Annotated in this window: 92 protein-coding genes, 1 other RNA gene and 1 pseudogene (2 of these 94 cut by a window edge); 48 read left to right on the forward strand and 46 right to left on the reverse strand. The window is 59.7% G+C overall.

The window, feature by feature from the left end; translation table 11 throughout:
* The 4 genes from prpC to prpD all read left to right on the forward strand — a co-directional run.
* Positions 1-75, forward strand: partial view of a bifunctional 2-methylcitrate synthase/citrate synthase gene (prpC, locus tag AACV02_RS22435; RefSeq protein WP_119742085.1) — the 3' end only. It extends 1053 nt beyond the left edge of the window; the window shows 75 of its 1128 coding nt (coding positions 1054-1128); its start codon lies off the left edge, out of view; it ends in the stop codon at positions 73-75.
* A 199-nt stretch (positions 76-274) separates the two neighbouring features.
* On the forward strand, positions 275-2869 hold the full coding sequence (gene acnD / locus AACV02_RS22440) for a Fe/S-dependent 2-methylisocitrate dehydratase AcnD (protein ID WP_119742087.1): 2595 nt from the start codon (positions 275-277) through the stop codon (positions 2867-2869).
* A gap of 10 nt (positions 2870-2879) precedes the next feature.
* Positions 2880-4070, forward strand: a complete 1191-nt coding sequence (prpF, locus tag AACV02_RS22445; RefSeq protein WP_119742089.1) for a 2-methylaconitate cis-trans isomerase PrpF — start codon at positions 2880-2882, stop codon at positions 4068-4070.
* A 229-nt stretch (positions 4071-4299) separates the two neighbouring features.
* Complete coding sequence (prpD, locus tag AACV02_RS22450; protein WP_119742091.1) at positions 4300-5784, forward strand: 2-methylcitrate dehydratase; 1485 nt, start codon at positions 4300-4302, stop codon at positions 5782-5784.
* 149 nt (positions 5785-5933) lie between these two features.
* Here the strand turns inward: prpD and AACV02_RS22455 are convergent, their stop codons facing one another.
* Complete coding sequence (locus AACV02_RS22455; protein ID WP_106576292.1) at positions 5934-7253, reverse strand: ABC transporter ATP-binding protein; 1320 nt, start codon at positions 7251-7253, stop codon at positions 5934-5936.
* Between the two features lie 14 nt (positions 7254-7267).
* Positions 7268-9013, reverse strand: a complete 1746-nt coding sequence (locus AACV02_RS22460) for an ABC transporter permease (RefSeq protein WP_106576293.1) — start codon at positions 9011-9013, stop codon at positions 7268-7270.
* Between the two features lie 394 nt (positions 9014-9407).
* Between AACV02_RS22460 and AACV02_RS22465 the strand changes: the two genes are divergently transcribed.
* Entirely contained in the window at positions 9408-10298 is an 891-nt protein-coding gene (locus tag AACV02_RS22465) for a hypothetical protein (RefSeq protein ID WP_119742094.1), read from the forward strand.
* A gap of 59 nt (positions 10299-10357) precedes the next feature.
* Here the strand turns inward: AACV02_RS22465 and AACV02_RS22470 are convergent, their stop codons facing one another.
* The 5 genes from AACV02_RS22470 to AACV02_RS22490 are packed head-to-tail and all read right to left on the reverse strand — an operon-like array spanning position 10358 to position 15846.
* Positions 10358-11089, reverse strand: a complete 732-nt coding sequence (locus tag AACV02_RS22470; RefSeq protein WP_106576295.1) for an alanyl-tRNA editing protein — start codon at positions 11087-11089, stop codon at positions 10358-10360.
* 2 nt (positions 11090-11091) lie between these two features.
* Positions 11092-12084 (reverse strand): serine O-acetyltransferase, encoded by a 993-nt coding sequence (locus tag AACV02_RS22475; protein WP_106576296.1) that lies wholly within the window; start codon positions 12082-12084, stop codon positions 11092-11094.
* Positions 12085-12121: 37 nt separating this feature from the next.
* Positions 12122-13036 carry a PLP-dependent cysteine synthase family protein gene (locus AACV02_RS22480; protein ID WP_119742096.1) on the reverse strand — a complete coding sequence of 305 codons (915 nt, stop codon included), beginning with the start codon at positions 13034-13036 and terminating at the stop codon, positions 12122-12124.
* 15 nt (positions 13037-13051) lie between these two features.
* Complete coding sequence (gene moeB / locus AACV02_RS22485) at positions 13052-14914, reverse strand: molybdopterin-synthase adenylyltransferase MoeB (protein WP_106576298.1); 1863 nt, start codon at positions 14912-14914, stop codon at positions 13052-13054.
* Positions 14915-14952: 38 nt separating this feature from the next.
* Positions 14953-15846 carry a DMT family transporter gene (locus tag AACV02_RS22490; protein ID WP_164487959.1) on the reverse strand — a complete coding sequence of 298 codons (894 nt, stop codon included), beginning with the start codon at positions 15844-15846 and terminating at the stop codon, positions 14953-14955.
* Positions 15847-16006: 160 nt separating this feature from the next.
* Here AACV02_RS22490 and AACV02_RS22495 point away from each other — a divergent pair, with 160 nt between their 5' ends.
* A complete protein-coding gene (locus AACV02_RS22495) occupies positions 16007-17431 on the forward strand; it encodes an aminotransferase-like domain-containing protein (RefSeq protein ID WP_106576709.1) in 1425 nt (474 codons plus the stop codon).
* A gap of 109 nt (positions 17432-17540) precedes the next feature.
* Here the strand turns inward: AACV02_RS22495 and ppsR are convergent, their stop codons facing one another.
* Positions 17541-18359, reverse strand: a complete 819-nt coding sequence (ppsR, locus tag AACV02_RS22500; RefSeq protein ID WP_058412273.1) for a posphoenolpyruvate synthetase regulatory kinase/phosphorylase PpsR — start codon at positions 18357-18359, stop codon at positions 17541-17543.
* Positions 18360-18537: 178 nt separating this feature from the next.
* Between ppsR and ppsA the strand changes: the two genes are divergently transcribed.
* From ppsA to AACV02_RS22540, 8 genes are all read left to right on the forward strand, one after another.
* Complete coding sequence (gene ppsA / locus AACV02_RS22505; protein ID WP_106576300.1) at positions 18538-20913, forward strand: phosphoenolpyruvate synthase; 2376 nt, start codon at positions 18538-18540, stop codon at positions 20911-20913.
* 106 nt (positions 20914-21019) lie between these two features.
* Entirely contained in the window at positions 21020-22009 is a 990-nt protein-coding gene (locus tag AACV02_RS22510; RefSeq protein ID WP_119742098.1) for an alpha/beta fold hydrolase, read from the forward strand.
* A 230-nt stretch (positions 22010-22239) separates the two neighbouring features.
* A complete protein-coding gene (gene rraA / locus AACV02_RS22515; protein WP_106576302.1) occupies positions 22240-22731 on the forward strand; it encodes a ribonuclease E activity regulator RraA in 492 nt (163 codons plus the stop codon).
* 25 nt (positions 22732-22756) lie between these two features.
* Entirely contained in the window at positions 22757-23752 is a 996-nt protein-coding gene (locus AACV02_RS22520; RefSeq protein ID WP_106576303.1) for a zinc transporter ZntB, read from the forward strand.
* Between the two features lie 86 nt (positions 23753-23838).
* Positions 23839-24084, forward strand: coding sequence for a hypothetical protein (locus AACV02_RS22525; protein WP_005790375.1), 246 nt, complete (start codon positions 23839-23841; stop codon positions 24082-24084).
* A gap of 2 nt (positions 24085-24086) precedes the next feature.
* On the forward strand, positions 24087-24911 hold the full coding sequence (locus AACV02_RS22530; protein WP_003193288.1) for a mechanosensitive ion channel family protein: 825 nt from the start codon (positions 24087-24089) through the stop codon (positions 24909-24911).
* A gap of 87 nt (positions 24912-24998) precedes the next feature.
* Complete coding sequence (gene sigX / locus AACV02_RS22535) at positions 24999-25589, forward strand: RNA polymerase sigma factor SigX (RefSeq protein WP_034120675.1); 591 nt, start codon at positions 24999-25001, stop codon at positions 25587-25589.
* Positions 25590-25696: 107 nt separating this feature from the next.
* Positions 25697-26680: an OmpA family protein gene (locus AACV02_RS22540; protein ID WP_106576304.1), complete on the forward strand. Its 984-nt coding sequence runs from the start codon at positions 25697-25699 to the stop codon at positions 26678-26680.
* Positions 26681-26740: 60 nt separating this feature from the next.
* On the opposite strand, the gene cobA is transcribed toward AACV02_RS22540, so the two are convergent.
* The 8 genes and pseudogenes from cobA to AACV02_RS22580 form a co-directional block, all read right to left on the reverse strand.
* Positions 26741-27484 carry a uroporphyrinogen-III C-methyltransferase gene (cobA, locus tag AACV02_RS22545; RefSeq protein ID WP_119742100.1) on the reverse strand — a complete coding sequence of 248 codons (744 nt, stop codon included), beginning with the start codon at positions 27482-27484 and terminating at the stop codon, positions 26741-26743.
* 9 nt (positions 27485-27493) lie between these two features.
* On the reverse strand, positions 27494-30202 hold the full coding sequence (locus AACV02_RS22550; protein ID WP_119742102.1) for a nitrate reductase: 2709 nt from the start codon (positions 30200-30202) through the stop codon (positions 27494-27496).
* The gene (gene nirD / locus AACV02_RS22555) at positions 30202-30519 is read right to left on the reverse strand and encodes a nitrite reductase small subunit NirD (protein ID WP_017134764.1); all 318 of its coding nucleotides are present in this window, start codon (positions 30517-30519) and stop codon (positions 30202-30204) included. The genes AACV02_RS22550 and nirD overlap by 1 nt, the downstream gene beginning before the upstream one ends.
* Complete coding sequence (gene nirB / locus AACV02_RS22560) at positions 30516-32969, reverse strand: nitrite reductase large subunit NirB (protein ID WP_119742104.1); 2454 nt, start codon at positions 32967-32969, stop codon at positions 30516-30518. The genes nirD and nirB overlap by 4 nt, the downstream gene beginning before the upstream one ends.
* 234 nt (positions 32970-33203) lie before the next feature.
* A pseudogene (locus AACV02_RS22565) lies at positions 33204-34875 on the reverse strand (protein kinase domain-containing protein).
* On the reverse strand, positions 34875-36086 hold the full coding sequence (locus AACV02_RS22570) for a nitrate/nitrite transporter (RefSeq protein ID WP_119742107.1): 1212 nt from the start codon (positions 36084-36086) through the stop codon (positions 34875-34877). The pseudogene AACV02_RS22565 and the gene AACV02_RS22570 overlap by 1 nt, the downstream one beginning before the upstream one ends.
* Positions 36087-36297: 211 nt before the next feature.
* Complete coding sequence (locus tag AACV02_RS22575; RefSeq protein ID WP_083357333.1) at positions 36298-36873, reverse strand: ANTAR domain-containing response regulator; 576 nt, start codon at positions 36871-36873, stop codon at positions 36298-36300.
* A gap of 13 nt (positions 36874-36886) precedes the next feature.
* The gene (locus AACV02_RS22580) at positions 36887-38113 is read right to left on the reverse strand and encodes a CmpA/NrtA family ABC transporter substrate-binding protein (RefSeq protein WP_119742109.1); all 1227 of its coding nucleotides are present in this window, start codon (positions 38111-38113) and stop codon (positions 36887-36889) included.
* A 259-nt stretch (positions 38114-38372) separates the two neighbouring features.
* On the opposite strand from AACV02_RS22580, the gene sctC reads away from it, so the two are divergent.
* The 4 genes from sctC (at position 38373) to AACV02_RS22600 (ending at position 42013) form a co-directional block, all read left to right on the forward strand.
* Positions 38373-39851, forward strand: a complete 1479-nt coding sequence (gene sctC, locus AACV02_RS22585; RefSeq protein WP_119742111.1) for a type III secretion system outer membrane ring subunit SctC — start codon at positions 38373-38375, stop codon at positions 39849-39851.
* Between the two features lie 200 nt (positions 39852-40051).
* Positions 40052-40453: a winged helix-turn-helix domain-containing protein gene (locus AACV02_RS22590; RefSeq protein WP_106576312.1), complete on the forward strand. Its 402-nt coding sequence runs from the start codon at positions 40052-40054 to the stop codon at positions 40451-40453.
* Positions 40446-40901, forward strand: coding sequence for a transglycosylase SLT domain-containing protein (locus tag AACV02_RS22595; protein WP_106576313.1), 456 nt, complete (start codon positions 40446-40448; stop codon positions 40899-40901). The genes AACV02_RS22590 and AACV02_RS22595 overlap by 8 nt, the downstream gene beginning before the upstream one ends.
* An 86-nt stretch (positions 40902-40987) precedes the next feature.
* Complete coding sequence (locus tag AACV02_RS22600) at positions 40988-42013, forward strand: quinone-dependent dihydroorotate dehydrogenase (protein WP_106576314.1); 1026 nt, start codon at positions 40988-40990, stop codon at positions 42011-42013.
* Positions 42014-42195: 182 nt separating this feature from the next.
* Here the strand turns inward: AACV02_RS22600 and rmf are convergent, their stop codons facing one another.
* Complete coding sequence (gene rmf, locus AACV02_RS22605) at positions 42196-42411, reverse strand: ribosome modulation factor (RefSeq protein WP_002553055.1); 216 nt, start codon at positions 42409-42411, stop codon at positions 42196-42198.
* A 532-nt stretch (positions 42412-42943) separates the two neighbouring features.
* Here rmf and rlmKL point away from each other — a divergent pair.
* Together rlmKL and AACV02_RS22615 are read left to right on the forward strand one after the other, a co-directional pair.
* Positions 42944-45208, forward strand: a complete 2265-nt coding sequence (rlmKL, locus tag AACV02_RS22610; protein WP_056861554.1) for a bifunctional 23S rRNA (guanine(2069)-N(7))-methyltransferase RlmK/23S rRNA (guanine(2445)-N(2))-methyltransferase RlmL — start codon at positions 42944-42946, stop codon at positions 45206-45208.
* Between the two features lie 150 nt (positions 45209-45358).
* The gene (locus AACV02_RS22615; protein WP_119742114.1) at positions 45359-47743 is read left to right on the forward strand and encodes a sensor domain-containing diguanylate cyclase; all 2385 of its coding nucleotides are present in this window, start codon (positions 45359-45361) and stop codon (positions 47741-47743) included.
* Positions 47744-47881: 138 nt separating this feature from the next.
* Here AACV02_RS22615 and dacB read toward each other — a convergent pair whose 3' ends face one another.
* The gene (dacB, locus tag AACV02_RS22620; protein WP_106576317.1) at positions 47882-49342 is read right to left on the reverse strand and encodes a D-alanyl-D-alanine carboxypeptidase/D-alanyl-D-alanine endopeptidase; all 1461 of its coding nucleotides are present in this window, start codon (positions 49340-49342) and stop codon (positions 47882-47884) included.
* A gap of 236 nt (positions 49343-49578) precedes the next feature.
* Here dacB and AACV02_RS22625 point away from each other — a divergent pair, with 236 nt between their 5' ends.
* Entirely contained in the window at positions 49579-49923 is a 345-nt protein-coding gene (locus AACV02_RS22625; RefSeq protein ID WP_003193255.1) for a YggL family protein, read from the forward strand.
* A gap of 36 nt (positions 49924-49959) precedes the next feature.
* On the opposite strand, the gene AACV02_RS22630 is transcribed toward AACV02_RS22625, so the two are convergent.
* Positions 49960-51150, reverse strand: coding sequence for a benzoate/H(+) symporter BenE family transporter (locus AACV02_RS22630; RefSeq protein WP_119742116.1), 1191 nt, complete (start codon positions 51148-51150; stop codon positions 49960-49962).
* 226 nt (positions 51151-51376) lie between these two features.
* Here AACV02_RS22630 and AACV02_RS22635 point away from each other — a divergent pair, with 226 nt between their 5' ends.
* Entirely contained in the window at positions 51377-52141 is a 765-nt protein-coding gene (locus AACV02_RS22635; protein ID WP_017134778.1) for a GntR family transcriptional regulator, read from the forward strand.
* A gap of 126 nt (positions 52142-52267) precedes the next feature.
* Here AACV02_RS22635 and guaD read toward each other — a convergent pair whose 3' ends face one another.
* From guaD to xdhA, 4 genes are all read right to left on the reverse strand, one after another.
* Positions 52268-53572 (reverse strand): guanine deaminase, encoded by a 1305-nt coding sequence (gene guaD / locus AACV02_RS22640; RefSeq protein ID WP_119742819.1) that lies wholly within the window; start codon positions 53570-53572, stop codon positions 52268-52270.
* Between the two features lie 7 nt (positions 53573-53579).
* On the reverse strand, positions 53580-54422 hold the full coding sequence (xdhC, locus tag AACV02_RS22645; protein ID WP_106576319.1) for a xanthine dehydrogenase accessory protein XdhC: 843 nt from the start codon (positions 54420-54422) through the stop codon (positions 53580-53582).
* Positions 54423-54540: 118 nt separating this feature from the next.
* Positions 54541-56940 (reverse strand): xanthine dehydrogenase molybdopterin binding subunit, encoded by a 2400-nt coding sequence (xdhB, locus tag AACV02_RS22650; RefSeq protein WP_106576320.1) that lies wholly within the window; start codon positions 56938-56940, stop codon positions 54541-54543.
* On the reverse strand, positions 56933-58381 hold the full coding sequence (xdhA, locus tag AACV02_RS22655) for a xanthine dehydrogenase small subunit (protein WP_119742118.1): 1449 nt from the start codon (positions 58379-58381) through the stop codon (positions 56933-56935). Before xdhA ends, xdhB begins: the two co-directional genes overlap by 8 nt.
* Before the next feature lie 280 nt (positions 58382-58661).
* On the opposite strand from xdhA, the gene AACV02_RS22660 reads away from it, so the two are divergent.
* From AACV02_RS22660 to AACV02_RS22700, 9 genes are all read left to right on the forward strand, one after another.
* On the forward strand, positions 58662-59321 hold the full coding sequence (locus AACV02_RS22660) for a GntR family transcriptional regulator (protein ID WP_106576322.1): 660 nt from the start codon (positions 58662-58664) through the stop codon (positions 59319-59321).
* Positions 59322-59323: 2 nt separating this feature from the next.
* On the forward strand, positions 59324-62812 hold the full coding sequence (gene smc / locus AACV02_RS22665; RefSeq protein WP_119742120.1) for a chromosome segregation protein SMC: 3489 nt from the start codon (positions 59324-59326) through the stop codon (positions 62810-62812).
* Positions 62813-63097: 285 nt separating this feature from the next.
* Positions 63098-63961 carry a cell division protein ZipA gene (gene zipA / locus AACV02_RS22670; protein ID WP_119742122.1) on the forward strand — a complete coding sequence of 288 codons (864 nt, stop codon included), beginning with the start codon at positions 63098-63100 and terminating at the stop codon, positions 63959-63961.
* Between the two features lie 87 nt (positions 63962-64048).
* Positions 64049-66415 carry an NAD-dependent DNA ligase LigA gene (gene ligA, locus AACV02_RS22675; protein WP_119742124.1) on the forward strand — a complete coding sequence of 789 codons (2367 nt, stop codon included), beginning with the start codon at positions 64049-64051 and terminating at the stop codon, positions 66413-66415.
* A 133-nt stretch (positions 66416-66548) separates the two neighbouring features.
* Positions 66549-67712: a zinc-binding metallopeptidase family protein gene (locus AACV02_RS22680; protein ID WP_119742126.1), complete on the forward strand. Its 1164-nt coding sequence runs from the start codon at positions 66549-66551 to the stop codon at positions 67710-67712.
* A gap of 115 nt (positions 67713-67827) precedes the next feature.
* Positions 67828-67924, forward strand: an RNA gene (ffs, locus tag AACV02_RS22685) — signal recognition particle sRNA small type.
* 217 nt (positions 67925-68141) lie between these two features.
* On the forward strand, positions 68142-69143 hold the full coding sequence (locus AACV02_RS22690; RefSeq protein ID WP_119742128.1) for an N-acetylmuramidase family protein: 1002 nt from the start codon (positions 68142-68144) through the stop codon (positions 69141-69143).
* Between the two features lie 156 nt (positions 69144-69299).
* Positions 69300-70346 carry an N-acetylmuramidase family protein gene (locus tag AACV02_RS22695; protein WP_119742130.1) on the forward strand — a complete coding sequence of 349 codons (1047 nt, stop codon included), beginning with the start codon at positions 69300-69302 and terminating at the stop codon, positions 70344-70346.
* A 1-nt stretch (position 70347) separates the two neighbouring features.
* Entirely contained in the window at positions 70348-70938 is a 591-nt protein-coding gene (locus tag AACV02_RS22700) for a hypothetical protein (protein ID WP_106576328.1), read from the forward strand.
* Between the two features lie 414 nt (positions 70939-71352).
* Here the strand turns inward: AACV02_RS22700 and AACV02_RS22705 are convergent, their stop codons facing one another.
* Complete coding sequence (locus tag AACV02_RS22705; protein ID WP_119742131.1) at positions 71353-72255, reverse strand: DUF2167 domain-containing protein; 903 nt, start codon at positions 72253-72255, stop codon at positions 71353-71355.
* Positions 72256-72314: 59 nt separating this feature from the next.
* Positions 72315-73178, reverse strand: coding sequence for a LysR family transcriptional regulator (locus tag AACV02_RS22710; RefSeq protein ID WP_119742133.1), 864 nt, complete (start codon positions 73176-73178; stop codon positions 72315-72317).
* A gap of 101 nt (positions 73179-73279) precedes the next feature.
* On the opposite strand from AACV02_RS22710, the gene AACV02_RS22715 reads away from it, so the two are divergent.
* Positions 73280-74239, forward strand: coding sequence for a DMT family transporter (locus tag AACV02_RS22715; RefSeq protein WP_119742135.1), 960 nt, complete (start codon positions 73280-73282; stop codon positions 74237-74239).
* On the opposite strand, the gene AACV02_RS22720 is transcribed toward AACV02_RS22715, so the two are convergent.
* Positions 74153-74524, reverse strand: coding sequence for a VOC family protein (locus tag AACV02_RS22720; RefSeq protein WP_119742137.1), 372 nt, complete (start codon positions 74522-74524; stop codon positions 74153-74155). The genes AACV02_RS22715 and AACV02_RS22720 overlap by 87 nt on opposite strands.
* Positions 74525-74578: 54 nt before the next feature.
* Complete coding sequence (locus tag AACV02_RS22725; protein WP_119742139.1) at positions 74579-75346, reverse strand: substrate-binding periplasmic protein; 768 nt, start codon at positions 75344-75346, stop codon at positions 74579-74581.
* A gap of 133 nt (positions 75347-75479) precedes the next feature.
* Here AACV02_RS22725 and dnaX point away from each other — a divergent pair, with 133 nt between their 5' ends.
* The 5 genes from dnaX to AACV02_RS22750 all read left to right on the forward strand — a co-directional run bounded on the left by dnaX (position 75480) and on the right by AACV02_RS22750 (position 81100).
* Complete coding sequence (gene dnaX / locus AACV02_RS22730; RefSeq protein ID WP_119742141.1) at positions 75480-77543, forward strand: DNA polymerase III subunit gamma/tau; 2064 nt, start codon at positions 75480-75482, stop codon at positions 77541-77543.
* Between the two features lie 43 nt (positions 77544-77586).
* Positions 77587-77925, forward strand: a complete 339-nt coding sequence (locus AACV02_RS22735; protein ID WP_083357362.1) for a YbaB/EbfC family nucleoid-associated protein — start codon at positions 77587-77589, stop codon at positions 77923-77925.
* A 133-nt stretch (positions 77926-78058) separates the two neighbouring features.
* Positions 78059-79093 carry an NADP-dependent oxidoreductase gene (locus AACV02_RS22740; protein WP_119742143.1) on the forward strand — a complete coding sequence of 345 codons (1035 nt, stop codon included), beginning with the start codon at positions 78059-78061 and terminating at the stop codon, positions 79091-79093.
* A gap of 66 nt (positions 79094-79159) precedes the next feature.
* Positions 79160-79762: a recombination mediator RecR gene (recR, locus tag AACV02_RS22745; RefSeq protein ID WP_106576337.1), complete on the forward strand. Its 603-nt coding sequence runs from the start codon at positions 79160-79162 to the stop codon at positions 79760-79762.
* A gap of 189 nt (positions 79763-79951) precedes the next feature.
* Positions 79952-81100: an acyl-CoA dehydrogenase family protein gene (locus AACV02_RS22750; RefSeq protein ID WP_119742145.1), complete on the forward strand. Its 1149-nt coding sequence runs from the start codon at positions 79952-79954 to the stop codon at positions 81098-81100.
* Positions 81101-81206: 106 nt separating this feature from the next.
* On the opposite strand, the gene AACV02_RS22755 is transcribed toward AACV02_RS22750, so the two are convergent.
* Complete coding sequence (locus AACV02_RS22755; RefSeq protein WP_106576339.1) at positions 81207-81755, reverse strand: adenine phosphoribosyltransferase; 549 nt, start codon at positions 81753-81755, stop codon at positions 81207-81209.
* 81 nt (positions 81756-81836) lie between these two features.
* Positions 81837-82571, reverse strand: coding sequence for a fumarate/nitrate reduction transcriptional regulator Fnr (fnr, locus tag AACV02_RS22760; protein WP_106576340.1), 735 nt, complete (start codon positions 82569-82571; stop codon positions 81837-81839).
* Between the two features lie 153 nt (positions 82572-82724).
* Here fnr and AACV02_RS22765 point away from each other — a divergent pair, with 153 nt between their 5' ends.
* A complete protein-coding gene (locus AACV02_RS22765; RefSeq protein ID WP_119742147.1) occupies positions 82725-83195 on the forward strand; it encodes a hypothetical protein in 471 nt (156 codons plus the stop codon).
* A 7-nt stretch (positions 83196-83202) separates the two neighbouring features.
* Here AACV02_RS22765 and hemN read toward each other — a convergent pair whose 3' ends face one another.
* The 14 genes from hemN to ccoN (AACV02_RS22835) all read right to left on the reverse strand — a co-directional run bounded on the left by hemN (position 83203) and on the right by ccoN (AACV02_RS22835) (position 97237).
* A complete protein-coding gene (hemN, locus tag AACV02_RS22770) occupies positions 83203-84585 on the reverse strand; it encodes an oxygen-independent coproporphyrinogen III oxidase (RefSeq protein WP_119742149.1) in 1383 nt (460 codons plus the stop codon).
* Positions 84586-84688: 103 nt separating this feature from the next.
* Positions 84689-85372, reverse strand: coding sequence for a sulfite exporter TauE/SafE family protein (locus AACV02_RS22775; protein WP_119742151.1), 684 nt, complete (start codon positions 85370-85372; stop codon positions 84689-84691).
* Positions 85365-85577, reverse strand: coding sequence for a cbb3-type cytochrome oxidase assembly protein CcoS (gene ccoS, locus AACV02_RS22780; RefSeq protein ID WP_017735332.1), 213 nt, complete (start codon positions 85575-85577; stop codon positions 85365-85367). Before ccoS ends, AACV02_RS22775 begins: the two co-directional genes overlap by 8 nt.
* Positions 85578-85599: 22 nt before the next feature.
* Positions 85600-88050, reverse strand: coding sequence for a heavy metal translocating P-type ATPase (locus AACV02_RS22785; protein ID WP_119742154.1), 2451 nt, complete (start codon positions 88048-88050; stop codon positions 85600-85602).
* A 114-nt stretch (positions 88051-88164) separates the two neighbouring features.
* On the reverse strand, positions 88165-88704 hold the full coding sequence (locus AACV02_RS22790) for a FixH family protein (RefSeq protein WP_106576345.1): 540 nt from the start codon (positions 88702-88704) through the stop codon (positions 88165-88167).
* Between the two features lie 15 nt (positions 88705-88719).
* Positions 88720-90135 (reverse strand): cytochrome c oxidase accessory protein CcoG, encoded by a 1416-nt coding sequence (gene ccoG / locus AACV02_RS22795; protein WP_106576346.1) that lies wholly within the window; start codon positions 90133-90135, stop codon positions 88720-88722.
* Positions 90136-90472: 337 nt separating this feature from the next.
* Positions 90473-91450 (reverse strand): cytochrome-c oxidase, cbb3-type subunit III, encoded by a 978-nt coding sequence (gene ccoP / locus AACV02_RS22800; RefSeq protein WP_106576347.1) that lies wholly within the window; start codon positions 91448-91450, stop codon positions 90473-90475.
* Positions 91447-91632 carry a CcoQ/FixQ family Cbb3-type cytochrome c oxidase assembly chaperone gene (locus tag AACV02_RS22805; RefSeq protein WP_003193169.1) on the reverse strand — a complete coding sequence of 62 codons (186 nt, stop codon included), beginning with the start codon at positions 91630-91632 and terminating at the stop codon, positions 91447-91449. Before AACV02_RS22805 ends, ccoP (AACV02_RS22800) begins: the two co-directional genes overlap by 4 nt.
* Before the next feature lie 5 nt (positions 91633-91637).
* Positions 91638-92246 (reverse strand): cytochrome-c oxidase, cbb3-type subunit II, encoded by a 609-nt coding sequence (ccoO, locus tag AACV02_RS22810; RefSeq protein WP_078738505.1) that lies wholly within the window; start codon positions 92244-92246, stop codon positions 91638-91640.
* A complete protein-coding gene (gene ccoN, locus AACV02_RS22815; RefSeq protein ID WP_106576348.1) occupies positions 92246-93688 on the reverse strand; it encodes a cytochrome-c oxidase, cbb3-type subunit I in 1443 nt (480 codons plus the stop codon). The genes ccoO (AACV02_RS22810) and ccoN (AACV02_RS22815) overlap by 1 nt, the downstream gene beginning before the upstream one ends.
* Positions 93689-94036: 348 nt before the next feature.
* Positions 94037-94984: a cytochrome-c oxidase, cbb3-type subunit III gene (ccoP, locus tag AACV02_RS22820; RefSeq protein WP_119742156.1), complete on the reverse strand. Its 948-nt coding sequence runs from the start codon at positions 94982-94984 to the stop codon at positions 94037-94039.
* A complete protein-coding gene (locus tag AACV02_RS22825; RefSeq protein WP_106576350.1) occupies positions 94981-95181 on the reverse strand; it encodes a cbb3-type cytochrome oxidase subunit 3 in 201 nt (66 codons plus the stop codon). The genes ccoP (AACV02_RS22820) and AACV02_RS22825 overlap by 4 nt, the downstream gene beginning before the upstream one ends.
* Before the next feature lie 3 nt (positions 95182-95184).
* Positions 95185-95793 (reverse strand): cytochrome-c oxidase, cbb3-type subunit II, encoded by a 609-nt coding sequence (ccoO, locus tag AACV02_RS22830; protein WP_065909614.1) that lies wholly within the window; start codon positions 95791-95793, stop codon positions 95185-95187.
* Positions 95794-95803: 10 nt separating this feature from the next.
* Positions 95804-97237: a cytochrome-c oxidase, cbb3-type subunit I gene (ccoN, locus tag AACV02_RS22835; protein ID WP_106576352.1), complete on the reverse strand. Its 1434-nt coding sequence runs from the start codon at positions 97235-97237 to the stop codon at positions 95804-95806.
* Between the two features lie 79 nt (positions 97238-97316).
* Here ccoN (AACV02_RS22835) and AACV02_RS22840 point away from each other — a divergent pair, with 79 nt between their 5' ends.
* Positions 97317-98009, forward strand: a complete 693-nt coding sequence (locus AACV02_RS22840; RefSeq protein WP_119742158.1) for an alpha/beta family hydrolase — start codon at positions 97317-97319, stop codon at positions 98007-98009.
* Between the two features lie 102 nt (positions 98010-98111).
* On the opposite strand, the gene AACV02_RS22845 is transcribed toward AACV02_RS22840, so the two are convergent.
* The gene (locus AACV02_RS22845) at positions 98112-99677 is read right to left on the reverse strand and encodes a methyl-accepting chemotaxis protein (protein ID WP_106576354.1); all 1566 of its coding nucleotides are present in this window, start codon (positions 99675-99677) and stop codon (positions 98112-98114) included.
* Between the two features lie 462 nt (positions 99678-100139).
* On the opposite strand from AACV02_RS22845, the gene AACV02_RS22850 reads away from it, so the two are divergent.
* The 9 genes from AACV02_RS22850 to AACV02_RS22890 all read left to right on the forward strand — a co-directional run bounded on the left by AACV02_RS22850 (position 100140) and on the right by AACV02_RS22890 (position 113488).
* Positions 100140-101582: a mannose-1-phosphate guanylyltransferase/mannose-6-phosphate isomerase gene (locus AACV02_RS22850; RefSeq protein WP_119742160.1), complete on the forward strand. Its 1443-nt coding sequence runs from the start codon at positions 100140-100142 to the stop codon at positions 101580-101582.
* A gap of 133 nt (positions 101583-101715) precedes the next feature.
* Complete coding sequence (locus AACV02_RS22855) at positions 101716-102510, forward strand: ABC transporter permease (protein WP_119742162.1); 795 nt, start codon at positions 101716-101718, stop codon at positions 102508-102510.
* On the forward strand, positions 102507-103829 hold the full coding sequence (locus AACV02_RS22860) for an ABC transporter ATP-binding protein (RefSeq protein WP_119742164.1): 1323 nt from the start codon (positions 102507-102509) through the stop codon (positions 103827-103829). Before AACV02_RS22855 ends, AACV02_RS22860 begins: the two co-directional genes overlap by 4 nt.
* Positions 103822-106365: a methyltransferase domain-containing protein gene (locus AACV02_RS22865; RefSeq protein ID WP_119742166.1), complete on the forward strand. Its 2544-nt coding sequence runs from the start codon at positions 103822-103824 to the stop codon at positions 106363-106365. The genes AACV02_RS22860 and AACV02_RS22865 overlap by 8 nt, the downstream gene beginning before the upstream one ends.
* Positions 106365-108857 carry a glycosyltransferase family 4 protein gene (locus AACV02_RS22870; protein WP_119742168.1) on the forward strand — a complete coding sequence of 831 codons (2493 nt, stop codon included), beginning with the start codon at positions 106365-106367 and terminating at the stop codon, positions 108855-108857. The genes AACV02_RS22865 and AACV02_RS22870 overlap by 1 nt, the downstream gene beginning before the upstream one ends.
* A 91-nt stretch (positions 108858-108948) precedes the next feature.
* Positions 108949-109983 (forward strand): GDP-mannose 4,6-dehydratase, encoded by a 1035-nt coding sequence (gene gmd, locus AACV02_RS22875; protein ID WP_119742170.1) that lies wholly within the window; start codon positions 108949-108951, stop codon positions 109981-109983.
* Between the two features lie 95 nt (positions 109984-110078).
* Positions 110079-111032, forward strand: a complete 954-nt coding sequence (locus AACV02_RS22880; protein ID WP_119742172.1) for a GDP-mannose 4,6-dehydratase — start codon at positions 110079-110081, stop codon at positions 111030-111032.
* A gap of 8 nt (positions 111033-111040) precedes the next feature.
* Complete coding sequence (locus AACV02_RS22885; RefSeq protein ID WP_119742174.1) at positions 111041-112234, forward strand: glycosyltransferase family 4 protein; 1194 nt, start codon at positions 111041-111043, stop codon at positions 112232-112234.
* Between the two features lie 144 nt (positions 112235-112378).
* The gene (locus AACV02_RS22890) at positions 112379-113488 is read left to right on the forward strand and encodes a glycosyltransferase (protein ID WP_214247218.1); all 1110 of its coding nucleotides are present in this window, start codon (positions 112379-112381) and stop codon (positions 113486-113488) included.
* Positions 113489-113619: 131 nt separating this feature from the next.
* Here AACV02_RS22890 and AACV02_RS22895 read toward each other — a convergent pair whose 3' ends face one another.
* A complete protein-coding gene (locus tag AACV02_RS22895) occupies positions 113620-115287 on the reverse strand; it encodes a hypothetical protein (protein WP_119742178.1) in 1668 nt (555 codons plus the stop codon).
* A gap of 51 nt (positions 115288-115338) precedes the next feature.
* Positions 115339-115343, reverse strand: the final stretch of a protein-coding gene (locus AACV02_RS22900; protein WP_119742180.1) for an EamA family transporter. 334 nt of this gene lie beyond the right edge of the window; 5 of the gene's 339 nt are visible here — the last part of the coding sequence; the start codon falls outside the window, past its right edge; the stop codon is at positions 115339-115341.

Consider the following 115343-nt stretch of genomic DNA (forward strand, 5'->3'; position numbering starts at 1 on the left):
AACCGCATCATCCGTCCAAGCGCCGAGTACATCGGCGTTGAGCAGCGCAAGTTCGTGCCAATCGAACGTCGCTGAATGAGGAGACCGACGAGCCGGCAATGGGCATGAGGTCAAACGTGGGAGGGGGCTTGCCCCCGATAGCAGTCTGTCAGTTGATACAGCTGGCACTGAACCACCGCCATCGGGGGCAAGCCCCCTCCCACATTTTGATCACGTTCCAATTCTGGATCTGCTTCGGTTCTTCTTTTGTAACTACCGTGACCGAGTCCTGACGATGAACACTGAATTTCGCAAACCGCTCCCTGGCAGCCGCCTGGATTTCTACGACGCCCGTGCGGCAGTCGATGCAATCGCCCCCGGCGCCTACGCCACTTTGCCGTACACCTCTCGCGTGCTCGCGGAGAACCTGGTGCGCCGTTGCGACCCGGCCACGCTCAACGCTTCCTTGAGCCAACTGATCGAACGCAAGCGCGACCTCGACTTCCCCTGGTTCCCGGCGCGTGTGGTGTGCCACGACATCCTCGGCCAGACCGCCCTGGTCGACCTTGCCGGCCTGCGCGACGCCATCGCCCTGCAAGGCGGTGACCCGGCCCAGGTCAACCCGGTGGTGCCCACCCAGCTGATCGTCGACCACTCCCTGGCGGTCGAAGCCGGTGGTTCGGACCCGGACGCGTTCGAGAAAAACCGCGCCATTGAAGACCGCCGCAACGAAGACCGTTTTCACTTTATCGAGTGGACCAAAAAGGCCTTCAAGAACGTCGACGTGATCCCGCCGGGCAACGGCATCATGCACCAGATCAACCTGGAGAAAATGTCTCCGGTGATTCAGGCGCGTGACGGCGTGGCGTTCCCGGACACCTGCGTCGGCACCGACAGCCACACGCCGCATGTGGATGCGCTGGGCGTGATCGCCATCGGCGTTGGTGGCCTGGAGGCCGAGAGCGTGATGCTCGGTCGCGCGTCGTGGATGCGCCTGCCGGAAATCATCGGCGTCGAACTCACCGGCAAGCTGCTGCCTGGCATCACTGCCACCGACATGGTGCTGGCGCTGACCGAATTCCTGCGTAAGCAGAAAGTGGTAGGTGCGTGGCTGGAATTCTTCGGCGAAGGCGCCTCCAGGCTGACCCTGGGCGACCGCGCGACCATCTCCAACATGGCCCCGGAATACGGTGCCACCGCGGCGATGTTCTACATCGACCCGCAGACCATCGCCTACCTGAAACTCACCGGCCGCGAAGACGAACAAGTGACCCTGGTGGAGCAATACGCGCGTCACACCGGCCTGTGGGCGGATGACTTGAAAAGCGCGCAATACGAGCGCGGCCTGACCTTCGACCTGTCCAGCGTGGTGCGCAACATGGCCGGCCCGAGCAACCCGCATGCGCGCGTGGCCACCAGCGATTTGGCGTCCAAGGGCATCTCCGGCCAGTGGGACGAAGTGCCAGGGCAAATGCCCGACGGCGCGGTGATCATTGCTGCTATCACCAGCTGCACCAACACCAGTAACCCGCGCAACGTGATCGCCGCCGGCCTGCTGGCGCGTAACGCCAACAAGCTTGGGCTGACGCGCAAGCCGTGGGTCAAATCCTCGCTGGCGCCCGGCTCGAAAACCGTGGCGATGTACCTCGACGAAGCGGGCTTGACCCACGAATTGGAGCAGCTGGGTTTTGGTGTTGTGGCGTTTGCCTGCACCACCTGCAACGGCATGTCCGGCGCACTCGACCCGGTGATCCAGCAGGAAATCATCGACCGCGACCTGTACGCCACCGCCGTGTTGTCGGGCAACCGCAACTTCGACGGGCGCATTCACCCCTATGCCAAGCAAGCGTTCCTGGCTTCGCCGCCATTGGTCGTGGCTTACGCGATTGCCGGCACCATCCGTTTCGACATTGAGAAGGACGTGCTCGGTCTCGATGCCAACGGCAAGGAAATCCGCCTGCAGGACATCTGGCCGAGCGATGAAGAGATCGACGCGGTGGTCAAGGCCTCGGTCAAGCCGGAGCAGTTCCGCGCGGTTTACATCCCGATGTTTGCGATTCACGAAGACACCGGCCCCAAAGTCGCGCCGCTGTACGACTGGCGCCCGCAAAGCACCTACATCCGCCGCCCGCCGTATTGGGAAGGCGCACTGGCCGGTGCACGGCCGCTTAAAGGTATGCGCCCGTTGGCGGTGCTGCCGGACAACATCACCACCGATCACCTGTCGCCGTCCAACGCGATCATGCTCGACAGCGCCGCCGGTGAATACCTGGCGAAAATGGGCTTGCCGGAAGTCGACTTCAATTCCTATGCGACCCACCGCGGCGACCACTTGACCGCGCAACGCGCGACCTTTGCCAACCCGAAACTGTTCAACGAAATGGTCCAGGAAAACGGCAAGGTCAAGCAGGGTTCCCTCGCGCGTATCGAGCCGGAAGGCCAGGTCACACGGATGTGGGAAGCCATTGAAACCTACATGGAACGCAAGCAGCCGCTGATCATCATTGCCGGCGCCGACTACGGCCAGGGCTCGTCCCGCGACTGGGCGGCCAAAGGAGTGCGCCTGGCGGGTGTGGAAGCGATTGCCGCCGAAGGCTTCGAGCGTATTCACCGCACCAACCTGGTGGGCATGGGCGTGTTGCCGCTGGAGTTCCTGCCGGGCACCGACCGCCACACCCTGAACATCGATGGCAGCGAAACCTATGACGTGGTTGGCCAGCGCACCCCGCGTGCGCAGCTGACCCTGGTGATCAACCGCAAAAATGGTGAGCGTGTCGAAGTGCCGGTGACGTGCCGCCTGGACACCGCCGAAGAAGTATCGATCTACGAGGCGGGCGGCGTGTTGCAACGTTTTGCCCAGGACTTCCTGGAATCGGCGGCGACTGCTTAAGGGGATAAAGATGGCACACGCAGCGCAAATCAAAATTCCCGCCACCTACATGCGTGGCGGCACCAGCAAGGGCGTGTTTTTCAGCCTCAAGGACCTGCCCGAAGCCGCGCAGGTGCCGGGTGCCGCGCGCGACGCCTTGCTGTTGCGGGTGATCGGCAGCCCCGATCCCTACGACAAGCAAATCGACGGCATGGGCGGCGCCACTTCGAGCACCAGCAAAACCGTGATCCTGGCCAAGAGCACCCGCGCCGATCACGACGTGGACTATTTGTTTGGCCAGGTCTCCATCGACAAGCCTTTTGTCGACTGGAGCGGTAACTGCGGCAACCTGTCGGCGGCGGTCGGTTCGTTCGCCATCAGCGCCGGGCTGGTCGACCCCGCCCGCGTGCCCCGCAACGGCGTGGCCGTGGTGCGGGTCTGGCAGGCCAATATCGGCAAGACCATCATCGCCCATGTGCCGATCACCGACGGCGCGGTGCAGGAAACCGGCGACTTCGAACTCGACGGCGTGACCTTCCCGGCCGCCGAAGTGCAGCTGGAGTTCATGGACCCGGCGGCGGAAGAGGAGGGCGGCGGTGGCTCGATGTTCCCCACCGGCAATCTGATCGACGACTTGGAGGTGCCCGGTGTCGGCACTTTCAAGGCGACGCTGATCAACGCGGGCATCCCGACGATTTTCATCAATGCCGAAGACCTCGGTTACACCGGCACCGAGCTGCAAGGCGCGATCAACAGCGATCCCAAAGCCCTGGCGATGTTTGAAACCGTGCGCGCCTATGGCGCAATGCGCATGGGCCTGATCAAGCATCTTGACGAAGCCGCCCAGCGTCAGCACACGCCCAAGGTCGCCTTTGTGGCCAAGCCTTTGGACTACGTGGCGTCCAGCGGCAAGGCAATCAAGGCCGGTGATGTGGATTTGCTGGTGCGCGCCTTGTCGATGGGCAAGTTGCACCACGCGATGATGGGCACGGCGGCGGTGGCGATTGGCACGGCGGCGGCGATTTCCGGCACCTTGGTCAACCTCGCAGCCGGTGGTGTGGAACGTAACGCGGTGCGCTTCGGGCATCCGTCCGGCACCTTGCGTGTGGGCGCGGAGGCGACCCAGGTGAACGGCGAATGGGTGGTTAAGAAAGCCATCATGAGCCGCAGCGCGCGGGTATTGATGGAAGGTTTCGTACGCGTGCCCGGCGACGCCTTTTAATCCCCGGCACCGAACCCCTGTGGGAGCCGGCTTGTGTGGGAGCGGGCTTGCTCGCGAATACGGTGTGTCAGCTACACATAAGTTGACAGGCCCACTGCATTCGCGAGCAAGCCCGCGCCCACTAGGGCAAGCGCTACCCAACACTTATAAGCAGGCAATCAGACCTGCCAACACATGATCAACCCTGACCCTGAGGATGGAACAACCCCTAACTGTTTGGAGAACTGCCATGAGCGCCAACGTCGACCAGAACAACCGCCCCGACTACGACCAGGTCCTGCAGGACATCGCCGATTATGTCCTCGATTACCGCATCGACTCCCAGGCCGCATTGGACACCGCCCGCCACTGCCTGATGGACACCCTCGGCTGTGGCCTGCTGGCCCTGCGTTTTCCCGAGTGCACCAAGCACCTGGGGCCACTCGTGGAGGGCACCGTCGTGCCGTTCGGGGCGCGCGTGCCGGGCACCTCGTTTCGCCTGGACCCGGTCAAAGCCGCCTGGGACATCGGCTGCATCGTGCGTTGGCTCGACTACAACGACACCTGGCTCGCCGCCGAATGGGGCCACCCTTCGGATAACCTCGGCGGCATCCTCGCCGTGGCCGACCACCTTTCGCAAAAGCGCGTGGCCAATGGCGACGCGCCGCTGACCGTGCGCGCGGTGCTGGAAGCGATGATCATGGCCCACGAAATCCAGGGCGTGATCGCCCTGGAAAACTCCTTCAACCGTGTCGGCCTCGACCACGTGTTGCTGGTGAAAGTCGCCTCCACGGCGGTCACCGCCAAGCTGATGGGCGCCAACCGCGAGCAGTTGCTCGCGGCCTTGTCCCATGCATTTGTCGACGGCCAGGCACTGCGCACTTACCGCCACGCGCCAAACGCCGGTTCGCGCAAATCCTGGGCGGCCGGGGATGCGTCGAGCCGTGGCGTGCGCCTGGCCGATATCGCCTTGCGCGGCGAGATGGGCATTCCGGGTGTGTTGAGTGCGCCGCAGTGGGGCTTCTATGACGTGCTGTTCAGTCACACCAACAACGACCTGGCGCTCAAGCCTGAGGACAAACGCGCGTTCCGCCTGTCGCAGCCCTACGGCACTTATGTGATGGAAAACGTACTGTTCAAGATCAGTTTCCCCGCCGAATTCCATGCGCAAACCGCCTGCGAAGCCGCAGTGACATTGCACCCGCAGGTCAAAGCTCGCCTGCATGAAATCGAGCGCATCGTGATCACCACCCACGAGTCGGCGATTCGCATCATCTCCAAAGTCGGCCCGCTGGCCAACGCCGCCGACCGCGACCACAGCCTGCAATACATGACCGCGGTGCCGTTGGCCTTCGGCAATCTGGTGGCCGAGCAGTACGAGGACGCGTTTCACGCGGCCCACCCGATCATTGATGAATTGCGCCAGAAGATGGTGATCGTCGAAGAGCCCCGCTACAGCCGCGAATACCTGGAGGCGGACAAGCGCTCCATCGCCAACGCGGTGCAGGTGTTTTTCAAGGATGGTTCCAGCACCGAGCAGGTGGCGGTGGAGTACCCGATTGGCCATCGTCGGCGTCGGGTGGATGGCATTCCATTGCTGGAAGACAAGTTCAAGGCCAACCTGGCCACACGGTTTACCGCGCAGCGCAGTGACGAGATATTTGCGTTGTGCAAGGATCAAGCGCGGCTTGAGGCTACGCCGGTGAATCGATTTGTGGACCTGTTTGTGGTCTAAACACCACCACAACACTCACTGTGTAAACCCAATCAATGTGGGAGCTGGCTTGCCTGCGATAGCATCACCTCGGTGTATCTGAAAGACCGAATTGCCTGCATCGCAGGCAAGCCAGCTCCCACATTTTGATGGGTGTTCGCTTAAGTGCCCTACATACTGCCTTCCACATCATCCAGGCTGAAGGTCTCGGTATGGTCGTCATAGGAGAAAATCTCCGCATACCGGCCCCACGCCACCACGCTTTCCAGGGTTTTCTGCACAAAGGCTTCGGTCATCGAGTCCTCCAGCTCCTGCTCGAAGCGCACCCGTGGCGCGCGGTGCCCGCTGCGCTCAAGCAACACCTGATGAATGCGCGCGGCCAGTGGCACGTGCCGGATCAAATGCTCGGCGAACAGGGTTTTGCGTTCCTGGGTGCCGTAGTCGGCGAACAGTTTGCCGGCGTCGGTAAGGGTGATGTCGGCGCCCTTGAGTTCGGCGAAACCCAAATGCTCGAGCATCTCGGCCACCGGGAATAAATCGTCCACTTCCAGCAAACGGCGCTCGGCCACCGTGGGCAAACCTGCGTGGCCGTTGTATGGCTCGGCGGCGAGGGTTTCGATCAGGCCGGCCATCAGGTTGGTCGACACTTCCGGCAGCAGGCTGCCCATTTTCAACTCGGGGATGCCTTTGGCGTCGGCGCTGCGCCGGTCGGTCATCAAGGCATAAATGTCGTCGACCATTTGCCGAAAGGTCGGGTCCAGGCGGTTGCGCGGGTGCGCGAATGGCACTTTGATTTCGGCGACCACGCGGCCAGGGTTGGACGACAACACCAGGATGCGGTCGCACATCAGCACCGCTTCTTCGATGTTGTGGGTCACGATCAGGATCGATTTGATCGGCAGTTGCTTGCCGCTCCACAAGTCCAGCAAGTCGGTGCGCAGGGTTTCGGCGGTGAGCACGTCGAGGGCCGAGAACGGTTCGTCCATCAGCAGCAGCGTCGGGTTAACCACCAGGCCACGGGCAAAGCCCACGCGCTGGCGCATGCCGCCGGACAACTCGCGCGGGTAGGCGTTTTCAAACCCGTCCAGGCCGATCAGGTCGATGGCGGCCAGGGCACGGCGGCGGCTTTCCTTGCGCTCGACTTGCAAGGCTTGCAGGCCGGCTTCCACGTTTTCCAGCACGGTCAGCCAGGGGAACAGCGCAAAGGTCTGGAACACCATGGCCACGCCTTCGGCCGGGCCGTTGAGCGGTACGCCGTTGTAGTGAACTTCACCCGACGACGGCTGAATCAGCCCGGCGATGATGCGCAGCAAGGTGGACTTGCCCGAGCCGGAGCGCCCGAGCATGCCGACGATCTCGCCTTCGTGCAGGCTCAAGTCCACGCCGCTGAGCACTTGCAGCTCGTCTTTGCCCTTGCCGAAAACCCGGTTGACGTTTTTCAGCGAGTAGATTTGCGGGGTATCAGCAGCGTGTTCGGTATTGGTATTCATCACAGCGAATCCCGTCAATTCAAGCGAAGTTTGTTTTCAGCCAGGGCGTACATCGGCCGCCAGACTGCGCGGTTGAAGGCCACCACAAAGATCGACATCACCACCACGCCCAGGGCGATTTTCGGGAAGTCGCCGGCGGCAGTGGTCTGTGCAATGTAGGCGCCCAGCCCGTGGGCGACCACGTTGTCCTGGCCCCAGGACACGTACTCGGAAACGATACTGGCGTTCCACGCGCCGCCCGAAGCGGTAATGGCGCCGGTAACGTAATAGGGGAAGATCCCCGGCAGCATCACCTTGCGCCACCACAACCAGCCGCGAATGCGGAAGTTGGCGGCAGCTTCCTTGAAGTCATTGGGAAACGCGCTGGCCCCGGCGATCACGTTGAACAGGATGTACCACTGGGTGCCCAGCACGATCAGCGGGCTCAGCCAGATGTCCGGGTTGAGCTTGTAGTGCAGGATCACGATGACGAATACCGGGAACAGCAGGTTCGCCGGGAAGGCGGCGAGGAACTGCGCCAGGGGCTGGATTTTCTCCGCCAGGCTGGGGCGCAGGCCGATCATCACGCCCAGCGGCACCCAGATGAGTGATGCGATCAGGATCAGCCCGGTTACCCGCAGCAGCGTGATCAGGCCCAATACGAACACATGGCCGACCTCGGCAAAGGTCACTTCGGTGCCGACGTACTGCACGATGTGATACAGCGCATACGCGGCCAGCAGCGCTATGAGTGTGCCCCACACCCAATCGATCACTTTTGACGCCTTCGGTGTTTCTGCCGGCAATGCCTTGAGCGCACCGCCCGCAAGGCTGAAACGCTTGTTACCGATACGGCTGATGGCACGGGTGATCGGGCGCAGGATGCGCTGAACCACGCGCGTACGCTGGATCAGGTTCAACAGCCAGGACTGCGGCGCGGCGCCCTGAGAGGCCGTGGTCTCCATGCGGAACTTGTCGGCCCAGGCCACCAGCGGACGGAACAGGAACTGGTCATACATCAGGATGACCACAATCATCGCCAGGATCACGTAACCCACGGCGTGCAGGTCTTTCTGGGCAATGGCCAGGGCCAGGTAAGAACCCACGCCCGGCAGGGTGATGGTCTTGTCGCCGACGGTAATGGCTTCGGAGGCGACCACAAAAAACCAGCCGCCGGACATGCTCATCATCATGTTCCAGACCAGCCCGGGCATGGCGAAGGGCACGTCGAGCTTCCAGAACTTCTGCCAGCCGGAGAGCCGCAGGTTGGTCGACACTTCAACCAGGTCGTGGGGCAGCATGCGCAGCGACTGGTAGAAACTGAACGTCATGTTCCAGGCCTGGCTGGTGAAAATCGCAAAGATCGCAGCGAACTCGGCGCCCAGTACACGCCCGGGAAACAGCAACAGGAAAAACGTCACGGTAAACGAGATATAGCCGAGCACCGGCACCGATTGCAGGATGTCGAGCACCGGCACCAGCAGTTTCTCGGCACGCCGGCTTTTGGCGGCCAGGGTGCCGTACAGCAGGGTGAAGACCAGCGCGGCGACCATCGCCGCCAGCATGCGCAGGGTGGTGCGCATGGCGTATTCCGGCAGGTTGGCCGGGTCGAGGGAGATGACTTCACTTTGCAACGTGGCGATCGGTGCCCAGGTTTCCCGCGCCGTAATGGAGAAAAACAATAAAAAGCCGATCACCAACGGCAAGGCGACCAAATCCCAGCGATTGGGCAGCAAGCGCAGCGTGGACGCCGGTAAATAGTGACGAAACACTCTGTTCATAGGCAGTCAGTCCTGCAGCGTTCAGGGGCGTGATGGGAGTGAGCTTAGCTGCTGCACGAATGACCCACCGAGAAGGGCGGGCGCTGTTTTCGTGAGTCAGGGGCAACGAGGCGTTGCTGGCGGGATTGTACGTTTCTGAATGTTACAAGCACATAAATTTGCTGTCAGTTTCCTGTACGAACTGCGGCTTATGGGGTGGTGCACCGGGCGTGCGCCCCTGACGCAACCGCAAGACACCGCTGTTTTTTGCCTGAGATACAAATAGCCACTTACCCGCTCTACGGTTCCGGAACCCTCTTTCAGAGAAACGCCAATCAGGTAACCAGACGGCGTGCGAACGCAGGCCTTCGAATCGGCAATCACCCCTCCACTACCTGAATCCGGGAAGGTCCCTATGACTAGCGTAAACACTCGACCAGCACCCTACACGGTTGGCTATGAACAGCCTCAAAAGCCGTCGCCCATCAGCTACCAGGACAGCGCCCACGCATCCGAACGCACCAGTACCCCGCCCGATTCGGCGCCGCTGCGTCCCGCGATGACGCCCGAGCAGCGCGGCCAGTTCTCAAGTCATAGCGCCATCGTGAACCCGCCACCGTCACAGGGCTCGGAGGCAACGGCCTTGCTGGCAGAACTGACGCAAAAAAATATAGCGCTTCGTGCCAAGTTCCAGGGGTTTGCCGCCGAGGTTGGGCCGCAGATCCAGAGCCTCCAACAGCAAGTCGTCGACCTGACTCAGCAACTCAATACCACTCAACCCTCCTCGAATGAGCCTGAGGCTGCCCCGCAGAACCGTTCTGCAGGTGAGCAGCACACTGCGCCGTCGCAGGCTACGCCGGTTACACAGGACCCATCGGGGACTGAGCCGAGCCAGGCTCAAAGCCTTGAAGCGTTGAACCGTGAGAGCAAAGCGTTTCGTCAGGAAGTGTTAGCGTTTTTCGGGGAGCTCAAGACGGTGATTCAGCAACTGCAAGAGCAAATCCAGGGCTTGGCTCAACGCATTGACGCGATTGGCACGCCTCAGAATGCGGTGCCTTCTGAGCCGGACAATTCCGCTGAGCCGGGTCCGTCACCCGACGCAACTGCGCCCGCGAATGACTCAACGCCGGTCCCGAGCGATGAGCCAGACGCGACTTCTGCGCGTGGCGTCGAAGCACTCATGAGCGAAAACGCCCAGCTCCAGGCTGGGCTTGATCAGATGGAAGCGCAGTTCAAGGCCGTGGTTGCGCAGCTTCAGGCGCAGATCGAAGCCTTGAGCAAGAAAATCAGCGAGCAAAAGCAATAAGGGCTGCACCGCGTCGGCCGTGTATGGGGGCACCCCATACGGGCCGCGTCAGGGTTGATCTATCCCTCGAACCGCAGGATCACCCGGCGGTTGTGCTTGCTCTTCTTCTCGATTTTCTCGCAGAACACCCGGCCGATTTCCTCGGTGTTGATCACATGGGTGCCACCGCATGGCTGGATATCGATGCCGGCGATTTCAATTACCCTCACCGAACCCTGGATCACCGGGGGCGCTACCGCCTGGGTACGGGTGATCTGCAGCAGGGTTGAGTACTCCGAGGCGGGCATCGACAGGGTTTTCACCACGTGTGCCTGCTCAATCAGGGCGTTGAGGTCGCGGGTGATGCTGTCTTTATCGAGGGTCATTTCCGGCAAGTCGAAATCCAGCCGGCCTTTGTCTGCGCTGATGCTGCAACCGGTGACGGGGGCATCAATGATCGAGCACAGCAAATGCAGGCAGGTGTGCATCTTCATATGCTGGTAGCGGCGCTCCCAGTTCAGACCCGCGTCCACCTGGACCCCGGCAGTCAACTGCGGCGGACACTCTTCGACTTGATGCCAGATGATCGAACGCAGCACTGGGTCGCGTACGGTGCCGATCACCTCGACGCGCGTGCCATCGGCCAGTGTCAGGTGCCCGGTGTCGCCCGGCTGGCCGCCGCCGGTGGGGTAGAACAGCGTGTGCTCCAGGGCAATGCCGTGTTCGCTGACAGCAATTACCCGCGCGCTGAAGGCATTCTGATAGGGCGCGCTGTCGAACAGCGCCAGGGTTTCCATGGTGTGCACAGACATGTTCAACCTCCGACAATCAGTGGGCTGGCTTGCAACAGGTGGCGCACCATCGCACTCAAGCCAGGGGGGGAGAGCAGGGTGATTTCAAATTCCGGCCCGCAGATTTTCAGGTTCAGCGGCAAGCGTGGCAGCTGCTCGCCGACGTCGAGGCGGCGCAGGCGAAACTGCAGGTGATGCCGCTCTTTCACGGTGGGCTCCAGCATCAGCCCCTGTAACGGGTGAAAGTCGGCGTCGAGCACCGTGACCTTGTGGCTGGCATTCACTTCGCCGACCACGTGCAAACGCTCGTCCAGGGCAAACGCCCCGAGGTAGTTGCTGTGGTCTGACTCATCGTTTTTCTGCAGTTGAACCTGATTGACCACCTTGACCTTGGTCCCTGCAGGCACGTCCTGGGTGATGACGCACGAAGGGCTGATAAACACGTTGTCGCCGATCAGCACATAACCCAACACGCGGGCGCCGGCGCCGACCTCGACGTTGTTGCCCAGGCGCGGGTGGCGTTTGCCATCCGGGTTGTTGGCGATCCCACGGGCGCCCAGTGTCACGCCGCAGAGGATGTAGCAGTCGTTGCCGATCTCGCAGGTTTCGCCGATCACTGTGCCGTAACCGTGGTCCAGCACGAAGCGCCGGCCTATGCGCGCAGCGGGATGGATCTCGGCTCCAGAGAGAATTTTGCCCTGGTTGCTGAGCTTGAGAGCCATGCGCGAAAACTCGCCATTGGTTTGATCGGGGAAATGCCATACCAGGTGCGCAAGGCGGTAAAACAGCACGGCCTTGAACGAGGCATAGGATTCCAGAATCAACTCGCCGCGCCCGCGTGACGCCGGGTCGCGGTAGGCATAGGCGATCAAGTCTTCGGCCACCGCCTGGGCGGCGTTCTGGATCAGCGGCGCCAGGTGCGGTTCCAGCTGCTTGATCTGCGCAGGCGTCAGGGTCTTGATGAGGTGGGTGAGCAACTCATCGTGCAGCTGTTGCATGTCGATAAAGCCCCCCATGGAGGCACCCCCGCGTTCTGGATGGTTGGGAAACCGGTTATTCGAAACTGGGCAGGTAGCTGTCAGCATTGTCGTAGACCATGGTCAACACCACCGTTTCGGGCGGCAGTTCGGGGGCGAGTTGGGCGATGGCGACCATGTTGGCGGCCGAGGACAAGCCCAGGCTGATGGCGTCGGTGCGCATGATGCGTTTGATCATGTCCATGCACGCCTGGTGCGACACCTTGAGCATGCCGTCGATCACGTCCAGGTTGAGAATGCTCGGGATCAAGCCAATCGACAGGCCCTGGATATGGTGCGGCGCGTGCTGGTTTTTCAGCAGGTCGCATTCCTCCGGTTCCACGCCCATGACCCGCAGTGCAGGCCAGGCGGCCTTGAGCGTTTCGCCGATGCCCGTGAGGTGGCCGCCGGTACCGATGCCGCTGACGAAATAATCCACGCGCCGTTCACCGAACGCGCGGAGGATTTCCGGGGCGGTGGTGTCGCGGTGGGTTTGCGGATTGGCGCCGTTACGCTGCTGGTTGAGCATCACGTAGCTGGGGTTTTCCAGCTGCAGCTCCATGCACTTTTCGCCGTGGGAATTGTTCCCCAGGCGGCTGTCCGACAGCACCACCCTGGCACCGTACAGGCGCAGCAGTTTCTGCTTTTCGGGGCTGTAGTTGTCCGGGATCACCAGCACCACTTTGTAACCCAACACGTTGCCGGCCATCACCAGCCCAATGCCGGTGTTGCCGCCGCTGGGCTCGATGATGGTCTGCCCGGAATCGCGCATCAGCACGCCGCGGCGCTCGGCGTCGAGGATCATGCCCAGGGCGATGCGTGCCTTGTGGCTGCCACCTGGGTTGAGGGATTCCAGCTTGGCGTAGACCTCGATGCCAAGGTCTTCGGAAAACTGCGCCAGACGCACGATCGGCGTGTGGCCGATCACGTCAAGAATGGAGTTATGCAACATCGGTCAGCCCCCGGATCAGTACAAAGGCATGTCGGGTTCGACGTCGCGAACCCAGTGTTTCATGCCGCCCTGCAGGACTTTGGTGTTGGCGAAACCGGCGGCCAGCAAAGTGCTGGCGGCTTGCTCGGCGCGGGAGCCGGCGTAGCAGATCAAGTAATGGGTATTGTCGCGGCTGAGGCTGTGCAGTTGCTCATCCAGTTCGGCCAGGGGGATATGCACCACGCCTGGCAGTTTGCACACCTCCAGCTCAGTGGCGTCACGCACGTCCAGCAGCACATCGGCGCTGCGGTGGTGTTCAAGCACTTGCTTGAGTACTCGCGGCTTGATGTAGCGTTCTTCGGCCAGTGACGGTTGGCTGGGCACGGCATCGGCGCACACTGTCGGCGCCACGGGTTCGCTGCGACGCAGCGCCGAGCAGCACGGGCAGTCGGCGCGACGCTTGAAGCGGATTTCGCTGAATTTCATCGCCAGCGCATCGAAGCGCATCAACCGACCGGACAGCGGCTCGCCAATGCCGATCAGCAACTTGATGGCCTCGGTGGCTTGAATCATGCCGACCACCCCCGGCAATACGCCGATTACGCCGCCGGCGCTGCAGTTGGGTGCCAGCTCCGCAGGCGGTGCAGAGGGAAACAGGCAGCGGTAGCACGGCCCACCTTTATAGTTGAGCACGCTGATCTGCCCGTCGAAGCGGTAGATGGCGCCGTAGACCAGCGGTTTACCCAGCTGCACGCAGGCGTCGTTGACCAGGTAACGCGTGTCGAAATTATCGGTGCCATCGATCACCAGGTCGTAGGCGCCTACCAGCTCCAGGGCGTTGTCGGCGTTGAGGGCGGTGTCGTGCGCGTTAATCTGGATGTGCCGGTTCAGATCCTGCAGGCGCTGCTTGGCCGACTCGACCTTGGGCATGCCCAGTGTGCTGTTGCCGTGAACGATCTGGCGTTGCAGGTTGCTGCTTTCCACCACATCGAAGTCCACCAGGCCCAGGGTGCCAATGCCGGCCGCCGCCAGGTACAGGCTGATGGGCGAGCCGAGGCCGCCGGTGCCGATGATCAATACCTTGGCCTTTTTCAGGTTCAACTGACCTTCGCGCCCGACGCCAGGCAGAGTGATATGACGCACGTAGCGCTGCACTTCTTCATTGCTTAAAGCCTCCACGTCCATGCCGCCCGAGGTGGCGAGCAGCACTTCGATTCTGGCTTTTTCCGGCAAGGGTTCGTCGGCGTCGATCAGTTCTTCCTCGGCCGTGAACAGGAAGTGTTCCTTAAGCTGATTGTTCTGCTCGTGAAACAGGTGCGGGCGCAGCTGCGGATGGCTGCTGCAGAGGTTTTCAATGACTTCGCGCAATGTCGATCCGGTGCCCTCGAGGGTCGACTCCGGCAGCTTGGCCACGCGAACCAGAATGTCGGGGAAAGAGACAGCGTTCATGGACAACTCCGTGTGCAGGTCGTTGAAGGGTTGAGGGGCGAAATGCTTGCCGTCCCAGGCAAACAGCTTTGAGCCCAGGGCCTTGCCCTGGCGTACATCCACCACCAGGTAGCTCACGGGGTAGATCGGCTCACCCAGGAACAGCGCCTTGTCCTGGTCTTCGTCACTGAAATAGGCGCCGACATCCGGGTGCGAGTGATAGATCACCACCACCGGGTTATCACTGCGCAACGCCTTGTTCATCAACAGGGTGTCGGCCACCGAGAAGGTGTAGCCGTTGGCCGCGCTGCGCGAGTACATCTGGGGGTTCTTGCGGTGCAATTCGTTCTGGATATTGCTGCCCAGGTACACGCTGCCGTCGGCGAAGACAAAACCACAGCATTCCTCTGGGTAGCTGCGGCTGGCGTGGGCATAGATCTGCTCCAGGGCATTGGGGCGGAGGACGTCCATGTTTCTCTCGCGTTGCTGATAGGGGTGGGTCAGGAGGCTCAATTTTTCTTGGCCAGGAGTTTTTCGACAGGCAGCTTGGTGATCGCAAAACCAGCCAGCAGGATGGCGGAATACAGCATCAGGTCACGGGAAATTTCCACGCCTTCGTACCAGGCGCCGATGATCACCGCGAATACCGGGAAGATGATGAACACGAACGACAGAATGATCGGACTCAAGCGCTTGAGCAGCATGAAATACACGATAAACCCGCCCACCGACGCCACCAGCCCCAGGTAGAACAGCGCGCTCCAGGAACGCAGCGTGATGGTTTCAAAGGTTGGAGTTTCAAACCACAGACCGGCCACAAACAGCATCAACCCGGCAATGCCGATGGGCAGTGTGTTGTAGGTGATCACGCTGATGGCGCTGCCTTTTTGCTTGGTAATGACGTAGCACAAGGCATGCATGATCGCGGCGGTCAGAATCGCCAGCACTCCGAAGAACTCGGCGTGGTCCAGGTGCAGGCCCTGGCTCTTGATGATCATGTAGAGGCTGCCGAAACCGATGCCGATGCCGACCACCTGGGAAAAATAGATGCGCTCGCGCAGAAACAGCGCGGAAAAAATCAGGATAAACACCGGCATGCAGCTGAACAGCAGCGCGGTGAGGCCTGAAGAAACATGCATCTCGCCGTAGTTGAGCAGGTAATAGGGAACGCTGAAGTAGGACAGCGTCACGAATACGAAGAACCAGCGGCTTTCACGCGGGAACAGGATGGGCTCGCGGCGCACCAGGGCGAAACACAGGAACAGCGGGAAGGCGATCAGGAAGCGCAAGCCCGCGGAGGTCAGCGGTGGCACGCTTTCGACGGCGATCTTGATCCCCAGCCATGTAGTGCCCCAACTCAGGCACACGATAAGAAACATCACGCTGGTTACCAGGCCGGCCAACCACTGTTTCTGAGTTTTTGTTTTTGTTGTGTTTTCAAGAACGGCGGACATTGGCATCGTTTATTGCTTCCCTGAGCCGGAATTGAACTCTATATTGACTGTGTATTAAGTTGTTTCATCCGGTGATTGAACCCGTAAAAGCACACTATTAGGGCGAATGATGGCTGTCAAAACAAATATTGACATGGTGTCAATTATGCGTGAGGGGTTGTCCAGTGGTCAGGGCGTGAAGTACAAGCGCCTGTCCGATGTGATGGAACGGGGCATCCTTGAAGGCTTGATTGAACCCGGACGAAAACTGCCGCCCCATCGGGTGCTTTCCGACAATCTGGGTGTGACCATCGGTACTATCAGCCGAGCCTACGGCGAACTGGAACGCCTCGGGTTGGTGGTGGCGCGAGTGGGTGACGGCACTTTCGTGCGCAAGCGTGGGATGGAGCGCCAGCGTGATGAAGGTTTTCGCAACGTCAGCGAGGAGCCGCGCCATTACTTCGACATGAGCCGTAACATGCATATTCCTGGTCAGGAGACGGTGTTTCTGGCCCAGAGCTTCCAAACGTTGTCGACCAACGCCAAGTTTCTCCAGGACATCAGCGCCTACACCCCGGATGCCGGTTTGCCGCGCTACCGTGAGGCCGGGGCGCAGTGGCTGGTGCAGCGTGATTTTCATCCGATTCCCGAACAGGTCATCTGCGTCAACGGCGGTCAGCATGGCCTGCTGTGCGCGATGATGGCATTGCTGCGGGCGGGCGATACGGTGGTTACCGAACAACTGACCTATCCAGGGCTGATCACGGCCGCGCGCATGCTCGGCGTGCGCCTGATCGGCCTGGAGATGGATGAAGAAGGCGTGCTGCCGGGCGCGCTGGATGAAGTCTGTCGTAATCACCGGGTTTCGGCGTTGTATTGCACGCCCACCATCCAGAACCCGACCACGGCGGTATTGTCGGTCGCGCGCCGGGAAGCGTTGGTCAAGGTGTGTCGCGAGCACAATCTGCTGATTCTGGAAGACGAAGCCCACGGCGTATTGGTAGAAGATCGGCCGCCGCCCCTCAGCCATTTCGCGCCTGAGCGTACGATTTTGATCAGTAGCCTGAGCAAGGCGGTGTCCGCAGGTTTGCGGGTGGGCTATGTGCACGCACCACCGGCGCTGGTCAGCCGTATTTCGGCGGCCTTGCGCTCGACGTGCTGGATGGCCACGCCAGTCACCCTGGAGCTGGCGACCCAGTGGATCGAAAACGGCACGGCGGAATACCTGCTACGTCAGCAGATCAACGAGATCAGCCGCCGCAAAGCCCTGGTACGCGACCTGCTGACCGGCCTTGAGTACCGCACCCACCTCAACAGTCCGCATTTTTGGATTGAAGTGCCGGAGCCATGGCGCGCGTCGGAAATCGAAGCGGAACTCAAGCAGAATAATTACCTGATCGCCACGGCCGAGGCCTTTGCCGTAGGGCAAACGGCGGTGCCGCAGTTTATTCGGGCGAGTATCTGCAATACGTCGGGTGACGATCAATTGTTGCGGGCGGGGTTTGATGCGCTGGCCACGGCGTTGGGGCAGGGGGGTGGCCGGTTTCACCTGTAGGCCGGTTTACCGCGTTATCGTTCATCGCAGGCAAGCCAGCCCCTACACGGGAATGCATTCAAATGTGGGAGCTGGCTTGCCTGCGAAGGGGCCGGCCCAGGCACCGCAGTTATTTGAATCGGCGCTCCACGCCTTTTTCCACAAGAATCTTCGCCGAAATTTCTTCCACCGAAAAATGCGTGGAATTGATGTGCGCAATATTCTCGCGGCGGAACAGATTTTCCACCTCGCGTACTTCGAACTCGCACTGTGCGTAGCTGGAATAGCGGCTATTGGGCTTGCGTTCGTTACGAATCGCCGTGAGGCGGTCCGGGTCGATGGTTAGACCGAACAGCTTGTGCTGGTGCGCGCGCAGGGCGGCCGGGAGCGTCAGGTGTTCCATGTCGTCTTCGGTCAGCGGGTAATTGGCCGCGCGGATACCGAACTGCATGGCCATATACAGGCACGTCGGGGTTTTACCGCAGCGGGACACACCCACCAGGATCAAATCGGCCTTGTCATAATAATGAGTGCGGGCGCCGTCATCGTTGTCGAGGGCAAAGTTTACCGCCTCGATACGCTCCATATAGTTGGAGTTGTGGCCAATGGAATGGGACTTTCCTACTGAATAGGAGGAGTGTTCACTCAACTCCTGTTCCAGGGGCGCCAGGAACGTGGAGAAGATGTCGATCATGAAACCATTGGAGGTGGCGAGGATCTCACGGATGTCTTGATTGACGATGGTGTCGAAAATGATCGGGCGAAAACCGTCTTTTTCAGCCGCCAGATTGATTTGTTGTACCATGGCCCGCGCTTTATCCACGCTGTCGATATAGGGCCGCGTGAATTTGGCGAAGGTAATGTTTTCGAACTGCGCGAGCAGGCTCTGACCCAATGTTTCGGCTGTGATGCCGGTGCCGTCGGAGATAAAGAAAGCAGATCGTTTCATTTGAGCCCTGGGCCTTAAGCTGATGGCGAATCTTGGATATGATAGGCGCGATTTTGCCGTCCCGCAGTGGGCCGCATTCTCACTTATTTTCCAGGTCCAGGCCACAAGCGCTGGCGTTTGCTCCTACTGAGCCGCCGGCGTCCTGAGCTTTTCCAACACAGAAAGTGGAGAGATCACCTTGGTAGAGTACGTAGTTTCCCTCGATAAGCTCGGCGTCCATGATGTAGAGCATGTGGGGGGCAAGAACGCATCCCTCGGCGAGATGATCAGTAATCTTGCAGGCGCTGGTGTCTCGGTGCCCGGTGGTTTCGCCACCACGGCTCAGGCTTACCGCGACTTCCTCGAGCTGAGCGGCCTCAACGCCCAGATCCACGCCGCGCTGGACGCCCTGGACGTCGATGACGTCAACGCCCTGGCCAAGACCGGTGCCCAGATCCGTCAATGGATCATGGACGCCGAGTTCCCCGAGAAGCTCAACGAAGAAATCCGTACTGCCTTTGCTACATTGTCGGCCGGCAACCCGGACATGGCCGTCGCCGTGCGCTCTTCGGCCACCGCCGAAGATTTGCCAGACGCCTCCTTTGCCGGTCAGCAGGAAACCTTCCTGAATATCCGCGGCGTCGAAAACGTGATCCGCGCGGCCAAGGAAGTATTTGCCTCCCTCTTTAACGATCGCGCCATTTCCTACCGCGTACACCAGGGTTTCGACCACAAGCTGGTGGCCCTGTCTGCCGGTGTGCAGCGCATGGTGCGTTCGGAAACCGGCACCGCCGGCGTGATGTTCACCCTGGACACTGAATCCGGTTTCCGTGACGTGGTGTTCATCACCGGCGCCTACGGCCTGGGCGAAACCGTCGTTCAAGGCGCGGTGAACCCGGACGAATTTTACGTACACAAACACACGCTTGAGGCCGGTCGCCCGGCGATCCTGCGCCGCAACCTGGGCAGCAAGGCCATCAAGATGATCTACGGCGACGAGGCCAAGGCCGGTCGCTCGGTAAAAACCGTTGAAGTGGACAAGGCCGAGCGCGCGCGTTTCTGCCTGACCGACGCTGAGGTCAGCGAGTTGGCCAAACAAGCGATGATCATCGAAAAGCACTATAAGTGCCCGATGGACATCGAGTGGGCCAAAGACGGTGATGACGGCAAGCTGTACATCGTGCAGGCGCGTCCTGAAACCGTGAAAAGCCGCACCTCCGCCAACGTCATGGAACGCTACCTGCTGAAAGAAACCGGCACTGTGCTGGTGGAAGGTCGTGCCATCGGCCAGCGCATCGGCGCCGGCAAGGTGCGGATCATCAAGGACGTGTCCGAGATGGACAAAGTCCAGCCGGGCGACGTGCTGGTGTCCGACATGACCGACCCGGACTGGGAGCCGGTGATGAAGCGCGCCAGCGCCATCGTCACCAACCGTGGCGGGCGCACCTGCCATGCGGCGATCATCGCCCGCGAGCTGGGTATTCCGGCAGTGGTGGGCTGCGGCAACGCGACCCAACTGTTGAAAGACGGCCAGGGCGTGACCGTATCCTGCGCTGAAGGCGACACTGGTTTCATCTTTGAAGGTGAGCTGGGCTTCGACATCAAGCAAAACTCCATCGATGCCATGCCGGACCTGCCGTTCAAGATCATGATGAACGTCGGCAACCCGGACCGCGCCTTTGATTTCGCGCAGTTGCCGAACGCCGGTGTGGGCCTGGCCCGCCTGGAATTCATCATCAACCGCATGATCGGCGTGCACCCCAAGGCTCTGCTGAACTACGACGGCCTGCCGCTGGACATCAAGGAAAGCGTCGACAAGCGCATCGCCGGCTACAACGATCCGGTGGGCTTCTACGTCGAGAAGCTGGTGGAAGGCATCAGCACCCTGGCGGCGGCGTTCTACCCGAAAAAGGTCATCGTGCGGCTGTCGGACTTCAAGTCCAACGAATACGCCAACCTGATCGGCGGCAAGCTCTACGAGCCGGAAGAAGAAAACCCGATGCTGGGCTTCCGTGGTGCCTCGCGTTACATCAGCGAGGCCTTCCGCGATTGCTTCGAGCTTGAGTGCCGTGCTCTCAAGCGCGTGCGCAATGAGATGGGCCTGACCAACGTCGAGATCATGGTGCCGTTCGTGCGTACCTTGGGCGAAGCGAGCCAAGTGGTCGACCTGCTCGCAGAAAACGGCCTGAGCCGTGGTGAAAACGGCCTGCGCGTCATCATGATGTGCGAGCTGCCGTCCAACGCCATTTTGGCCGAAGAGTTCCTGGAGTTCTTCGACGGTTTCTCCATTGGCTCCAACGACCTGACTCAGCTGACCCTGGGCCTGGACCGTGACTCGGGGATCATCGCCCACCTGTTCGATGAGCGTAACCCTGCGGTCAAGAAGCTGCTGGCCAACGCCATCCAGGCCTGTAACAAGGCCGGCAAGTACATCGGCATCTGCGGCCAGGGCCCTTCCGACCACCCGGACCTGGCCAAATGGCTGATGGAGCAGGGTATCGAGAGCGTCTCGCTGAACCCCGATTCCGTGCTGGAGACCTGGTTCTTCCTGGCGGAAGGGCAAGCGTCCGCCTAAGGTCGTGACTTAAAAAGTGCCGGTCACTCCCAAAGGGTGACCGGCATTCTTATCTGTGCAGGGCGGAACTCCTTCCGGACGCCGCCCTTTTTTGTGCAAGAGCATTATGCAAAGCAGCAGCAACCTGTTTCCCGTCGCCCTGATCAGTGCTGAACGTCGCGGCGACCTGAGTGAAGACGTGTACCGCCTCAAACCCGGCAACAGCCCCGACGGTACCGTCGAGCTGGCCGTAACGCGTTTGGGCCTGGCCGATGTCCCGGAAAACCGGGGCACGCCGGTAATTTTATTGCACGGTAGTTTTTCCAACCGGCGTTTCTGGTACTCGCCCAAAGGCATCGGTTTGGGCGCCTATCTGGCGCGCCAGGGCTTTGATGTGTGGATTGCGGAAATGCGCGGGCATGGCTTGTCCAAGCGCAACCATGACTACGCGAGCAATCGCGTTGCCGACTACGCGCGTTACGATTTGCCGGCCATCGGCGCGTTTGTGCGTGAGCAAAGTGCACAAATCCCGCACTGGATCGGGCATTCCCTGGGCGGCACCGCACTGGCTGCAGCCCTCGGCGGGCAGTACCTGGGGGCGCCAGCGGTGGCCTCGGTGGCGTTGTTTGGTTGCCAGGTCAGCCGTACCCACTGGCCGTTGAAAATTCCCCCGGTGGAGTGGACCGCTCGTTTGCTCCTGAAACGTTTTGGTGAGGTGTCCGGCGCGCGGCTCAAGCGTGGTCCGGAGGATGAGCCTGCGGGCGTGATGATCGAAGCCATGCGTTGGAACGGCCTGTTCGGTCGCTTTGGCGATGGGAAACAGGATTGGTGGAAGGGCCTCGCGGAAGTCGATGTGCCGTTGTTGGCGGTGAGTGCCGCCGGTGACCAGCAGGACCCGGATTGGGCGTGCCGCAAGTTGTTCGAGCAAGTCGGCTCCGAGCACCGCCAATACTTGTGTCTGGGTCGCCAGCAAGGCTTCAGCGGGGATTTCGGGCATGTCGAGATGCTGGTCAGTAAAGCCGCTCAAGCCGAGGTATGGCCAATAGTAGCGCGGTGGTTGAACGATCCACTGACACCCTTGGCCGGGGCGCACCCGCAGGTACTGGCAGCTGTTTGATCAAGCGCTCTGCCAAGGGCGTTTCACTCGTGTGTGGTTGCGGCTAAGATATGACGCGTTAAACGCTTCTGGTCATATTCAGTCGCGCAGTCGCTATTGCGTTGCGACGAAGTGAGTCCGATCATGGCCGCCGCCAACCGGTGAACCGTTAAAGATTGCCTGTTGCGACACGTTTTTCTGATGTACACCGTGGGATGTTCGACCTCTTCTTTGATGACAGGAGTTTCTCGATGAACCATTACGTGACGCCCGATCTGTGCGATGCCTACCCGGAGCTGGTGCAGGTGGTTGAGCCGATGTTCAGTAATTTCGGTGGCCGGGATTCCTTTGGCGGCGAGATCGTCACCATCAAATGCTTCGAGGACAACTCCCTGGTCAAGGAACAGGCCGATCAGCCGGGCGCCGGCAAGGTGCTGGTGGTCGACGGTGGTGGTTCGCTGCGTCGCGCGTTGCTCGGTGACATGATTGCCGAGAAAGCCGCAAAGAACGGGTGGGAAGGGCTGGTGATCTACGGCTGCATCCGGGATGTCGATGTCATTGCCCAAACCGATCTGGGCGTGCAGGCGCTGGCAACTCACCCGATGAAGACCGACAAGCGCGGCATTGGCGACCTGAACGTGGCAGTGACCTTCGCCGGCGTGACGTTCCGCCCCGGTGAGTACATCTATGCGGACAATAATGGCGTGATCGTCTCGCCCAGCCCGCTGACAATGCCTGAATAAACTGCTGTAGCCGATAGGGGTGAGGATGTTCGAGGAAGAAAACGCGCAATGGGGGCTGGTGCATGCCCTGGTGCTGGACGGTAAAGGCGGTGCGCGTTCGATTGCCCGGACTGAGCTCGACGACTTGCAACTGCAGCCTCAGGAAAGCCTGTGGCTGCATTGGGATCGCAGCCATCCGCAGACCCAGACCTGGCTGCGTAAATCCAGCGGCTTGAGCGAGTTTGCCTGCGACTTGCTGCTGGAGGAAAATACCCGTCCGCGCCTGTTGCCGCTGCCCGAAGCCCAATTGCTGCTGTTTCTGCGCGGGGTCAACCTGAACCCGGGCGCCGAACCGGAAGACATGGTGTCGGTGCGTATCTTCGCAGCGGCCGATCGCGTGATTTCCTTGCGCCTGCGTCCGCTGCGCGCCACGGATGAGTTGCTGGTGCAACTGGCGGAGGGGAAAGGACCGAAAACCGCTTCGGAACTCATCCTTTATATGGCGCAGTACCTGACCAACAAAGTGCAGGATCTGGTTACCGACCTGTCTGAAGTTGTCGATATCGAAGAAGAAAAACTGGATGCCGACGAACGGTATACTCCGGAACATGGCAGCGTCCTGCAGATCCGTCGGCGCGCGGCAGGGCTCAAACGTTTTCTCGCCCCTCAGCGAGATATTTTTGCCCAACTGACGCGAACCAAATTGCCGTGGTTTTGTGATGACGATGCTGACTACTGGAACGAATTACACAACAGCCTGACGCGTTACCTGGAAGAACTCGAATTGGCTCGAGAGCGCGTGGGGCTTGTGCTTGAGACCGAAGACCGGCGATTGAGCCTGCGGATGAACCGCACCATGTACCGCTTCGGTATCATCACCGGGATTTTTTTGCCGATGAGTTTTCTCACCGGTTTGCTGGGCATAAATGTGGGCGGTATTCCGTTCTCCGCCAGCCCCTACGGATTCATGATTGCGTGCCTGATGATGGTGGCCGTCGCGTTGGGACAATGGTGGCTGTTTCGACGATTGCGCTGGGTTTGACCTGAATATGACCTGAACGTAGTAGGGGGGACATGTGACCCCGGGAATTTAACCCTCGTCTTTTAAATCACTTGCGAGAGGTCTTTATGCACGATCCGTTCGAACAGTCTTTGCGTGACATGCTTAATGCTTCGCCGTCCAACCGTGACGACGACGCTTGCCTGGGTCGCGTGTTGAAAACCGCCAACCGTCAGGTCGGTGCGGGAGATCTGTTCGGGCTGCTCGGTCGCTGGCTGCCGGCGCTGATGATGGCTTTGAACAATGGTTCGGCCCATGTATCGCCGGTTTCCCGTCGTAAACCTCTTGCTCGCACTGCTGATAAGGCTGATTGAATATGGAACTTGATCTCTGGACCCAGAGCCTGGTCACTGCGATGACTGCATTGTGGACCAAGGTGGCGAATTTCATTCCCAACCTGTTTGGTGCTCTGGTTTTGGTCTTGCTGGGCTTTGTCGTGGCCAAGCTGCTCGACACCCTGCTGTCCAAATTGCTTGCAAAACTGGGCCTGGACCGCTTGATGGCAGGCACGGGCCTGACCAAGCTGTTGGGTCGTGCGGGGCTGCAAGTGCCGATCTCGACCCTCATCGGGAAGATCGTTTACTGGTTCGTTTTACTTATTTTTCTGGTTTCTGCTGCTCAATCCCTTGGACTTGAGCGAGTTTCAGCTACGCTCGACATGCTGGCGCTGTATTTGCCGAAAGTTTTCGGTGGCGCGCTGGTGCTGCTCGTAGGCGTTTTACTGGCACAACTGGCCAATGGGCTGGTGCGCGGAGCCGCTGAAGGCGTGGGGCTGGACTATGCTGCGGGCCTGGGGCGGATCGCTCAGGGGCTGGTGATCATCATCAGTATTTCCGTTGCGATCAGCCAGCTCGAGGTCAAAACTGACCTGCTCAACCATGTGATTGTGATTGTTTTGATTACCGTTGGTCTGGCCGTTGCGCTGGCCATGGGGTTGGGAAGCCGGGAAATTGCCGGTCAGATTCTTGCGGGAATCTATGTGCGTGAGCTGTATCAGGTTGGGCAACAGGTGCGTGTGGGCGAGGTCGAAGGGCAAATCGAGGAGATCGGCACAGTCAAGACGACCGTGCTGACCGATGACGGTGAGCTGGTATCGCTGTCCAATCGGATTCTCCTGGAGCAGCAGGTCAGTAGCCGCTAATCCGGCAAACCCTGCTAATGTACGCCGCCGCAAACCCGGGTAACCGGGCTGCAGCGGACATTGACCTGACTGCCGGCACGACTTGTTTTGAATAAAGCCCAAACGCTGTCCACGCGCTATGACCCCCGTGAGCTCTCTGATGAGGAGTTGGTCGCGCGCGCACACACAGAGCTGTTTCACGTTACACGCGCGTACGAAGAATTGATGCGCAGATATCAACGCACTCTGTTCAACGTTTGTTCAAGGTATTTAGGGAACGATAGAGATGCGGACGATGTCTGTCAGGAAGTGATGCTCAAGGTGCTGTATGGCCTGAAGAACTTCGAGGGCAAATCGAAGTTCAAGACATGGCTCTACAGCATCACGTACAACGAGTGCATCACGCAGTATCGTAAGGAGCGGCGAAAGCGTCGGTTGATGGACGCTTTGAGTCTGGACCCCCTTGAGGAAGCGTCTGAAGAAAAGGCGCCAGCACCCGAGGAAAAGGGCGGACTTGATCGCTGGTTGGTGCATGTGAACCCAATTGACCGCGAAATTTTGGTGCTACGATTTGTCGCAGAGCTGGAGTTTCAGGAAATTGCTGACATCATGCACATGGGTTTGAGTGCTACAAAAATGCGTTACAAGCGTGCTCTTGATAAATTACGTGAGAAATTTGCGGGCGAGACTGAAACTTAGTGCGTGGCAAATATCTCTTACGTGTAGGCAAGTTCTGTTAGACTTGTCGCCGAGTTGTCCCCCGGTTTGTGGGACTGCTTTACAATCACCAGATGGGGATTTAACGGATGAAACTGAAAAACACCTTGGGCTTTGCCATTGGTTCTCTTATTGCTGCCACTTCTTTCGGCGCTCTGGCACAAGGCCAAGGCGCAGTTGAAGGCCAGCTGTTCTACAAGAAGCAGTACAACGATAGCGTTAAGCACATCGAAGACGGCTTCAACCCTGGCGCAAGCATCGGTTACTTCTTGACCGACGACGTGTCGATCAACCTGAACTACGACACCACCAACCACACCCGTTCGAACGACGGTACTGGCAGCCAGAAGATCAAAGGTGACACTGGCAGCGTGACTGCTCAGTACCACTTCGGTCAGGCTGGTGTTGACTCCCTGCGTCCATACGTTGAAGGTGGTTTCGGTCACCAGAGCCGTACCAACGTTGAAGTTGACGGCCACAAAGGTCGCGACCAGTCCACTCTGGCTATCGCTGGCGCTGGTGTGAAGTACTACTTCACCAACAACCTGTTCGCACGTGCCGGTGTTGAGTCCGACTACAACCTGGACAACGGCAAGTGGGATTACTCCGCACTGGTTGGCCTGGGCGTAAACTTCGGCGGTAACGCTGGCGCAGTAGCTCCAGCTCCTACCCCAGCACCAGCTCCAGAGCCAACTCCAGAGCCAGAAGCTCCAGTTGCTCAGGTTGTTCGTGTTGAGCTGGACGTGAAGTTCGACTTCGACAAGTCGGTTGTTAAGCCTAACAGCTACGGCGACGTGAAAAACCTCGCTGACTTCATGAAACAGTACCCACAAACCACCACCGTTGTTGAAGGTCACACTGACTCCGTCGGTCCTGACGCTTACAACCAGAAGCTGTCCCAGCGTCGTGCTGACGCGGTCAAGCAAGTTCTGGTCAAAGACGGTATTGCTCCTAACCGTGTAAGCTCGGTTGGTTATGGCAAATCCCGCCCAGTTGCTGACAACGCAACTGAAGCTGGCCGTGCTATCAACCGTCGCGTAGAAGCCTCGGTAGAAGCTCAAGCTGCTCAGTAATTACTGAGTGGTAAAAAAAAGCCCGGCTTAGGCCGGGCTTTTTTTCGTCTGGCGTTTGCTTCAAGCGCTGGCGGATACGGCCACGCATGCCGCCTGTGCAGCCGCGGCGACACTGCCGATGACCAGGATTGCCGGGCTCTTCAAGGCGAACGTCTGCGCATCCTTGTGCATCTGCCCCAACGTGCTACGGCATTCTCGCTGTTGAGGCAGCGATGCGTTTTCGATCATCGCCACCGGCATATCCTCTGCCATGGCGCCCTCCAGCAGCTGCTGACGGATTTCCTCCAGTTTCGCCACGCCCATGTACACCACCAACGTCGTCCCGCTTTCGGCCAGTGCACGCCAGTTCAGGCTGCTGTTGTCCTGGGTATGCGCCGTAACGAGCGTTACACCGCGACTGACCCCGCGCAACGTCAGCGGGATATCGCAGTTTGTCGCACCGGCCAGGCCCGCCGTGATCCCGTTGACCAACTCCACGGCCACGCCACGTTCGCGCAACCACATCGCTTCTTCGCCGCCACGCCCGAAAATGCACGGGTCACCACCCTTTAATCGCACCACGCATTTGCCTTGGCGGGCATAACGCAGCATCAGGCGATGGATAAAATCCTGTGGCGTCGAACGGCAGCCACCGCGTTTGCCTACGCTGATAATCCGCGCGTCAAGGCAATGTTCCAGCACAGCCGGGTTGACCAGGTCATCAATCAACACCACGTCGGCCTCATGGAGCGCCCGCACCGCCTTCAGGGTCAGCAGTTCAGGATCACCGGGCCCCGCACCCACCAGCCAGACTTTTGCGCTCATGTTTTTTCCTCACACACTGATTGCGATTGGCTGCGGGTTGCTGGCCAAAAGACGTTTGATTTCCGGTACGCACGAGCCGCATTGCGTGCCGCAGCCCAGCGCCTGTTTGAGCCCGTTAAGGTCCAGGCCGCGAGTGATGCCTGCGCACACGGCGTTTTCGCTGACGTTCTTGCAGTTGCACACAATCTTGCCGCTGGCTGCCGCACCGCCCGGTGGCGCGCTGAGCGGTGCCAGCAGCCAGCGTCGCAATTGATCGTCAGTGCGGCCTTCCAGCCAAAGGCTTTGCAGCCAATGCCGAGCCAGGGTTTCGCCGGCCAGGCGCAACGCGGTAATCCGGCCTTGTTCGATTTTTACGCGTTTACCGATCGAGCGGCGCGGGTCGTCATACGCCATCACAGGACCGTCGTTGAGCCCCAGCAAGGCGTCGATACGCGTCAGCAGTTGCAGGTCGGGCGCCTCGGTATGTGCCGCGCGCACCACCAGTGCCGGCCGTTCGCGCCCGGCCAGGCTCAGGCTCACGTAGGCAAAGCCCTCGCACAGTGGGCGCAGTGCCTCGACGTGTTGCTGCACATCGCCTTCGATCAACGCAAACAGCTGCCACGGCAGCTGCACAGCCTCCAGGCGCACACCGCTGTGTTTGAGTTCCGGCTGTTTCGACAAAGGGTCGAAGGCTGGCTGGGTCAACGTATTTACGCCCCCCTTGAGAAAACGGTCACCCCAATGCATTGGCAGGAACGCTTGCCCGGGGCGCACGCTGTCATCACTGTTGATGGCAACAATCACGCTGCCGCGACGGCTCTTGAGGTTGACCAGGTCACCGTCCTTGAAGCGATGGCGGCGCAACTCATCCGGGTGCAGGCTCAGCAGTGCTTCGTTCACATGCCCAAACAACTGGGCTGCAGTACCTGTGCGACTCATGCCGTGCCATTGATCACGCAGGCGGCCGGTGATCAGCGTCAGCGGGAAGCGTGCGTCGCGCTGCTCTTTGGCGGCGCGGTAGGGGTCGGCAACAAAGTGCGCGCGGCCGCTCTCGGTGGGGAACACGCCGTCGGTGTACAGGCGCGCAGTTCCAGATTGCGCGCCTGTGGGAAACGGCCATTGCTGCGGACCTATCTGATCGAGCAGGGCATGGCTGATGCCCGTCAGGTCAAGGTCGCGGTTGCGGGTCAGCAGTTTGTACTCATCAAAGATCTGCGAGGGGTGTTCAAAGGCGAAAAGACCCAGTTTTCCGGGACAAAGACGTCGCTCCAGGCGCTGGGCAAAATCCACAGTGATTGCCCAATCCGGACGCGCCTCCCCAGGTGGGGCGATTGCCCGTCGCACGTGGGAAATGCGCCGTTCAGAGTTGGTCACCGTGCCTTCTTTCTCGCCCCAACTGGCCGCTGGTAACAGCAGGTCAGCGAAACGGGCCGTCTCGGTTGTACGAAAAGCCTCCTGTAGCACCACGAAAGGGCACGTCTCCAAGGCCATGCGCACGGTGTTCTGGTCGGGCAAGGATTGGGCCGGGTTGGTGCAGGCGATCCACAAGGCCTTGATCTTGCCGGCCTGTACCTGTTCAAACAGTTCGATGGCTGTCAGCCCGGTGCTGGCTGGCAGTTGTTCAACACCCCAATACGCGGCCACTTCGGCCCGATGTTCCGGGTTGGCCGCCTCGCGATGGCCGGGCAGCAAATTCGACAAACTGCCGGTCTCGCGCCCACCCATCGCATTCGGCTGACCCGTCAGGGAAAACGGCCCGCAACCCGCTCGGCCAAGCGTGCCGGTGGCCAGGTGCAAATTGATCAGCGCGCTGTTCTTGGCGCTGCCGGCGGTGGATTGGTTGAGCCCCATGCACCACAGCGACAGAAAACTGCTGGAGGTGCCGACCCATTCGGCGCACAGGCGCAGCTGTTCGACGCTGATTCCGCACAGCTGCGTGACCATTTGCGGCGTGTAGTCATGCACCAGCCGTTTCAGCTCGGCCAGCCCATCGGTATGCGCCTGGATGAAGTCTCGGTCGATCCAGTCTTCCCACAACAACAGATGCAAAATCCCGTGGAATAACGCCACATCCGTCCCAGGCAGGATGGCCAGGTGCAGGTCAGCCAAATCGCAGGTGTCCGTGCGGCGTGGGTCGATCACCAGCACTTTCATCTGCGGGCGCCGCGTTTTGGCTTCCTCAAGGCGTCGGAACAATACCGGGTGGGCGTAGGCCATGTTGCTGCCGACGATCATTACGCAGTCGCTGCACTCCAGGTCTTCATAACTGCACGGCGGCGCATCGGCGCCCAGGCTGCGCTTGTAGCCCACCACTGCCGAGGACATGCACAGCCGCGAGTTGCTGTCGATGTTGTTGGTGCCGACCAGCGCGCGCGCGAGCTTGTTGAAGCTGTAGTAGTCCTCGGTCAGCAATTGCCCGGAAATGTAGAACGCCACGCTGTCCGGCCCGTGTTCGCTGATGGTCTCGGCGAACACGTTGGCCGCGTGCTCCAGTGCGGTTTCCCAGTCGGTGCGTGCTCGCGCCAAGCCTTTGCCCAGACGCAGCTCCGGGTACAACGCGCGGGCCGCCAGGTCGCCGGTCAGGTGCAGACTTGAGCCTTTGCTGCACAACTTGCCGAAGTTCGCCGGGTGGTTCGGGTCGCCTTGTACACCGAGGATCTGCGCGCCGTCGTGCTCGATCAGCACGCCGCAACCCACCCCGCAATAACAGCAGGTGGACGCGGTGACCTGGCGGTTCATCAACCCGCGTCCCGCAGGGCCAACATGACCCGGCCGTTTTCCACGCGGGCGGGGTGATGGTGCGCGCAGCCGATGTCCGGTGCCTGGGCTTCGCCGGATGCCAGATCAATCTGCCAGTTGTGCAGCGGGCAGGCCACGCGCTTGCCGTAGATCAGGCCTTGGGATAACGGACCGCCCTTGTGCGGGCAGCGGTCATCGAGGGCGAACACTTCGTCATCACTGGTGCGAAAAATCGCGATATCACCTTTGGGCCCATTGATGATTCGCGAGCCCAGGGCGTTGATTTCATCGAGTGCGCAGATATCCAGCCAGTTCATACCGAGACCTCCAGCTGTTTGACGGGGATGACCTCGAATTCCTTTTTCAGCAGCGGCTGTTCCAGGCGTTCTTTCCAAGGGTCTTGTTCGAACGACAGCGAAAACTGCAGACGCTCGTTGAGGGCTTGGCGGCGAGCCGGGTCTTCCAGTACGGCCTTCTTGATGTGCTCCATGCCCACGCGTTGCAGGTAGTGCACGGTGCGCTCGAGGTAGAAGGCTTCTTCGCGGTAAAGCTGTAGGAAGGCGCCGTTGTATTCACGGACTTCTTCGGCGGTTTTCAGCTTGACAAAGAACTCCGCGACTTCGGTTTTGATCCCGCCGTTGCCGCCGATGTACATCTCCCAGCCGGAGTCCACGCCGATGATGCCCACGTCCTTGATGCCGGCTTCCGAGCAATTGCGTGGGCAACCGGACACCGCCAACTTGACCTTGTGCGGCGACCACATATTGAACAGGTCATGCTCCAGCTCAATGCCCAGCTGCGTCGAATTCTGTGTGCCAAAACGGCAGAACTCACTGCCGACGCAGGTCTTCACGGTGCGGATGGATTTGCCATAGGCGTGACCGGAAGGCATGTCGAGGTCCTTCCAAACCCCTGGCAGGTCCTGTTTCTTGATGCCCAGCAGGTCGATGCGTTGACCGCCGGTGACCTTGACCATCGGCACGTTGTACTTGTCGGCCACGTCGGCAATACGCCGCAGCTCTGACGGATTGGTCACACCGCCCCACATCCTCGGGACTACGGAGTAGGTGCCGTCTTTCTGAATATTGGCGTGGGCACGTTCGTTGATCAGGCGCGATTGCGGATCATCCCTGGCTTCGCCCGGCCAGGTGGAAATCAGGTAGTAGTTGAGGGCCGGGCGGCAGGTGGCGCAGCCGTTGGGCGTGCGCCAGTTCAAGTAGCTCATGGTGCCGGCGATGGTCAGCAAGTGCTGATCGCGGATGGCCTGGCGGATTTGCCCGTGGTTGAGGTCGCTGCAACCGCAGATCGCTTTTTCGCTCTTCGGTTTGACGTCCGCGGCACCGCCAACGGTGTTGATCAGGATCTGTTCCACCAGCCCGGCGCAGGAGCCACAGGAGCTGGCGGCCTTGGTGTGCTTCTTGACCTCGTCAACGCTGAACAGCCCGTGTGCCTGGATGGCCTTGACGATGGTGCCCTTGCATACGCCGTTGCAACCGCAGACTTCGGCGTTGTCGGCCATGCTCATGGCCTTGTCCTGGCCTTGATGGCCGACATCGCCTAATGCGTTTTCGCCGAACATCAGGTGGTCGCGGATCTCGCCTATCGCATGGTTCTCACGGATCTGACGGAAATACCAACCGCCGTCAGCGGTATCGCCGTACAGGCAGGCACCGACCAGGATGTCGTCCTTGATCACCAGTTTTTTGTACACGCCGCCAATTGGGTCGCTGAGGGTGATGGTTTCGGTGCCTTCGCCGCCCATAAAGTCGCCGGCGGAGAACAGGTCGATACCGGTGACCTTCAATTTGGTTGAGGTGACCGAGCCCTTGTAGGTGGCAAATCCCAGCTGCGCCAGGTGATTGGCGCAGACTTTGGCTTGCTCGAACAGTGGCGCAACCAGGCCATAGGCGATGCCACGATGGCTGGCGCATTCGCCGATGGCATAAATGCGTGGGTCGTAGGTCTGCAAGGTGTCGTTGACCAGAATCCCGCGGTTGCAGGGGATGCCGGATTTTTCTGCGAGTTCGGTGTTGGGGCGAATGCCGGCAGCCATCACCACCAGGTCAGCGGGGATGACGTCGCCATTCTTGAATTGCACCGAGCCGACGCGGCCGTTGCCGGCGTCGTGCAGTGCCTGGGTCTGTTCACGCAGACGGAACACCAGGCCACGGCTTTCCAGTTCGGTTTGCAGCAATTGGCCGCTGGTCTTGTCCAGTTGCCGCTCCAACAGCCATTCGCCGATATGCACCACGGTCACGTGCATGCCGCGCAGCATCAGGCCGTTGGCGGCCTCCAGGCCGAGCAGGCCACCGCCGATCACAACAGCATGCGTGTGGGTCTTGGCGGTGTCGATCATGGCCTGAGTGTCGGCGATGTCGCGGTAGCCGATCACGCCCTGCAAGGTGTTACCGGGGATCGGCAGGATAAACGGCGTCGAACCGGTGGCGATCAGCAGGCGATCGTATTCGGCTGTGGTGCCGTCTTCGGCGATGACCAGGCGTTTGACACGGTCGATCTGCACCACTTTGCGGTTGAGCAACAGCTTGATGTGGTTATCCAGGTACCAGTCGAGATCGTTGAGCACGATCTCTTCGAACGTTTGCTCGCCGGCCAGCACCGGCGACAGCAGAATGCGGTTGTAGTTGGTGTGGGGCTCGGCGCCGAACACGGTGATGTCGTACAGGTCGCTGCTCAGTTTGAGTAATTCTTCAAGGGTGCGAACCCCGGCCATGCCGTTGCCGATCATCACCAATTTGAGTTTTTTCATGTCGTTCTCCGCAATGGCTCGACCAATTACGCGCAAACAAAAAAAGGCGTCCCCGCTAGTGATCTAGCGAGGACGCCTTTGTCCTGGTCCCGTTCTCTCGGGAAGCTCGCCCTTCGACGTTGAAGGGGCGGCTGTATGTGTGTTGTTGGGGAAGCTAATGCAGTGGCTGTGCCAAGTTGGCCAGCCTGCGGGTTTATAGGGGCTTTGAGTCAAAGCCGCCTGGGGATTTGCCCTCTAGTGGTGCAACAGCCAGTACAGCAGCACCAGATTGACCAGCAGCGACACGGCGGCCAGGCTTTGCCAGACCTTGAGCGGTTCGCGCTCCAGCAAGGGCCGTGGTCGCACGCTCAATTCACGGCGGTCGGCCTGCTCCAGCACCAGCAGCCATTCTTCGGCGGTTTCATAACGTTGCGCGGGTGAGGCCGCCACGGCGCGTTCCAGACTCAGTGGCAACCCGTCAGGCAGGTCGGGACGGTAGCGGCTGGCGCTCACGGGCTGGGCGAAACGCGGCCGTTGGAAAGCTTCGATTTCGCCGTAGGGATAATGCCCGGTCAGCAGGTAATACAAGGTAACGCCAACACTGTATAAATCCTGCTGCGGCGTAGGCCGCTCGCCGCTGAACGCTTCGGGTGCGATAAAACTTGGCGTGCCGGGCAGCAAATGAGCGCGGTCTTCGGAGAGCCCCGGGCAGTAGGCCAGGCCAAAATCCAGCACGCGCAGTTCGCCATCGTCGCCCAGCAGCAGGTTTTCCGGCTTGATATCGCGGTGCAGGATTTGTCGCCGATGCAGCAGGCCCATCGCCCGCAGCAGCCGCTCGGCGATGAACTGCCACTGCGCCCGGGGGCAATGGGCCCTGTTGCCGGAACAGTTCAGCAAGGGTTTGCCCCGGGTATTCGCGCATCACGTAGTACAGGTGCTGGCGCCCACTGGCCGCGTGAACTTCAGGAAACGCGCGCCCGGCAACCCGCCGCAAAAACCACTCTTCAGATAGCAGCGCTTGGCCGGCATCGCTGTCATCGTCGCGGTTGAGCGGCAAGGTTTTCAGCAGCCAGGGTTGTTGCTGGGCATCACGTACCCGGTACAGCAACGACTGTCGACTCTGCGCCAGCAGGCTTTCAACCTGCCAGCCTTCAAAGCGTTGCCCAGGTTTGAGCGGCGGTGGCAGCGGCCATTGCTGCAACTGCACCAGCGCATCACCAAGGGTGGCGGCGCCGAGCTGGTCGATGCGCACCAGCAGGGCGCTGGCATTGTCCTGGCTGGCGGCCAGGTGCGCGGCGTTGACCAGCGTGTTGACCGCCACATCGAGGTCAGTTTGCTCGCGCAGGATCGCACTGATGCTGTGCTCACCCAAGGCGGCCCACACACCATCGCTGAGCAATAAAAAACATTCGCCTGCGCGCAGTTCACCGTCGAGAAAATCCAGCACCAGGTGCTGGTCCAGACCGAGCGCGCGCTTGAGCACGTGCTGCATGCCCGGCTGTTCCCACACATGGTCTTCGCTGATGCGCTGCAACTCGCCGTCCAGCCAGCGATACACCCGGCAATCGCCGACATGCGCGAGGGTGAAACGTTGGCCGCGAAACACCAGTGCACTCAAGGTGGTCAGCAGCGGCTGGCCGCCGCCGTTGGCCTGCAGCCAGCGATTCTGCGCCAGCAACAGACGCTCGAGCGCCTGGGCCACGCCCCAGGTTTGCGGCGTGGCGTAGTAGTCCAGCGCCAGCGCCTGCAAGGTCGAGCGCGCAGCCAGGCCGCCATCGGCGCATTGGCTGACGCCATCGGCGATGGCGCACAGGTAACCTTTACTCGCCGCCAGCTCTGCCACGGGGGTGACGACGCGCAGGGCGTCCTGGTTTTCGGCCCGAGGGCCAATGGCGCTGGCCTGCGCGACACTCAGTTGCAAGCCCATCAGACGCGTGCGGCGGTTGCGGCAGCCGAACCCCAGGTGGTTCTCCAGCGACGTTTGACCCCGTGCAGGCCGAACCAGGCCAGCACGCCGAGGCTGGCGAACAGCCACAGGGCCATTTGATAACTGCCGGTGCTTTGCTTGATCGCGCCCATGCCTGCCGCGAGGGCGAAGCCGCCGATCCCGCCGGCCATGCCGATCAGGCCGGTCATCACGCCGATCTCGCGGCGAAAACGCTGGGGTACCAATTGAAACACCGCACCATTACCTGCTCCGAGGCCGAGCATGGTGCAGACGAAAAGTGCCAACGCAGCGTAAGAACTTGGCAGGTTGAAACCCACCGCTGCGATGCAGATCGCCGCCACGCTGTACATGCCGAGCAGGGTGCGAATCCCGCCGAAACGGTCCGCCAGGGCGCCACCCAACGGGCGCATCAGGCTGCCGCCAAACACACAGGCCGCGGTGTAGTAGCCAGCAGTCACCGGGCTCAAGCCGTATTGGTCGTTAAAGTAGCCGGGCAGGGCGCTGGCCAGGCCGATAAAGCCGCCGAACGTCACGCTGTAAAAGAACATGAACCACCAGCTGTCGCGGTCGCCCAGGGCTTTAAAGTAGTCGGCCATGGATTTGGCCTTCGGGCGTTCCGGGGCATTGCGCGCAAGCCAGGCGAAGACAACCAACGTGATGACCAATGGAATCAGCGCGAAGCCGAACACATTGCTCCAGCCAAACGCGGCGGCGAGTACCGGTGCCAGCAATGCAGCAAACACGGTGCCGGAGTTGCCGGCACCGGCGATGCCCATGGCCTTGCCCTGGTGTTCAGCGGGATACCACTGAGAGGCCAGCGGCAGGGCGACCGCAAACGAGGCGCCCGCCATGCCCAGGAACATGCCCAGCAGCAGGGCCTGCTCGTAACTGTGAATGCCCAGTTGCCAGGCGCCGAACAGTGCGGCAATCACAATGACCTGGCCGATCAGCCCGGCGGTTTTAGGCGACAGTTTGTCGGCCAGCATGCCCATCAGAAAACGCAGCACCGCGCCGGCCAGGATCGGCGTGGCCACTACCAGTCCGCGCTGTTGAGTGGTCAGGTGCAGGTCGGCGGCGATCTGCACCGCCAGCGGTCCCAACAGGTACCAGACCATGAAGCTCAGGTCGAAATACAGGAACGCGGCAAACAGGGTCGGGGTGTGCCCGGATTTCCAGAAGCTTGATTTCATCACGCACCTCAACGGTTGGGATCTTGTAAGAAGGCCAAGTGATGGGGCCGCCGGCTAAAGGCCACCCCACCGGCCCCAGGCTCTGGGGCCAAAACGAAAAAACGCCGCCACCGGGCTCGCGAGGGCAAACCGGATGTGCGACGTCTTTGTCGTGGAAGGGGCAACCGCCGTTGGTTACCTGTGGTGAATGCTTAGCAAGAGCTGCGCCAGATCAGCCGAGCAACTCGCTCATGGCGATAATCTGCTCCGCCACCTGGATCAGTTTCTGTTGGCGGCTCATGGCTTGGCGGCGCATCAGGGTGTAGGCCTCTTCTTCGTTGCAGTGCTTCATTTTCATCAGCATGCCTTTGGCCAGCTCGATTCGTTTACGCTCGGCCAGTTGCTGGTCGCGCGCCTGGAGCTGGGCGCGCAAGGCCTGATCGCTTTCAAAACGGGCCATGGCCACGTCCAGGATCGGCTGCAGGCGCTGGGCCTGAATGCCTTCGACGATATAAGCGCTGACCCCGGATTTGATGGCCTGGCGCATCACGTTCGGGTCGTGCTCGTCGGTAAACATCACGATCGGCCGGGGCTGATCGCGGCTGACCAGTACCACCTGCTCCATTACATCTCGGCCAGGTGACTCGGTATCGATCAGGATCACGTCCGGGCGCACCGTTTCGACGCGCGCGGGCAGGTCGATGGTCAGGCCGGACTCATCGATCACCTCGAACCCGGCTTCGATCAATGCGGCCTTGAGGCGCCCGACCTTGCGCGGCGTATCGTTGATCAACAGGATGCGTAACATAAAGGTCGTCCTGTCAGCGCTGCGCCTGGTGGCTGGAGTGGTCTGCCATGGCGTGCAGTCGAAAGCTGCGCGCGTAGGTGGCGGGGTCGGAGCCGTCCCAGATTTTGCCGTCGATCAGTTGGCTGCTGCGCATGTCCGCTGCGTTTGCATTGACGCCGACGGCGGCAGCGGCCTGACGGTATAAAGCCAGTTGCTGCACGTGGCGGGCCACGCCCAGGTAGTCCGGATCTTCGCGCAGCAAGCCCCAGCGCCGAAACTGGGTCATGAACCACATGCCGTCGCAAAGGTACGGCAGGTTCACCTCGCCATCGCCGAAAAACCGCAGGGCATGTGGGTCTTGCCACTGGTGGCCGAGGCCGTCGTCATAAGCACCCAGCAGGCGCGGCTCGATGCAGTCGAGCGGCGCATCGAGGTAGTCGCGAGCACTGAGTAATTGTGCGGTGGAGCGGCGGTTTTCATGGCTTTGCTCGATAAAGCGGCTGGCCTCGAGAATCGCCATCACCAGGATGCGCGCAGTGTTCGGATATTGATCGACAAACGCCTGGGTGCAACCTAGAACCTTTTCCGGATGATTCGGCCAGATCGCCTGGGTGGTCGCCAGGGTGAACCCCTGGTTTTGCTTGACCGCGCTGGCACACCAGGGCTCGCCGACACAGAACCCGTCGATGCGCCCGGCTTGCAGGTGCGCGACCATCTGCGGCGGCGGTACCACCACGCTGTCGACGTCGTGCAACGGATGAATGCCTTGGCTCGCCAGCCAGTAATACAGCCACATGGCGTGAGTGCCTGTGGGAAATGTCTGTGCAAAGGTCAGTTTTGTGCGGCTTTGGTGCACGTGGCGGTCCAGTGCCTCAGGAGTGATCACGCCTTGCTGTTGCAGGCCGTGGGACAGGTTGATGCTTTGACCGTTCTGGTTGAGCCCCATCAGAACGGCCATGTCGGTCGGCGCTACGCCACCGATGCCCAGGTGCACGGCATAGATCAGTCCATAGAGGCTATGGGCGGCATCCAGTTCGCCGCTGACCAGTTTGTCGCGCAGGTTGGCCCAGGACGATTGACGCTTGAGGTTCAGCGTCAGGCCGTAGGGTTGCGCGAAACCCTGGGTGGCGGCGACCACCAGCGAGGCGCAATCGGTCAGCGCCATGAAGCCCAGGTCGAGGCTGCTCTTTTCCGGGGCGTCACTGCCGTTTACCCAGGCCAGCGAATGGTTCACCGGGTTGTTGCCGACCGAATCGTTCATCAACACTCACCTTTGCTCAAAAAAAAGCGTCGTAACCCTTGAGGGTTGCGCGGGTGGCAGCGCAAGCCATTGCAGGGAAACGACGCCATTGTCCGTAAGCCTGCTCCGACGTTGGTGCAGGCTTTGATACAGAGCCCGTAGCAAGGCACATGCCACGGAGATCCAGGCGCAGTCCGCCGTCAGCTTTCCATCAAGATTGAAACTCAGCTGCCTTCCAGTATGGCCGCCTCTTTGCGCCAGGCGGCGAGGAACATCCACGGTGTCTATCAATTCCCCAACCATGAGCCGTTACCGCAGGTTATGCCGTTGGCTGGTGTGCGGTGCATTGCTGTTGGCAAACGCGAGCGCCCTGGGGGATAGCTATCAGGCGCGGGATGAAAGCCTGCATACGTTTTTTACCGCGCTGTCGGTGCCCTTGGGCTTGCCTGTCGTTGTCAGCCGCGAGGTGGCGCGTAAAACCATCACCGGCCAATTCGACCTGGGGGCGGCGCAGCACACGCTGGAAACAGTCGCCGAGCAGCAAGGCCTGATCTGGTATAGCGACGGGCAGGTGCTGTACCTGTACGACGCCGGTGAAGCAAAAAGCTCGGCAGTAGCGCTGCGGCATATCTCGGTCGACAGGCTGCGCGGGTTCATGCGCCGTTCCGGGCTCGATGAATCGCGTTTTCCCCTGAGGGAAAGCGGCGGGCGAATGTTCTATGTGTCCGGGCCACCTAACTATGTCGACCAGGTATTGCACCTGACTCAATTGATGGACAAGCAGCGCACTGAGGTACGCGTCGGCACACAAATCTTCGGCGTGGTGCAGGTGTTCAACACCCACGTGGCGGATCGCACGTATTCGATGGGCAACGACCAGGTCAACGTTCCGGGTATGGCCTCGATGATCGAAGCCGTGCTGGCCAGCGAGCAAAAGAACGACACGCAACGTCCCCCGGGTTTACTGGCCGACAAGAGCCTGGTGGTGATGGCCTATCCGGATTCAAACAGCCTGTTGATCAAGGGCAAACCTGCCCAGGTGAAGGTGCTCGAGGAACTGGTGGCGGAGCTCGACAAGCCCAAGCGGCCGATTGAGGTGTCGCTGTGGCAAGTGGATGTGGAGCGCAGTGAATTCGCCAAGATGGGCGCAGCCTGGGCTCAGGAAACCGATACCGGGGCTTTCGTGACGCGCGTACTGGAACCTTTGGAAGACAACCGCTTGATGGCACAGCTCGGTGTGCTGGAGCGCCGACGCAAGGCCAGGGTCGTCGCCTTTCCCGTAATCCTTACCCAGGAAAACGTGCCTGCGGTTTTCCAGGATAACCATACGTTTTACCTGCCACGGCCTGGCGACGATAAGGGTGATTGGCAGCCCGTGCGTTATGGCGTTGAAGCCAGTGTGCTCCCGCGCTTTGCCGGAGCGCATCAGATCGAGATGCTGGTGAACCTCGAGGATGGCCGTCAGATGGACAGCCAATTCAAGCCAGGCTCGGCAGGGGCAGTGGGGCGAATGGCCGTCAGCTCTGTGGTGCGTGTACCTCAAGGCAGACGCTTGTGGCTGGGTGGTTTCCACCGTGAGGGCGAGGCGCCCCGCCATGGTCGACGCGCGCAGGTACGGCTCTTTGTGATCCAGGCGCGGGCGGTCGGCAGTGAGCCGCGGATGTTGGCCGGTGCTGTCGGCCCGCCGCCGCTGACCCCTAGCCAATATGAGCGCGTACAGCGTGCGTTTGTGCGCGAAAGCCGTGAAGTCCTTGAGTGACATAACCGTTGGTCAGAGCCCTGAAACGCTTGTGGGCGGCGACTGCGAAAAGTCCTACGTGCCGCCCGCCGAAAGCCTCGATTACATGGGTTTTTTCCTAACGTTGTTCGCGGCTCAGGTTTTTATAGTCGTGATGTTGGCGTATCGGCCGTTTCTGGAAACAAGGAATTCAATGTCAGTAGTCGGGTGCAGAGGTGTGCATGACCCTCGTGAATGATGGGCTGACGGCTGCCTGGGTGTTTGCCGGGTGGACCTTGCAGGGCGATGGCCGATTGATCGGCGAAGGCGCGGATATTCAGTTGCCGCCCAAGGAGTGGCACGTGCTGCGGCTGCTGTTGGCGTCTGACGGAGCATTGATGACCAAGGATCGTCTGCTTGAGTTGGTCTGGCCCCGAGGGGAGGTGGCAGAGGAATCGCTGACGCGCTGTATCTACGCATTGCGCAAGCAGCTTAAGAAGGACAAGGGCTTTATCAAAACAATTTACGGCAGGGGGTATCGCTTTACCTGTGCCGTGAAAGCCGAGCAGCGCGCAATTCTCCAGACGGGGCCAGGGCGCGTGCAACGCATCTGCTCGGCTTGTGGGCAGGTGACACATGATTAATCGATTGGGCAAAGCGTTGGTGTTGAGCCTGTTGATGGGCAGCCATCAGGCCTGGGCCGATTGCTGGGAAGAGGTGGCTAGCCGCTATGACCTCGAACCTGAGCTTTTGCAGGCCATCGCCGCCGTGGAATCGGGTTACCGTGCGCACGCCGTGAACGCGCTCAACAGCGATGGCTCTCGGGATATTGGCCTGATGCAGATCAACAGCATGCACTTGCCTCGCCTGGCCAAGCAGGGCATTACCGAAGAGAGGTTGTTGAGTGAGCCCTGTTTGTCGGTCGAGGTGGGCGCTTCGATTCTTGCCGGGTTTGTCCAGCGTTTCGGTTACAACTGGACAGCCGTGGGCTCCTACAACGCCGGCGCAGCACCTGAGCGTGAAGCGTTGCGTTTGCGTTACGCAGAAAAAATATGGGCGCGGTATGAGGCGTTGGTGGCACAACGTCATTGACGATTGGACGGCGCACCTCGCACCTGGCGCGCCACCCCGGCTATAATCGGCGCCACCTTTCGCCGCCATCCGAGTCTAGCCCGCCCATGTATACCCTGGCCCGCCAGCTGTTGTTCAAACTCTCTCCGGAAACCTCCCACGATCTGTCCCTGGACCTGATCGGTGCCGGTGGTCGTCTGGGGCTCAATGGCCTGGTATGCAAGGCACCGGCAAAAATGCCGGTATCGGTGATGGGACTCGACTTCCCCAACCCGGTCGGGCTGGCTGCCGGCCTCGACAAGAACGGCGCGGCCATCGACGGGTTTGCGCAACTGGGTTTCGGTTTTGTCGAAATTGGCACCGTGACGCCACGCCCGCAACCGGGCAACCCAAAACCCCGGATCTTCCGCCTGCCGGAAGCCGAGGCGATCATCAATCGCATGGGCTTTAACAACCTGGGCGTCGATCATCTGCTGTCACGGGTTCAAGCCGCGAAATACAAGGGCATCCTCGGCATCAATATCGGCAAGAACTTCGACACGCCCGTAGAGCGCGCCGTCGATGATTACCTGATTTGCCTGGACAAGGTCTACGCCCACGCCAGCTACGTCACCGTCAACGTCAGCTCACCGAATACACCGGGTCTGCGTAGCCTGCAGTTCGGTGATTCGCTCAAGCAACTGCTCGAAGCCTTGCGTCAGCGCCAGGAAGACCTGGCCGTACGTCATGGCAAACGTGTGCCGTTGGCCATCAAGATTGCGCCGGACATGAGCGATGAAGAAACCGTGCTGGTCGCTCAGGCGCTGGTGGATTCGGGCATGGATGCGGTGATCGCCACCAACACCACCCTCAGCCGTGTGGGTGTCGAAGGGCTGGCGCATGGTGATGAAGCGGGTGGGCTGTCGGGCGCACCAGTGCGCGACAAAAGCACTCACATCGTCAAGGTGCTGGCGGCTGAGTTGGCCGGGCGCTTGCCGATCATCGCCGTGGGCGGCATCACCGAAGGCAAGCACGCGGCCGAGAAGATCGCCGCCGGTGCAAGCCTGGTGCAGTTGTATTCCGGTTTTATCTATAAGGGACCGTCGCTGATTCGCGAGTCGGTGGATGCGATAGCGGCTTTGCCAAAAAGGTAGGCCCGGCTTGTTGGCGATGGCAGGCCAAAAGTACACCTGTGAGTGCGTAGGCCATGTCGCCGTCGGAGCAATAAAAAGGGCTCCCTAAAGGAGCCCCTGGGCCGAAGCCCGCCGCCCTGATGGGGCGTGCGTGGTTAAGTCGTTACATATTCAAGGTGGTGTGTCGGATTAAGTGCCCTGTGTTAGCCGACGGCGTGAAGTTCGTTGAGTCTGTGGATTCCCGCAGTGCCAGTCATACCGTCCCAGTTGTCGCCGCGTCCTTCTCGCCAGCCGTTGATCCAGGCTTGGCGTACCGACGGTAGAGTAAATGGGCAAAGCTCACGGGATTTGCCATGAACGCCATATTGATATCCGCGTAAAAATGCTCTTTCCAACGGATCACGCTTAAGTCTTCTCATAGGGTGTTTCCCTCACTTGTTGACTGTCTTGATATCCTTCGGCCTCGTCTGAGGCCGGGCAGAGTTTTTCTGCCGTTGGTGGGCTCGCTGCCGGCGTGGCGAGCCAATGTGTCGGCGTCGTTACGGCGCCAACCTGTGTTGAGTTCTAACCAATAGGTCACATGGATTCAATGATCGTTTTGTCATAAGCACGTAACGATAACGATGCTATAGCCATAAGCTGGGATGGCTTTTCGCCCCTTTTATTGGGCAAAGCCAGCTATGATGTGCCCTGCATAGAGGATGGGTTTAATCCTTTAGTGAGAATGTCCGCCCGTTGCAGTCGGTTATTATTCGACGAAGGGTCGGAATATTTCTTTTTGTTGCAATCAATTATTTCTCTGCCCCGGAAATTCTGGCCCAAAGGCCCGGCAGCCGGGGTGGGACGGCACATTCGTGCCACGCGAGCACTCTTCGAGAAAAGTGCTTGATTAAAAACCGAGCCGGCGATGCGTCGCCTGTTCATTTATTGCTGAAAAGCCTGGAATGCCCCATGTCGGACCGTTTTGAACTCTTCCTCACTTGCCCCAAGGGCCTCGAAGGCCTGCTGATCGAGGAAGCCGTCGGGCTTGGCCTTGAGGACGCACGCGAGCACACCTCGGCCGTGCGCGGCATGGCCGACATGGAAACCGCCTACCGCTTGTGCCTCTGGTCGCGCCTGGCCAACCGCGTGTTGCTGGTGCTCAAGCGCTTCCCGATGAAGGACGCTGAAGACCTTTACCATGGCGTGCTGGACATCGAATGGGCCGACCACATGGTCCCGGATGGCACCCTGGCGGTGGAATTCAGCGGCCATGGTTCGGGCATCGACAACACTCACTTCGGCGCGCTGAAGGTCAAGGATGCGATTGTCGACAAACTGCGCACCCCGACCGGCGAACGCCCCTCCATCGACAAGATCAACCCGGACCTGCGTATTCACCTGCGCCTGGACCGCGGCGAAGCGATTCTTTCGCTCGACCTGTCGGGCCACAGCCTGCACCAGCGCGGTTACCGCCTGCAGCAGGGCGCGGCACCGTTGAAGGAAAACCTGGCGGCGGCGATTTTGATTCGCGCCGGCTGGCCGCGCATTGCGGCCGAAGGCGGCGCGCTGACGGACCCGATGTGTGGCGTGGGTACCTTCCTGGTCGAAGGCGCGATGATCGCCGCCGACATGGCCCCCAACCTCAATCGCGAACTGTGGGGCTTCACCACGTGGCTCGGCCACGTTCCGGCGCTGTGGAAGAAGCTGCACACCGAAGCGACCGAGCGGGCTGCCATCGGCATGAACAAGCCGCCGTTGTGGGTGCGAGGCTATGAAGCCGACCCACGCTTGATTCAACCTGCGCGCAATAACATCGAGCGCGCCGGCTTGAGCCACTGGATCAAGGTGTACCAGGGCGAAGTCGGCACTTTCGAGCCGCGCCCGGACCAGAACCAGAAAGGCCTGGTGATCTGCAACCCGCCGTACGGCGAGCGTTTGGGTGACGAAGCCAGTCTGTTGTATCTCTATCAGAACCTCGGCGAGCGTCTGCGTCAGGCCTGCATGGGTTGGGAAGCGGCGGTGTTCACCGGCGCGCCGGACCTGGGCAAGCGCATGGGCATCCGCAGCCACAAACAGTATTCGTTCTGGAACGGCGCCTTGCCGTGCAAACTGCTGCTGATCAAGGTTAACCCGGACCAGTTCGTCACTGGCGAGCGCCGCACCCCGGAGCAGCGTCAGGCCGAACGTGAGCAAGCCGCTTACGATCAGGCCCCGACCGAGCCGGTAGAACGCCAGTACAACAAGAACGGTAACCCGATCAAGCCAGCCCCGGCACCGGTGGTTGAGCAGGCGCGCCTGAGCGAAGGCGGGCAGATGTTCGCCAACCGCCTGCAGAAAAACCTCAAGCAGTTGGGCAAGTGGGCCAAGCGCGAAGGCGTGGACTGCTACCGTGTGTACGACGCCGATATGCCGGAATACTCCATGGCCATCGACCTCTACCACGACTGGGTGCACGTGCAGGAATACGCCGCGCCGAAATCCATCGACCCGGAAAAAGCTTCCGCACGGATGTTTGACGCCCTGGCCGCGATTCCCCAGGCGCTGAACGTCGACAAGAGCCGCGTGGTGGTCAAGCGCCGCGAGCGTCAAAGCGGCACCAAGCAGTACGAGCGCCAGAGTGCCCAGGGCAAGTTCACCGAGGTCAGCGAAGGCGGTGTGAAGCTGCTGGTCAACCTCACCGATTACCTGGACACGGGCCTGTTCCTCGACCACCGCCCGATGCGCATGCGCATCCAGAAGGAGGCGGCCGGCAAGCGCTTCCTCAACCTGTATTGCTACACCGCTACCGCCAGTGTGCACGCGGCCAAGGGTGGCGCGCGCAGCACCACCAGCGTTGACTTGTCCAAGACCTACCTGGACTGGGCACGTCGCAACTTCTCGCTCAACGGTTTCTCCGACAAGAACCGTCTGGAGCAGGGCGACGTGATGGCGTGGCTGGAAGCCAGCCGCGATGAGTTCGACTTGATCTTCATTGATCCGCCGACCTTCTCCAACTCCAAGCGCATGGAAGGCATCTTCGACGTGCAACGTGACCACGTGCAGTTGCTCGACCTGGCCATGGCGCGTCTGGCACCGGGCGGCGTGTTGTACTTCTCGAACAACTTCCGCAAGTTCGTGCTCGAGGACAACCTCAGCGAACGCTATGCGGTCGAGGAGATCAGCGACAAGACCCTCGACCCGGATTTTGCACGTAACGCGAAGATCCACCGGGCGTGGAAAATCACCGCGCGCTGATTGCTGCACACAGTTGGAACAAAAAAGCCGCAAGCCTGGCGTATTCCGGGCTTGCGGCTTTTTTGCGCTGGTCAAACAGTGGCCTCATGGCTATAACTTAAGCCCTAGCCAAAGTGACAGCCCCGCACGCTGGCGTTGTGAGTGTTGCCTATGCCGATGCATGCCGTACGCCCCAAAATCCTAGGCTTTATCAGTGAGCAGGCGTCGGCTTGGCTGGTGGCATTGGTGGTGTTATTGGCAGGTTGCGCGCTGACGGTGATTGTTGCCTGGGCCGCTGCCGATCTCTATCAGCAACAGGTTCGCCAGCGTTTTCAGCTGCTGGTCAATGAACGCTACAGCCGCCTGCAGGAGCGCTTCGAAGACCAGGAGCAACGCCTGGCCAGCCTGCAGCGCTTCTTCGTCAACTCAAGTGATGTGTCCCGCGCCGAGTTCGATGGGTTTGCTCAACCCTTGCTGTTGCGCGCCCGCGCCTATGCCTGGGCACCGCGGATTTTTCGCGATCAGCGCAAGCCGTTTGAACAGGAGATCTCGCGCCAGCGCGGCACGCCCTTTGCCATCCGTGAACTGAATTCGTCAGGGGAGTTGGCGCCTGCCGCCGAGCGCGATGAATACGTGCCGGTGTTGTATAGCCAAACCCAAAGCCTGCTGGGCTCGCCGCTCGGTTTCGACCTGTTGGCCCAGCCGCTTCGCCGCTCGGTTCTTGAGCGTGCGCAAAAAAGCGGCACGCCCGCGGTATCCCAGCCGATGCAATTGGTGGGTGTGGAGCCGGCCTATGCGGCCGGGGTTTTGCTGGTGGCGCCGGTGAGCAAGCTGGCTGAGGCCGAGCCCAGCGGCTTTGTGATGGCGGTGATCAGCATGCGACAGCTGGTGGCCGACGGTTTGCCCAAGCCGAACCGCGACAACCTGGTGATGCAGATTGTCGATACCTCCGACACCCAGCAGCGCGTGCTGTATGCCTCCAGCAATGCGGTGGGCGCCAGCGACCTCAGCGCCGCGCGCCGTCTGACCCTGGGCGACCATGTGTATGCCCTCACGTTGCGTGCCAGCCAGGTCTTCGATCAGGCCAACCATTCCTCGATGAGCACCATCCTGACCATGGGCGGGTTGCTCAGCCTGCTGCTCAGTGCCTTGTTGTATGTGGTGGTCAGCCAACGCCAGCGCGCGCTGAAACTGGTGGAGCAGCGCACCGTGCAGTTGCGCCTGCGTGAACAGGAATTGCGCGGTGCGCACGGGCAATTGCGCAGCGTGCTGAATGCGGCCACCCAAGTCGCGATCATCGCCACTGACCTGCGCGGGGTGATCAACACGTTCAATGCCGGGGCCGAGCAAATGCTGGGGTACACATCCGACCAGGTGCTGGGGCGCATGACCCTGGAAAGCCTGCACCTGGCCGCTGAACTCGAGGCGCGCGCCACCCGTTTGAGCGCGGCCATGGGCAAGCGTATCCCGCCAAGCCAGGCGATGCTGGTGGAGAGCCCGGACCACCTGCACCAGGCGCGCGAGTGGACCCTGTTACGCGAAAATGGCAGCCCCTTGACGGTGAACATGCTCGGCACCGTATTGCTGGACGACCATGGCCTGTGGATCGGGCATCTGGCGATTTACCTGGATGTCACCGAGCAGAAACGCGCCTACGAGGCGTTGGCGGCGCGCGATCGTTTGCTGAAAAAGCTCAGTGCCCATGTGCCCGGCGGGATCTTCCAGTTCACCCTGGAACCCAAGGGCAACGGGCGTTTCATCTATGCCAGCGATGGCATGCGCGACATTTATGAAATCGAAACCGGCGTGTTGCACCAGGACGCGGGCAAGGTCTTCGAACGCATTCATCCCCAGGACGTCGAGCGGGTCCGCCTGTCGATCCGCTTGTCGGCGTTGCAGTTGAGCCATTGGCGCGAAGAGTACCGCGTGCTGTTGCCACAACGCGGGCTGCGCTGGATTCGCGGCGAAGCCACGCCTGAAGAACTGCCGGGCGGCGGTACGCTGTGGCATGGCTACGTGTCGGATATTTCCGACCTCAAGCGGGTAGAGGAAGAGCTGCGCGCGCTGTCCATCACCGATTCGCTGACGGGCATTCATAACCGGCGTTATTTCCAGGATCGCCTCAAGGCCGAGATGCTCAGGCTCAACCGTAGCTGTGGGGCGCTGTCGTTGATCATGCTGGATATCGACCACTTCAAGCGCATCAACGACCAGTACGGTCACGCGGTAGGCGATGGGGTTTTGCAGGAGGTATGCAAGCGCATCAGTCAGCGCCTGCGGCGCACGGATGTATTTTGCCGACTGGGCGGCGAAGAGTTCGTGGTGCTATGCCCGCACACTGATTGCGAGCAGGCGTACAGCCTGGCGATGGAGTTGTGGCAGTCGTTGCGCAGTGCGCCGATGGACACGGTGGGCATCGTGACTGCCAGCTTCGGTGTGGCCAGCTGGCGGATCGACGAGGGCATTGATGGGCTGCTGCTGCGGGCGGACTCGGCGGTGTATGTGGCCAAGCAGGCGGGCAGGGACCGGGTGGAGGCCGAGCGACTTAAGGCTTGATTGACAGGTTTTTCCAGACGTTGCGCATTCATGTGGGAGCGGGCTTGCCTGCGATAGCGGTGTATCAGTCAGCGAATCGCAGACTGATACACCGCTATCGCAGGCAAGCCCGCTCCCACATTTGATCTGTGTTGCCTTTTAGAGCACCGGCGCAGCCGCCGCCAGCTTCGGCTGGCGATACAGGTCCAGCAGCACCTGGTCCAGCACTGATGAGGCGCCCCACGGTTTCGAATCGTTGAGGATCGCCACCACCACCCAGGTGTTGCCATTGTTGTCACGGCTGAACCCGGCGATGGCACGCACGGTGTTCAGGGTGCCAGTCTTGACGTGGGCTTCGCCGCGCATGGCAGTGGTCTTCAGGCGTTTACGCATGGTGCCGTCGGTGCCGGCAATCGGCAGCGAGCTGATGTATTCCGCCGCGTACGGGCTTTTCCAGGCGGCTTGCAGCATAGCCGCCATCTCGCGGGCGCTGACACGTTCGGCGCGCGACAGGCCGGAGCCGTTCTCCATGACGAGGTGCGGCGCGGTGATGCCCTTCTTCGCCAGCCACTGACGGACCACACGTTGCGCAGCCTTGGCGTCGTCGCCGTCGGCATCGTTGCGAAATTGCGCGCCCAGGCTCAGGAACAGCTGCTGGGCCATGGTGTTGTTACTGTATTTGTTGATGTCGCGGATGATTTCCGCCAGGTCCGGCGAGAAGGCACGGGCGAGTACTTTGGCGTCCTTGGGCACGGGCGCCTGGATATCGCGGCCCTGGATGGTGCCGCCCAATTCCTGCCAGATCGCACGCACCGCGCCGGCGGTGTAGGTGGCATGGTCGAGCAGCGACAGGTAAGTCTGCGAACTGCAGCCATCGCCCAGTTGGCCGCTGACCGTCACGGTGACACTGCCGTCGGCGGCGGTGACCGGGCTGTAGCGCACGTCGCCGGTGCATTGCTTGGCGTTGGAGACTTTCACCTGGTTGTCGATGCGAATGCTGGCAATCGGCGGTTCGACCGATACGATCACGCGGCCCGAATCGTTGCGGGTCACGAAGCGCAGGGCCTTGAGGTTGACCAGCAGGGCGTCGGGCTTGACCAGGAACGGCTTGTTCTCGTCATTGCCGTCGTCATTGAATTCGGGCAATTGCGGCTGGTTGAAGAAGCTGCGGTCGAGCACCAGGTCGCCGGTCACTTGCTGCACGCCATTGGCACGCAGGTCGCGCATCAGCAGCCAGAGTTTTTCCATGTTCAGCTTGGGGTCGCCGCCGCCCTTGAGGTAGAGGTTGCCGTGCAAGACGCCACCGCTGAGCGTGCCGTCGGTGTAGAACTCGGTCTTCCACTGATGGTTGGGGCCGAGCATTTCCAGGGCAGCGTAAGTGGTGACCAGCTTCATGGTGGAGGCCGGGTTCACCGAGACGTCGGCGTTGAACACGGTAGGGGTACCGGGGCCGGTGAGGGGCAGCATCACCAGCGACAGCGCGGTATTTTGTAGCTTGGCTTTCTGCAGGGCCTGCGCAACGTTGGGTGGCAGGGTGTTGTTGATTGGGGCGGCAGCGGCGGAGAAGGCCAGTGGAAGAAGAAAGCCGGCCAATAACACGCAACGAAAAGATTTGATCATAAGGAATAAAACCCTACTGCTGAGAAGGGTGAAAAAGGCGAGGGGTATGGAAGAAAATCCCTCATTGGTCACGAAAGTGTCGGCATTATGCCCCAAGGTGGATCCAGTTGTAGCTGAACGATAGCTGGTATTGCGCGTTTTTTTGCAGACAGATAGCCGCCTGTCCCAGAGAGTCGGGCAATCCTTGCCTTAAACTGCTAAAGTGCCGCCCGTTATTACTTATGAGGATTGTTCCAATGGCGACTAACCGTTCCCAGCGTCTGCGCAAAAAACTGTGCGTTGATGAATTTCAAGAGCTGGGTTTCGAACTGAACCTGGACTTCAACGAAGGCCTGAGTGAAGAAGCTATCGACGCTTTCCTCGAAGCATTCATCAAAGAAGCCATGGAAGCCAACGGTCTGGGCTATGTCGGCGGCGATGACTACGGTCTGGTTTGCCTGCAGAAGCGTGGCTCGGTCTCCGAAGAGCAGCGTGCTGCCGTTGAAGCCTGGCTGAAAACCCGTTCCGAGCTGACCAAGGCTGAAGTCAGCCCGTTGCTGGACGTGTGGTATCCGGAAAAGCCGATCAACGCGGCTAAGTGATACTGAAAAAACGGCGACCTTCGGGTCGCCGTTTTTTTATGCCTTGCGCCCGTTCAGAATCAGCAGCGTCAACACCCCCGCCACAATCCCCCAGAACGCCGAACCGATGGAAAACAACGTCAAGCCTGACGCGGTGACCATAAAGGTGATCAGCGCCGCTTCGCGTTCCTTCGGCTCATTCATGGCGATGCTCAAGCCATTGATGATCGAGCCAAACAACGCCAACGCTGCAATCGACAGCACCAGTTCCTTTGGCAATGCTGCGAACAGTGCCGCCAAGGTCGCGCCAAATACCCCGGCAATCCCGTAGAACACGCCGCACCACACCGCAGCGGTATAGCGCTTGTTGCGGTCTTCATGGGCATGCGGCCCGGTGCAGATGGCCGCGCTGATGGCCGCCAGGTTGATGCCGTGGGAGCCGAAGGGCGCGAGCACCAGCGAGGCCAGGCCGGTTGCGGTGATCAAAGGCGAGGCGGGCACGGTGTAGCCGTCGGCGCGCAACACGGCGACGCCGGGCATGTTCTGCGAGGTCATCGCTACCACGAACAGCGGGATGCCGATACTGATGGTCGCCGCCAGCGAGAAATGCGGCGTGGTCCATACCGGCGTTGCCACTTCCAGGTGAAAGCCGCTGAAATCCAGCAACCCCATCAGCCCCGACAGCACAGTGCCGAGCACCAGCGCGGCGAGTACCGCATAGCGGGGCGACAGGCGCTTGATGATCAGGTAAGTGAAAAACATCCCCAGGACCAGGCCGGTGCGATGCTGCGCGGCGACGAAAATCTCGCTGCCGATCTTGAACAGGATCCCCGCCAGCAAGGCCGCCGCCAGCGACGCCGGGATGCGCTTGACCAGTTTCTCGAAGCTGCCGGTCAGCCCGCACAGCGTCACCAGTACGGCGCAGGTGATGTAGGCACCAATGGCCTCGCCGTAACTTACGCCGCCCAGGCTGGTGATCAACAACGCCGCGCCGGGTGTGGACCAAGCAATGGTGATGGGCGTGCGATAGCGCAAGGACAGGCCGATGCTGCACACCGCCATGCCGATGGAGATGGCCCAGATCCACGAAGAAATCTGCGCCGTGGTCAACCCGGCGGCTTGTCCGGCCTGGAACATCAGGACCAGCGAGCTGGTGTAGCCGGTCATCATGGCAATGAAGCCGGCGACGATGGCCGACGCAGAAGTGTCGGCCAACGGGCGCAAAGGCGCTTGGGTGGCGTCGTTCATGGAGAGGCGTTCCTTTTACCTGGGTATTTGCCGGTGAAGGCGCAGATTCAAGCCTAAACTCAAACGGAACTACTCGTTGCAATACAGCCAACGCAGCAAACAGCCGTACAGTGTGTTGGCGCATTGGGTTGTGTACAATGTGCCCTGTTTTTAGGTGATACTTGCCAGCAACCCGCGCTTGCCGTATTACCGTTAATTCGCCGCCGTTCTCCAAACCCGAGTGCCCATGAACGAACAGTTGCAACCTCTCAAGAAACAACCGCGAGCTGGCAAGGCCGGCCGCAGCGGAACCCAGGACGATATTGTCTACGCGCATATCTTCGAGGCCATCCTTGAACAACGCCTGGCGCCCGGAACCAAGTTGAGTGAAGAGGCACTGGGCGAAATCTTCGGCGTCAGCCGCACCATCATTCGCCGCGCGCTCTCGCGTTTGGCCCATGAAGGCGTGGTACTGCTGCGGCCCAATCGTGGTGCGGTGGTGGCGAGCCCGAGTGTAGAAGAAGCGCGCCAGGTATTCCTGGCCCGTCGTCTGGTCGAACGGGCGATCACGGAATTGGCAGTGCAGCACGCCACGGCCGAACAGCTGGCCGAGCTGCGCCAGATGGTCAACGACGAGCGTGACAGTTTCTCCCGCGGCGACCGCGGTGCTGGTATCCGCCTCTCCGGCGAATTCCACCTCAAGCTGGCCGAGGCGGCGAAGAACGCGCCGCTGATCAGCTTCCAGCGCAGCCTGGTGTCGCAGACCTCGTTGATCATCGCCCAGTACGAAAGCGGCAACCGCTCGCACTGTTCCTACGATGAGCACACGCAGCTGATCGATGCGATCGAAGCACGCGATGCAACGTTGGCGGTGAATCTGATGATGCACCACATGGATCACATCGACAGCAAGCTCAACCTCGATGAGGAAAGCGCGTCGGATGATTTGCACGCGGTGTTCTCGCATTTGTTGCAGACGAAAAAGCCGGGTCGCTCGTCCGTAAAACTGTAAACCCGATCAAAAATGTGGGAGCGGGCTTGCTCGCGAAAGCGGTGGTTCAGTCTAAGTATCTGTTGACTGACACACCGCATTCGCGAGCAAGCCCGCTCCCACATTTGTTTTGTGGCATTTGTTAGATCAGCGTTGGTGCACGAGATTGCCGGCTGCGTAGGTCTGCAGAACCGCCCGATCATCCCCCAGCGTCATCAACACAAACAGCGTTTCGGCAATGTTATTGGCCTGCTTCAAGCGATAGCTGAGCAGCGGCGTGGCGTTGTAATCCAGCACCAAAAAGTCCGCATCGGTACCCGGCTGCAACGTGCCGATCTTGTCTTCCAGACGCAGCGCCCGCGCGCCGCCCAAAGTGGCCAGGTACAGCGACTTGAACGGGCTCAACCGCGCGCCCTGCAGTTGCATGACTTTGTAGGCTTCGTTCAGGGTTTGCAGCAGCGAGAAGCTGGTGCCGCCGCCCACGTCGGTGCCCAGGCCGACATTCAATTTGTGCTTCTCGGCCATCGGCAAGTTGAACAACCCACTGCCGAGGAAGAAGTTCGACGTCGGGCAGAACGCCACCGCCGAACCCGTCTCCGCCAACCGTGCGCACTCGTCATCACACAGGTGCACGCCGTGGGCAAACACCGAGCGCTCACCCAGCAATTTGTAGTGGTCATACACGTCCAGGTAGCCCTTGCGCTCCGGGAACAGCTCATTCACCCATGCCACTTCCTGCAGGTTTTCACTGATGTGCGTCTGCATGTACAGGTCTGGGTATTCGCCCAGCAGTTGCCCGGCCAGCGTCAGTTGCTCCGGGGTGCTGGTCGGGGCAAAACGTGGCGTGACCGCATAGTGCAAACGGCCCTTGCCGTGCCAGCGTTCGATCAGCGCCTTGCTTTCCTGGTAGCCGGATTCGGCGGTGTCGGTCAGATAGTCCGGCGCGTTGCGGTCCATCATCACCTTGCCGGCGATCATGCGCAGGTCGAGTTTTTCGGCCGCTTCAAAGAATGAATTGACTGATTGCGGGTGCACGCTGCCGAACACCAGCGCCGTGGTCGTGCCGTTGCGCAGCAGTTCCTTGATGAAGATATCCGCGACTTCTTCGGCGTGCGCCTTGTCGGCGAACTGGCTTTCGCACGGGAAGGTGTAGGTGTTGAGCCAATCCAGTAACTGCTCGCCATAGGCGCCGACCATGCCGGTTTGCGGCAGGTGGATATGGGTGTCGATCAGGCCTGGCGTGATCAGCGCATCCTGATAATGAGTAACGTCGATGTCGGCGGGCAGCGTCGGGAGCAAATCGCTGGCGTGGCCCAGGGCGCTGATCTGGCCGTTATCGATCACCAGCAGGCCGTCTTCGAAATACTCATAGGAAGCTTCGATCCCCACTTCAGCAGGGTCGGCGATGCTGTGCAGGATGGCGGCACGGTAGGCTTTGCGAGTCAAAGGCATGTTCATCTCAATTGATAGCTTGGCTGCGGCGCGAGGCCGGCAGCAGTTTGGCAATGGGTTCGGCGCTCGCGGTGTGCTGGCCGAAATTGGCGTTATAGGTGGCGATGATTTCGCCGGCGATGGAGATGGCGATCTCCACCGGCAGTTTGCCCTTCACCTCGGTGAGGCCCATCGGGCAGCGCATGCGTTGCAGTTGCGCGGTGTCGAAGCCGCGATCACGCAGGCGGTGTTCGAACTTGACCCGTTTGGTTTTCGAGCCGATCAGGCCGAAGTAGGCAAAGTCGTTGCGTTTGAGCAGCGCGGCGGTCAGTTCCAGGTCCAGCGCGTGATTGTGGGTCATGACGATGCAGTAACTGCCCACTGGCAGGTCGGCAATTTCGTCGACTGGCTCCTCGCTGACGATTTTACGCACGCCCTGGGGAATGTGTTCCGGAAACTCCTGGTCGCGGGAATCGATCCAGCGCACTCGGCACGGCAGGCTCGCCAACAGCGGCACCAAGGCGCGGCCGACATGGCCGGCGCCAAACACTGCAATGTGCGCCTGCACCTGGCCCATGGGTTCGAACAGCAGCACCGTCACACCGCCGCAGCACTGGCCCAGGCTTGCACCAAGGCTGAAGCGCTCCAGATGGGTGTTTTGCTGGCCGCGCACGAGCATGTCGCGGGCGATCTGCATCGCCTTGTATTCCAGGTGCCCGCCACCAATGGTGTCGAAGGTCTGCGCGGCGCTGATCACCATCTTCGAGCCGGCATTGCGCGGCGTGGAGCCGAGCTCTTCGATGATGGTCACCAGCACGCAGGGTTCACCCTGGTTCTGCAGGTCGGCGAGGGCGCTGATCCAGTTGTTCATAGTCACCTCTTGTGGCGTCTGTCAGGCCGCTATCGGGGGCAAGCCCTCTCCCACATTTTGATGTGTGAACACCATCAAATGTGGGAGCTGGCTTGCCTGCGATGGCAGCACCTCGTTCTTAGAGCGAAGCCATCTCGGTTTCGGCCTCAACAGCCTTTGCCGCCTGCAACTGGCGCATCTGCTCACACCCCCACAACACCCGCTCGGGTGTAGCCGGTGCATCAATCCTGGGCTGATGGCGATATTCACCCACACTCGCCACGGCATCCTTGATCGCGCACCACGAAGCAATCCCGAGCATGAACGGCGGCTCACCCACGGCCTTGGAATGGAACACCGTGTCCTCCGGGTTCTTGCGGTTTTCCACCAGCTTTACGCGTAAGTCCAGAGGCATGTCAGCCACGGCCGGGATCTTGTAACTGGCCGGGCCGTTGGTCATCAGCTTGCCTTTGTTGTTCCACACCAGCTCTTCCATCGTTAGCCAGCCCATGCCCTGGATAAAGCCGCCTTCCACCTGGCCGATGTCGATGGCCGGGTTCAGCGAGGCGCCCACGTCGTGCAGGATGTCGGTGCGCAACATTTTGTATTCGCCAGTGAGGGTGTCGACGATCACTTCGCAGCAGGCTGCGCCGAACGCGAAGTAATAGAACGGCCGGCCCCGCGCCTGGCTGCGGTCGTAGAAGATTTTCGGGGTCTTGTAGAAACCGGTGCTCGACAGCGAGACCTGGGCGAAATACGCCTGCTGGATCAGGCTCTCAAAGGTCAGGATCTGGTCGCGTACCCGTACGTGACCATTGTGAAATTCCACATCGGCTTCACTCACGTCGTATTTGCGTGCGGCAAATTCCACCAGGCGCTGCTTGATGGTTTCGGCGGCGTTCTGCGCAGCCTTGCCGTTCAGGTCGGCACCGCTGGACGCGGCGGTGGGCGAGGTGTTGGGCACTTTGTCGGTGTTGGTGGCGGTGATCTGCACGCGGTCGATGTCGACCTGGAACACTTCGGCCACCACTTGCGCGACCTTGGTGTTCAAGCCCTGGCCCATCTCGGTGCCGCCGTGGTTCAAATGGATGCTGCCGTCGGTGTAGATGTGGATCAGCGCACCGGCCTGGTTCAGGAAGCTGGCGGTAAACGAAATACCGAACTTCACCGGCGTCAGCGCCAGGCCTTTTTTCAGGATCGGGCTGTGGGCGTTGTACAGGCGGATGGCTTCGCGGCGCTCGGCGTATTGGCTGCTGGCTTCAAGTTCGGCGGTCATCTCTTCGAGCATGTTGTGCTCGACGGTCTGGTAGTAGTGCGTGACGTTGCGCTCGGTCTTGCCGTAGTAATTGACCTTGCGCACCGCCAAGGGGTCCAGACCCAGGTGCCGAGCGATGGCGTCCATCACTTCCTCGATGGCGACCATACCTTGTGGCCCACCGAAGCCGCGATACGCGGTGTTGGAGGCTGTGTTGGTCTTGCAACGATGGCCATTAACGGTGGCGTCGCCCAGGTAATACGAATTGTCGGCGTGGAACATCGCGCGGTCGACAATCGAGTTCGACAAGTCCGGCGAGCAGCCACAGTTACCCGCCAGTTCCAGATTGATCCCGTGCAGGCGACCCGTGTCGTCAAAGCCCACGTCGTATTCGATATAGAAGGGGTGGCGCTTGCCGGTCATCAGCATGTCTTCGACGCGTGGCAGGCGCATTTTGGTCGGCTGGCCGGTGAGGCGCGCAACCACCGCGCACAGGCATGCGGGGCTGGCGGCCTGGGTTTCCTTGCCGCCGAAACCGCCGCCCATGCGGCGCATGTCGACGACGATTTTGTTCATCGACACGTCCAGCACTTCAGCCACCAGCTTCTGCACTTCGGTGGGGTTTTGCGTGGAGCAGTAGACAATCATGCCGCCGTCTTCGGTGGGCATCACCGACGAGATCTGGGTTTCCAGGTAGAAGTGTTCCTGGCCGCCGATGTGCAGCGTGCCCTGGATACGGTGTTTCGCCGTGGCCAGCGCGCCCGCCGAGTCGCCGCGCTGGTGAGTGTGGCTGTCGAGTACGAAATGCTTGTTGCGAAAGGCCTCGACCACGTCCAGCACCGGCTCCAAGTCTTCGTATTCGATCACCGCCGCCATGGCCGCTTTGCGTGCGGTTTCCAGGTCGCGGGCGGCGACGGCCAGCACCACCTGCCCGACAAACTGCACCGTGTCGATGGCCAGCAGCGGGTCGCCGGGCATCAGCGGGCCGATGTCTTTCAGGCCCGGCACGTCTTCGTGGGTGATCGCGATGCGCACGCCGTCAAAGGCGTAGCAAGGCGCGGTGTCGATGCTGAGGATGCGAGCGTGGGCGCGGTCGGACATGCGCGCATACAGGTGCAGTTGGTTGGGGAATTCCAGGCGGTCATCGATGTACTGCGCCTCGCCGGACACATGCTTGGCGGCGCTGTCGTGCTTGACGCTGCGGCCGACCCCGGAGGTCAGGTCCTGGGCGAACAGCTCGGCGAGTTCGGCCTGGGTTTTAACGACGGCGTGATGGTTAGACATAAGCGGTCACCCGAGTCTCGATGTGCGGCGTTTGCAGTTCGATGAAGTATTTGCGCAGCAGGTTTTGCGCGCTGAGCAGGCGATATTCCTTGCTGGCGCGGAAGTCCGACAGCGGGGTGAAATCCGCGGCCAGGGCGGCGCAGGCTTTCTCCACCGTGGCGGCGTTCCAGGTGGCGCCAACCAGCACGGCTTCGCAGCTTTTCGCGCGTTTGGGCGTGGCGGCCATGCCCCCGAAGGCGACGCGCGCCTCGTTGATCACGCCGTCCTCGATCTTCAGGTTGAAGGCGGCGCACACCGCAGAAATATCATCGTCCAGGCGCTTGGACACCTTGTAGGCACGGAACAGCGTGTGGCCCTTGGGCACGATGATTTTCTCGATGAACTCGCTGTCCTGACGCGCGGTGACGCGGTAGTCGATGAAGTAGTCTTCCAGCGCCAGGGTGCGGCGCACGTTGCCTTTGCACAGCACGATCTGTGCACCCAGGGCGATCAGCAGCGGCGGTGAATCGCCAATCGGCGAGGCGTTGCCGATGTTGCCGCCCAAGGTGCCCTGGTTGCGGATTTGCAGGGAGGCGAAGCGGTGCAGCAAGTCGCCGAAGTCCGGGTACTCGTGGTGCAGCGCGGTGTAGCAGTCGGAGAGGGCGGTGGCGGCGCCGATTTCCAGGCGGTCGTCGAAGCATTCGATGCGCTTCATTTCGTCGATATTGCCGACGTAGATCATCACCGGCAGTGTGCGATGAAACTGCGTGACTTCCAGCGCCAGGTCAGTGCCGCCGGCCAGCAGCCGGGCTTGCGGGTAGGCGTCGTAGAGGTCGGCGAGGTCGGCGACGGTCAGCGGCACCAGGCAGCGTTTGTCGCCACTGTTGAGTTCGCCGGTCTGCGTTGGCGCGATGGCTTTGAGGCGGGCGATGGTCTCGGCCTGGCGGCTGTCGAACTGGTCTACGGGTTTGTTGCAGCAGGCCTGTTCGGCGGCGGCCAGGATCGGGCGGTAGCCGGTGCAACGGCACAAATTGCCGGCCAGCGCTTCGTGGGCTTTTTGGCTGTCGGGCGCGTCGCTGTTCTTTTGCAGGGCAAACAACGACATCACAAAGCCCGGTGTGCAAAAGCCACATTGCGAGCCGTGGCACTCGACCATGGCTTTTTGCACGCTGTGCAATTGGCCTTGGTGCTTGAGGTCTTCAACGCTGATCAGCTGTTTACCGTGCAGCGACGACACAAAGGTCAGGCACGAGTTGAGGCTGCGATAACGAATCTGCTCGGCGCCTTGTTCATCGTGGTGCAATTCGCCGACCACCACGGTGCACGCCCCGCAATCGCCGCTGGCGCAGCCTTCCTTGGTACCGGATTTGCCCAGGTGCTCACGCAGATAGTTGAGCACGGTCAGGTTGGGGTCCAGGGCGTGCTCACTACGGAGTTCCTGGTTGAGTAAAAACTGGATCACGGAAGGCCTCGCAGACTCATTATTGTTGTTAACCGCTTTGCGCCGAATCTAGTCATGTCTGACTTTTCGGTCAACGATTTTCTGACCAGAAGGTCAAGAAATTGCGGTCACAACACTTTCAATTATGGTCCAGTCTTCTGGAACCGTTGTTTTTGGCGGCTTCTGGCTTTTCATCGCTGCTTATTTCATGCCAAATTCGCCACCGTGGGCGTAGCGCCATCAGCGGGCCAATGCGCTACACTGCCGCGCTTGTACTGATAGAAGATTCTGAAGGGAAAACATGACGTTCAAGGCGCCGGACAGTCTCGCCGAGCAAATTGCTCACCACCTCGCCGAACGTATCATTCGCGGCGATCTCAAGCCTGGGGAGCGGATCCAGGAACAGAAAGTCACGCTGGCGCTCAATGTCAGCCGTGGTTCCGTGCGTGAAGCCTTATTGATCCTCGAGCGCCGCCACCTGATCGCGATCCTGCCGCGCCGTGGCGCCCACGTCACCGAGCTCACCGCGCACAAGGTGCAGAGCCTGTGCACGCTGATGGGCGAGTTGTACATTCTGCTCGGCAATGCGGTGGCCGAGGGCTGGAAGGTGCAGGCCGACATGGCGCCGTTCCTGCAGATCCAGCAGCGTCTGGTGAATAGTTTTGAGCGTCAGGACATCCGCGCCTTCGTCGAAGAAAGCTTCAACGTGATGCGCGCCGCGTACCCTTTTGCCAACAACCCGTATTTGCAGGAAACCGTCGAGAACCTGCAGCCGGCGATGAACCGCGCCTATTACCTGGCGCTGGATCAACGCAAAGCGTCCATGAGCGAGTACCTGGCGCTGTTCGAGCAACTGCTCGCTGCCGTGCTGGCGCGTGACCTGGCGCAGATTCGCCTGGTGCTGTCCGCCTACGGCCAGCGCAGTTGTTCATTGGTCATCGCTGCGTTGGCGGACGCCTAAACGTGCGGCTCAAGTGCATCAAACTGGCGGGGTTCAAATCCTTCGTCGACCCGACCACGGTGAACTTCCCCAGTAACATGGCGGCGGTGGTGGGGCCCAATGGGTGCGGCAAGTCGAACATCATCGACGCCGTTCGCTGGGTGATGGGCGAGAGCTCGGCAAAAAACCTGCGCGGCGAGTCGATGACCGACGTCATCTTCAATGGCTCCACCAGCCGTAAACCGGTGAGCCAGGCCAGCATCGAGCTGGTGTTCGACAACTCCGACGGCACCCTGATCGGCGAATACGCGGCGTACGCGGAAATTTCCATTCGCCGCAAAGTGACGCGCGACAGCCAGAACAGCTATTTCCTCAACGGCACCAAGTGCCGGCGCCGGGACATCACCGACATCTTTCTCGGCACGGGCTTGGGCCCGCGCAGCTACTCGATCATCGAGCAGGGCATGATCTCCAAGCTGATCGAAGCCAAGCCCGAAGACCTGCGTAATTTCATTGAAGAAGCGGCCGGAATCTCCAAGTACAAGGAGCGCCGCCGCGAGACCGAAAACCGTATCCGCCGCACCCACGAGAACCTCGCCCGCCTGACCGACCTGCGCGAAGAGCTGGAGCGCCAGTTGGAGCGCCTGCACCGCCAGGCCCAGGCCGCCGAGAAGTATCAGGAATACAAGGGCGAAGAACGCCAGCTCAAGGCGCAACTCTCGGCCCTGCGCTGGCAGGCGCTGAACGATCAGGTCGGCCAGCGCGAAGCGATCATCGGCACCCAGGAAATCAGCTTTGAAGCGCTGGTGGCCGAACAGCGCAATGCCGACGCCAGCATCGAGCGTCTGCGTGACGGTCACCATGACCTGTCCGAGCGCTTCAATCTGGTGCAGGGGCGCTTCTATTCGGTGGGCGGCGACATTGCCCGTGTCGAGCAGAGCATTCAGCATGGCCAGCAGCGTCTGCGCCAGTTGCAAGATGATCTGAAGGAAGCCGAGCGCGCCCGCCTGGAGACCGAATCGCACCTGGGCCATGACCGCACCTTGCTGCTGACCCTCGGCGAAGAGCTGGACATGCTCACCCCCGAGCAGGAAATCACCAGCGCCGCCGCCGAAGAAGCCGCCGCCGCCCTGGAAGAAGCCGAAACCACCATGCACGGCTGGCAGGAGCAGTGGGACGTTTTCAACCTGCAATCCGCCGAGCCGCGCCGCCAGGCGGAGGTGCAGCAGTCGCGCATCCAGCAGTTGGAAACCAGCATGGAGCGTTTGGCCGAGCGTCAACGGCGTCTGCAGGAAGAGCGCGTGTTGCTCGCCGCCGACCCGGAAGACGCGGCGATCATGGCGTTGAGCGAGCAACTGGCCGAAAGCGAGATGACGCTGGAAGAGCTGGAAGCCAGCGAAGAACAACAAGTGGAGCGCCTGGAGCAATTGCGTCAGCAACTGCAACAGGCGACCCAATCGCAGCAGCAGGCCCAGGGCGATTTGCAGCGGCTGAACGGCCGACTGGCGTCGCTGGAGGCCTTGCAGCAAGCCGCGCTGGACCCCGGCACCGGCACCGCCGAGTGGCTGCGCGACCAGCATCTGGCCGAGCGCCCGCGCCTGGCTGAAGGGTTAAAAGTTGAAGCGGGTTGGGAGCTGGCGGTAGAGACCGTTTTAGGCGCCGACCTGCAGGCTGTGCTGGTCGACGATTTTGGTGGCTTTGACCTGGCCGGCTTTACTCAGGGCGACCTGCGTTTGCTCAGCCCGGCGGCCGATGGCACGCGCGTGCCGGGCAGTCTGCTGGACAAGGTCGAGGCGGCGATTGACTTATCGCCCTGGCTGGGGCAGGTCAAACCGGTGGATTCCCTGGAGCACGCCCTGGCGCAGCGCGGCCAACTGGGCGCGGGCGAAAGCCTGATCAGCCGCGACGGCTACTGGGTCGGCCGCCATTTCCTGCGTGTGCGCCGTGCCAGCGAAGCGGAAAGCGGCGTATTGGCCCGTGGCCAGGAAATCGTCAACCTGAGCGCCGAGCGCGAAGAACGCGAAGCCACCCTCGAACGCCTGGAAACCGAACTGCAAACCCTGCGCGCCACCCAGCGCCAGCAAGAGACCGGCCGCGAACACCTGCGCCGCCTGTTGCAGGACGAAGCGCGCCAGCAAGGTGAACTCAAGGCCCAGCTGTCGGCGAGCAAGGCCAAGGTCGAGCAATTGACCCTGCGCCGCACCCGTCTTGACGAAGAAGTGGCGGAGATGGGCGAGCAACGCGCCCTTGAGCACGAACAGATCGGTGAGGCGCGCCTGCAACTGCAGGAAGCCCTCGACAGCATGGCGCTGGACACCGAGCAGCGCGAACTGCTGTTGGCCCAGCGCGACAGCCTGCGCGAACGCCTTGACCGCGTGCGCCAGGAAGCGCGCCAGCACAAAGATCACGCTCACCAATTGGCGGTGCGCCTCGGTTCATTGCAGGCTCAGCACGCGTCCACGCGTCAGGCCCTTGAGCGCCTGGAAATGCAATCCGAACGCCTCACCGAAAAGCGCGAGCAACTGAGTCTCAACCTGGAGGAGGGCGAAGCGCCGCTGGAAGAGTTGCGGCTCAAGCTCGAAGAATTGCTCGACAAGCGCATGACCGTCGATGAAGAACTCAAGACTGCGCAAATCGCCCTGGAAGACGCCGACCGCGAACTGCGCGATGCGGAAAAACGCCGGACCCAGGCCGAGCAGCAATCCCAGTTGATTCGCGGCCAGCTCGAACAGCAGCGCATGGAATGGCAGGCCCTGACGGTTCGCCGCAAGACCCTGCAGGACCAGTTGCTGGAAGACGGCTACGACCTGCACGGCGTGCTTAATACGTTGACCGCCCAGGCCAATGAGAAAGAAGCCGAAGAAGAACTTGAACGGATTGCCGCGCGTATTCAGCGACTCGGCGCGATCAACCTTGCGGCCATCGACGAGTACCAGCAGCAGTCCGAGCGCAAACGTTATCTGGATGCCCAGGACGCCGATCTGGTGGAAGCCCTGGACACCCTGGAAAATGTGATCCGCAAGATCGACAAGGAAACCCGTAATCGCTTCAAAGATACCTTTGATCAGATTAATGGCGGTTTACAGGCGTTATTCCCGAAAGTTTTCGGTGGAGGCAGCGCCTACTTGGAACTGACGGGCGAAGATCTACTCGATACAGGGGTAACGATCATGGCGCGGCCTCCGGGCAAGAAGAACAGCACCATCCATTTGTTGTCCGGTGGCGAAAAGGCACTGACGGCATTGGCACTGGTATTTGCGATCTTCAAGTTGAACCCGGCGCCGTTTTGCATGCTCGACGAAGTTGACGCCCCGCTGGATGACGCTAACGTTGGACGCTACGCTCGGTTGGTTAAAGAGATGTCCCAGACCGTGCAGTTCATCTATATCACCCACAATAAGATCGCCATGGAAATGGCCGATCAATTGATGGGTGTAACGATGCACGAACCCGGCTGTTCGCGTTTGGTGGCGGTGGATGTGGAAGAGGCGATGGCGCTCGTGGACGCCTAACGGCGAGTTGCTAGTTACAAGTGCTTGAGGCTTAAAGCTTGCAGCTTGAGGCTCACAGTTGACGGCTGGCGCAAGAGTTCTTCCAGGTGGCCGAAACATGGCAAATCGACACATTTCGCGCCAACTGTGTAAAGTTATCGAAGGTCGTGCTAGTTTATTGTCAATTCCTCGTATGCGTGGGCAAAACGTCAGTCAGAACATAGAGTTGGCGCCACGTTTTAAAGCGGTTTGGATGTTGCTAAACCCCTTATTTTTCAGCATTTTTTATTAGAGGCACGGGATTACATGGAAATCGGTCTGCGCGAGTGGCTGATCGTCATCGGCATTATTGTCATTGCCGGTATTCTTTTTGATGGCTGGCGCCGCATGCGCGGTGGCAAGGGCAAGCTCAAGTTTCGTCTGGACCGCAACCTGTCCAACTTGCCTGACGATGATGGCAGCGCCGAACTGCTGGGGCCGCCTCGCGTGCTGGATACCCATAAAGAGCCGCAACTGGACGAACACGACTTGCCGTCGATGAGCGCGCCGGTGCGTGAAGCCCGTGAACCGTCTTCCAAGCGCGGCAAACGCGGCAGCGCCGCAGTTGCCGAGCCGCATCAGGGCGACCTGAACCTTGACGTCGATGATGGCCCGAGCTTCAGCAGCCGTGATGATGATTTCCCCGACGAGACCCCAACCAAAAGCGCGCCACGCCAGTCAGTCAATGACCAGCCGGCCGCTGAAGAAGTCTTGGTGATCAGCGTGATCTGTCGCGACGCCGGCGGTTTCAAAGGCCCGGCGCTGTTGCAGAACATCCTGGAAAGCGGCTTGCGTTTTGGCGAGATGGATATTTTCCACCGTCACGAAAGCATGGCCGGTAACGGCGAAGTGCTGTTCTCCATGGCCAACGCGGTCAAGCCGGGCACTTTCGATCTGGACGATATCGACCTGTTCAGCACCCCAGCGGTGAGCTTCTTCCTCGGCCTGCCAGGCCCGCGTCACCCCAAACAAGCGTTCGACGTGATGGTGGCCGCGGCCCGCAAGCTGTCTCAGGAACTCAACGGCGAGCTCAAGGACGACCAACGCAGCGTCCTGACCGCCCAGACCATCGAACACTACCGTCAGCGCATCGTCGAGTTCGAGCGTCGCGCCCTGACACAGAAACGCTGAGGATTGGTCTTCAGCGTTGTCAGTAGAATAAGCGCACTAACATATTGAGCAGCTTCGGCTGCTCTTTTGCTTTCTGAGAGAACACCCATGACCGCCGCCCATACCCGCATCCTCCAATTGCGCGCTGAACTGGATCAGCACAACTACCGTTACCACGTGCTCGACGAGCCGAGCATTCCGGACGCCGAGTACGACCGGCTGTTCCACGAGCTCAAAGCCCTGGAGGCCGAGCATCCGGATTTGGTAACGCGTGATTCACCGACGCAGCGGGTCGGCAGTGCGGCGTTGTCGGCGTTCACTCAGGTCAAGCACGAAATACCGATGCTCAGCCTCGGTAACGCTTTTGACGAAACCACCATGCTCGAGTTTGATCGCCGGGTCACCGAAGGCCTCGACCTGCCGGTGGGCGATCTGTTTGGCGGTGGCGCGGCGGTGGAATACAGCTGTGAGCCCAAACTGGATGGCCTGGCGGTCAGCCTGCTGTATCAGGAGGGCGAACTGGTGCGCGGCGCCACCCGTGGCGATGGCACCACTGGCGAAGACATCAGCGTCAACGTGCGCACTGTGCGCAATATCCCGTTGAAGCTGCACGGCAGCGGCTGGCCAGCGACCCTGGAAGTGCGCGGCGAAGTGTTCATGTCCAAGGCCGGTTTCGAGCGCCTGAATGCCTCGCAGCTGGAAGTCGGCGGCAAGACCTTCGCCAACCCGCGCAACGCGGCGGCTGGCAGCCTGCGCCAGTTGGACTCGAAGATTACCGCCAGCCGCCCGCTGGAGTTCTGCTGCTATGGCATTGGCCAGGTCACCGCAGACATCAGTGACACCCATATCGGCAACTTGAAGCAGTTGCAGAAGTGGGGCATGCCGATCAGCCACGAACTGAAGCTGGCCAAGGGTATCCAGGAATGCCTGGACTACTACCGCGATATCGGCGAGCGGCGTAACAGCCTGGCTTATGAGATCGACGGCGTGGTGTTCAAGGTCAACAGCATTGCGGCCCAACGTGAACTGGGTTTTCGCGCGCGCGAACCGCGCTGGGCCATCGCGCATAAATTTCCGGCCATGGAAGAGCTGACTGAACTGCTCGACGTCGAATTTCAGGTCGGTCGTACCGGCGCCGTCACCCCCGTTGCACGCCTCAAACCGGTAAAGGTCGCGGGTGTGACCGTGTCCAACGCCACCTTGCACAACATGGATGAAGTCGCGCGCCTGGGCCTGATGATCGGCGATACAGTGATCATCCGCCGCGCCGGTGACGTGATCCCGCAAGTCGTCTCGGTGGTCACCGAACGCCGCCCGGAAAACGCCCGCGCGGTGCAGATCCCCGAAAGCTGCCCGGTGTGTGGTTCCCACGTGGAGCGCACGCAACTGGTCAAGCGCAGCAAGGGCAAGGAAACCGTCAGCGAAGGCGCGGTGTACCGCTGCGTCGGGCGTCTGGCCTGTGGCGCGCAGCTCAAGCAGGCGATTATCCATTTCGTCTCGCGCCGTGCCATGGACATCGATGGCCTGGGCGACAAAACCATCGAGCAGCTGGTGGACGAAAAACTCATCGGTTCGCCGGCCGACCTCTACACACTCAAGTACGAGCAGATCATCGACCTGGAAGGCTTTGCCGATATTTCCAGCAAGAAGCTGATCACCGCCATCGAAAACAGCAAGACCCCGACCCTGGCGCGCTTTATCTACGCCTTGGGCATCCCGGATGTGGGCGAGGAGACTGCCAAGGTGCTGGCGCGCTCCCTGGCGTCTCTGGAGCGTGTGCAGAAGGCCTTGCCGGAAGTGCTGACGTACTTGCCGGACGTGGGCCTGGAAGTGGCGCACGAGATTCACAGCTTCTTTGAAGACAGCCATAACCAGGAGGTGATTGGCGCGCTGCTGTCGCCGGAGCAATGCGGCCTGCAATTGCAGGATCAGGGCGACCTGAGTGCCGAATTCGCCGCCAGCACTACCTTGGGCGGCTTGCTCGACAAGCTGCACGTGCCCAGCGTTGGGCCGGGCGCTGCGCAGAAACTGGCGGATAAATTCGGCTCTCTGGAAGGCGTGATCAAGGCTGACTGGCTGGACATGCGTCAGGCACTGCCTGAAAAGCAGGCCAAGGCCGTGCGCGAGTTTTTTGATAACCAGGACAATGCCAACCATGCCCTGGCCATTGAGCAGCAGCTCAAGGACTTCGGCATGCACTGGCAGAGCGAGAAGAAGGTCGTCGAAGGCTTGCCCGAAGCAGGGCACACCTGGGTACTCACCGGCTCTCTGGAGCTGATGAGCCGCGATGTGGCCAAGGACAAACTCGAAAGTCTGGGCGCCAAGGTGGCCGGTTCGGTCTCGGCGAAAACCCACTGCGTGGTGGCCGGGCCGGGCGCCGGCTCGAAATTGGCCAAGGCCAGCGAGCTGGGCTTGAAGGTGTTGGACGAAGAAGCGTTCGTGGCATTCCTGGCCAAGCACAACATCACGGTCTGATGGCGCGTGTGCAGAGTGAGCCTTTTGTTGTGGCGAGCGGGCTTGCCCCGCGTCGGGCTGCGCAGCCGCCTCGCCTGTGGAACGATCTCTCACGGGAAATGATCTAGTCTTGGTCACCCAGGGAGAGATCGCCATGTTCCGCTACTTTGAGCAACTCAGTTCACGCATCGCAGCACCCTTCACGGCGGGCGCATCTCGTAACAGCAAAGTCTGGCAGTGCCGCTGTGGCCAGTCCCTGTTCTTTCGCAACAGCCAGTGCCTGGCGTGCCAGGCGCTGCTCGGTTATCAGCCGCAGCAAAGCCGCCTATCGTCTTTACAGCCGGGCCCGGTTGTCGGGACCTGGCTGCAAGACGACAACCTTGACGCCGGCGCCTTCCGTCGCTGTGCCAACCTTGACACTCCCGCCGCCTGCAACTGGCTGATCCCGGCGCACAGTACGGCGCCGCTGTGCGTGGCGTGCAGTCTGAACCGCACCATTCCCGACCTTTCTATTGCGCAAAATCATGAGCGCTGGCGCAAAGTCGAAAACGCCAAGCGCCGCTTGGTCGCGCAATTGATCAGCCTCGGCCTGCAAGTGGTGCCCAAGAGCGTCGATGAAGACAACGGCCTGGCCTTCGACTTTGTCGGCGTCGACCTGGAAGGCAATGCTCCAATGACGGGCCACGCCAACGGTCTGATTACCCTCGACATCAAGGAAGCCGACGACGCCCACCGTGAGAAAGTCCGCGTACAAATGCGCGAGCCTTACCGCACGCTGCTTGGGCACTTTCGCCATGAGGTCGGTCACTACTACTGGGACCGCCTGATCGCCGATACCCACTGGCTCGAAACTTTTCGCGCCCTGTTCGGCGACGAACGCGCCAGCTACGCCGATGCACTCGACCATCATTACCAGAACGGCCCGCGCCCCGACTGGCAGCAAACCTGCGTCAGCGCCTACGCCACCATGCACCCCTGGGAAGACTGGGCCGAAACCTGGGCCCACTACCTGCACATGATGGACGCGGTCGACACCGCCCTGGGCTTTGGCATGAGTGCCCGTGAGATGGACCTGGATTACCAGCCGTTTCCCCTCAGCACCCTTTACGACCCTGAGCACCCAGGCGGTGCGGCGTTCCTGTCGTTCGTCAACGCCTGGATCGAACTGGCCGGCATGCTCAACGAACTGTCGCGCAGCATGGGCCAGCCGGATTTTTATCCCTTTGTGCTGCCGCCGGCAGTGATCGCCAAGCTGCACTTTATTCACCTGGTCATCCAGGAAGAGGGCGGCAAGGCAGATGAAGCCGTGATTCTGTAGCGGCACAAGTGCTTGAGCCCCTTGATTTTTTAATCCTGAACCAACGGTTGTAACTTCCGATGAGATCGGTACAATGGCGCGGCTTGCCGAGAGGCGAGCGTCGTTATGGTGACCCCATCGGTCCCCCCGCAACGATTACCCGTGAACCTGGTCAGAGCCGGAAGGCAGCAGCCACAGCGGGAACATTGTGTGCCGGGGTGTGGCTGGTGGGGTTGCCTCCATAACGCTCTCCCGCAACACCCTCTGTTTCAAATCAAAAAATGTCTCTTCAGTCATCTGCCCATCTGTAGTGTGCAGCGATGACGGCTTTTTGCTGGACAACCTTCGACCGTCTGCTAGCGTCAATCATGCGTTTTTTTCAAAAAATGACCGTGGTGCTGGAGTAGTAAAGAAGTGATGGCACTCCTTCAATCAGAAAGGATGATTGCCATGCACAGCCTCCAAGGTTTACCCAGTCGTATCGGCGGTTCCGTCGGCACCCCCGGCAAGGCCCGCAATGATTCTGATGATGTTCGATCCATTCAGAATCTATTCAACCTGATCACCCCCAAACCCGCGTCGCCTTTGCTGGTGGATGGCAAGTGCGGCCCGCTGCTGGTCCAGCGCATCAAGGACTATCAATCCAGTCGTCTGAAGGTCGCCACCCCCGACGGCGTGATTGACCCGGCAGGCCGAACGTTCAACACCCTGCTCGAAGACGCGCGCAAGGCAATTCCCGTGACCCCGGCAAACGACTCGGCCGTTGCCGCTGCCGCCCCAACCCCGCCACGCCCTCCGGCGCCTGCTCCGGCCCCAGCAGACACACTGCAGTTGGTTACAAAAGCCACCTGTGATGGACGTGTGACGCTGACCGACGCTGACTTTCAAAGCGCCGCGACAGCACTGGGCAGCGGTATTTCGGTGAACATCATCAAGGCGTTCGCCACTGTGGAATCGGGTGGGCGATCCGGCTTCGGCCCGGCTCAGATGCCGGTGATCGCGTATGAAGGCCACATCTTTCGCAAATACACCCAGCAGAAGTACGACAAGGCCTATCCGTTGCTGTCATACGCCTACCGGGAGAAAGCCGGCCCGCAATGGAAAGCCAACAACAAAACCCAGGCGGTGGCGTGGCAGACCCTGGCCGATGCGTTCAAGTTAAATCAGGAGGCGGCGTTGATGTCGGCGTCGTACGGCATGTTTCAGATCATGGGCTTCAACTTCGCCGCCTGCGGTTACAAGAGCGTCTTCGATTTTGTCAGCGCGATGAAACTCAACGCCGGCCAGCAACTGATGGCGTTCGTCGGCTTTTGCCGCAAGAACCCGACGTTGTTCAAGGCCATGAAGAACAAGGACTTCGCGGGCATGGCCGCCCAATACAATGGGGCGGATTATGGCGATTACGACAAGCGAATCCAGAAGGCCTTTGAGGCGCTGGAGAGGAAAAAGTAGCCGTGCATGACGGTTGTTTCACAACGTGCAAAGCGCCCACTGGACAACCCAAAACCATCTTGTTAGTTTCCGCCAGCCGCTTGTTTCAAGGTGTAACAAGAGCGCTGCATTGATATTGAAGTGCCACCACTTCTTTAACTTACAAGGATGTCAGTGATGAAAAGCCTGCAAGGGTTGCCCCGTCTTATCAGTGCTTCGGTGGGCGCGCCGGGTAAAGCGCGCAACTTGCCTGCCGATGTTCAGTGCATCCAGTATTTATTCAATTTGATCATTCCCAAGATGGGTTTTCCGCTGGCCGAAAACGGCAAGTGCGACGGCCAGTTGGTGCAGTGCATCAGTCAGTATCAGTTTCGCCACCTTAAATACGCGCATCCCGATGGGGTGATCGACCCCACCGGCCGTACGTTCAACAGCCTGATCGAAGAAGCGGTGAAAGTGCCGGTGAAGGCGTTTCCGACGATGCGCATTCCAAGCTTTCTCAACGCGTTCGGCAATAACAACGCCGATGCGGTGCAGGCCACCGTCAATGTGTATCTGGACCGCATGCGTGCGATGGTCGAGGCCGAGCGCCGCAACCGGCAATTGATGCTCCAGCCCACGTGCGACGGCGGCATGACGCTCACCGAAACCGACTTCCAGAACGCCGCCACGCAGTTGGGCAGCGGTATTTCGGTGAATATCATCAAGGCGTTCGCCACTGTGGAGTCCGGCGGGCGTTCCGGTTTCGGGCCGGCCAAGTTGCCGGTGATCGCTTTTGAAGGGCACCTGTTTCGCAAGTACACCAAGCACATCTATGACCAGGCACACCCACTGCTGTCGTATATCTACGTGAGGAAGGCCGGGCCACAGTGGCAAGTCAACAACAAGGACCAGGCCAAGGCCTGGGAAACCATGGCCACCGCCTTTGCGCTGGATCAGGAAGCGGCCTTGATGTCAGCGTCCTGGGGCATGTTCCAGATCATGGGGTTCAACTACGCCTCCTGTGGTTACAAGACCGTGTTTGAATTCGCCGCGGCATTAAAGATCAATGCCGGCAACCAATTAAAGGCGTTCCTCGGTTTTTGCAGCAAAAGCCCGGCGTTGATCAAAGCCATGAAAGACAAAGACTATGTGGCCATGGCGCGCAACTATAACGGCGAGGATTACGGCGACTATGACCGCCGTATCAAGAAGGCCTACGAAGCACTGGAAGGGAAGAAATAAGATGATGCGTTTTCTGGCAGTGGGTGTTTTGTCGTTGTGCGCTATCGCGCCTGCATGTGCAAACGAAACAGCCTTGCACTCAGGCAAGTACGAAGGGCTGATGCTGGCGGTCACCCCTGAGCATCAAGTCGAAGGTTTCTACTCGGAAGAGTTGGGTGAGGGCGTAACCCGCACCTGTACGTTTTACCTGCAAGGCGCGCCCGACGCGCTGACGACCTGGGTCGATGACGCCTACCCTGGCAGTGTGACGGCCTCGTCCGACGGCGTGACGCTGACCGTGGAACAAGGCCGCCAGCACCCCGGTTGTCTCAGCGTGCTGATGCCGGAAATCGCCACCGGGCTGGACCTGACCCAAACCGCCCGCAAACAATGGATCGGCCTGGTGACGGTCACTGCCGACAAGGCTTACCTGCTCAAAACCCCTGGCGACAACGCGGGCAAGCATCCGTATATCGTCAAGGACGATGTGGTCGGCGTACTGGCTTACAAGGATGGCTGGGCCCAGGTTGAATTCACCAATGCCAAGGACCGCTCGTTCACCGGCTGGATCCGCCAGGATCAATACAGCCGCCTGACTGCGCCTAAAAGCTGAACCGCGACCCTCTACCAGCGAAAGTCCTACCTGCCGGTCAGGACCCTGCGCGTCGATGAGGTGATGTGCGCAAAAGTGACGCAGGGCCGCGGCAAACCCGAAACCTTCTACGTGTTTACCCACGATGATGCCTTCATGCTTGCCCCGATCACGCCGCGTGGCGCTCTCAACGTCCCGATGAAAGATAAGGTATTCGATTACCTGTTGAGCCATCAGCAGAAGGTGTTCACCGGTATCCAGGGCGCTGCGTTATGTAACGGTGCCGGGCTACAAACCAGGGATGGCGGCTGTGGATGCGTTGGCGATCGTCAACCCTTGCCCGGGCGCGCAGCAGCCAGAGCCTGCTGCGCAGCACTGAGCCAACCCCTGCGCCGCAACGTGTCATGCACGTTGCGGCATTTTTGTGCCCGGGGTTCAGGCCTTGTTGCGGTTGAACAGCTTGCGGATCACGGCAAACAGCGCCACAACGCCGACCACCAGGAACTTCTTCGCCGCCAGCAGGAAGATGCCGATCTTGGCAAACAACCCGGCCTTGGCCGCTATCCCGCCGGCCACCAGGGCCGCCAGGCCGTAAGTGGCCAGCTTGTCGGTCTTGGGGTTGAAGTCGGTGTACAGGTTGCCGTCGGTAAAGTTGGTAAAGGCCAACACCTTGGGCATTTCCTGCTTGATGGTGGGCAGGTCGGCCATGGCGGCGACGGCGTTGAGTTCCAGTACGCCTTCACGGCCCAGCACGCGGATGCTGTAGTTGAGGGTGGTCTGCTGGGCGTCGTCGGCTTTCAGCTCGCGGGCCCAGTACATTTTGTGAGTGGTATCGTCGTAGCGCGGCGGTTCGGCCCAGCCCAGCAGGTGCAGGCCGGCGTAGCCTTGTTTCTGGCGTTGCTGGTTGTCTTCCTCGTCTTCTTCCTGCATCTGCTTGAGCAGTTCGGCGTAGTCGATTTTCGCCGCATCCTCGTCGGAAACGTGCCCGTCAGCCTTGTAGCTGACGATCACGCCCCAGCCGCGTTCCGACAACGGGCTGACTGCTTTTGGCACGATCATGCCCAGGGTCTTGAAGCCGGGTGGGTTGCCCCAGCCATCGGTCAACAGGCGCTCGGTGTCGGCGGGGTCGAGGTAGTAGAACTCGTCGTTGAGCTTGAGCGTGGCAATGCCACTGGGCAGCGTGACCGTGCCGGTCTTCTGCTTGAGTGAGGCGAGGAAGTGTTCAGCCGTTTCAGCCGGCGCGCTGGCTTCGGCGGGCGCAGGCGCAGGGGCAGCAAAGGCAGGTAGGGCAGACAGGCTCAGTGCAGCCGCCGCCATCAACACGCGGATGTAATTCATGGTAGTCCCTTACATTTTGAATTAATTTCGCGGAAGAATACTGAAATTCGCTGCCCGGGTCAGCCAAAAGTCTCCCGCAGCAGCCCGGCAAACGCGTCCCGCGCCAAGTGCCGCTGGGTGTCCTTGTGCCAGAACAGCAGGTTGTCCACGGCCTGCAGCTCTTCAAACCGGTAGGAGGCCAACTGATTGGCCTGCTCATAACGGGCCAGGATGCCTTCCGGCGCCAATGCCACGCCAATCCCCGCACTGACACAACCGATGATCGTGCCCCAGCTGGCATAGCTGGCGATGCTCGGTTTGAAAGCATGCGGTTTGACCCAGTTCTCCAGCGCCGCCCGATACGGGCAACCCGCTGGCCATACCAGCAGCGTTCGACCGGCCAGGTCTTCGGCGCTGGTGATCGGGGCGCTGGATGCGCTGGCGATCAGCACCAGGCGTTCGCTGTAGACCACGCTGTCTTCAAGCTTGGCGCGTTTGCCACCACAGGCCACCAGCGCCACATCGAGGCGATGGTGTTGCAGGTCGTCCAGCAGCTGCGCCCAGGCGCCGGTGACCAGTTCGAGCGAGACGTCCGGGTAGCGCCGATGGTATTCCGCCAGCAAGGGCGGCAGGCGGCCGCTGGCGCTGGATTCCACTGCGCCGATGCGCAAGGTGCCGCGGGGGATGGCGTCGGCATCCACCGCACGTTTGGATTCGTCTACCAGCGCCAGAATGCGTTCGCAGTAGTCCAGGAAGATTTCCCCGGCGGCACTGATCGCCAGCCCGCGCCCGGCACGGATAAACAAGGGCGTGCCCAACTCGCTTTCCAACTGCTTGATCCGCGTAGTGATGTTGGACGGCACGCAGTGCAATTGCAGGGCGGCCTGGGCCACGCTGCCGGTTTGCGCCACGGCTCGCACCATTTTCAGTTGGGCCAGTTCCATTGCTCAGTTCCAGTGATTTCAGAAGTCAGAAACGCTTAATTGTCCTGCGCCTTGCCTGGGCCAAGACTGACGGCATCCTACTCAGTTGCCGGACGTCGCCGATGAATACCCCGTCACCCGCAAAGCTTACGCTAGTCATCGCCGGCGTCATCCTCTGTTGGGCCTATTCGCCGATTGGCGTGCACATGGGGTTGCACAGCTACAGCCCCGGCCAGTTGGCGTTGCTGCGGTTTCTGATTGCGTCGGTGTTCATGGGCGGTGTGGCATGGGCGGTGGGCATTGGCCGGCCGCGTCTGCGCGACCTGCCGTGGTTATTGGTGCTGGGGTTCTTCGGCGTGTTTTTGCACCACACCAGCCGCAATTATGGGCAGCAATGGGTGACGGCGGCGGCGTCGAGCGTGCTGGCGCAGTCGGCGCCACTGTTCAGCGTGCTGATCGCGAGTTTGTGTTTGAAAGAACGCGTCAGTGCCTGGCGCTGGGGTTGTGTGTTGCTGGGCTTGCTTGGCGTGCTGGTGGTGATCTGGGGCGATCATGGCGTGGGCGATATTGACCCGCGCGGTTTGCTGATTGTGCTGGCGGCGGTGTCATGGAGTGTGTATTTCGCCATCCAGAAGCACTATGCCCATCGCTACAGCCCGCTGACCATGGCGTGTTACATGGTCTGGGCGGGCACCCTGATGCTGTGCGTGAACCTGCCAGGCCTGGCCGATGCCGTGCAGCAGGCGCCGGCGCCGGAAAACCTCGCGGTGCTCATACTTGGCATTTTCCCCAGCGCCCTGGCGTACCTTGCCTGGGCCTATGTGTTGAAACACGTCGAGGTCAGCCGAGCGTCGGTGGCGATGTACCTGATCCCGCCGGTCGCCATGATGATGGCCGCGACGCTGCTGGGCGAGCACATTGCCATGCACGTGATGCTGGGCGGTGTGATGGTACTGGCCAGCGTGGCGGCCATCAGCCTGGAGGGCCGCTGGCGGTCAGTCGCTCAGGCAGAACGCGCGCAGCCGGTGGCCGTCGAGGTCCTGAGCGACAAAGGTGTAGCCGAAATCCAAAGGGGTCGGTGACTGAATGATGGTTGCGCCACGCGCCACCCACTGAGCGTGCAGGGCCTCTACGGCAGCCTGGTCTGGCAGGCAAAAGCCCACTTCGCCGCCGCCGCCGGTCATCCGGGCCGCTGGCTCCACCGTGTGGCGCGACCACAGCCCCAGCTTTACGCCGTTGTCGAGCATGAACAGGGCAAAGGTGGGGTTCAGTTCAAGCGGCGGGCTATCCAGCAGGCGGCTATAAAAGTTGGCACTGGTGGCCGGGCTGTCGACGTAGAGCAGGAAGTAATGGGCGACGGTGGGCATGCAGGCTCCTTGGAAATGGGCGGTCAAGTGCGCCCAGTCTAGGGGCATGCCCTGTCAGTTCTTGTCAGGAGTGAGCGGTGATCGCGCACCTTCGCCGGTGTACAGGCTGATGATGTCGTCGATTTCCCCCGACATCTTCATCCGCAGCAGCGTACGCAAGATCCGCTGTACCGGCACGTTCGGGTCGTTGCGCACGATGCAACCCAGGCTTTGCTCGTCGATGATTGCGACCTTTTGCAGCCGCTCGTTCGGCGCCAGGTTCAAATTGAAGCGCTCGAGTATCCATTCGTTAATGACGGCGTATTTAAAACGCCCGGCGACCAGCTTTTGCAGCACCAAGGCTTCGCTGCGCGAGTCGTCACGGGTGAGCTGGCCTGTGGCAAACAGTGGGTCGAGGACAGCGTAGCGGTAGTTGAGCACCGTGCCGATCGGCTGAGGCGTCAGCGTGCCCACGTCTGCAGGCTGCGGCGCCGTGTGGCGGCCTACCAGCACATTGCGTTGCACCATCAGCGGCACGCTCCAGGTGTAGTCGCCGGACAGGCTGTCGACCCAGGTCTGGGCGACATAACAGCGCACATCGATGTCGCCATGCGCCATGGCGTTGGCGATGCGTGCCCGCGCCAGCACGTGAAACTCGGCCGGGCGCCCGACCTGGGTGGCCAGGCTTACCATCAAGTCATACAAAATGCCCTGGGTGGGCTGGCTGTCCTCCACTTGGGCCATGGGCATCGCCCAGCTGTCGGAAACCGAGAAACGCAACGGCGCAGGTGCCGCGAGGCTGGCAAGGGAAATCATCCATAAGGCGCCCAGGACTACGCGCATACACTCTCCGGGTTCAGGCCTTTGTGGGGCCATTGAGCAGAGCTTAGTCAGATTAGACGAGCGTGCCGGATGCAATTTCCCCCTTGCTCCGCTAGCATTACCGGCTTCCGCTTCCCAGTTGCGACGGTTTTCGATGAGTTATCAGGTTCTTGCACGTAAATGGCGTCCGCGCTCGTTCCGCGAAATGGTCGGCCAGACCCATGTGCTCAAGGCTCTGATCAATGCCTTGGACAGCCAACGGCTGCACCACGCCTACCTGTTCACCGGCACGCGAGGGGTGGGCAAGACCACCATTGCGCGCATCATCGCCAAATGCCTGAACTGTGAAACCGGTATCACTTCGACGCCTTGCGGCACGTGTTCGGTGTGCCGCGAGATCGATGAAGGGCGTTTTGTCGACCTGATCGAGATCGACGCCGCCAGCCGCACCAAGGTCGAAGACACCCGCGAGTTGCTCGATAACGTGCAGTACGCACCGAGCCGTGGCCGCTTCAAGGTCTACCTGATCGACGAAGTGCACATGCTTTCCAGCCATTCCTTCAACGCGCTGTTGAAAACCCTGGAAGAGCCGCCGCCTTACGTCAAATTCATCCTGGCCACCACCGACCCGCAGAAACTTCCTGCAACGATCCTGTCGCGGTGCCTGCAGTTTTCCCTGAAAAACATGACCCCCGAGCGTGTGGTCGAGCATTTGACCCACGTGCTGGGTGTCGAGAACGTACCGTTCGAAGACGACGCGCTGTGGCTGCTTGGCCGCGCGGCCGATGGTTCGATGCGCGATGCCATGAGCCTCACCGACCAGGCCATCGCCTTTGGCGAAGGCAAGGTGATGGCCGCCGACGTGCGCGCCATGCTCGGTACCCTCGACCATGGCCAGGTGTTCGACGTGCTGCACGCGCTGATCGAGGGCGATGCCAAGGCGTTGCTTGAAGCGGTGCGCCACTTGTCGGAACAAGGTCCGGACTGGAACGGCGTGCTCTCGGAAATCCTTAATGTCTTGCACCGCGTTGCGATCGCCCAGGCGTTGCCTGAAGGTGTCGACAACGGCCATGGCGACCGCGACCGCGTATTGGCGCTGGCCCAGGCATTGCCGGCCGAAGATGTGCAGTTCTACTACCAGATGGGCCTGATCGGGCGCCGCGACCTGCCGCTGGCGCCGGACCCGCGCGGTGGCTTTGAAATGGTCCTGCTGCGGATGCTGGCGTTCCGACCGGCGGATTCGGCCGACGCGCCGAGACAGCCGCTAAAGCCAGTGGGGATCAGCCAGGCCACAGTTGATTCCGCCAAACCAGTGGCTGGCGCAGCAGTGGTCGCGCCAGTCGTTGCTGCGCCTGCGCCCGTGGCTCCTGCGCCTGAGCCCGTAGTGGCTGCACCCGAGCCGGTGATGGCTGAGCCGGCCATCGCGCCGGTGACCGAGCCCGAGCCCGTGGTCGACCTGCCGTGGAATGACCCGGTAGACGCCGAACCCGACGTCGAATTGCAACCTGCCGTGGAGCCCGTGCTGGAAACCAGCGGTGAGCAGCCCGAACTGACGCCGATGCCGACGCCCACCCCCGACAGCGCGGTGCCGGACGCACCCGAGTGGGTGTCTGCTCCGGTTCCAGAGCCGACCGTCGCCCAGGTTGAGGCCGCGACACCCGGCATCGACCTCGATGACGAACCGCCGCTGGACGAAGATTACATCGAGCCGGACATGGATTCGGCCTACAGCTACCTTGATGACCTGGCCAGCGAACACACCGCTGAGCCTGCACCCGAGCCCGAGGCGGAACCCGCTGCGGCCCCGGCCACCGGCCTGGCGCTGCAATGGCTGGAGTTGTTTCCGAAGTTGCCGATCTCCGGCATGACCGGCAGCATCGCCGCCAACTGCACCTTGATTGCCATCGATGGCGATCACTGGCTGTTGCACCTGGACCCGGCGCACAGCGCGCTGTTCAACGCGACCCAGCAACGCCGGCTCAACGATGCATTGAACCAGTACCATGAGCGCACGCTGACCATCACCATCGAGTTGATCAAGCCCGAGCAGGAAACCCCGGCCCAGGCCGCGACACGCCGACGCATCAACCGTCAGCGTGATGCCGAGCACTCGATCCAGGCTGATCCGCTCATCCAGCAAATGATGCAACAGTTCGGTGCGGTCGTGCGTCACGATACTATTGAACCTGTCGAAGCCCCGGTGCCCCAAGCGTCATGACACCGGGCTATTAATTGATCCACGTACTTTTGAGGTGATTCCCATGATGAAAGGTGGCATGGCCGGCCTGATGAAGCAGGCACAGCAGATGCAGGAAAAGATGGCCAAGATGCAGGAAGAACTGGCCAACGCCGAAGTCACCGGTAAAGCCGGTGGCGATATGGTTAGCGTGGTGATGACCGGTCGTCACGACATCAAGCGCGTGAGCATCGACCCAAGCGTATTGCCAGGCACCAGCGAAGATGACCTGGAAATGCTTGAAGCGCTGTTCGCCGCGGCCGTCAACGACGCCGTGCGCAAGATCGAAGCCAACAGCCAGGACAAAATGTCCGGCGTGACCGCTGGCATGCAACTGCCACCGGGCATGAAGATGCCGTTCTGATGGTCTAGCCTTGGCTAGCATCAAATGCCAGGCCCAGTGCCTGGCATTTTTGTTTGTGCCGATCCAATCGAACCCTGGCGTGGCAAGCATGGTCTGCACCCTATACCGACGCATTCGATAAAGGAGCCCCCTCATGCCTCAAGAACCTATTCTTAACCAGCGCATCGTTCTGGTCTCGCGCCCGCAAGGTGCGCCAACCCCGGAAAACTTTCGCCTGGAGCGCGTGAACCTGCCGGAGCTGGCAGACGGCCAGGTGCTCTTGAAAACGCTGTACCTGTCGCTCGACCCGTACATGCGCGGCCGCATGAGCGACGCACCGTCCTACGCCGCGCCGGTGGAAATCGACGAGGTAATGACCGGTGGCGCTGTCAGCCGTATCGAGCAGTCGCGTAATCCGAAATTTGAAGTGGGCGACCTGGTCGTCGGTTCCACGGGCTGGCAGAGCCACAGCATCTGCGACGGGAGCAACCTGATGCCGGTGCCCAATGGCCTGGCCAGCCCGTCGATGGCGCTGGGTGTGCTGGGGATGCCGGGCATGACGGCGTACATGGGGTTGATGGATATCGGTCAGCCCCAGGCCGGCGAAACCCTGGTCGTCGCGGCGGCGTCCGGCGCAGTCGGCTCGGTGGTGGGCCAGGTGGCCAAGCTCAAGGGCTTGCGCGTGGTGGGTATCGCCGGTGGCGCGGACAAGTGTCGCTACGTGGTGGACGAGCTGGGTTTTGACGCCTGCATCGATCACAAGAGCGCCAACTTTGCCCATGAGCTGGCGCTGGCGTGCTTCAACGGCGTGGACATCTATTATGAAAACGTCGGTGGCAAGGTCTTCGACGCGGTGTTGCCGCTGCTCAATCCCAAGGCGCGCATTCCCTTGTGCGGCCTGATTGCCGGCTACAACGCCCATGAAGCCCCAAGCGGGCCGGACCGGCTGCCCGCGTTGCAACGCACGTTGCTGACCAAACGCGTGCGCATCCAGGGTTTTATCGTGTTCGACGACTATGGCGATCGCCAGCCCGAATTCCTCAGCGCCATGGCACCGTGGGTGCGGGACGGCAAGATCAAGTTCCGCGAAGACGTGGTAGAGGGCCTGGAGCAGGCGCCCGAAGCCTTTATCGGTTTGCTTGAGGGACGCAACTTCGGCAAGTTGGTGGTACGCGTCGCGCAGGATTGACCATTTGACGCTAATCCGGGGCGCGGGTATAAACCGCGTCTCGTTGTTTTGTCGGACCATTCGCTCATGAGCTTCAGCCCCCTGATTCGCCAACTGATCGACGCCCTGCGCACCTTGCCGGGTGTCGGTCAGAAAACCGCCCAGCGTATGGCGCTGCAACTGCTGGAGCGTGATCGCAGCGGTGGCACCCGGTTGGCCCAGGCCTTGAGCCAGGCCATGACCGGTGTGGGCCATTGTCGCCAGTGCCGCACCCTCACCGAAGAAGACCTGTGCCCGCAATGCGCCGACCTGCGTCGCGACGACACGCTGCTGTGCGTGGTGGAAGGGCCGATGGATGTGTACGCGGTGGAACAGACCGGTTATCGCGGTCGCTACTTCGTGCTCAAGGGCCACTTGTCGCCGCTCGATGGCCTGGGGCCGGAAGCCATCGGCATTCCGCAGTTGGTGGCGCGCATCGAAGAGCAGGGTACGTTCACCGAGGTGATCCTGGCGACCAACCCGACGGTGGAAGGCGAAGCCACCGCGCATTACATCGCCCAGCTGCTGACCAATAAAGGCTTGATCACCTCGCGCATCGCCCATGGCGTGCCGTTGGGCGGCGAGCTGGAATTGGTGGACGGCGGGACGCTGGCGCATTCGTTTGCAGGCCGCAAGCCGATCGCACTCTAAGCCAAACCGGCGTTCAAAATGTGGGAGCTGGCTTGCCTGCGATGGTGGAGTGTCAGGCGACATCGACGTCTCTGATCCAACGCCATCGCAGGCAAGCCAGCTCCCACAGTGGTTTTGTGGTGTAAGTGGGATCTTGAAAACCAAGCAAGCGCTTGGTAAGTTCGCTCCACCCCACCGTGGAGCTTGCCGATGCCTGCCTATCTGGACTACTTCGATCCCAGCCACCAATTGGTCCGCGACAGCGTGCGCCGTTTTGTCGAGCGCGAGATGTTGCCGGGCATTGAGCAATGGGAGGAAGCACAGAGCTTTCCTCGTGAGCTGTACCTCAAGGCCGGCGCGGCGGGAATCCTGGGCATCGGTTACCCCGAAAGCCTGGGCGGCAGTCACGAAGGTGACCTGTTCGCCAAGGTCGCCGCCAGCGAAGAGCTGATGCGCTGCGGCTCCGGCGGTGTGGTGGCCGGCCTGGGTTCGCTGGATATCGGCCTGCCGCCGGTCGTCAAATGGGCGCGGCCCGAAGTCCGCGAGCGTGTTGCGCCTCAGGTATTGGCCGGTGAGAAGATCAGCGCGCTGGCGGTCACCGAGCCGGGTGGCGGCTCCGATGTCGCCAACCTGCAAACCCGCGCCATCCGCGATGGCGAGCATTACCGGGTGAGCGGCGGCAAAACCTTTATCACCAGTGGCGTGCGTGCCGACTTTTACACGGTCGCGGTGCGCACCGGTGGGCCGGGCTTTGGCGGCATCAGCTTATTGCTCATCGAGAAAGACACGCCCGGTTTCACGGTCGGCCAGCCGCTGAAGAAAATGGGTTGGTGGGCGTCGGACACGGCTGAGTTGTTCTTCGACGATTGCCGTGTGCCGGTGGGCAACCTCATTGGCGTCGAGAACATGGGGTTTGCCTGCATCATGGGCAACTTTCAAAGTGAGCGCCTGGCCCTGGCGCTGATGGCCAATATGACCGCGCAGCTTGCATTGGAGGAGAGCCTCAAATGGGCCACCCAGCGCGAAGCGTTCGGCAAACCCATCGGCAAATTCCAGGTGCTCAAGCACCGGCTGGCGGAAATGGCCACGGCGGTGGAGGTTTCGCGGGAATTCACCTACCGCCAGGCGGCGAAGATGGCGGCCGGCAAAAGTGTGATCAAGGAGATTTCCATGGCCAAGAACCTGGCCACCGACACCGCCGACCGCGTGACTTATGACGCGGTGCAGATCCTGGGCGGCCAGGGTTACATGCGTGGCAATTTGGTGGAGCGGCTGTACCGCGACAATCGCATTCTGTCGATTGGCGGGGGGACGCGCGAGGTGATGAATGAAATCATCAGCAAGCAAATGGGGCTTTGATTGGTGGTGGTCTTTCGCACGCCTCGCAGGCAAGCCAGCTCCCACATTGGAGCGAGATCACTTGTGGGCGCCGGGCTGGCCCGCGATGAGCCCTAACAGACGCCTCTTAACGCTCCGTCAGCCCAAACTGCGTCAGGCAAAATGTCGGAATGCCCATGTCTTGCAGGCGTTGCGAGCCGCCCAGTTCCGGCAGGTCGATAATCGCCGCCGCTTCGAAAATCCTCGCGCCCATGCGCCGCACCAGGTTGGCCGCCGCGATCAGGGTGCCGCCGGTGGCGATCAGGTCATCGAACATCAGCACCGAGTCGCCTTCGCACAGGCTGTCTGCGTGCACTTCAAGAAAAGCTTCGCCGTACTCGGTCTGATAACCCTCGGCCAGCACGTCAGCCGGCAGCTTGCCCTGTTTGCGGAACAGAATCAGCGGTTTGTTCAGTTGGTAGGCGATGATCGAGCCGATCAGAAAGCCCCGCGCATCCATCGCGCCGATGTGGGTGAAATCGGCCTCGACATAACGCTGGGCAAAGCTGTCGGCAACCAGGCGCAGGGCACGGGGCGACTGGAACAGCGGGGTGATGTCACGGAAGATAACCCCAGGCTTGGGGAAGTCGATGACAGGGCGGATCAGGGATTTGATGTCGAACGAATCGAAGGTCATCGTCGAAGAGTCCTGGGAGCGGAAAACGGACTCGAAGTATACCTGCGGCCTCGCCGATTGGCGCGGCCGCAAGCGGCTGGATCAACCTTCCAGGGAGCCGCCGGCCAGCGCGCACAGCTGGATCGGGTCGAGGATATGCACTTCCTTGCCTTCAGCGGCAATCAGCTCGTTTTGCTGGAAGCGCGTGAACACGCGGGACACGGTTTCCACCGCCAGGCCCAGGTAGTTGCCGATTTCATTGCGCGACATGCTCAGGCGGAACTGATTGGCCGAGAACCCACGGGCACGGAAACGCGCCGACAGGTTGACCAGGAACGTGGCGATCCGCTCGTCGGCGGTTTTCTTCGACAGCAACAGCATCATCTGCTGGTCGTCGCGAATCTCGCGGCTCATCACACGCATCAATTGGCGACGCAGCTGCGGCAATTGCAGGGCCAGCTCATCCAGGCGTTCGAAGGGGATTTCGCACACCGATGTGGTCTCCAGCGCCTGGGCCGACACCGGGTGAATCTCGGTGTCCATGCCGGACAACCCGACCAGTTCGCTGGGCAGGTGGAAGCCGGTGATCTGCTCTTCGCCGCTGTCGCTGAGGCTGAACGTCTTCAGCGCGCCTGAACGTACTGCATAAACGGAATCGAATTTGTCGCCTTGGCGAAACAGAAACTCGCCCTTTTTCAGCGGGCGGCCGCGTTTAACGATTTCGTCCAGCGCTTCCATGTCTTCCAGATTCAACGAAAGTGGCAGGCAGAGGGGGGCCAGGCTGCAATCCTTGCAGTGAGCCTGGCTGTGAGCGCGCAGTTTGACTGGCTCGGACATTTCTTAAATCCTTGTGGGAAAACACACATAAGACGTAAGGGTAACGCACCGAGGGTGGATCAGGCCAGCGTGTACAAAAAAGCGGCACGTGGATAAAGGTTTTTGTATCGATGCCGATACACAGGTGAATCCCTATGAGCTGGAGCTCAGGTCATGTCGGTAATCCCTTTCAATAACCCTGTCATTACTACGAAAGCCCCTCAGGTGCTGACGGCCGCTGATGCGCTTGCGGGCAAAAAGGTCGATGACAAACCTGCGCCGCCACCCACGCCCGGTGAAGGTGTGGTGGTCACGATATCCGGGGCAGGGATGAAGGCTTCTCAAGCCGGTAGCAACCCCAACAAGGACATCGACGACAGCAACCTGAAAGACAACATCAAACAGCTGCTGAAAATGATCCGCGAACTCAGGAAGCAGCTTGCCGAGAAGATGGCTCAGCTTTCAGCAGCCATGAATGATACGGCCCTGAGCCCGGAGGCACGCCAGGCAAAAGTCGCCGGTTTGCAGGGGGATATTGCTTCAATTCAGTCCGGGTTGATGACCGCTCAGGGGCAACTGGCCAAGTCGCTGAAAGATGAATCGCCTGAGGCTCAAATGGAAGCAATGACGCTGCTGTCGAAATAATTCAGGCCTAGATGACCCGCGAGAATCGTTGCCTGTTCTGGTGCTCCAGGTAGGCATCGAACACCATGCACACCGAGCGCACCAGCAAGCGCCCGGCGGGCAATACGCGAATGCCCTGAGCATCAAGCTCGATCAGGCCATCGGCGGCCATCGTTTGCAGCTGCGGCCATAGCTCGTCGAAATAGCCGCGAAAATCGATGTTGAAGGCCTGTTCGATCTGCTCGAATTTCAGGCTGAAGGTGCAGATCAACTGCTGAATTACCTCGCGCCGCAACCGATCATCCGTGGTGCACACCAACCCACGGCTGGTGGCCAGTTGCGCACCGGCCAGGGCGTTCTGGTAGTGATTGAGGTCACTGCTGTTCTGGCAGTACAGGTCGCCGATCTGGCTGATCGCCGATACGCCCAGCCCGATCAGGTCGCAATGCCCATGGGTGGTGTAGCCCTGAAAGTTACGCTGCAACGTCCCTTCTTCCTGGGCGACGGCCAGTTCGTCATCCGGCAGGGCGAAGTGGTCCATGCCGATGTAGCGATAGCCCGCACGGGTCAACTGTTCGATGGTGGTTTGCAGCATCAGCAGTTTTTCCGCCGGGGAGGGCAGGTCGTCAGTGTTGATCCGCCGTTGCGGCATGAAACGCTCCGGCAAATGCGCGTAGTTGAACACCGACAGGCGATCTGGTTGCAGGCTGATCACTTCCTCCACGGTACGCGCGAAGTTGATCGGCGTTTGCTTGGGCAGCCCGTAGATCAGGTCGATATTGATCGAGCGAAATTGCAGGGTGCGCGCCGCATCGATCACGGCGCGGGTTTCTTCCAGGCTCTGCAGGCGGTTGACCGCACGCTGCACCTCGGGGTCGAGGTCTTGCAGGCCGATGCTCACACGGTTGAAACCCAGTTCACGCAGCAGGCCCATGGTCGCCCAGTCGGCTTCACGCGGGTCGATTTCAATGCCGTAGTCGCCAGAATCATCGTCGAGCACATTGAAGTGCTGGCGCAGGCGTGCCATGACCTGGCGCAGTTCGTCGTGGCTCAGAAACGTCGGTGTGCCGCCGCCGAAGTGCAACTGCTCGACCGGCTGTTTCGGGTCGAGGTGGCAGGCCACCAGCTGGATTTCCTGCTCCAGGCGTTGCAGGTAAGCCTGGGCGCGGCCACGGTCCTTGGTGATGACCTTGTTGCAGGCGCAGTAGTAGCAAATGTTCGCGCAGAACGGCACATGCACATACAGCGACAAGGGGCGCACGGCCTTGCGGCTGTCGCGCAGGGCGTGGAGCAGGTCGAAAGTGCCGACCTGGCTGTCGAATTGTACGGCGGTGGGGTAGGACGTGTAGCGCGGCCCCGCCAAGTCGTAACGGTGAATCAGATCTGTGTCCCAACGAATGGCGTCGAGCATGCGGGCGGTCCCCCGGATTGGCTAGTGGGCCGAGTCTAGGGGCGCGCCGGGCAGGGCATGTTGATTTGCATCAACGGGGAGCGGCGCTATGCCACATGGCGATTTAATGGCCCATTAGCCAATGCTGATGCGGACCGGGCAAGGTCCACAGGCCGAATAGAATCACCAGCAGGCCTCCAGCGACACGCACACTGCGTTTGCGCAGCACGGCGGTGACGCGTTCAGCGGCCAGCCCGGTCGCCAGCAACACCGGCCAGGTGCCGAGCCCGAACGCCAGCATCAGCAACGCGCTGTCCGCCGCATTGCCCTGGCTCGCCGCCCACAGCAGCGTGCTGTAGACCAAGCCGCACGGCAGCCAGCCCCACAGCGCGCCCAGCAGCAACGCGCGCGGCAGGCTGGACACCGGCAGCAAACGGTTGGCGACGGGCTGTAGGTAGCGCCACAGGCCGCGACCGAGGCTTTCGATGCGCGTAAGGCCGCTCCACCAACCGGCCAGGTACAGGCCCATGCTGATCAGCAACAAGCCTGCCAGCACACGCATGAACATCGCCGCCGGGCTGTTGGCCACCGCCCAGCCGGCCAGGCCGATCAATAAGCCGGCGCCGGCATAGCTGAGGATGCGCCCCAGGTTGTACGCCAGCAGCAGGCGAAAGCGCCGGCTGCGTTGCGCTGTGGGGATCGCCAGCGTCAGTGCGCCCATCAACCCGCCGCACATGCCCAGGCAATGGCCGCCGCCGAGCAGACCAAGGATGAGCGCGGAGACCAGCAGCGGCGCCAGTTCAAGCATGGGGCGGGTCTTTGGGCGGTTGCTCGGGCCCGTTGGCTTCGTCGACAGCCGCCAGGTGGTTTGGGTCCTGGTCATCGAACAGCACGCTGTGGGCCGGGCCGTCGAGGTCGTCGTACTGGCCGCTGTCCACCGCCCAGAAGAAGATGTAGATAGCGACGCCGACTAACAGCAGCGCCGCTGGAATCATCACGTATAGAGCTGGCATCTGCACTCCATGCCCACGCGGCTCAAGCCGGCAGCGGGCGGGTTACGAAGGGGGCGCTGGCAGTCGGCGCGCTCGGCAGGCGAGTCAGGCGCAAGGCGTTGAGCACCACAGTCAACGAGCTGAGGGACATGCCGATCGCCGCCCAGATCGGCGTGATCCAGCCGAGCGCGGCAAACGGCAGCATAAGGCCATTGTACAGCCCGGCCCACAGCAGGTTTTCGAGGATTACCCGACGGGTGCGCCGCGCGAGGGTAAAGGCCTGCACCAACGCGTCGAGTCGATTGGACAACAGCACGGCATCGGCGCTGGTTTTTGCCAGGTCCGTGGCCGAGCCCATTGCCACACTGATATCGGCAGCAGCGAGCACCGGTACATCGTTGACGCCATCGCCGAGCATCAGCACCTTGCGGCCTTCCTTGTGCAGCTGTTGCAGTATCTGCAGTTTGTCGTCGGGGCGCAGGCCGCCATGGGCTTCGTCGATGCCCAGTTCACAGGCAACGCTGGCCACCATCGGCGAGCTGTCACCTGAGAGCAGCAATGCGCGCCAGCCGCGCGCTTTGCATGCCGCCAACAGGGCTGGCGCGTCGCTGCGCAGACGGTCATCCAGCACGAACCAGGCGAGCGCGCCGTCACGATCGCCCAGCAGCAGCCACTGGCCCGCGTCGTCCGGCGAGGCGGGAGTCGGACAGCCGCTCAATTCGCAGACAAACCCCGGTTGGCCGATACGCAGTTGGCGCTCACCCACACGGCCTTCCAGGCCCAGGCCGGGGAAACTCAGGACTTCTTCGGCGGCCAGCGGCGCACGGCCAAAAGCCCGTGCAATCGGGTGTTCGGAGCGGTTTTCCAGGGCTGCGGCGAGGCTCAGGCAATCATCGCTGCTCAGCGCGCTCAAAGGGTGGGTCGCACGTAACGCCAGGCGGCCTTCGGTCAGGGTGCCGGTCTTGTCGAAAATCACCGTGTCGATCTGGTTCAAGCCTTCCAGCACGTGCCCGCGGGTCAGTAACAGCCCGAGTTTATGCAGCGTACCCGTGGCGGCGGTGAGGGCGGTTGGCGTGGCCAAAGAGAGCGCGCACGGGCAGGTCGCCACCAGCATCGCCAACACAATCCAGAACGCCCGCGAGGGATCCAATTGCCACCACAGCAGGCCGATCAACGCCGCGGCGATCAGCGAGCACAGCAGAAACCATTGCGCGGCACGGTCGGCGATTTGCGCCAGGCGCGGTTTCTCGGCCTGGGCGCGCTCCAGCAGGCGCACGATGGCGGACAGGCGCGTGTCATGGCCCAGGGCGCGGACCTCAACGCTCAACGCACCTTCGACGTTGAGTGTGCCGGCAGTCACCGCATCGCCCACGTGGCGTGGCTGCGGCAGGTATTCGCCGGTGAGCAGGGCTTCATCGATGCTTGACTGGCCGTCGAGGATGACGCCGTCTGCCGGCAGCACCGCGCCGGGGTGTACCAGCACGCGGTCACCCACGGCCAATTCGCTGAGCAGAATGCGTTCGCTCTGGCCGTCAGCTTTCAGGCGCAGGCACGAGGCGGGCAACAGGTTGACCAGTTGAGCGGTGGCGGCGGCCGTACGTTCCCGCGCTCGGCGCTCCAGGTAGCGGCCGGCCAGCAGGAACAGCGCGAACATGCCCACCGCGTCGAAATACAGCTCGCCGGCGCCGGTGATGGCGGTCCAAATGCCAGCCAGATACGCGCCGCCTATCGCCAGGGACACCGACACGTCCATCGTCAGGTGGCGCGTGCGCAGGTCGCGCAGCGCACCTTTGAAGAAGGGCGCGCAGCTGTAGAACACGATGGGCGTGGTCAGAAACATCGCCACCCAGCGCAGGATCACGTGCAGCTCCGGGCTCAGGTCGATATTGAATTCGGGCCAAGTGGCCATGGTCGCCATCATTGCCTGAAACCACAGCAACCCCGCGACCCCCAATTGGCGCAAGGCCAGACGGTTTTCGCCGGCCAACTGCTCGGCGGCGCGGTCAGCCTGATAAGGGTGGGCGGCGTAGCCGATATGGCGCAGCTCGCTGAGCAGCTGGCTCAGCGGCAATTGCGCGTCGGCCCAGCGCACGTGCAGGCGGTGGTTGGACAGGTTCAGCCGAGCCTCGGCCACCGCGGGCAGGCTGCGCAGGTGTTTTTCGATCAGCCAGCCACAGGCCGCGCAGCTGATGCCTTCCATCAACAAGGTGGTTTCGGCGAGGTCACCGTCATGGCGCACAAAGGGTTTTTGCACGTCGGCGCGGTCGTACAGGGCCAACTCGTCCACCAGTTGCACCGGCAGCGCTTCGGGGTTGGCCGAGGCTTCGCTGCGGTGCTGGTAATAGCTTTCCAGCCCGCCGGCCACAATGGCCTCGGCCACCGCCTGGCAGCCCGGGCAGCACAGTTCGCGGCGCTCGCCGAGGATCACGGCGGTGAACCGGCTGCCGGACGGGACGGGCAGGGCGCAGTGGTAGCAGGGGGTTGGGGTGCTCATGGGTTTAGATCTTAGTCGGCTGAGAGGGCCTCATCGTGGGCAAGCCCGGCCCCCACAAGGAATCGCGATCCAGTGGGGGAGCGGCTTGCCCGCGATGCGCGAAGCGCAGGCTTATTACTTCTTCAGGTCTTCAGCGCCCTGCAACGGCTCATCACCGAGCAGCAAGTCCTTGTCGTGGCTGACCTGTTCCTCTTCGAACAGGCGCCAGGTCCTGTCGCCCTCGACACCGAGCAATTCCACAAAGCGCCGGCCTTCGACCTTGTCGGTGACCTGGCCAATGTAGCGGCCCGGCTCACTGTCGCTGCGGGCCAGATTGATCTTGCGATCCTTCTCCGGCTGGGTCGGAGAAATCAGGTTCAGCTCCAGCGTGGTCGGGTTGCTGTTGCCGGTCAGGTGCAGGTCGACTTCACCGGTCAGTTCGTCCAGGTGCACCGCGGCGCGCAGTTGCAGGGTCTGGGCCAGCAGTTCGCGGTCCAGGGAGCGGTTGATGCCTTTGCCGGCCTCGTAGTAGTTGTCGTTGACCAGGTTGTCCGGGTTCTTCACCGCAATGGTCACCATGGACAAGGTCAAGGTCACCGAACAGGTCAGGATCCCAATGATGATCCACGGCCAGAGGTGCTTGTACCAAGGGCTTGCGGCAGTAGCTGCGGGCATTGTCGTGCTCTCTAGTTAACGAACTTGTGGGCCGATGAATCGGCTCTTGGCTTCAATGTGGACGCTGTCGTCATCGGCATCCTTGAGGATGAAGGTCACCTCGTTGGTGCTCGACGGCAGTTGCTCTGGTGCGCTGGACAGCTCGACCGGCAGGCTGAGGATTTCCCCGGCCGCCACTTTGATCTCGCGTCGACCCTGCAGCTTGAGGTCCGGCAGGCCCGAAGCGTCGAGCACGTAGGTGTGGTCGCGCTGGTCCTTGTTCATGATCTTCAGGCTGTAGACGTTTTCGATCCGGCCCTCGGCGTTTTCGCGGAACAGCACACGGTCTTTGCTGACGTCGAAACCGACCAGCGAGCGCATGAAAAATGCCCCGACCAACAGGCTGATCATTGCCAGCAATACCAGCGCGTAACCGATCAGGCGCGGGCGCAATTTATGGGTTTTCTGCCCCGACAGGTTGTGCTCGGTGGTGTAGCTGATCAGGCCGCGCGGGTACTCCATTTTGTCCATGATGTTGTCGCAGGCGTCGATACACGCAGCGCAGCCGATGCACTCGATTTGCAAGCCGTCGCGGATGTCGATGCCGGTAGGGCACACCTGCACGCACATCGTGCAATCGATGCAGTCGCCCAGGCCCTGGGCCTTGTAGTCGGTGCCTTTTTTGCGCGGGCCACGCACTTCGCCACGGCGTGGATCGTAGGAAACGATCAGGGTGTCCTTGTCGAACATCACGCTTTGAAAGCGCGCGTACGGGCACATGTAGATGCACACCTGTTCGCGCAGCCAGCCGGCATTGCCATAGGTGGCCAGGGTGAAAAAGCCGACCCAGAAATACGACCAGCCATCGGCCTGGCCGGTGAAGAAGTCGAACACCAGTTCGCGGATCGGCGAGAAATAGCCAACAAACGTCATGCCGGTGACAAAGCCGATCAACAGCCACAGCGTGTGCTTGCTGAATTTGCGCAGGAACTTGTTGGCGCCCATCGGCGCTTTGTCGAGCTTGATGCGCTGGTTGCGGTCGCCTTCGGTGACCTTTTCACACCACATGAAGATCCAGGTCCACACGCTTTGCGGGCAGGTATAGCCACACCACACACGACCGGCGTACACGGTGATAAAGAACAGGCCAAAGGCGGCCACGATCAGAATGCCCGACAGCAGAATGAAATCCTGGGGCCAGAAGGTCGCGCCAAAAATGAAGAATTTACGCTCCGGCAAGTTCCACCAAACCGCCTGATGCCCGCCCCAGTTCAGCCACACGGTGCCGAAGTACAGCAGGAACAAACCAGCGCCGCCGAGCATGCGCAAGTTGCGGAACAAGCCGGTGAAGGCGCGGGTGTAGATTTTCTCTCGCGACGCATACAGGTCGACGGACTGACTGGCGTTTTTGGCAGGCGGGGTAACGTCATGTACCGGTATTTGGTTGCTCATCATTGCATCCCACGGCGGTGGAGATTTGCCTCGGCCAGTACGTGCCAACCGGGGTCAAAAATAGGCTCTTGCAGTGGCGTAATGATACGCCTGCGTCAGTGCTGCACGGGTGCGACCTTTGGTCGCGTTGGGGGAAATCAATTGATGGTGTAGGTGATCTGGATCAATTGACTTGTGAAGTATGGTCGGTTTTGGCTGTGTTGCAGATTTGCAGGCAGTGCAGTGCGCTCCAAATGTGGGAGGGGGCTTGCCCCCGATTGCGGCATGTCAGTTGATACAACTGTCACTCAACCACCGCTATCGGGGGCAAGCCCCTCGTACCATTTGCTTGTGTGTCTTACTGCTCTTCAGCCGGCTTGTCGCCATGGGACAGGCTGTAAACATAGGCTGCCAGCAAGTGCACCTTGTCGTTGCCTTGCAGCAACTCCTGCGCAGGCATCTGGCCTTGACGGCCATAACGAATGGTCTGCTGCAGCTGCGCGAAGCTCGAACCGTAGATGAATGCACCCGGGTGCGTCAGGTCTGGCGCGCCCATCGCCGGCGTGCCTTTACCGGCAGGACCGTGGCAGGCCACGCAGTTGGCGGCGAAGAGTTTCGCGCCGTTGGCCACATCGGCCTTCGCGCCTTCAGGCAGTTTGCGACCGTCGAGGTTGGTCACCACAAAACCTGCCACGTCGGCCACGCCTTGCTCGCCAATAACTTCGGCCCACGCCGGCATCACCGCGTGGCGGCCTTTCATGATGGTTTCCTTGATGGTCGCCGGCTCGCCGCCCCAGCGCCAATCAGCGTCGGTCAGGTTGGGAAAACCGTAGGCGCCCTTGGCGTCGGAGCCGTGGCACACCGAGCAGTTGGAGGCGAACAGGCGGCCGCCCATCTTCAAGGCTTGCGGGTCCTTGGCAACGTCTTCAATCGGCATCGCGGCGAATTTGGCGAAGATCGGGCCGAACTTGGCGTCCGACCTGGCCATTTCCTTTTCCCATTCGTGCACGCCGGTCCAGCCGGTCTGGCCGTTGGCGAAGGGGGTTTGCTTGTCGTTGTCGAGGTAGTTGTAGCCCGGCAGCAGGCCTTTCCAATTGCCAAGGCCGGGGTACAACGCCAGGTAGCCGAGGGCGAAGATGATGGTGCCGACAAACAGCATGAACCACCACTTGGGCAGCGGGTTGTCGTATTCCTCGATGCCATCGAACGAGTGGCCGACAGTCTCGTCCGTCTGCTCGGTGCGCTGGCCCTTGCGGGTCGACAGCAGCAGCCAGGTCAGGGCGAAGATGGTACCCAGACTGAGGACTGTGACGTACAGACTCCAGAACGTAGTCATTCTTTGTTACTCCTAGACGCTTGCTCGACGTGCTTGATGGCTTCGGGATCATCCGCAAAAGGCAACATGGTCGCGTCGTCAAACTCCGACTTGCGGCGGGGGCTGAACACCCACAACGCCAGGCCGATAAAGGCCACCATCACCACAACGGTGCCCAGGCCACGAATCATCCCGATATCCATGCAGATCACCGTTTGCTTTTGATGATGGTGCCAAGGCCTTGCAGGTAGGCCACCAGTGCGTCCATTTCGGTCTTGCCCTTTACGGCTGCGGCTGCACCGGCGATGTCTTCATCGGTGTAGGGCACGCCCAGGGTGCGCAAGACTTCCATCTTCTTCGCGGTGTCCTTGCCGTCGAGCTTGTTTTCCACGAGGAACGGGTAGGCCGGCATTTTCGACTCCGGCACCACGTTGCGCGGGTTATACAAGTGCGCGCGGTGCCAGTCGTCCGAGTAACGTGCGCCGACGCGGGCCAGGTCCGGGCCGGTGCGCTTGGAACCCCACAGGAACGGGTGGTCCCACACGCTTTCACCGGCCACCGAGTAGTGGCCGTAGCGTTCGGTTTCGGCGCGGAACGGGCGGATCATCTGCGAGTGGCAGCCCACGCAACCGTTGGCGATGTAGACGTCGCGACCTTCCAGTTCAAGCGCGGTGCGCGGCTTCATGCCTTCGACCGGCTTGTTGGTCACGTCCTGGAAAAACAGCGGAACGATCTGGGTCAGGCCGCCGATACTCACGGCGATGACCATGAAGAAGGCCAGCAGGCCGATATTCTTCTCGACTACTTCATGCTTCATCAGTGAGCTCCCACAACGGCGATCTTGGCGGCGGCTTCAGCCTCTACAGGGTCGGAGGCACGCACGGTGCGCCAGACGTTGTAGGCCATCAACAGCATGCCGCTGGCAAAGAACGCACCGCCCAGGGCGCGGACGATGTAGCCCGGATGGCTGGCTTGCAACGCTTCGACGAAGGAGTAGGTGAGCGTGCCGTCATCGTTGATCGCACGCCACATCAGGCCCTGGGTGATGCCGTTGACCCACATCGAGGCGATGTAGAGCACGGTGCCGATGGTGGCCAGCCAGAAGTGCGCGTTGATCAGCCCGACGCTGTGCATCTGCGCACGGCCGAACAGTTTGGGGATCATGTGGTACAGCGCACCGATGGAGATCATCGCCACCCAGCCCAACGCGCCAGCGTGGACGTGGCCGATGGTCCAGTCGGTGTAGTGGGACAGCGAGTTGACGGTTTTGATCGCCATCATCGGCCCTTCGAAGGTCGACATGCCGTAGAACGCCAGCGACACCACCAAAAAGCGCAGGATCGGGTCGGTGCGCAATTTATGCCAGGCGCCCGAGAGCGTCATCATGCCGTTGATCATGCCGCCCCAGCTGGGGGCCAGCAGGATGATCGACATCGCCATGCCCAGCGACTGCGCCCAGTCCGGCAGCGCGGTGTAGTGCAGGTGGTGCGGGCCGGCCCAGATGTACAGGGTGATCAGCGCCCAGAAGTGCACGATGGACAGGCGATACGAGTAGATCGGACGCTCGGCCTGTTTGGGCACGAAGTAATACATCATCCCCAGGAAGCCGGTGGTGAGGAAGAAGCCCACGGCATTGTGGCCGTACCACCACTGGATCATCGCGTCCGTCGCCCCGGCGTAGGCCGAATAGGACTTGAACCAGCTCACCGGCAAGGACGCGTGGTTGACGATGTGCAGCATCGCCGTGACCAGAATGAAGGCACCGTAGAACCAGTTACCCACATAAATGTGCTTGGTCTTGCGCTTGACGATGGTGCCGAAGAACACCACGGCGTAGGTCACCCAGACGATGGCCAGCAAAATGGCGATGGGCCATTCCAGCTCGGCGTATTCCTTGGTGGTGGTGTAGCCCAGCGGCAGAGTGATGATGGCGCCGAGGATCACGGCTTGCCAGCCCCAGAATGTGAAGGCGGCGAGGCCGTCGGAGATCAGTCGCGTCTGGCAGGTTCGCTGCACGACATAGTAGGAGGTGGCAAACAATGCACATCCGCCGAAGGCGAAAATCACCAGGTTGGTGTGCAGCGGGCGCAGGCGGCCGAAGGTCGTCCATGGCAAACCGAAATTCAATTCCGGCCAAACCAGTTGCGAGGCGATGAACACCCCGAGCCCCATGCCAAGGATCCCCCAGACCACCGTCATGATGGCGAACTGGCGGACTACCTTATAGTTATAAGCAGTCGGACTGATTGCTGTGCTCATTCTAAGGTTCCACGGTTTAGGTTTTTTTATAGTTGAAATCGGCCGCAAGTATGGACAAACCGAGGGGCCATTGCAACGCAATGGCTGACCTGTATCAATGCGTTCCGGGCCAGATTCTGCGCCCTTTCCATGTTTGGCGTAAGGACAAAATCAGAAATCGAAAGCTGATCGAGTGGACAGGAATTTTTTCAGGTCGCAACGGCAGTCGCCTGATACGCCAAAACCGGTCACTGTTGGGCAAGCGTAGACCCGAATGGCAGCAGGGGAAAGTTGGGGTGGGGAGGGGTGCGACACTTGGTCGCTTAGAGACACAGGGCTGCCGCCCCGAGTTGGGGCGGCAGTCTGCGGTTACTCGGCTGGGCTTTCTGGCGTTGCGCCATCAGCGTTATGGGACAAGCTGTACACATAGGCCGCAAGCAGGTGCACTTTGTCATTGCCTTGCAGCACGTCCTGCGCGGGCATCTGGCCTTGGCGGCCGTGGCGGATGGTCTGCTGCAGCTGCGCCAGGCTGGTGCCGTAAATGAAACCGGCAGGCTCGGTCAGGTTCGGCGCGCCCATGGCTTCCACGCCGTGGCCTTGCGGACCGTGGCAGGCGACACAGGTGGTGCTGAACGCCGCTTGCCCGGCGGCGAGGTCAGCGGTGCTGTTGGCCGGCAAGGGCAGCCCGGCCAGGTCGTGGCGCACATAGGCGGCGACGTTCTTCACACCGTCTTCGCCCAGCACTTCACCCCAGGCCGGCATCGCCGCGTGGCGACCATTCATGATCGTCGCTTTGATCGCCTCCGCCGAGCCGCCCCAGCGCCAGAGGTTGTCCGCCAGGTTGGGGAAGCCATACGCGCCCTTGGCATCCGAGCCGTGGCACACCGCGCAGTTGGAAGCGAACAGGCGGCCGCCCATTTTCAGTGCCTGTGGGTCCTTGGCGACTTCTTCCACCGGCATGGCCGCGAATTTGGCGAAGATCGGCCCGAACCTGGCGTCGGCCTTGGCCATTTCCTTGTCCCATTCCTTGGTCTGGGTCCAGCCGCCTTCATAGCCCGGCAATACGCCTTTCCAGTTACCCAGGCCCGGGTAGAGGATCAGGTAGCCGACGGCAAACACCAGGGTGCCGGCGAACAGCATGAACCACCACTGCGGCAGCGGGTTGTCGTATTCCTCGATGCCGTCGAAGGCGTGGCCCATGGTCTGGTCGACGCTGCCCTTGGTTTCGCCCCTGCGGGTGCCGATCAATAGCCAGGTCAGGCCGATCAGGCTGCCGAGGGTCAATACGCAGATCCATGTACTCCAGAAGGTCGTCATGGGCGAGTGCTCCTTGTTGCAGGCTCTTCTTGAGCGTCGGATGGAGTAGGTTCATCGGCAAATGGCAGCAGGCGGGCCTGCTCGAATTCCGCGTTGCGCCGGTTGTTGAACACCCACAGCGACAGGCCGATAAAAGCGATGGCGACCACCAGCGTGCCAAGGCCGCGGATGGTGCCCGCGTCAAATTCAAATCCCATGGCTCACCTCTTGCTCTTGATGGCAGTGCCGAGCACTTGCAGGTACGCAACCAGCGCGTCCATCTCGGTCTTGCCCTTGAGGCTGGCAACGGCGCCACTGATGTCGTCGTCGGTGTAGGGCACGCCGAGGGTGCGCATCACTTTCAACTTGGTTTCGGTGTGGCTGCTGTCGACCGGTGCCGTGACCAGCCATGGGTAGGCCGGCATTTTTGACTCCGGCACCACGTTGCGCGGGTTGTACAGGTGCGCGCGGTGCCAGTCGTCCGAGTAACGCGCGCCGACGCGGGCCAGGTCTGGCCCGGTGCGCTTGGAGCCCCACAGGAACGGGTGGTCCCACACGCTTTCGCCTGCCACCGAGTAGTGGCCGTAGCGTTCGGTTTCGGCACGGAACGGGCGGATCATCTGCGAGTGGCACTGCACGCAGCCTTCGCGGATGTAGATGTCGCGGCCTTCCAGTTGCAGCGCGGTGTAGGGCTTCATGCCTTCGACCGGCTTGTTGGTCACGTCCTGGAAGAACAGCGGGACGATCTGGGTCAGGCCGCCGATGCTCACGGCCAGCACCATCAGCAGCATCAGCAGGCCGACGTTCTTTTCAATCGTTTCGTGTTTCATCACGGACTCCTCAGGCCATTTGCGCGGCGGTGGCGGGTTCGGCGGCTTGCAGCGATGGCGCCGAGCGCACGGTGCGCCATGTGTTGTAAGCCATCAGGAACATGCCGCTGAGGAACACTGCACCGCCCACCAGTCGCACGATGTAGCCAGGGTGGCTGGCCACCAGGGTTTCGACGAAGGAGTAGGTCAAGGTGCCGTCTTCGTTGACCGCACGCCACATCAGGCCCTGGGCGATGCCGTTGACCCACATCGAGGCGATGTAGAGCACGGTGCCGATGGTGGCCAGCCAGAAGTGCGCGTTGATCAGGCCGAGGCTGTACATCTGCTCGCGGCCAAACACTTTGGGGATCATGTGGTACAGCGCGCCGATGGAAATCATCGCCACCCAGCCCAGCGCGCCGGCGTGTACGTGGCCGATGGTCCAGTCGGTGTAGTGGGAGAGGGCGTTGACCGTCTTGATGGCCATCATCGGCCCTTCGAAGGTCGACATGCCGTAGAACGCCAGCGACACCACCAAAAAGCGCAGGATCGGGTCGCTGCGCAATTTATGCCAGGCGCCCGAGAGCGTCATCATGCCGTTGATCATGCCGCCCCAGCTCGGTGCCAGCAGTACCAGCGACATCACCATGCCCAGTGACTGCGCCCAATCCGGCAACGCGGTGTAGTGCAAGTGGTGCGGGCCGGCCCAGATGTACAGGGTGATCAGCGCCCAGAAGTGCACGATGGACAGGCGATAGGAATACACCGGACGTTCGGCTTGCTTGGGCACGAAGTAATACATCATCCCGAGGAAACCGGCGGTGAGGAAAAAGCCTACCGCGTTATGCCCATACCACCACTGCACCATTGCATCCGTCGCACCGCCGTAGAGGGAGTAGGACTTGGTCAGGCTGACCGGGATTTCCAGGTTGTTGACGATGTGCAGAATGGCCACGGTGATGATGAACGCACCGAAGAACCAGTTGCCGACGTAGATGTGCTTGGTGTTGCGCTTCATGATCGTGCCGAAGAACACGATGGCGTAGGCCACCCAGACGATGGTGATCAGAATGTCGATTGGCCATTCCAGCTCGGCGTATTCCTTGGAGCTGGTGTAGCCCAGCGGCAAGCTGATCGCGGCCAATAGAATGACGAGCTGCCAGCCCCAGAAGCAGAACGCGGCGATTTTCGGCGCGAACAGCTGTGTCTGGCAGGTGCGCTGCACCGAGTAAAACGAGCTGGCGAACAGCGCGCAACCGCCGAAGGCAAAGATCACCGCGTTGGTGTGCAGCGGGCGCAAGCGGCCGAAGCTGGTCCAGGGCAAATCGAAGTTGAGTGCAGGCCAAACCAATTGGGCGGCGAGAAAAACCCCGAGCCCCATGCCGACGATGCCCCACACCACCGTCATAATGGTGAATTGGCGGACCACCTTGTAGTTATAGGCGGTACTTAAAGTAGTGTTCATGGTTCCCCATCCACGGTTCAACCCAAGCCAATGCGGCACTTGGGCTGGAGTTATAGGCAGACTAAAAAGCGAGGCAAGCATGGGCAAAGAGCACAAGGCCAGTATTGACGGGGATCAATGGGCGCAGTGTGTGCGCGAGCGCGGCTGGTTGTGGGATGCGGCGACGGGTTCCAGCGCGCGTGCGCCGGTGACGCTGATCCTGGCCCACGGTGCCGGTGCGCCCATGGACTCGGGGTTTATGAACGACATGGCTGCACGCCTTGCCGGGCATGGCGTGAACGTATTGCGCTTTGAATTCCCCTACATGGCCCAGCGCCGCCTGGACGGCGGCAAACGTCCGCCGAATCCGGCGCCGAAACTATTGCAAGCCTGGCGCGAGGTGTATGCCGAGGTGCGACGCCATGTCGCTGGCCCACTGGCCGTTGGCGGCAAGTCCATGGGCGGGCGGATGGCCAGTTTGCTGGCGGATGAATTGGGTGCAGACGGGTTGGTGTGCCTGGGTTATCCGTTTTACGCGGTGGGCAAACCGGAGAAACCCCGCACTGAACATCTGGCCGGTCTGAAGACGCCGACGTTGATTGTGCAGGGCGAGCGCGATGCGCTGGGCAATCGGGCGGCGGTGGAGGGGTATGCGTTGTCGCCGAGCATCGAGGTGATGTGGCTGGTGGCGGGGGATCATGATTTGAAGCCGTTGAAGGCTTCGGGGTTTAGTCATGAGCAGCATTTGGAGGCTGCGGCGCTGAAGGTCTCCGAGTTTCTCGCCGGCCTTTAGGGCCTCATCGCCGGCAAGCCAGCTCCCACATTTGAATGTATTCACAAATATAAATACGTGAACCCCATCCAATGTGGGAGCGGGCTTGGCCGCGATAGCGGTTTACCGGTTAAAACGCTCCACCAGCGAATACTGGGTATTCGCTGTATGCGTCAGCTCTTCACTCAACTGCGCCGAGTTCATCGCCTGCTCCGAGGTCTGGTCCGCCAACAGCGCAATCGTGCTGATATTGCGGCTGATCTCTTCGGCCACGGCGCTTTGCTCTTCGGTGGCGGCGGCAATCTGCGTGGTCATGTCGGTGATGTTGGCCACCGCTTCACTGATGCCCACCAGCGCCTGATCCGCCTCCATCACGCGTGCCACGCCTTCTTCGGCCTGGCGATGCCCGGCGTCCATGGTTTGCACGGCGGCGGCGGCGGTCTGCTGCAGTTTGGCGATCAGGGCATGGATCTGCCCGGTGGACTCGGCGGTACGCTGCGCCAGTTGACGGACTTCGTCAGCCACCACTGCAAAGCCACGGCCCATTTCGCCGGCACGGGCGGCTTCGATGGCGGCGTTCAATGCCAGCAGGTTGGTCTGGTCGGCGATGCCCTTGATCACGTCCACCACGCCGCCGATTTCATCACTGTCCTTGGCCAGCTGGGTGACGGTTACACCGGTTTCACCCACGGCGACCGACAGGCGCTGGATCGCTTCGCGGGTTTCCCCGGCGATGTCGCGACCGCGGCCGGTCAGGCGATTGGCTTCCTGGGTAGCGTCCGCCGTGCGCTGCACGTGGCTGGCCACTTCCTGGGTTGTCGCTGCCATCTGGTTGACGGCGGTGGCGACCTGCTCGGTTTCCACGCGCTGGCGTTCCAGGCCGCTGGAGCTGTTGTGCGCCAGGGTGTTGGACTGCGCTGCCTGATCGTTGAGGTGCTCGGCCGTATCCTGCAAGCGAGTAAGGCACGTCTTCAGACGCGCCTCCTGGCTGAGAATCGACATCTCCAGCCGCGCTTGTGCGCCACGGCTGTCGGTGTACATCTGCGCGATCAGCGGGTCGGACGTGGTTTGCTCCGCCAGGCGCAGCAGACGCTTGAGGCCGCGTTGCTGCCAGCTCAGGCCCAGCAGGCCCAGTGGCACCGACAGCCCCGCCGCCAGGGCAAAGCCCCAGTGGGAGTTGAGCGACGCACCGATCATGAAGCTGAGCTGGCTGACCAGAATAAAAGGCAGCCAGTCTTGCAGCACCGGCAGCCATTTGTCGCGCTGAGGCACGGCCGACTTGCCCTGGTTGATGCGTTGGTAGAGCGCTTCGGCCCGGCGAATCTGCTCGGCGGTGGGCTTGATGCGCACCGATTCGTAGCCGATCACCTGGTTGCCATCGAAGACCGGCGTTACATAGGCGTTAACCCAGTAATGATCGCCGGTCTTGCAGCGGTTCTTGACGATGCCCATCCATGGCAAGCCTTGTTTGAGCGTGGACCACATGTGCGCGAACACGGCCGACGGCACATCCGGGTGACGCACCAGGTTGTGCGGGGCACGGATCAACTCGTCACGGGTGAACCCACTGATTTCGACAAAGGCGTCGTTGCAGTAGGTGATCACACCTTTGGCATCTGTGGTGGAGATCAACCGTTGCTGAGCGGGGAAGGTACGTTCGCGCTGGGTAACGGGTTGGTTATTACGCATGATTGTTCAATCCGCAAGGCTTTGATGGGGTATCGGCACGTTTCGGTAATTATTGAGGGAATTTTCTGAGCGGCGGTGAAGTCAGAGTCGCACACTGAAAAACGACAGCATCTGCGAAAGGTCTGTACCAGGGTGGGCTAAAGGTTTCGACGCCGGTTGAGCGGGTGAATAAGCGTGTCGGGAAGAAAAGTGACACGTTTCAGGCAGAAAGCGTTTTTATGGAGAAGAAAAGTAGCTTTAGCTGTCGGATTAATCCGTGTTGTCCTAGACATAAATGACAATATAATTAAGAATATTAAGGCTAATTTGTACGAAAAATACTCTATTTCCCCCAAAGCGCCTCTGCGATCTGACCTTATATAGCTGAAAGTCTCTACGCTACTTTGTTTTCGAATTTGTCGCGCCGAGGGGGCGAGAGCGGCAGTCGACATGAAGTTGCAGTACGTAAAGGAGCTACAAAAAGTGACATTTGTTCCAGTTATTATTTGCGGCGGTGCGGGCAGCCGCCTGTGGCCTGTCTCTCGTTCAGCGCATCCTAAGCCATTCATCGAATTGCCGGATGGCGGAAATCTGATTCGCAAAACCTACGGCCGTGCCTTGGCGCTGGACGCAGTCAGCGAAGTGCTGACGATCACCAATCGTGATCTCTATTTCAAAACGCTCGATGAATACGGCGCACAAGCACCTCAATTCACGAACCTCAGTTTTGTTCTTGAGCCCTTTGGGCGTAATACTGCAGCGGCCGTTGCGCTGGCTGCTCAAGAAGTTGCGCGCACTCACGGGGCAGATGCCATCATGCTGGTGCTGCCAGCTGACCACCTGATCGGAAATCAAGCGGCGTTTGCCGATGCGGTTTCTACCGCCTCCGCGTTGGCCAAAGATGGCTGGCTGGTGACGTTTGGCGTAAAGCCGGAGTTTCCGGAAACCGGTTACGGATATATCCAGAAAGACAACGACAGCCCCCTCGGCAAAGGCTTCAAGGTCAAGCGCTTCGTCGAGAAGCCAGACCTGGAAACTGCCCAAGGCTATCTGGCGTCAGGTGAGTACTTCTGGAACTCCGGCATGTTCTGTTTCCGCGCCGGTACCCTGATTGAAGAAATGGCCCTCTGCGCACCGGATGTATCCAGTGCCGTAGACCTGTGCCTGGCAGGTTCCGGCACGATGACTGGCACCAGCCATCGCAGCCTGCACCTGGAGCCCGAGAGCTTTGCCAAGGTTCCGGATATTTCCATCGACTTCGCACTGATGGAACGCTCAAGCAAGGTAGCAACGGTGCCTTGTGATATCGGCTGGAGTGATATCGGCTCTTGGAACGCCATGAGCGAGCTGTCGCCAGCTAATGAGCAAGGTAACCGTGTTGAGGGTGAAGTCATTTTTCACGGCTCCTCCAATAACTACGTGCGTAGCCCGCGTCGTCTGGCAGCGTTGGTAGGGGTTGAGGATCTGATCATCGTCGATACGCCGGATGCACTGCTGGTCGCACACAAAGACCACGCACAAGACATCAAAGCGATCACGGCGCAGTTGAAGCAGAACGGGCATTGCTCGCACCTCGATCACACCACGGTCCGCCGTCCTTGGGGCGCTTACACGACACTGGAAGAAGACCAGCGCTTCAAGATTAAGCGCATTGTGGTCAAGCCCCAAGCATCGCTGTCACTCCAGATGCACCATCACCGGAGCGAACATTGGATTGTGGTGAGCGGCATGGCGCGCGTTGTTAACAACGATCGCGAATTTTTGCTCAACACAAATGAATCAACGTTCATCCCGGCAGGTCATACCCATCGCCTGGAGAACCCAGGTGTTATCGATCTGGTGTTGATCGAGGTGCAGAGCGGCGATTATCTAGGTGAAGACGATATCGTCCGGTTTGAGGATATCTACGGCCGGGTTGCTGGCTGATCAGGCGCCCGAAGAGATATGGCTAGTGGCTCGTGTTTTGCACTCTTAATGCTTGAAGCATGAGGGTTTGGAGCCGGTGGTAGGTGTTGCAGTAGGTCAGGCGTACGCCTGACCTTTTTTTCAGGAGTCAGCGATGTTGGGGTTGTTTAGAAGCCTTTGGGAGTACCGCGGCTTCGTCTGGTCGTCCATTCGTAATGAGTTCGTTGCCCGTTTTGCCCGAAGTCGTTTGGGCGGGCTGTGGATGATTATTAACCCGCTGGCGCAAGTTGCGATTTATGCGCTGGTGCTGTCCAACGTGCTGGCGGCGAAGTTGCCGGGTATTGATAATAAATATGCCTATGCGCTTTATCTGATGGCCGGCGTTCTGGCCTGGAGCCTGTTCTCTGAAATCATCGGTCGTTGCTTGACGCTATTCATCGATCAGGGAAACCTGATGAAGAAAATGCGATTTCCGCGCATCACTTTGCCGGTGATTACGGTGGGTTCCTGCTTGCTCAACTACGGGCTGCTCTTCGTGGCATTGTTGTTGGTTTTTGCGCTCCTCGGTCAGTCACTGAGCGTGCAAATTCTGTGGGTCATACCGCTGACGGTCGTCGTCACTGCCTTAGCGGTGGGTATTGGCCTGGTGCTTGGTATATTGAATGTATTTGTACGCGACACCGGCCAAGTTGTGCCTATTGTCCTGCAGGCCTGGTTCTGGTTTACCCCGATCGTTTACCCGGACAATATTATTCCCGACGATTTCAAAGGCTTGATGGACTACAACCCCATGTACCCCGTCGTCACTGCTTACCATGACGCGCTGGTACACGCGCGGATGCCGAACCTCGATGGGCTGATAGTTCCTACGGTTATTGCGATCTTGTTGATGTTGTTAGGCTTAATGATGTTCAGGCGTGCTGCGCCAGAAATGGTGGATGTGCTATGAGCCTTTTAAGTGTCAGCAACCTGGGCAAGGCTTACCGCGTTTATGCCTCAGAGTTTCAACGCATCGGTCGTTGGTTTGGCTTGCCAATAAAACCCAGTGAAGAGCACTGGGTAATGCGGGGGGTGAATTTTACAATACGCCCTGGCGAGTCTATTGGCATTGTGGGCCAGAATGGTGCGGGTAAATCCACGTTGCTCAAAATGATCACCGGTACACTGCAACCCACAGAGGGCAGTGTGCAGATCAATGGGCGTATCGCTGCCATTTTAGAATTAGGCATGGGGTTCACTCCGGAACTGAGTGGGCGCCAGAACGTATATCACTCAGCAGGCTTGATGGGGTTCAGCGCATTCGAGATCGAGGAGGCGATGCCAGATATCGAGGCCTTCGCCGAAATCGGTGAGTACTTTGATGAGCCGGTGAGAACCTATTCCAGCGGCATGCAAATGCGTGTTGCTTTCGCGGTAGCGACAGCGTTCAAACCCGATCTCCTCATCGTCGACGAAGCCCTTTCTGTCGGCGACAGTTACTTTCAAGCCAAGTGTTTTAAGCGCATCAAGCAATATCGCGATGAGGGCATGACCCTGATTCTGGTCTCGCACAGTGCTGATGACATTGTTCGGCATTGTGAACGAGCTATCTTGTTGAAGAATGGCCACGTCGAGCTTGACGGCCCTTCTCGGGAGGTCACTAACCGTTACCTGGATGAGCTGTTTGGCAAGAAAAAAGGCGCAGGGCACCAAGCCGATGTCGCCAGCCCAGGCCTCGTTCAAGAAGACTTCTTGAACACCAGCGATGTGTTTGCCAGCCGTGGTGGGTACAACCCATCTGAATACCGATGGGGACATGGCGGTGCTTCGATTCTGGATTATTTGCTGATCGTTGACGGTGAGCGTTTTCCGTCACGTATCGAAAGCAACTCCAATGGTGATTTTTATTTCAAGGTCAAGTTTGATGCGGATTTTGAAAGTGTCGTGCCCGGGTTTTTGATCAAGACGCTGGACGGCATCTTTTTGTACGGGACTAACTCCTTTGTGTCGAGCCGGGGTCAGGCGGTCATTTCAGTGAAAGCCGGTGATATCAGGATGTTTAAGTTTTCTCTCCCGCTCAATTTGAATGCCGGAGACTTTCTGGTGTCGTTTGGTGTGTCGTCCGGTGACCCGCTGGCAGGCGACCTAATACCGTTGGATCGGCGTTATGATTCGGTTATGTTGAAAATCAGCAGGGCTGTTCAGTTTTGGGGGATTTCTGATATGGGCGCAACGTTTAATGTTGAGTATCAGGATGCGTTAGGCGTTGAGGTTGTTGTAAATGATTGAGCAATTGGTAGCCGATTTACCTGAAGTTTATCAGCCGATCTTTGGCCATTCAGACCTTTCTGATCATGTGTCACGGCCGTGTGCAGACAGGCTGGACGTTATCGTTGGCATTTATGAGGCGCTGCAAGCCCATCTCGGCCGCCCCCTTAAAGTGCTGGACTTGGGCTGTGCCCAAGGCTATTTCAGTCTTAGCCTTGCCAGCCGAGGCGCGTCGGTTCGAGGTGTGGACTTTCTCGATAAGAATGTCGACGTATGTTCGGCGCTTTCAGACGAGCATTCCGAATTGGACGCCGTTTTTGAAGTAGGACGTGTTGAGGACGTTATTGACCGTCTTGAGTCTGGGCAATACGACCTCGTGTTGGGGCTGAGTGTTTTTCATCACGTCATTCATGAGCGTGGTATTGACGAGGTCAAGCGGCTTTTTCAGCGTGCTGCTGAGATGTGTGGTGCGCTGATTCTTGAGATTGCATTGCGAGAGGGCGACTTGTATTGGGCAACTTCCCAGCCTGAAGACCCTATGGTGTTGTTGGAGTCTGTCCATTGTGTTCGTGAAATGGCTCGCTGTCAGACCCACTTGACCAGTGTGCAGCGCCCTTTGTATTTCGCCAGTAACCATTACTGGACCGTGGAGGGTAAAGCGGGGAAGTTTGATACGTGGAGCACCGAGTCCCACGCGTTAGCAAAAAATACGCATGAGGGAACACGTCGTTATTTTTTCAGCGAACGAGAAGTCGTTAAACTTTATCGTTTCATCGGGACGCGTGCCGAACACAACCGTGTCGAGTTTCATCGAGAAAAAGCATTTTTGACCAGCGCACCGCTGGAATACCCGGTTGCCGAGGTCTTTGCAAGTTCTGAAAGTGAAAGCGAAGGCTGGGTGGTCATGCAGAGGTTCCAGGGCGACCTTTTGCTCGATGTATTGAATGATCCGTCCTTAGACCGAAAGAAGGTACTCAGAGAAGTATTGGATCAACTGACAAAGCTTGAGCTTGCTGGGCTGTATCACAGTGATTTTCGTGCTTGGAATATCGTCGTCACACCGGATTCAGGTGCGCGGGTTATAGACTATGGTGCGATATCTGAAGATTTCAAAGACTGTGTCTGGCCTCATAATATTTATTTGTCCTTTATGGTCTTTGTACATGAGTTGGCAACGGGGCACGTTGTTGATCCGGCGCCTATCCGGCAAATCACGATCGCGCCATTTAACTTGCCGCAGCCTTTTCGTAGCTGGGCAACGGGATTGTGGGTAGTGCCGGTACAGCAATGGAGCTTCCGACTCATGCTTGAGCATCTGGATGCTTTAAGTGAAGCATCCGCTGATGGTAGTGCAGAAAAGACAGAAGATCTTTGGATGCAAGCGATTGAAGAAGCGCTTGGTCAGCACAGTGGCTATATAAAAAACTTAGATGGCAAATTGCTAGGGAATAGTTACGAAATGGAAGCGCAACTTGAAAAAGTGCGAAGTCGCTTGGAGCAGGTCGCCGAAATCGCTTTTGATGCCCAAGGGGGGGTGAGGGATTTCGAGCGCCGTGCGATCTACAGCGAAACCGTTGCTGAGCAACAACGCCTTCAACTCCAGGAGGCGGGGTTTCGGATTCAATCAGCCGAGCGCCGCAGCCAGGAGACTGAAATAGCATTGCGGGAGAGTATAAATCGCGCAACGCAGGCGGAACTCAAGCGCCTGTCGGCTGAAGCGTTAAACGACGTATTGCGTGATCAAGCCAGGCAGGCAACTAACGAATTGCTGGAGCTTTATAAAGGGCATCAGCAGGTTGCGCTGCAATACGAAATGGAGCAACAGCGCCGAATAGCCCTTGAGGATCAGATCAAGGGGCTGGAGCATCGCGCTGGTGAACTGGAGATGGAGCGTGATTCACTGCGTGTGGACGCTGAAGGGGCTCACGCGCAGGTTGAATATCTGGAAGGTCATCCCAGGCATCTCGGTTTGCAGGTGGAGACCCTGACTGAACAGCTTCTGCGTTCGGAAGAGCACAAGCGTCACTTGGAAGCGGATCACCACTTCCATCGCGCGCGCGTAGGCGAGCTTGAAGCCCAGATACATGCGCTCAGCCACCGCCTCGATGCTGCCATGACCGATACTCATCACTGGTGGTTGAAAGCAGTCGCACACGAAGAGCACGTGAATGCATTGCTCAAAAGCACGTCCTGGAAAGTTACTTCGCCGCTGCGCCTCTGTATGAGAGCAGGAACTTGGTTGGTCAAGCTGCCCTTTCGCGCCGTAAAATTCGTGGTGCGCTCAGTTTTGATGAGGGCGCTACGTTTCGTACTTCGTCGGCCGGCTGTTCATCAACGGCTTAACCACGTTGTGAAGAAATATCCACGTTTCTGGGGACATTTAAGGCAGTTCGCAGTACATCGCGGACTTGTTGCAGGGCCAGCGCCGCAGCCGTCAACGAATGTGCAAGCGACGTCTGCAACGCCAGTCGAGGTCACTGTGGCAGCGCTGAGCCCTCGAGTATCCAGGGTTTATTCTGAGCTGAAAGCAGTTATAGAGCGTAAGGGTACTTACTGATGAGGATAGTTATTGATCTTCAGGGCGCTCAGTCTGAAAGCCGGTTTCGTGGTATTGGCCGTTATTCGCTTTCTTTGGCATTAGCTATCGCTAAAAACGCGGGTGATCATGAAATATGGATCGTTCTTAACGCGAGGATGCCGGATAGCATTTTGGACATCCGGAACGCTTTTTCGGCGCTAATTCCCAAAGAGCGAATTCGCATATTTGACGTGCCTGATGACTTAGACTCTCCCTGGGTGCTATGTGCAGCAGAGATAGTCAGGGAAGAGTTTATTCGCTCGCTTGAGCCCGACGTGGTGTTGATCAGCAGCCTCTTTGAAGACCCGGGTGCCGGCGCAGTGACGTCCGTAGGGGCGATCGCTAACAGCCACAAAACGGCGGTTGTTCTTTATGACCTAATACCCTTGCTAAACAAAGATGTGTATTTGCCGACACAGGCGCTCCGAGACTATTACAGCAAAAAAATTGGCTGGCTAGAGCGTGCAGATGCTCTGCTTGCCATTTCTCAATCGTCTAGCGATGAGGCGGTAGAGTATTTAAATGTGTCGCGAGAAAATGTCCCGAACATTTCCGCTGCGATCGGAGCGCAATTTTATCCGCGGGTTTTTTCGAAGCAAGAGGCTGATAAGTTTCTCCAGCGAATGGGCGTGCAAGAAAAGTTTGTTTTATACGCGCCTGGCGGCTTTGATCCGCGGAAAAACTTCGCTCGCTTGCTCGAGGCTTATAGCAGGCTTAAACCTGAGCTCAGATCGCATTATCAGTTGGTAATCGCCAGCAGGTTGCATGAACAGCAGCGGATCGAGTTGTTGGATCTCAAAGAGAAGTTCGGGTTCGAAATTCACGAGCTGGTCTTAACAGGTTATGTTGAGGACGAGGATCTGATCGCGCTCTACTCCTTGACATCGCTATTTGTTTTTCCTTCCACCCATGAAGGCTTTGGCCTGCCGGTATTGGAAGCGATGGCTTGCGGGGCACCGGTTATTGGCTCCAATTGCAGCAGTGTGCCTGAGGTTATTGGTCTGGACGAGGCGCTTTTTGATCCGCTGTCGGTAGCATCGATATCCGATAAGATCAGTGAAGTACTGAAAAGTGACTCATTGCGGCAAAGGTTGGTAAAGCATGCCGAGATTCAAGCAGCAAAATTTACCTGGGATGAGTCCGCGCTCAAGGCTATCGCTGCTTTAGAACAAGTGGTAAGTGAGGTAAACCCAATAACACAGTATGAGTTTTCACAGCAGGCGTTGCTTGAGAACCTGGGGCGTTTACCTGACGCTAGGCCCACCGATAGTCAACTTGTTCAAATAGCGAAAAGTATAGCGTTCAACATGCTGGGAGGGTCTGAAAAGCAACTGCTCTTAGACGTGTCCAGCATCGTTCAGTCGGACGCAAAGTCGGGTATACAGCGAGTGGTTCGCAGTCTTTTACAGGAACTGTTTAATTCTCCGCCTGCAGGGCTTGTTGTTCGGCCAATTTTCTATCGTGCGGGTGGGTATTTCTATGCCAATGAGTTCGTCGCTCGCGTCTTTTCGGCAAGTGCCGACGGCGCAGGCGGGGCCGACGCGCCGATTGATTATGTGCAAGGCGATATCTACTTGTCGCTCGATCTGACGATGCATTTGGCCGACGAGCTTTATCCTCTGCATGCGCAAATGCGATCTGCCGGAGTCGATGTCAACTTCATCGTCTATGACCTTCTGCTTGTGCAGAGGCCGGATTGGTGGCCGGCACCGACTGCGGATTATTTTACAAATTGGCTAAAACGAATAACGGATGTCGGAGCGGGGCTAATTTGCATTTCCGAGGCAGTTGCCCAAGAGTTAAGAGAATGGATTGCAAATAATCCACCCGCTCGTTGTGATGGTGGGCCTCACGTCAAAAGCTTCCATTTGGGTGCCGACATTGCTAGCAGTATGCCGTCGATTGGGTTTCCAAAAAATGCTCAGAATGTGCTCGCTCAGTTGCAGGCACGCCCCAGCTTTTTGATGGTCAGTACTATTGAGCCCCGTAAGGGGCATGCACAGACCATCGCTGCTTTTGAGACGCTGTGGGCTGAGGATGTTGACGCGAACTTGGTAATTGTTGGGAAGCGCGGCTGGCTGGTCGACTCTTTGATCAGCGCAATCGAAAATCACCCAGCTCTGAACGTGCGACTTTTTTGGCTTGAAGGGATCAGTGATGAGTACCTGGAAAAAGTTTATGGCGTATCCACTTGCTTGATTGCCGCATCTGAAGGTGAGGGTTTTGGTCTACCGCTGATCGAGGCAGCACAGCATCACGTGCCGATGATTGCGCGTGATATCCCTGTGTTTCGAGAGGTCGCAGGTGATCATGCTTTCTATTTCGACGGGCTCGCACCAAACGCATTGGCGCATTGCGTAAGAGAGTGGTTAGTGCTTTTTAATGCGGGTGAACATCCACTCTCAGTAAATATGCCTTGGCTTACGTGGGAGCAGAGTGCCCATCAACTGAAGCATTCCATCTTCCAGTGATGATGCTTCGCATTTTTATGAAAATGCCCCCTCTGTTAGGGGGACAAATCCAGAATTTCAGGTTACATACAGGCTTAATAGGGAGCTACACGTGAAAAAAGCAATTATCACCGGCATCACCGGCCAAGACGGTGCCTACCTTGCTCAGCTCTTGCTGGAAAAAGGCTATACCGTCTACGGCACCTACCGCCGTACCAGCTCTGTCAACTTTTGGCGCATGGATGAGCTGGGTGTCACCCAGCACCCTAACCTGCACTTGGTTGAATACGATCTGACCGACCTGTCCTCCAGCATTCGCCTGCTGCAGACCACCGAAGCCACCGAGGTTTACAACCTTGCGGCCCAAAGCTTCGTGGGCGTGTCCTTCGACCAGCCGGTGACCACTGCCGAAATCACTGGTCTTGGCGCGGTCAACTTGCTGGAAGCCATCCGTATCGTTAACCCGAAAGTGCGCTTCTATCAAGCCTCTACCTCGGAGATGTTCGGCAAGGTTCAAGCGATTCCGCAGATCGAAACCACACCGTTTTACCCACGCAGCCCCTATGGCGTTGCCAAGTTGTACGCGCACTGGATGACCATCAACTACCGTGAGTCCTACGGTATCTTTGGTGCCAGCGGTATCTTGTTCAACCACGAGTCGCCACTGCGCGGTCGTGAGTTCGTAACCCGCAAGATCACCGACTCGGTAGCCAAGATTACCCAGGGCAAGCTGAGCGTCCTGGAGCTGGGCAACATGGACGCGAAGCGCGATTGGGGTTTCGCCAAGGAGTACGTGGAAGGTATGTGGTGCATGCTGCAAGCCGATGAACCGGATACCTTTGTTCTGGCGACCAACCGTACTGAAACGGTACGTGATTTTGTATCGCTGGCTTTCAAAGCTGTCGATATCAACCTCGATTGGAAAGGCGAGGGTGACCAAGAGCACGCGATTGACGCAGAAAGCGGCAAGACGGTGGTGCAGGTGAATCCGAAGTTCTACCGCCCGGCTGAAGTGGAACTGCTGATCGGCGACCCGGCAAAAGCTAAGGCAAAACTGGGTTGGGAGCCAAAAACCAATCTGGAGGAACTGTGCCGGATGATGGTGCAGGAAGACCTGCGCCGTAACGAACAAGGCTTTTCGTTCTAAGGTCAAAAGCGCAATCACTTGCGTTGTAAGCGGGCGGGTTCGTGTTCGAACCCGCTCCGTCCTACTCATGTTATTCAGGCCAAAGGTGAATTGCGGTGAAACATGTTCTGTTGACCGGAGCTAATGGCTTTGTCGGTAAAGTACTGCTCGACCAACTATTGGCTGCAGGCTACCGAGTAAGCTGTGCTTGTACTACGCCTAGCGTGTCACCCCGTGCAGGTGTCGAACAGGTTGTATTGGATATCCGAGATCCAAGCGCTTGTGCAGCGACGCTGGAGCGGTTAAGCCCAACCCATATTATCCACCTGGCCGCCATTTCCCATGTGCCGACCAGTTTTCGCGACCCTCTGCTGACCTGGAATACCAATGTGATTGGTAGCCTGAATCTGCTCGAAGCCATTAAGCAGAAGGCACCGGAAGCATTCGTCGTGTTTGCCAGTTCTTCGGAAGTGTACGGAGAGGTCTTTAAGGCCGGCGTAGCGCTGGACGAAAGTAGCCCGTGCTTGCCGATGAACCCTTACGCCGCCAGCAAACTGGCTGCGGAGTTGGCATTTGAGCAATACTTCAAGCAGGGCGTTCGAGGTGTCATTGCGAGGCCCTTCAATCACATCGGCAGCGGCCAGTCGCCCGACTTTGTGACCGCTTCGTTTGCTCGCCAGATTGCGCTGATCGAAAGTGGCAAACAGGCCCCTATCATGCAAGTCGGCAACCTTGAAGCTTGCCGTGATTTTCTCGATGTGCGTGATGTGTGTGCCGCTTACTTGCAGTTGCTGGAATTGAGCGATGGTCGTGATCATCCACGGCTGTTCAATATCGCATCGGGGCAGGCGCGCAAAATTCGCGATATTCTTGATGAGATGATCAGTCAGAGCGCCGCCAGTATTTCCGTGGAGCTCGACCCACAGCGCTTGCGCCCGTCTGATATTCCGTTTGCGGTGGGTAACTGTGACCGCATCCGCAACGTGCTCGGCTGGCAACCAGCTACCCCGCTGAAAGACACCCTGGCTTCGTTGCTGGCTGACTGGCGTTTGCGTGTGGTGGCTGAATAGTGAAAGTGATGATGGGCACGGAGTCGTTACGGCCTCCCTTGACCGGTATTGGCAATTACACGCTCAACTTGCTGAGAGAATTTAACGCGCTCGAGGTTATCGAGGCCGTGGATTGTTTTAACGGTGATAGATTCTCTCCCGCTTCAGAGGTCTTGAAGGGGCACGACTGCTTCACGCAGCCTGCCCCCCTCGTCAGCCCCAATGGCGGATGGAAGAGCAAACTACGCAGTTCTCTACGCTCGTTACCTTTGGCTTATCGCCTCAAGGCGGCGTGGTCTGAATCGCGGTTCAAGCAGGGTAGCCGTACGCGTCGAGACTTTGTCTATCACGAGCCCAATTTCATTCTCAAACCTCATGACGGCCCTAGCGTAACCACCATTCATGACCTCTCATTCGTCAGTCATCCTGAATTCCACCCAGCGGAGCGAGTGGCCTGGTTGAATCGCCAGCTCCCGCGCACGCTCGACCGTGCGGATTTCGTTATTACTGACTCAGAAGTTGTGCGCGCGCAGTTGATTGAGCAATTCAGCGTAGTGCCTGATCGGGTGACAGCTATCTATCTTGGCGCCGATTCCCGCTTTATAGCACGTACTGAAGAGGCGACCAGATCGGTGTTGGCCAAGTATGACTTGGTACATGGTCGCTATTTGGCGTTTGTGGGAACAATTGAACCGCGTAAGGGGCTTTCCGTATTGCTGGATGCATGGGATCGCCTGCCCGAGGTACTTCGTCGCCATTGGCCTTTGGTCATTGCCGGCGCACCAGGCTGGCGGAATGCGGATTTGATCAATCGCATCTTGGCGATGCAAGCGAAAGGCGAAGTTCGCTTTCTTCAATATGTTAGTTCACACGACTTGCCATTTATCTATGCGGGTGCTGCTACCTTCATCTATCCATCCATTTATGAAGGATTCGGCTTGCCCGTACTAGAAGCCATGTCCAGCGGTGTACCCGTTATTTGTGGGGCAGGAACTTCAATGGCCGAATTTTCCAATGGCGCCTGCAGGTTATTCGACGTCGAAGATGCTGCGGTACTGGCGACGGCCATCTCTGAACTTATAGAGGATCCGGCGTTGCGTACCCGCATGGCCTACGACGGCAAGATCCGCGCGAGTGAATTTTCCTGGTCGCGTTGCGCGCAGGAAACCCTAAAGGCCTACGTGAAGGCGAAGGGCTCTGCTTACCCATTGAATTCATTATAGTAAAAGAGCTCCGCTGCGGATGCAGATACCAGCGCAATGCTATTTGAAAACCACGTCCGTTTGAATATTTTACGACGTCTACGAAACGAAAGGCGAATGAGCTGACTCTATGCAAGATGTTCCTCAAGCCGATATAGGTGCTGTTTGAAGATACTACATTTTTACAAAACCTTTGCCGCCCACCAACATGGGGGCGTGGAAATGTTTATTCGCCATCTAACCCATGCAACAAGTCAGCAAGGGTGTGAAAACGTTGTGCTTTCTTTAGCACCGGAAGGGGCGTCGTCGGAGGAAGGACCGGCTTATCGACTGGTTCATGCCAAGGAAGACTTTAATCTGGCATCCACGGGGGTCTCCTTATCATCCTTCAAGGTATTTGCCGAACTCACCAAATCCGCCGACATTGTGCATTATCATTTTCCCTGGCCATTCATGGACGTTGTCCATTTCGCCACGCGTGTGAAGAAACCCACCGTCGTGACTTATCACTCTGATATCGTTCGGCAGAAAGTTTTGAAGTGCCTCTATACGCCTTTGCAAAACGCATTCTTGAATAGCGTTGATGCCATTGTCGCTACCAGCCCGAACTACATAAGAAGCTCACCGGTGTTGGCCAAGTACCCGGATAAAACTAGTGCGATTCCCATCGGCTTGGAGGAATCTATGTATCTCCCGGTTCAGCCCGAAAAAGTGGCTGATTTAAAACGGCAGCGAGGAAGGTTTTTCCTGTTTGTAGGCGTGCTTCGTTATTACAAAGGTTTAGAGTATTTGTTGCAAGCGATGGAAGGTAAAGACTGGCCGCTGTTGATTGTCGGCGCTGGTCCGTTAGAGCAGGAACTGATGAAGATGGCGGCCGAGAAGCAGTTGCATAATGTGCACTTCATTGGGCAGGTCACCGAGCAAGAAAAGGTCAACTTACTGGCGGCATGTTACGCGGTAGTTTTTCCTTCTCACCTGCGCTCTGAGGCATTTGGGATAAGTCTCTTGGAGGCTGCCATGTTTGGTAAGCCGATGGTCTGCAGCGAAATAGGCACTGGTACCAGTTATATTAATAAAGATCAGGTCTCGGGGCTCGTGGTTTCACCCAGGGATGCACTTGCAATGCGTGCGGCGATGACGCAGTTATGGGAGTCGCCCGCACTTGCTGCTCGTTTTGGAGTGGCTGCCCGGGAGCGCTACCTTCAAGTGTTTACATCGCAAAGCATGGGCGAGGCATATGTGAAGAAATATGCAGCGCTGTTGAGCGTCAGCTAGTTATACGTCTACAGAAAATCACTGCGAAGTTACGATGATGCACGCATGTGTGGTATCACAGATGGGCCCTCTCGATGGGTAGTTGCCATGGCGCTATGTAAAGCGGCATGGCAACTAATTGCATCATATACTTACCAGGTTTTGCTCCATGCCTTGCTCTCGAGGTCGAGCTTGCAAACATTGCTGAGCTGGTGGTTGCTGATATATTGACTTATCCGTTGGTCATAGTCAGGGCGATTGGGGTAGGCAAAGTTCCAGTCTCTCGGATTAAAGGAGGCCATGCCATTTATCGTAGGAAGGCTGATTTTTTCTGCGATAAGCATAGCCGTAATGTTGTGAGCGTACATATTGAGAATGATGTCGCCTTCATTTGGTTGTTTTGCCCATCCGCTGACATAAAATGAAGAACATTCCGCAGGTGGCGGTGTGCTCAATTCAGATTTCGCCAGCTCATCTTCTCGGACCAAAGACACATATGCATGGTTAAGTTCTTCTAATATCAGAAGACTTACAATAATCGCCATCAGTATTTTAGGCGGATTTTTGCAAGCTTTGGATAGGTACCAGATGGCCAGCGATATCACCGGTATCGCAAGAAATATCTGGTAGATTGAAACGACCTGCAATGCCTTTGCACCCGGGAACAGCATGTACAAAAAGAACCAGGCGCTGTGCCCTTTTATATTAAGTATGAATACCCAGGTCAGCAGGCTTGCGGAGGCCATAGCAGGCCATATTAATGAGCTGCCGAGTTGATGCCTTTTTCTGATCGCGATCAAGGCACCGGCAATAAATAGGATGAAAATAATCGGCGAAATGCCGGTATTATAGTATTCACCGTTGGGTATGTAGGTTGGAGACAGACTTGTTGTCAGTTTGTTGTACAGTTCACCAAATAACAGATTTCCTTGGCCGACTTGAAGAATGCCTTCCAGTGGGACCGTATTTGACAAAGCTACCTCATACGGGCGCATGCCGGACTCTTTTGCTTTCGGCAGATAGACCGAGAGTAGGGGTAATTGTGAAATTATGGATGCCAGAAAAACGATGACGAGCGCTTTATAAGAGCTTTTGCATTGCTTAAAGATGTTAGCTTTGGTTGTCTTCGGCGCCAGATAGAATGCGATGCAGACGAAAAAGATGCAAAAGTAGATGAAGAACCAGGTGATATAAAAGCACGTCAGCGTCCAGGCGCCGAGAAATACGGCGGCACTGATTCCGTACTTGAGAATATTACTCTTGTTCCCTGCCTCGAGCGCCTTGTATGTATAGAAAAGCAGCATGGCCATTACTGGAGCGAAACCAACCGTTGCCAGCTGGATGCGATTGCCATGGATAGTCATATTGTTGCTTAAAATAAACAACGATGCTGCAAGCAATGACCAAAAGAAGCTGAAGGTGAAGACTTTGCGAGCCATCAGGAAAAAGGCCACGAACCCTATCACCCTCAGGAGCAGGTTTGACCATTCAGACGCAAGATAAACGTCAGACTCAAATAGCCGAATCACGGAGTAAATGACACCGATCAAAAAGTGCCCATCCGTTTGAGCCAGGGTGTTTGTGTAGGGGAAGTAGTAGTAAAGCTGCGACCAGTTTGAATCGCCCCTGAACGTATTGAACCAGTGTTCGAGAATGACCGTGGTAATCGTTGCGTCGTAGCTGTCGCCGTAAAGGACGCTAAAATGATTTAATAATTGAACACGAAATTGAATGCAGATTACGACCACCAAGGTCAACGTAAAAACAATTGCCTTCCCTGTGTTTATTAAGTTTTCTCTTTTGCTCGTTGCATTAATCATTGTAAAGGCTCTAATTGCATTTTAAAAAGGCAAACCGATAAAAACTTCCAGTCAGG

It is taken from the genome of Pseudomonas sp. Larv2_ips (assembly GCF_963879675.1).
Taxonomy (GTDB): Bacteria; Pseudomonadota; Gammaproteobacteria; order Pseudomonadales; family Pseudomonadaceae; genus Aquipseudomonas.

Bases quoted from the DNA above. Each gene is read 5' to 3' on its own strand.
- nirB (WP_119742104.1), bottom strand. From the start codon at position 32,969: ATGAAAAAACTCAAATTGGTGATGATCGGCAACGGCATGGCCGGGGTT.
- AACV02_RS22680 (WP_119742126.1), top strand. From the start codon at position 66,549: ATGTTCCGCTACTTTGAGCAACTCAGTTCACGCATCGCAGCACCCTTC.
- ccoS (WP_017735332.1), bottom strand. From the start codon at position 85,577: ATGCCAGCTCTATACGTGATGATTCCAGCGGCGCTGCTGTTAGTCGGC.
- ligA (WP_119742124.1), top strand. From the start codon at position 64,049: ATGACCGCCGCCCATACCCGCATCCTCCAATTGCGCGCTGAACTGGAT.
- AACV02_RS22520 (WP_106576303.1), top strand. From the start codon at position 22,757: ATGTTCGAGGAAGAAAACGCGCAATGGGGGCTGGTGCATGCCCTGGTG.
- prpF (WP_119742089.1), top strand. From the start codon at position 2,880: ATGGCACACGCAGCGCAAATCAAAATTCCCGCCACCTACATGCGTGGC.
- AACV02_RS22475 (WP_106576296.1), bottom strand. From the start codon at position 12,084: ATGGGGGGCTTTATCGACATGCAACAGCTGCACGATGAGTTGCTCACC.
- AACV02_RS22695 (WP_119742130.1), top strand. From the start codon at position 69,300: ATGAAAAGCCTGCAAGGGTTGCCCCGTCTTATCAGTGCTTCGGTGGGC.
- ccoN (WP_106576348.1), bottom strand. From the start codon at position 93,688: ATGAGCACAGCAATCAGTCCGACTGCTTATAACTATAAGGTAGTCCGC.
- AACV02_RS22885 (WP_119742174.1), top strand. From the start codon at position 111,041: ATGATGGGCACGGAGTCGTTACGGCCTCCCTTGACCGGTATTGGCAAT.
- xdhB (WP_106576320.1), bottom strand. From the start codon at position 56,940: ATGTCTAACCATCACGCCGTCGTTAAAACCCAGGCCGAACTCGCCGAG.
- AACV02_RS22660 (WP_106576322.1), top strand. From the start codon at position 58,662: ATGACGTTCAAGGCGCCGGACAGTCTCGCCGAGCAAATTGCTCACCAC.
- AACV02_RS22525 (WP_005790375.1), top strand. From the start codon at position 23,839: ATGCACGATCCGTTCGAACAGTCTTTGCGTGACATGCTTAATGCTTCG.
- acnD (WP_119742087.1), top strand. From the start codon at position 275: ATGAACACTGAATTTCGCAAACCGCTCCCTGGCAGCCGCCTGGATTTC.
- AACV02_RS22510 (WP_119742098.1), top strand. From the start codon at position 21,020: ATGCAAAGCAGCAGCAACCTGTTTCCCGTCGCCCTGATCAGTGCTGAA.
- AACV02_RS22825 (WP_106576350.1), bottom strand. From the start codon at position 95,181: ATGGGATTTGAATTTGACGCGGGCACCATCCGCGGCCTTGGCACGCTG.
- AACV02_RS22550 (WP_119742102.1), bottom strand. From the start codon at position 30,202: ATGAACCGCCAGGTCACCGCGTCCACCTGCTGTTATTGCGGGGTGGGT.
- rlmKL (WP_056861554.1), top strand. From the start codon at position 42,944: ATGTCGGACCGTTTTGAACTCTTCCTCACTTGCCCCAAGGGCCTCGAA.
- AACV02_RS22460 (WP_106576293.1), bottom strand. From the start codon at position 9,013: ATGAACAGAGTGTTTCGTCACTATTTACCGGCGTCCACGCTGCGCTTG.
- AACV02_RS22690 (WP_119742128.1), top strand. From the start codon at position 68,142: ATGCACAGCCTCCAAGGTTTACCCAGTCGTATCGGCGGTTCCGTCGGC.
- AACV02_RS22855 (WP_119742162.1), top strand. From the start codon at position 101,716: ATGTTGGGGTTGTTTAGAAGCCTTTGGGAGTACCGCGGCTTCGTCTGG.
- AACV02_RS22700 (WP_106576328.1), top strand. From the start codon at position 70,348: ATGATGCGTTTTCTGGCAGTGGGTGTTTTGTCGTTGTGCGCTATCGCG.
- AACV02_RS22785 (WP_119742154.1), bottom strand. From the start codon at position 88,050: ATGAGCACCCCAACCCCCTGCTACCACTGCGCCCTGCCCGTCCCGTCC.
- ccoO (WP_065909614.1), bottom strand. From the start codon at position 95,793: ATGAAACACGAAACGATTGAAAAGAACGTCGGCCTGCTGATGCTGCTG.
- AACV02_RS22470 (WP_106576295.1), bottom strand. From the start codon at position 11,089: ATGTCTGTGCACACCATGGAAACCCTGGCGCTGTTCGACAGCGCGCCC.
- AACV02_RS22530 (WP_003193288.1), top strand. From the start codon at position 24,087: ATGGAACTTGATCTCTGGACCCAGAGCCTGGTCACTGCGATGACTGCA.
- moeB (WP_106576298.1), bottom strand. From the start codon at position 14,914: ATGGACGTCCTCCGCCCCAATGCCCTGGAGCAGATCTATGCCCACGCC.
- dnaX (WP_119742141.1), top strand. From the start codon at position 75,480: ATGAGTTATCAGGTTCTTGCACGTAAATGGCGTCCGCGCTCGTTCCGC.
- AACV02_RS22625 (WP_003193255.1), top strand. From the start codon at position 49,579: ATGGCGACTAACCGTTCCCAGCGTCTGCGCAAAAAACTGTGCGTTGAT.
- AACV02_RS22570 (WP_119742107.1), bottom strand. From the start codon at position 36,086: ATGAAATCAAGCTTCTGGAAATCCGGGCACACCCCGACCCTGTTTGCC.
- AACV02_RS22805 (WP_003193169.1), bottom strand. From the start codon at position 91,632: ATGGATATCGGGATGATTCGTGGCCTGGGCACCGTTGTGGTGATGGTG.
- AACV02_RS22600 (WP_106576314.1), top strand. From the start codon at position 40,988: ATGTATACCCTGGCCCGCCAGCTGTTGTTCAAACTCTCTCCGGAAACC.
- AACV02_RS22630 (WP_119742116.1), bottom strand. From the start codon at position 51,150: ATGAACGACGCCACCCAAGCGCCTTTGCGCCCGTTGGCCGACACTTCT.
- AACV02_RS22750 (WP_119742145.1), top strand. From the start codon at position 79,952: ATGCCTGCCTATCTGGACTACTTCGATCCCAGCCACCAATTGGTCCGC.
- AACV02_RS22840 (WP_119742158.1), top strand. From the start codon at position 97,317: ATGGGCAAAGAGCACAAGGCCAGTATTGACGGGGATCAATGGGCGCAG.
- AACV02_RS22765 (WP_119742147.1), top strand. From the start codon at position 82,725: ATGTCGGTAATCCCTTTCAATAACCCTGTCATTACTACGAAAGCCCCT.
- ccoG (WP_106576346.1), bottom strand. From the start codon at position 90,135: ATGAGCAACCAAATACCGGTACATGACGTTACCCCGCCTGCCAAAAAC.
- prpD (WP_119742091.1), top strand. From the start codon at position 4,300: ATGAGCGCCAACGTCGACCAGAACAACCGCCCCGACTACGACCAGGTC.
- AACV02_RS22720 (WP_119742137.1), bottom strand. From the start codon at position 74,524: ATGCCCACCGTCGCCCATTACTTCCTGCTCTACGTCGACAGCCCGGCC.
- AACV02_RS22455 (WP_106576292.1), bottom strand. From the start codon at position 7,253: ATGAATACCAATACCGAACACGCTGCTGATACCCCGCAAATCTACTCG.
- ccoP (WP_106576347.1), bottom strand. From the start codon at position 91,450: ATGACTACGTTCTGGAGTCTGTACGTCACAGTCCTCAGTCTGGGTACC.
- AACV02_RS22755 (WP_106576339.1), bottom strand. From the start codon at position 81,755: ATGACCTTCGATTCGTTCGACATCAAATCCCTGATCCGCCCTGTCATC.
- xdhC (WP_106576319.1), bottom strand. From the start codon at position 54,422: ATGAACAACTGGATCAGCGCCCTCGCCGACCTGCAGAACCAGGGTGAA.
- rraA (WP_106576302.1), top strand. From the start codon at position 22,240: ATGAACCATTACGTGACGCCCGATCTGTGCGATGCCTACCCGGAGCTG.
- ccoO (WP_078738505.1), bottom strand. From the start codon at position 92,246: ATGAAGCATGAAGTAGTCGAGAAGAATATCGGCCTGCTGGCCTTCTTC.
- AACV02_RS22775 (WP_119742151.1), bottom strand. From the start codon at position 85,372: ATGCTTGAACTGGCGCCGCTGCTGGTCTCCGCGCTCATCCTTGGTCTG.
- AACV02_RS22865 (WP_119742166.1), top strand. From the start codon at position 103,822: ATGATTGAGCAATTGGTAGCCGATTTACCTGAAGTTTATCAGCCGATC.
- AACV02_RS22540 (WP_106576304.1), top strand. From the start codon at position 25,697: ATGAAACTGAAAAACACCTTGGGCTTTGCCATTGGTTCTCTTATTGCT.
- nirD (WP_017134764.1), bottom strand. From the start codon at position 30,519: ATGAACTGGCTGGATATCTGCGCACTCGATGAAATCAACGCCCTGGGC.
- AACV02_RS22790 (WP_106576345.1), bottom strand. From the start codon at position 88,704: ATGCCCGCAGCTACTGCCGCAAGCCCTTGGTACAAGCACCTCTGGCCG.
- zipA (WP_119742122.1), top strand. From the start codon at position 63,098: ATGGAAATCGGTCTGCGCGAGTGGCTGATCGTCATCGGCATTATTGTC.
- AACV02_RS22710 (WP_119742133.1), bottom strand. From the start codon at position 73,178: ATGGAACTGGCCCAACTGAAAATGGTGCGAGCCGTGGCGCAAACCGGC.
- AACV02_RS22635 (WP_017134778.1), top strand. From the start codon at position 51,377: ATGAACGAACAGTTGCAACCTCTCAAGAAACAACCGCGAGCTGGCAAG.
- AACV02_RS22495 (WP_106576709.1), top strand. From the start codon at position 16,007: ATGGCTGTCAAAACAAATATTGACATGGTGTCAATTATGCGTGAGGGG.
- ccoP (WP_119742156.1), bottom strand. From the start codon at position 94,984: ATGACGACCTTCTGGAGTACATGGATCTGCGTATTGACCCTCGGCAGC.
- ccoN (WP_106576352.1), bottom strand. From the start codon at position 97,237: ATGAACACTACTTTAAGTACCGCCTATAACTACAAGGTGGTCCGCCAA.
- AACV02_RS22895 (WP_119742178.1), bottom strand. From the start codon at position 115,287: ATGATTAATGCAACGAGCAAAAGAGAAAACTTAATAAACACAGGGAAG.
- ppsR (WP_058412273.1), bottom strand. From the start codon at position 18,359: ATGAAACGATCTGCTTTCTTTATCTCCGACGGCACCGGCATCACAGCC.
- AACV02_RS22465 (WP_119742094.1), top strand. From the start codon at position 9,408: ATGACTAGCGTAAACACTCGACCAGCACCCTACACGGTTGGCTATGAA.
- AACV02_RS22715 (WP_119742135.1), top strand. From the start codon at position 73,280: ATGAATACCCCGTCACCCGCAAAGCTTACGCTAGTCATCGCCGGCGTC.
- AACV02_RS22580 (WP_119742109.1), bottom strand. From the start codon at position 38,113: ATGAACGATTCGGTCGGCAACAACCCGGTGAACCATTCGCTGGCCTGG.
- guaD (WP_119742819.1), bottom strand. From the start codon at position 53,572: ATGCCTTTGACTCGCAAAGCCTACCGTGCCGCCATCCTGCACAGCATC.
- AACV02_RS22735 (WP_083357362.1), top strand. From the start codon at position 77,587: ATGATGAAAGGTGGCATGGCCGGCCTGATGAAGCAGGCACAGCAGATG.
- hemN (WP_119742149.1), bottom strand. From the start codon at position 84,585: ATGCTCGACGCCATTCGTTGGGACACAGATCTGATTCACCGTTACGAC.
- AACV02_RS22845 (WP_106576354.1), bottom strand. From the start codon at position 99,677: ATGCGTAATAACCAACCCGTTACCCAGCGCGAACGTACCTTCCCCGCT.
- AACV02_RS22590 (WP_106576312.1), top strand. From the start codon at position 40,052: ATGACCCTCGTGAATGATGGGCTGACGGCTGCCTGGGTGTTTGCCGGG.
- AACV02_RS22575 (WP_083357333.1), bottom strand. From the start codon at position 36,873: ATGTTACGCATCCTGTTGATCAACGATACGCCGCGCAAGGTCGGGCGC.
- rmf (WP_002553055.1), bottom strand. From the start codon at position 42,411: ATGAGAAGACTTAAGCGTGATCCGTTGGAAAGAGCATTTTTACGCGGA.
- AACV02_RS22595 (WP_106576313.1), top strand. From the start codon at position 40,446: ATGATTAATCGATTGGGCAAAGCGTTGGTGTTGAGCCTGTTGATGGGC.
- AACV02_RS22740 (WP_119742143.1), top strand. From the start codon at position 78,059: ATGCCTCAAGAACCTATTCTTAACCAGCGCATCGTTCTGGTCTCGCGC.
- AACV02_RS22870 (WP_119742168.1), top strand. From the start codon at position 106,365: ATGAGGATAGTTATTGATCTTCAGGGCGCTCAGTCTGAAAGCCGGTTT.
- fnr (WP_106576340.1), bottom strand. From the start codon at position 82,571: ATGTCCGAGCCAGTCAAACTGCGCGCTCACAGCCAGGCTCACTGCAAG.
- dacB (WP_106576317.1), bottom strand. From the start codon at position 49,342: ATGATCAAATCTTTTCGTTGCGTGTTATTGGCCGGCTTTCTTCTTCCA.
- AACV02_RS22705 (WP_119742131.1), bottom strand. From the start codon at position 72,255: ATGAATTACATCCGCGTGTTGATGGCGGCGGCTGCACTGAGCCTGTCT.
- AACV02_RS22615 (WP_119742114.1), top strand. From the start codon at position 45,359: ATGCCGATGCATGCCGTACGCCCCAAAATCCTAGGCTTTATCAGTGAG.
- AACV02_RS22860 (WP_119742164.1), top strand. From the start codon at position 102,507: ATGAGCCTTTTAAGTGTCAGCAACCTGGGCAAGGCTTACCGCGTTTAT.
- AACV02_RS22480 (WP_119742096.1), bottom strand. From the start codon at position 13,036: ATGTTGCATAACTCCATTCTTGACGTGATCGGCCACACGCCGATCGTG.
- recR (WP_106576337.1), top strand. From the start codon at position 79,160: ATGAGCTTCAGCCCCCTGATTCGCCAACTGATCGACGCCCTGCGCACC.
- cobA (WP_119742100.1), bottom strand. From the start codon at position 27,484: ATGAGCGCAAAAGTCTGGCTGGTGGGTGCGGGGCCCGGTGATCCTGAA.
- AACV02_RS22725 (WP_119742139.1), bottom strand. From the start codon at position 75,346: ATGCGCGTAGTCCTGGGCGCCTTATGGATGATTTCCCTTGCCAGCCTC.